Source organism: Streptomyces sp. Y309 (assembly GCF_056712025.1).
The window spans coordinates 8,130,350-8,245,692 of the sequence record NZ_CM160048.1; the positions used below are offsets into that span (position 1 = coordinate 8,130,350).

At 72.1% G+C, this 115,343-nt stretch carries 91 protein-coding genes and 1 pseudogene (2 of these 92 running past the window's edge); 42 read left to right on the top strand and 50 right to left on the bottom strand.

Going from position 1 to position 115,343, the window contains the following annotated elements; translation table 11 throughout:
• The 3 genes in view from AC0KTA_RS34005 to AC0KTA_RS34015 are tightly spaced (at most 2 nt apart) and all read right to left on the bottom strand, a layout consistent with a single transcriptional unit that may run on beyond the window.
• Nucleotides 1–885 carry the 5' portion of a carbohydrate ABC transporter permease gene (locus tag AC0KTA_RS34005; RefSeq protein WP_481052027.1) on the bottom strand. The gene continues 42 nt to the left of window position 1, outside the view, so only the first 885 of its 927 coding nucleotides appear in the window; its start codon is at nucleotides 883–885; the stop codon falls past the left edge of the window.
• Nucleotides 882–1,955 carry an ABC transporter permease gene (locus tag AC0KTA_RS34010; protein ID WP_481052028.1) on the bottom strand — a complete coding sequence of 358 codons (1,074 nt, stop codon included), beginning with the start codon at nucleotides 1,953–1,955 and terminating at the stop codon, nucleotides 882–884. The genes AC0KTA_RS34005 and AC0KTA_RS34010 overlap by 4 nt, the downstream gene beginning before the upstream one ends.
• Nucleotides 1,956–1,957: 2 nt before the next feature.
• Nucleotides 1,958–3,637, bottom strand: coding sequence for an extracellular solute-binding protein (locus AC0KTA_RS34015; protein WP_481052029.1), 1,680 nt, complete (start codon nucleotides 3,635–3,637; stop codon nucleotides 1,958–1,960).
• 424 nt (nucleotides 3,638–4,061) lie between these two features.
• Here AC0KTA_RS34015 and AC0KTA_RS34020 point away from each other — a divergent pair, with 424 nt between their 5' ends.
• The 5 genes from AC0KTA_RS34020 (at nucleotide 4,062) to AC0KTA_RS34040 (ending at nucleotide 11,846) form a co-directional block, all read left to right on the top strand.
• Nucleotides 4,062–7,025, top strand: a complete 2,964-nt coding sequence (locus AC0KTA_RS34020; RefSeq protein WP_481052030.1) for a beta-glucosidase family protein — start codon at nucleotides 4,062–4,064, stop codon at nucleotides 7,023–7,025.
• Nucleotides 7,022–9,319, top strand: coding sequence for an alpha-xylosidase (gene yicI, locus AC0KTA_RS34025; RefSeq protein WP_481052031.1), 2,298 nt, complete (start codon nucleotides 7,022–7,024; stop codon nucleotides 9,317–9,319). The genes AC0KTA_RS34020 and yicI overlap by 4 nt, the downstream gene beginning before the upstream one ends.
• 2 nt (nucleotides 9,320–9,321) lie before the next feature.
• Nucleotides 9,322–9,882 carry a SigE family RNA polymerase sigma factor gene (locus AC0KTA_RS34030; RefSeq protein WP_481052032.1) on the top strand — a complete coding sequence of 187 codons (561 nt, stop codon included), beginning with the start codon at nucleotides 9,322–9,324 and terminating at the stop codon, nucleotides 9,880–9,882.
• A gap of 45 nt (nucleotides 9,883–9,927) precedes the next feature.
• Entirely contained in the window at nucleotides 9,928–10,866 is a 939-nt protein-coding gene (locus AC0KTA_RS34035) for a hypothetical protein (protein ID WP_481052033.1), read from the top strand.
• A 143-nt stretch (nucleotides 10,867–11,009) separates the two neighbouring features.
• Nucleotides 11,010–11,846 carry a pectate lyase gene (locus AC0KTA_RS34040; RefSeq protein WP_481052034.1) on the top strand — a complete coding sequence of 279 codons (837 nt, stop codon included), beginning with the start codon at nucleotides 11,010–11,012 and terminating at the stop codon, nucleotides 11,844–11,846.
• Nucleotides 11,847–11,963: 117 nt separating this feature from the next.
• Here the strand turns inward: AC0KTA_RS34040 and AC0KTA_RS34045 are convergent, their stop codons facing one another.
• Both AC0KTA_RS34045 and AC0KTA_RS34050 read right to left on the bottom strand, forming a co-directional pair.
• Complete coding sequence (locus tag AC0KTA_RS34045) at nucleotides 11,964–13,565, bottom strand: glycoside hydrolase family 53 protein (RefSeq protein ID WP_481052035.1); 1,602 nt, start codon at nucleotides 13,563–13,565, stop codon at nucleotides 11,964–11,966.
• 78 nt (nucleotides 13,566–13,643) lie between these two features.
• Entirely contained in the window at nucleotides 13,644–15,695 is a 2,052-nt protein-coding gene (locus tag AC0KTA_RS34050; protein ID WP_481052036.1) for a beta-galactosidase, read from the bottom strand.
• A 186-nt stretch (nucleotides 15,696–15,881) separates the two neighbouring features.
• On the opposite strand from AC0KTA_RS34050, the gene AC0KTA_RS34055 reads away from it, so the two are divergent.
• The 6 genes from AC0KTA_RS34055 (at nucleotide 15,882) to AC0KTA_RS34080 (ending at nucleotide 24,249) form a co-directional block, all read left to right on the top strand.
• Nucleotides 15,882–17,207, top strand: a complete 1,326-nt coding sequence (locus tag AC0KTA_RS34055) for an ABC transporter substrate-binding protein (RefSeq protein WP_481052037.1) — start codon at nucleotides 15,882–15,884, stop codon at nucleotides 17,205–17,207.
• Nucleotides 17,208–17,299: 92 nt separating this feature from the next.
• Nucleotides 17,300–18,220, top strand: a complete 921-nt coding sequence (locus AC0KTA_RS34060) for a carbohydrate ABC transporter permease (RefSeq protein WP_481056661.1) — start codon at nucleotides 17,300–17,302, stop codon at nucleotides 18,218–18,220.
• A complete protein-coding gene (locus tag AC0KTA_RS34065) occupies nucleotides 18,217–19,122 on the top strand; it encodes a carbohydrate ABC transporter permease (RefSeq protein WP_481052038.1) in 906 nt (301 codons plus the stop codon). The genes AC0KTA_RS34060 and AC0KTA_RS34065 overlap by 4 nt, the downstream gene beginning before the upstream one ends.
• Complete coding sequence (locus AC0KTA_RS34070) at nucleotides 19,119–20,150, top strand: LacI family DNA-binding transcriptional regulator (RefSeq protein ID WP_481052039.1); 1,032 nt, start codon at nucleotides 19,119–19,121, stop codon at nucleotides 20,148–20,150. Before AC0KTA_RS34065 ends, AC0KTA_RS34070 begins: the two co-directional genes overlap by 4 nt.
• A gap of 317 nt (nucleotides 20,151–20,467) precedes the next feature.
• Nucleotides 20,468–22,702, top strand: coding sequence for a glycoside hydrolase family 43 protein (locus AC0KTA_RS34075; protein WP_481052040.1), 2,235 nt, complete (start codon nucleotides 20,468–20,470; stop codon nucleotides 22,700–22,702).
• A 77-nt stretch (nucleotides 22,703–22,779) separates the two neighbouring features.
• On the top strand, nucleotides 22,780–24,249 hold the full coding sequence (locus AC0KTA_RS34080) for an RICIN domain-containing protein (RefSeq protein WP_481056662.1): 1,470 nt from the start codon (nucleotides 22,780–22,782) through the stop codon (nucleotides 24,247–24,249).
• Nucleotides 24,250–24,302: 53 nt separating this feature from the next.
• Here the strand turns inward: AC0KTA_RS34080 and AC0KTA_RS34085 are convergent, their stop codons facing one another.
• The 15 genes from AC0KTA_RS34085 to AC0KTA_RS34155 all read right to left on the bottom strand — a co-directional run bounded on the left by AC0KTA_RS34085 (nucleotide 24,303) and on the right by AC0KTA_RS34155 (nucleotide 44,110).
• On the bottom strand, nucleotides 24,303–25,157 hold the full coding sequence (locus AC0KTA_RS34085) for an ABC transporter permease (RefSeq protein WP_481052041.1): 855 nt from the start codon (nucleotides 25,155–25,157) through the stop codon (nucleotides 24,303–24,305).
• Nucleotides 25,158–25,161: 4 nt separating this feature from the next.
• Entirely contained in the window at nucleotides 25,162–25,992 is an 831-nt protein-coding gene (locus tag AC0KTA_RS34090; protein ID WP_481052042.1) for an ABC transporter permease, read from the bottom strand.
• A complete protein-coding gene (locus AC0KTA_RS34095) occupies nucleotides 25,989–27,011 on the bottom strand; it encodes an ABC transporter ATP-binding protein (RefSeq protein WP_481052043.1) in 1,023 nt (340 codons plus the stop codon). Before AC0KTA_RS34095 ends, AC0KTA_RS34090 begins: the two co-directional genes overlap by 4 nt.
• Nucleotides 27,008–28,165: a hypothetical protein gene (locus AC0KTA_RS34100; protein ID WP_481052044.1), complete on the bottom strand. Its 1,158-nt coding sequence runs from the start codon at nucleotides 28,163–28,165 to the stop codon at nucleotides 27,008–27,010. Before AC0KTA_RS34100 ends, AC0KTA_RS34095 begins: the two co-directional genes overlap by 4 nt.
• A 51-nt stretch (nucleotides 28,166–28,216) precedes the next feature.
• Nucleotides 28,217–29,794 (bottom strand): hypothetical protein, encoded by a 1,578-nt coding sequence (locus tag AC0KTA_RS34105; protein WP_481052045.1) that lies wholly within the window; start codon nucleotides 29,792–29,794, stop codon nucleotides 28,217–28,219.
• Nucleotides 29,791–32,208, bottom strand: coding sequence for a pyridoxal-dependent decarboxylase (locus AC0KTA_RS34110; RefSeq protein ID WP_481052046.1), 2,418 nt, complete (start codon nucleotides 32,206–32,208; stop codon nucleotides 29,791–29,793). The genes AC0KTA_RS34105 and AC0KTA_RS34110 overlap by 4 nt, the downstream gene beginning before the upstream one ends.
• Nucleotides 32,201–32,956: a class I SAM-dependent methyltransferase gene (locus tag AC0KTA_RS34115; protein ID WP_481052047.1), complete on the bottom strand. Its 756-nt coding sequence runs from the start codon at nucleotides 32,954–32,956 to the stop codon at nucleotides 32,201–32,203. The genes AC0KTA_RS34110 and AC0KTA_RS34115 overlap by 8 nt, the downstream gene beginning before the upstream one ends.
• Nucleotides 32,953–34,026: a GHMP family kinase ATP-binding protein gene (locus AC0KTA_RS34120; protein WP_481052048.1), complete on the bottom strand. Its 1,074-nt coding sequence runs from the start codon at nucleotides 34,024–34,026 to the stop codon at nucleotides 32,953–32,955. Before AC0KTA_RS34120 ends, AC0KTA_RS34115 begins: the two co-directional genes overlap by 4 nt.
• A gap of 10 nt (nucleotides 34,027–34,036) precedes the next feature.
• A complete protein-coding gene (locus AC0KTA_RS34125; protein ID WP_481052049.1) occupies nucleotides 34,037–35,095 on the bottom strand; it encodes a monodechloroaminopyrrolnitrin synthase PrnB family protein in 1,059 nt (352 codons plus the stop codon).
• Between the two features lie 125 nt (nucleotides 35,096–35,220).
• Nucleotides 35,221–35,892 (bottom strand): HAD family hydrolase, encoded by a 672-nt coding sequence (locus tag AC0KTA_RS34130; RefSeq protein WP_481052050.1) that lies wholly within the window; start codon nucleotides 35,890–35,892, stop codon nucleotides 35,221–35,223.
• 200 nt (nucleotides 35,893–36,092) lie between these two features.
• Nucleotides 36,093–36,860, bottom strand: a complete 768-nt coding sequence (locus AC0KTA_RS34135; RefSeq protein ID WP_481056663.1) for an enoyl-CoA hydratase-related protein — start codon at nucleotides 36,858–36,860, stop codon at nucleotides 36,093–36,095.
• A 41-nt stretch (nucleotides 36,861–36,901) separates the two neighbouring features.
• Nucleotides 36,902–38,230, bottom strand: coding sequence for a ferredoxin reductase domain-containing protein (locus AC0KTA_RS34140; protein ID WP_481052051.1), 1,329 nt, complete (start codon nucleotides 38,228–38,230; stop codon nucleotides 36,902–36,904).
• Complete coding sequence (locus AC0KTA_RS34145) at nucleotides 38,227–39,780, bottom strand: amino acid adenylation domain-containing protein (protein ID WP_481052052.1); 1,554 nt, start codon at nucleotides 39,778–39,780, stop codon at nucleotides 38,227–38,229. The genes AC0KTA_RS34140 and AC0KTA_RS34145 overlap by 4 nt, the downstream gene beginning before the upstream one ends.
• Nucleotides 39,781–40,016: 236 nt before the next feature.
• A complete protein-coding gene (locus AC0KTA_RS34150; protein WP_481052053.1) occupies nucleotides 40,017–41,141 on the bottom strand; it encodes an amidinotransferase in 1,125 nt (374 codons plus the stop codon).
• Between the two features lie 122 nt (nucleotides 41,142–41,263).
• The gene (locus tag AC0KTA_RS34155; RefSeq protein ID WP_481052054.1) at nucleotides 41,264–44,110 is read right to left on the bottom strand and encodes a beta-L-arabinofuranosidase domain-containing protein; all 2,847 of its coding nucleotides are present in this window, start codon (nucleotides 44,108–44,110) and stop codon (nucleotides 41,264–41,266) included.
• 223 nt (nucleotides 44,111–44,333) lie between these two features.
• Here AC0KTA_RS34155 and AC0KTA_RS34160 point away from each other — a divergent pair, with 223 nt between their 5' ends.
• From AC0KTA_RS34160 to AC0KTA_RS34190, 7 genes are all read left to right on the top strand, one after another.
• Nucleotides 44,334–46,376: a pectinesterase family protein gene (locus AC0KTA_RS34160; RefSeq protein WP_481052055.1), complete on the top strand. Its 2,043-nt coding sequence runs from the start codon at nucleotides 44,334–44,336 to the stop codon at nucleotides 46,374–46,376.
• A gap of 250 nt (nucleotides 46,377–46,626) precedes the next feature.
• Nucleotides 46,627–48,120 (top strand): ABC transporter substrate-binding protein, encoded by a 1,494-nt coding sequence (locus tag AC0KTA_RS34165; RefSeq protein ID WP_481052056.1) that lies wholly within the window; start codon nucleotides 46,627–46,629, stop codon nucleotides 48,118–48,120.
• Nucleotides 48,121–48,191: 71 nt separating this feature from the next.
• Nucleotides 48,192–49,964 (top strand): ABC transporter permease subunit, encoded by a 1,773-nt coding sequence (locus tag AC0KTA_RS34170; protein WP_481056664.1) that lies wholly within the window; start codon nucleotides 48,192–48,194, stop codon nucleotides 49,962–49,964.
• Nucleotides 49,961–50,161 carry a hypothetical protein gene (locus tag AC0KTA_RS34175; RefSeq protein WP_481052057.1) on the top strand — a complete coding sequence of 67 codons (201 nt, stop codon included), beginning with the start codon at nucleotides 49,961–49,963 and terminating at the stop codon, nucleotides 50,159–50,161. Before AC0KTA_RS34170 ends, AC0KTA_RS34175 begins: the two co-directional genes overlap by 4 nt.
• Nucleotides 50,158–51,201 (top strand): ABC transporter ATP-binding protein, encoded by a 1,044-nt coding sequence (locus AC0KTA_RS34180; RefSeq protein ID WP_481052058.1) that lies wholly within the window; start codon nucleotides 50,158–50,160, stop codon nucleotides 51,199–51,201. The genes AC0KTA_RS34175 and AC0KTA_RS34180 overlap by 4 nt, the downstream gene beginning before the upstream one ends.
• Nucleotides 51,198–51,953 (top strand): ATP-binding cassette domain-containing protein, encoded by a 756-nt coding sequence (locus AC0KTA_RS34185; RefSeq protein WP_481052059.1) that lies wholly within the window; start codon nucleotides 51,198–51,200, stop codon nucleotides 51,951–51,953. The genes AC0KTA_RS34180 and AC0KTA_RS34185 overlap by 4 nt, the downstream gene beginning before the upstream one ends.
• 41 nt (nucleotides 51,954–51,994) lie before the next feature.
• The gene (locus AC0KTA_RS34190; RefSeq protein ID WP_481052060.1) at nucleotides 51,995–53,332 is read left to right on the top strand and encodes an MDR family MFS transporter; all 1,338 of its coding nucleotides are present in this window, start codon (nucleotides 51,995–51,997) and stop codon (nucleotides 53,330–53,332) included.
• Between the two features lie 19 nt (nucleotides 53,333–53,351).
• Here the strand turns inward: AC0KTA_RS34190 and AC0KTA_RS34195 are convergent, their stop codons facing one another.
• On the bottom strand, nucleotides 53,352–54,629 hold the full coding sequence (locus AC0KTA_RS34195) for an FAD-binding protein (protein ID WP_481052061.1): 1,278 nt from the start codon (nucleotides 54,627–54,629) through the stop codon (nucleotides 53,352–53,354).
• Nucleotides 54,630–54,871: 242 nt separating this feature from the next.
• Here AC0KTA_RS34195 and AC0KTA_RS34200 point away from each other — a divergent pair, with 242 nt between their 5' ends.
• The 6 genes from AC0KTA_RS34200 to AC0KTA_RS34225 all read left to right on the top strand — a co-directional run bounded on the left by AC0KTA_RS34200 (nucleotide 54,872) and on the right by AC0KTA_RS34225 (nucleotide 62,870).
• Nucleotides 54,872–56,278 carry an MFS transporter gene (locus AC0KTA_RS34200; protein WP_481052062.1) on the top strand — a complete coding sequence of 469 codons (1,407 nt, stop codon included), beginning with the start codon at nucleotides 54,872–54,874 and terminating at the stop codon, nucleotides 56,276–56,278.
• Nucleotides 56,275–57,369, top strand: coding sequence for a glycoside hydrolase family 43 protein (locus AC0KTA_RS34205; RefSeq protein ID WP_481052063.1), 1,095 nt, complete (start codon nucleotides 56,275–56,277; stop codon nucleotides 57,367–57,369). Before AC0KTA_RS34200 ends, AC0KTA_RS34205 begins: the two co-directional genes overlap by 4 nt.
• A gap of 170 nt (nucleotides 57,370–57,539) precedes the next feature.
• Complete coding sequence (locus AC0KTA_RS34210) at nucleotides 57,540–58,949, top strand: cellulase family glycosylhydrolase (RefSeq protein WP_481052064.1); 1,410 nt, start codon at nucleotides 57,540–57,542, stop codon at nucleotides 58,947–58,949.
• 74 nt (nucleotides 58,950–59,023) lie between these two features.
• Nucleotides 59,024–60,526, top strand: a complete 1,503-nt coding sequence (gene arfA, locus AC0KTA_RS34215) for an arabinosylfuranosidase ArfA (RefSeq protein WP_481052065.1) — start codon at nucleotides 59,024–59,026, stop codon at nucleotides 60,524–60,526.
• A 172-nt stretch (nucleotides 60,527–60,698) separates the two neighbouring features.
• Nucleotides 60,699–62,072, top strand: coding sequence for a rhodanese-like domain-containing protein (locus tag AC0KTA_RS34220; RefSeq protein WP_481052066.1), 1,374 nt, complete (start codon nucleotides 60,699–60,701; stop codon nucleotides 62,070–62,072).
• Between the two features lie 21 nt (nucleotides 62,073–62,093).
• On the top strand, nucleotides 62,094–62,870 hold the full coding sequence (locus AC0KTA_RS34225) for a sulfite exporter TauE/SafE family protein (protein ID WP_481052067.1): 777 nt from the start codon (nucleotides 62,094–62,096) through the stop codon (nucleotides 62,868–62,870).
• A 61-nt stretch (nucleotides 62,871–62,931) separates the two neighbouring features.
• Here the strand turns inward: AC0KTA_RS34225 and AC0KTA_RS34230 are convergent, their stop codons facing one another.
• Nucleotides 62,932–63,213, bottom strand: a complete 282-nt coding sequence (locus tag AC0KTA_RS34230; protein ID WP_481056665.1) for a metal-sensitive transcriptional regulator — start codon at nucleotides 63,211–63,213, stop codon at nucleotides 62,932–62,934.
• 76 nt (nucleotides 63,214–63,289) lie between these two features.
• On the opposite strand from AC0KTA_RS34230, the gene AC0KTA_RS34235 reads away from it, so the two are divergent.
• Nucleotides 63,290–63,853 carry a rhodanese-like domain-containing protein gene (locus tag AC0KTA_RS34235; RefSeq protein WP_481052068.1) on the top strand — a complete coding sequence of 188 codons (564 nt, stop codon included), beginning with the start codon at nucleotides 63,290–63,292 and terminating at the stop codon, nucleotides 63,851–63,853.
• A gap of 38 nt (nucleotides 63,854–63,891) precedes the next feature.
• On the opposite strand, the gene AC0KTA_RS34240 is transcribed toward AC0KTA_RS34235, so the two are convergent.
• The 8 genes from AC0KTA_RS34240 to AC0KTA_RS34275 all read right to left on the bottom strand — a co-directional run bounded on the left by AC0KTA_RS34240 (nucleotide 63,892) and on the right by AC0KTA_RS34275 (nucleotide 73,146).
• The gene (locus AC0KTA_RS34240) at nucleotides 63,892–64,347 is read right to left on the bottom strand and encodes a protein-tyrosine phosphatase family protein (RefSeq protein WP_481052069.1); all 456 of its coding nucleotides are present in this window, start codon (nucleotides 64,345–64,347) and stop codon (nucleotides 63,892–63,894) included.
• Between the two features lie 265 nt (nucleotides 64,348–64,612).
• Nucleotides 64,613–65,761: an aldose epimerase family protein gene (locus AC0KTA_RS34245; protein WP_481052070.1), complete on the bottom strand. Its 1,149-nt coding sequence runs from the start codon at nucleotides 65,759–65,761 to the stop codon at nucleotides 64,613–64,615.
• 132 nt (nucleotides 65,762–65,893) lie between these two features.
• Nucleotides 65,894–67,123: a multiple monosaccharide ABC transporter permease gene (gene mmsB, locus AC0KTA_RS34250; RefSeq protein WP_481052071.1), complete on the bottom strand. Its 1,230-nt coding sequence runs from the start codon at nucleotides 67,121–67,123 to the stop codon at nucleotides 65,894–65,896.
• 37 nt (nucleotides 67,124–67,160) lie between these two features.
• Nucleotides 67,161–68,705, bottom strand: a complete 1,545-nt coding sequence (gene mmsA / locus AC0KTA_RS34255; protein ID WP_481056666.1) for a multiple monosaccharide ABC transporter ATP-binding protein — start codon at nucleotides 68,703–68,705, stop codon at nucleotides 67,161–67,163.
• A 17-nt stretch (nucleotides 68,706–68,722) separates the two neighbouring features.
• Nucleotides 68,723–69,832 carry a multiple monosaccharide ABC transporter substrate-binding protein gene (gene chvE / locus AC0KTA_RS34260; protein WP_481052072.1) on the bottom strand — a complete coding sequence of 370 codons (1,110 nt, stop codon included), beginning with the start codon at nucleotides 69,830–69,832 and terminating at the stop codon, nucleotides 68,723–68,725.
• 3 nt (nucleotides 69,833–69,835) lie between these two features.
• A complete protein-coding gene (locus tag AC0KTA_RS34265; protein ID WP_481056667.1) occupies nucleotides 69,836–70,753 on the bottom strand; it encodes a hypothetical protein in 918 nt (305 codons plus the stop codon).
• 219 nt (nucleotides 70,754–70,972) lie between these two features.
• Nucleotides 70,973–72,001, bottom strand: coding sequence for a zinc-dependent alcohol dehydrogenase (locus AC0KTA_RS34270; RefSeq protein ID WP_481052073.1), 1,029 nt, complete (start codon nucleotides 71,999–72,001; stop codon nucleotides 70,973–70,975).
• Nucleotides 71,998–73,146 carry a mandelate racemase/muconate lactonizing enzyme family protein gene (locus tag AC0KTA_RS34275; protein ID WP_481052074.1) on the bottom strand — a complete coding sequence of 383 codons (1,149 nt, stop codon included), beginning with the start codon at nucleotides 73,144–73,146 and terminating at the stop codon, nucleotides 71,998–72,000. The genes AC0KTA_RS34270 and AC0KTA_RS34275 overlap by 4 nt, the downstream gene beginning before the upstream one ends.
• Nucleotides 73,147–73,361: 215 nt before the next feature.
• Here AC0KTA_RS34275 and AC0KTA_RS34280 point away from each other — a divergent pair, with 215 nt between their 5' ends.
• Nucleotides 73,362–74,132 carry an IclR family transcriptional regulator gene (locus AC0KTA_RS34280; protein ID WP_481052075.1) on the top strand — a complete coding sequence of 257 codons (771 nt, stop codon included), beginning with the start codon at nucleotides 73,362–73,364 and terminating at the stop codon, nucleotides 74,130–74,132.
• A 41-nt stretch (nucleotides 74,133–74,173) separates the two neighbouring features.
• Entirely contained in the window at nucleotides 74,174–75,028 is an 855-nt protein-coding gene (locus AC0KTA_RS34285; protein WP_481052076.1) for an SMP-30/gluconolactonase/LRE family protein, read from the top strand.
• Nucleotides 75,029–75,152: 124 nt separating this feature from the next.
• Here AC0KTA_RS34285 and AC0KTA_RS34290 read toward each other — a convergent pair whose 3' ends face one another.
• Entirely contained in the window at nucleotides 75,153–76,001 is an 849-nt protein-coding gene (locus tag AC0KTA_RS34290) for a thioesterase II family protein (RefSeq protein ID WP_481052077.1), read from the bottom strand.
• Between the two features lie 205 nt (nucleotides 76,002–76,206).
• Between AC0KTA_RS34290 and AC0KTA_RS34295 the strand changes: the two genes are divergently transcribed.
• Nucleotides 76,207–77,328 (top strand): serine hydrolase domain-containing protein, encoded by a 1,122-nt coding sequence (locus AC0KTA_RS34295; RefSeq protein WP_481052078.1) that lies wholly within the window; start codon nucleotides 76,207–76,209, stop codon nucleotides 77,326–77,328.
• A 157-nt stretch (nucleotides 77,329–77,485) separates the two neighbouring features.
• On the opposite strand, the gene AC0KTA_RS34300 is transcribed toward AC0KTA_RS34295, so the two are convergent.
• The 9 genes from AC0KTA_RS34300 to AC0KTA_RS34340 form a co-directional block, all read right to left on the bottom strand.
• Entirely contained in the window at nucleotides 77,486–78,004 is a 519-nt protein-coding gene (locus AC0KTA_RS34300) for a P-loop nucleotide/nucleoside kinase family protein (RefSeq protein ID WP_481052079.1), read from the bottom strand.
• A 331-nt stretch (nucleotides 78,005–78,335) separates the two neighbouring features.
• A complete protein-coding gene (locus AC0KTA_RS34305; protein ID WP_481052080.1) occupies nucleotides 78,336–79,352 on the bottom strand; it encodes a DUF5954 family protein in 1,017 nt (338 codons plus the stop codon).
• Nucleotides 79,353–79,448: 96 nt separating this feature from the next.
• Nucleotides 79,449–81,308, bottom strand: a complete 1,860-nt coding sequence (locus AC0KTA_RS34310; RefSeq protein WP_481052081.1) for a protein-arginine deiminase family protein — start codon at nucleotides 81,306–81,308, stop codon at nucleotides 79,449–79,451.
• A 259-nt stretch (nucleotides 81,309–81,567) separates the two neighbouring features.
• Nucleotides 81,568–81,954, bottom strand: a complete 387-nt coding sequence (locus AC0KTA_RS34315; protein ID WP_481052082.1) for a tautomerase family protein — start codon at nucleotides 81,952–81,954, stop codon at nucleotides 81,568–81,570.
• An 84-nt stretch (nucleotides 81,955–82,038) separates the two neighbouring features.
• The gene (locus tag AC0KTA_RS34320; RefSeq protein ID WP_481052083.1) at nucleotides 82,039–82,779 is read right to left on the bottom strand and encodes a class I SAM-dependent methyltransferase; all 741 of its coding nucleotides are present in this window, start codon (nucleotides 82,777–82,779) and stop codon (nucleotides 82,039–82,041) included.
• 203 nt (nucleotides 82,780–82,982) lie between these two features.
• Nucleotides 82,983–84,266, bottom strand: a complete 1,284-nt coding sequence (locus AC0KTA_RS34325) for a cation:proton antiporter (protein WP_481052084.1) — start codon at nucleotides 84,264–84,266, stop codon at nucleotides 82,983–82,985.
• 63 nt (nucleotides 84,267–84,329) lie between these two features.
• The gene (locus AC0KTA_RS34330) at nucleotides 84,330–85,769 is read right to left on the bottom strand and encodes a cytochrome P450 (protein WP_481052085.1); all 1,440 of its coding nucleotides are present in this window, start codon (nucleotides 85,767–85,769) and stop codon (nucleotides 84,330–84,332) included.
• Nucleotides 85,766–87,118 (bottom strand): alpha-hydroxy acid oxidase, encoded by a 1,353-nt coding sequence (locus tag AC0KTA_RS34335; RefSeq protein WP_481052086.1) that lies wholly within the window; start codon nucleotides 87,116–87,118, stop codon nucleotides 85,766–85,768. Before AC0KTA_RS34335 ends, AC0KTA_RS34330 begins: the two co-directional genes overlap by 4 nt.
• On the bottom strand, nucleotides 87,118–88,722 hold the full coding sequence (locus AC0KTA_RS34340; protein ID WP_481052087.1) for an NAD(P)-binding domain-containing protein: 1,605 nt from the start codon (nucleotides 88,720–88,722) through the stop codon (nucleotides 87,118–87,120). The genes AC0KTA_RS34335 and AC0KTA_RS34340 overlap by 1 nt, the downstream gene beginning before the upstream one ends.
• Nucleotides 88,723–89,001: 279 nt before the next feature.
• Here AC0KTA_RS34340 and AC0KTA_RS34345 point away from each other — a divergent pair, with 279 nt between their 5' ends.
• Nucleotides 89,002–90,699: a class I adenylate-forming enzyme family protein gene (locus tag AC0KTA_RS34345; RefSeq protein WP_481052088.1), complete on the top strand. Its 1,698-nt coding sequence runs from the start codon at nucleotides 89,002–89,004 to the stop codon at nucleotides 90,697–90,699.
• On the opposite strand, the pseudogene AC0KTA_RS34350 reads toward AC0KTA_RS34345, so the two are convergent.
• Nucleotides 90,681–91,661: pseudogene (locus AC0KTA_RS34350) on the bottom strand (GlxA family transcriptional regulator); the annotation flags it as partial. The gene AC0KTA_RS34345 and the pseudogene AC0KTA_RS34350 sit on opposite strands and share 19 nt — an antisense overlap.
• Nucleotides 91,662–91,836: 175 nt before the next feature.
• On the opposite strand from AC0KTA_RS34350, the gene AC0KTA_RS34355 reads away from it, so the two are divergent.
• Entirely contained in the window at nucleotides 91,837–92,787 is a 951-nt protein-coding gene (locus AC0KTA_RS34355; RefSeq protein ID WP_481052089.1) for an NAD(P)-dependent oxidoreductase, read from the top strand.
• Nucleotides 92,788–92,803: 16 nt separating this feature from the next.
• Here AC0KTA_RS34355 and AC0KTA_RS34360 read toward each other — a convergent pair whose 3' ends face one another.
• A complete protein-coding gene (locus AC0KTA_RS34360) occupies nucleotides 92,804–93,436 on the bottom strand; it encodes an RDD family protein (protein WP_481052090.1) in 633 nt (210 codons plus the stop codon).
• A gap of 582 nt (nucleotides 93,437–94,018) precedes the next feature.
• On the opposite strand from AC0KTA_RS34360, the gene AC0KTA_RS34365 reads away from it, so the two are divergent.
• Nucleotides 94,019–96,250, top strand: coding sequence for an MMPL family transporter (locus tag AC0KTA_RS34365; protein WP_481052091.1), 2,232 nt, complete (start codon nucleotides 94,019–94,021; stop codon nucleotides 96,248–96,250).
• Nucleotides 96,251–96,341: 91 nt separating this feature from the next.
• Here AC0KTA_RS34365 and AC0KTA_RS34370 read toward each other — a convergent pair whose 3' ends face one another.
• The 3 genes from AC0KTA_RS34370 to AC0KTA_RS34380 form a co-directional block, all read right to left on the bottom strand.
• Nucleotides 96,342–97,076: a class I SAM-dependent methyltransferase gene (locus tag AC0KTA_RS34370; RefSeq protein WP_481052092.1), complete on the bottom strand. Its 735-nt coding sequence runs from the start codon at nucleotides 97,074–97,076 to the stop codon at nucleotides 96,342–96,344.
• Nucleotides 97,077–97,187: 111 nt separating this feature from the next.
• Nucleotides 97,188–97,952: an SDR family oxidoreductase gene (locus AC0KTA_RS34375; RefSeq protein WP_481052093.1), complete on the bottom strand. Its 765-nt coding sequence runs from the start codon at nucleotides 97,950–97,952 to the stop codon at nucleotides 97,188–97,190.
• 218 nt (nucleotides 97,953–98,170) lie between these two features.
• Nucleotides 98,171–99,037 carry a helix-turn-helix domain-containing protein gene (locus tag AC0KTA_RS34380; protein ID WP_481052094.1) on the bottom strand — a complete coding sequence of 289 codons (867 nt, stop codon included), beginning with the start codon at nucleotides 99,035–99,037 and terminating at the stop codon, nucleotides 98,171–98,173.
• A 201-nt stretch (nucleotides 99,038–99,238) separates the two neighbouring features.
• Here AC0KTA_RS34380 and AC0KTA_RS34385 point away from each other — a divergent pair, with 201 nt between their 5' ends.
• From AC0KTA_RS34385 to AC0KTA_RS34395, 3 genes are all read left to right on the top strand, one after another.
• A complete protein-coding gene (locus AC0KTA_RS34385) occupies nucleotides 99,239–101,668 on the top strand; it encodes a PEP/pyruvate-binding domain-containing protein (protein ID WP_481052095.1) in 2,430 nt (809 codons plus the stop codon).
• Entirely contained in the window at nucleotides 101,665–102,588 is a 924-nt protein-coding gene (locus AC0KTA_RS34390; protein ID WP_481052096.1) for a hypothetical protein, read from the top strand. Before AC0KTA_RS34385 ends, AC0KTA_RS34390 begins: the two co-directional genes overlap by 4 nt.
• Nucleotides 102,589–102,831: 243 nt before the next feature.
• Nucleotides 102,832–103,566 (top strand): phosphatase domain-containing putative toxin, encoded by a 735-nt coding sequence (locus tag AC0KTA_RS34395; RefSeq protein WP_481052097.1) that lies wholly within the window; start codon nucleotides 102,832–102,834, stop codon nucleotides 103,564–103,566.
• Nucleotides 103,567–103,632: 66 nt separating this feature from the next.
• On the opposite strand, the gene AC0KTA_RS34400 is transcribed toward AC0KTA_RS34395, so the two are convergent.
• Nucleotides 103,633–104,163 (bottom strand): tyrosine-protein phosphatase, encoded by a 531-nt coding sequence (locus tag AC0KTA_RS34400; protein ID WP_481052098.1) that lies wholly within the window; start codon nucleotides 104,161–104,163, stop codon nucleotides 103,633–103,635.
• 54 nt (nucleotides 104,164–104,217) lie between these two features.
• A complete protein-coding gene (locus AC0KTA_RS34405; protein WP_481052099.1) occupies nucleotides 104,218–105,015 on the bottom strand; it encodes an arylamine N-acetyltransferase family protein in 798 nt (265 codons plus the stop codon).
• 387 nt (nucleotides 105,016–105,402) lie between these two features.
• On the opposite strand from AC0KTA_RS34405, the gene AC0KTA_RS34410 reads away from it, so the two are divergent.
• The 4 genes from AC0KTA_RS34410 to AC0KTA_RS34425 all read left to right on the top strand — a co-directional run bounded on the left by AC0KTA_RS34410 (nucleotide 105,403) and on the right by AC0KTA_RS34425 (nucleotide 109,284).
• A complete protein-coding gene (locus tag AC0KTA_RS34410) occupies nucleotides 105,403–106,566 on the top strand; it encodes an epoxide hydrolase family protein (RefSeq protein WP_481052100.1) in 1,164 nt (387 codons plus the stop codon).
• A gap of 79 nt (nucleotides 106,567–106,645) precedes the next feature.
• On the top strand, nucleotides 106,646–107,704 hold the full coding sequence (locus tag AC0KTA_RS34415; RefSeq protein ID WP_481052101.1) for a hypothetical protein: 1,059 nt from the start codon (nucleotides 106,646–106,648) through the stop codon (nucleotides 107,702–107,704).
• Between the two features lie 136 nt (nucleotides 107,705–107,840).
• Nucleotides 107,841–108,062, top strand: coding sequence for a hypothetical protein (locus AC0KTA_RS34420; RefSeq protein ID WP_481052102.1), 222 nt, complete (start codon nucleotides 107,841–107,843; stop codon nucleotides 108,060–108,062).
• On the top strand, nucleotides 108,055–109,284 hold the full coding sequence (locus tag AC0KTA_RS34425) for an RNA polymerase sigma factor (RefSeq protein WP_481052103.1): 1,230 nt from the start codon (nucleotides 108,055–108,057) through the stop codon (nucleotides 109,282–109,284). The genes AC0KTA_RS34420 and AC0KTA_RS34425 overlap by 8 nt, the downstream gene beginning before the upstream one ends.
• On the opposite strand, the gene AC0KTA_RS34430 is transcribed toward AC0KTA_RS34425, so the two are convergent.
• Together AC0KTA_RS34430 and AC0KTA_RS34435 are read right to left on the bottom strand one after the other, a co-directional pair.
• Entirely contained in the window at nucleotides 109,229–110,167 is a 939-nt protein-coding gene (locus AC0KTA_RS34430) for a sigma-70 family RNA polymerase sigma factor (RefSeq protein WP_481052104.1), read from the bottom strand. The two genes, AC0KTA_RS34425 and AC0KTA_RS34430, sit on opposite strands and share 56 nt — an antisense overlap.
• A 10-nt stretch (nucleotides 110,168–110,177) precedes the next feature.
• Nucleotides 110,178–111,392: an NAD(P)/FAD-dependent oxidoreductase gene (locus AC0KTA_RS34435; RefSeq protein WP_481052105.1), complete on the bottom strand. Its 1,215-nt coding sequence runs from the start codon at nucleotides 111,390–111,392 to the stop codon at nucleotides 110,178–110,180.
• Nucleotides 111,393–111,629: 237 nt separating this feature from the next.
• Here AC0KTA_RS34435 and AC0KTA_RS34440 point away from each other — a divergent pair, with 237 nt between their 5' ends.
• The 4 genes from AC0KTA_RS34440 (at nucleotide 111,630) to AC0KTA_RS34455 (ending at nucleotide 115,019) form a co-directional block, all read left to right on the top strand.
• Nucleotides 111,630–111,869, top strand: a complete 240-nt coding sequence (locus tag AC0KTA_RS34440) for a chaplin (RefSeq protein ID WP_481052106.1) — start codon at nucleotides 111,630–111,632, stop codon at nucleotides 111,867–111,869.
• A 229-nt stretch (nucleotides 111,870–112,098) separates the two neighbouring features.
• Complete coding sequence (locus AC0KTA_RS34445; protein ID WP_481052107.1) at nucleotides 112,099–112,509, top strand: RidA family protein; 411 nt, start codon at nucleotides 112,099–112,101, stop codon at nucleotides 112,507–112,509.
• A 102-nt stretch (nucleotides 112,510–112,611) separates the two neighbouring features.
• Complete coding sequence (locus tag AC0KTA_RS34450; protein ID WP_481052108.1) at nucleotides 112,612–113,415, top strand: PTS sugar transporter subunit IIAB; 804 nt, start codon at nucleotides 112,612–112,614, stop codon at nucleotides 113,413–113,415.
• A 17-nt stretch (nucleotides 113,416–113,432) separates the two neighbouring features.
• Entirely contained in the window at nucleotides 113,433–115,019 is a 1,587-nt protein-coding gene (locus AC0KTA_RS34455) for a PTS ascorbate transporter subunit IIC (protein ID WP_481052109.1), read from the top strand.
• A 37-nt stretch (nucleotides 115,020–115,056) separates the two neighbouring features.
• Here AC0KTA_RS34455 and AC0KTA_RS34460 read toward each other — a convergent pair whose 3' ends face one another.
• Nucleotides 115,057–115,343, bottom strand: the 3' end of a protein-coding gene (locus AC0KTA_RS34460; RefSeq protein WP_481052110.1) for an NAD(P)-dependent oxidoreductase. The gene runs 586 nt beyond the window's last position; only the last 287 of its 873 coding nucleotides appear in the window; its start codon lies beyond the right edge, outside the window; the stop codon is at nucleotides 115,057–115,059.

Consider the following 115,343-nt stretch of genomic DNA (forward strand, 5'->3'; position numbering starts at 1 on the left):
CCGCTGTACGAACGGGGCGAGGACGGCGACCGGCAGCAGCGCGAGGACCATCACCGCCATCTGGATGGCGAGCGGCGACAGATGGCCGGTGTTGATGGCCTGGGACAGGCCCGTCGGCTTCTGCTGTTTGATCACGAGCTGCTGCATGACGTTCTGCAGCGGCAGCATGTCCGGGTCGGTGAGGTAGATCGAGGCGTTGAACCAGGCGCTCCAGTAGCCCACCGCGTAGAAGAGCGTGATCACCGCGATGACCGCGCGGGACAGCGGCATCACGATCTGCCACAGGATGCGGAAGTCACCCGCGCCGTCGATCCGCGCGCTCTCGACCAGCTCCCGCGCCGTGCTCATGAAGAACGCCCGCAGGACGAGGATGTTGAAGACGTTCACGGCGCTCGGCAGGATCAGCGACAGATAGGTGTCGGTGAGGCCGAGGCCCTGCACCACCAGGTACGTGGGGATCAGGCCCGCGCCGAAGAACATCGTGGCGATCAGGACCAGCAGGATCGGCCGGTGCAGGACGGAGCCGGTCCGCGAGAGGCCGTACGCGCACAGGATCGACACCGCCATGCTGAACAGCGTCCCGAAGAAGGTGACGCCGGTGCTGACGAGCGCCGCCCGCGTGACCTGGCCGCCGCCCAGCAGCTCGCGGTAGTGGATGAACGTGATGTCCCGGGGCAGCACCACGAGCCCGCCCGTGTCGGTGATCGTCGCCACCGAGGACAGGCTGGTGACGACCACCACCCAGAGCGGGAAGAGCACCGCGAGACAGACCAGGACGAGGGTGACGCCCTTGACGGCGAGCCCGGCGCGGGTCGGCTCCTCGTCCCACGCCGGGCGCAGGCCGGTGCGGCTGCCGGGCTTGAGGCCGAAGGTGAGCAGGCTCATCGCTTGTACACCCCCTGCTCGCCCATCAGATGGGCGACCTTGTTGGCCGCGAGCACCAGCACCAGGCCGAAGATTCCCTTGACGATGCCGACGGCGGCCGCGTAGCTGAAGTTGCCGTTGTCCAGGCCGACGTTCCACACATAGGTGTCCAGGACCTCCGATGCCGACGGCCCCACGGCCGTTCGCTGGAGCAGGATCTGCTCGAAGCCGACCGTGAGCGCGTTGCCGACCTGGAGGACGAGCAGCAGGGCGAGCACCGGGCGCAGCGCGGGCAGCTGGATGTGCCACATGCGGCGCCAGCGGCCCGCGCCGTCCATGGCCGCCGCCTCGTACAGGTCCGGGCTGATCGCTGACAGCGCGGCGAGGAAGACGATGACGCCCCAGCCCGCGTCCTTCCAGATCAGCTCGAAGGTGATCAGGAACTTGAAGAAGCCCGGGTCGGTCATCAGGTCGAAGCCGTTGTGACCGTGGTCCCGAAGCACCTGCGCGACCAGGCCCGCCCCGCCGAACATCTGCTGGAAGACCGTGATGACGAGCACCCAGGAGAAGAAGTGAGGCAGATACAGGATGGCCTGGGCCACCGCACGCACCCGGGGGCGCACGAAGCTGTGCAGGAACAGCGCGAGCAGGATCGGCACCGGGAAGAACAGCGTGAGCTGGATCAGGAAGATCGCGAGGGTGTTCCGCAGCGCCTGCCAGAACAGCCGGTCCTCGGCCATGTGCCGGAAGTGCTCGAAGCCGACCCAGGGGCTCTGCGAGATCGCCTGGAAGGCGTTGTCGGCGAGGTAGGGGTCGTAGTCCTGGAAGGCGACGACATTGCCGATCAGCGGTACGTAGTTGAAGACCAGCAGAAGCAGCAGTGCGGGCAGCACCATCAGGAGCAGGACGCGGTCGCGGCGCAGCCGGTGCCGCAGCGGGATGCGCGGGGCGGCGTCCGTCCCGCGGCGGGACTTCCCGGTGCGGGAGCGGGTGCGTGTACGGGTCCCGGCGCCGGGCTCGGTGCGCGGCGGCGCGGCCGCCTCGGCCCCGGAGGCCGCGGTGCCGCGCGCGTCTGTCGTGCCGTGGGCCATGGTCAGGACGCCGAACTGCCGGTCTCGTCGAGCAGCTTCTTGTACCAGTCGCGCAGCTTGTCGCCGCCGCCGGACTTCCAGTCGGACGCCGCCTGCTGCATGTCGCCGACCTTCTTGCGGCCCCGCACGATGTCCTTCTCCAGGTCCTCGAACTCGGCGTTCAGCTCCGTGTAGCGGGTGGGCTCCTGGACCTGGAGGGCGTGGAAGAGCGGCTTGCGGACGTGGGTGCCCTGGCGCTGCTGCCACTCGACCATGCCCTTGACGACGTCCGGGTGGTCGGGCTGGGCGATGTAGGGAGCCGCCGAGGCGATGTACTCGTACGTCGAGAAGACCTCGTTGTTGCCCTTGCCGTTCTTGACGAGGACGCCGTCCTCGTACGTGTGGTGGACGCCCTCGACGCCGTACTGGCGCAGGCGCTGCTCCTTCGAACCGAACGGCGCCGCACAGAAGTCGGCGAGCGCGAGGATGTCCCGGACCGTCTTCTCGTCGGCCTTCTCGCTGACGAAGGTCCAGATGTCGGCGGGCGGACGCGCGTACAGCGTGGGATCGCCCCCGTCGGGGGCGAAGTAGTCGGACGCGCCCATCGCGAACTTCTTGTCGTCCACGCGCTGGACGACGGTCTTGCCGTACCAGTCGGACAGGTCGCCGTTGTAAATGAAGATCTTGCCGGAGGCGCAGAGGTCGCCCAGGTTGCCCGTCTCGGCCTTCGCGTCCGGGTGCACGAAGCCCGCCGCGTACAGCTTGCGCGACCACTCCAGGGCTTCCAGGTACTCGTCGGTCTCGCAGCGGTTGACGAGCTTGCCGTCGACGAGCTTCCAGTACGTCGGCTTGTCCTCGGGCAGCACCCCGAAGATGCGGTACGCCGCCCAGGTCATGTCGCCGCACGCCCACACCTTGCTCCTGGGGGCGTTGAGCTCCTTGCACAGGTCGAAGAACTCCCGCGTGCTCTTCGGCGGTTCGATGTTCTCCTTGTCGAAAAGGTCCGCGCGGTAGAGCATCGCGATGTTCGGGGTCGTGGGCGCGGGCATCGGCAGGCCGCGCAGCTTGCCGCCGAAGACCGAGCGCTGCCAGGCGCCGGTGGGGATCGCGGCGAGGTTCGGGTACTTCTTGACCTTGTCGCCGCTCAGGTAGGGGCCGAGGTCGGCCATCTTGTGGGCGATGGCGCTCGGTATCTTGCCGCTCAGTTCCCAGCCGGGGACGACCACGGCGTCCGGCACGGAGCTGGAGGCGAGGACCGCGCCGAGCTTCTGGCCGTAGGTGTCGCCCTGCTGGTTCTGCCAGCGGACGCGGACGCCCGCGGCCTTGTCCATCGCGGTCCAGTAGGGGTTGCCCGACTTGGGGGTGTTCCCCCAGATCGGCGCCATGACGGAGAACTCGCGGCCGCTGCCGAGCCGTTGCGGCACCGCCACCTTCAGCTCGGCCGCGGGCACCGCCTTCGTGAAGCCCGCCGCCGAACCGTTCCTGGCCGGGATGTCCGGCTCGACCAGGTCCGACGCCACGTACACGGGCAGCAGGTCCTTCAGCTTCTTGCCCGTGGTGGTCCCCTCGTTCTTCGCGCCGCTGCCGCCGCAAGCCGTGAGCAGCGGCGCCCCGCCCGCGACCGCGAGCGCGGCCACCGCGGTGGACGACAGCAGGCTTCTCCGGCTCAACGAGCCGGTGGAGGAGCGGGAGTTCGGCGTCATTGCGTCAACCCTTCGTGGGGCGCCCGGACGCGCGGCGGACACCGCCGACCGGCTTTCGAAGCGCTTCGATGTCGCAGCGAGGTTAGGCGAGGATGCGGGGCGCAACAAGGCATCGTTCAAGCATCGTTTCCGAATTCCTCGGTGGGTCGCGTGAGTTCGGTGGATGGCCTGGACCTTGGGTATGTCCGGGAGGCCGGCTGCGGGCCGCTTGACACGGGTGCTGTGGTGCGGCGAGCATCGAAGCGCTTCGAATGCGGGCGAGTTCGAGGGTCTCCCCGCATCCGAAGCGCCCCACGCATCCCGCGCATCCCACGCGTCTCGCGCATCCGACGCACCCGCGGCACCGGTCACATGGGCCGCAACTGCCGCACCCGCCGCACCCGCCACGCGCACCGCCCCGCCGCCTCGCCGAAGGAAGCCCCACGTGACCGAGCGTCAGCCGCCGTTCCGTGACCCCGAACTGCCTCTGGGCAAGCGGGTGGACGACCTGCTGTCCCGGCTCACGCTCACCGAACGGATCTCCCTGCTGCACCAGTACGCGCCCGGCGTCCCGCGGCTCGGCATCGCCCCCTTCCGCACCGGACAGGAAGCCCTGCACGGCGTCGCCTGGATGGGCCCCGCCACCGTCTTCCCGCAGGCGGTCGGCCTCGGCGCCACCTGGAACGACGACCTGGTGCGCCGCGTCGGCGAGGCGGTCGGCGCCGAGGCGCGCGCCATGCGCTCCCGCGACGACCGCGTCGGCCTCAACATCTGGGCGCCCACGGTGAATCTGCTGCGCCACCCGCTGTGGGGCAGAAACGAGGAGGGCTACGCGGAGGACCCCAAGCTCACCGCCGCGCTCGCCACCGCCTACACCCGCGGCCTGCGCGGCGACCACCCCGTGCACTGGCGCACCGCGCCCGTCCTCAAGCACTGGCTCGCCCACAGCAACGAGACCGCCAGGGACACCTCGTCCGCATCGGTCCGCCCCCGCGTCCTGCACGAGTACGACCTGCGCGCCTTCCGCGCCCCTGTCGAGGCGGGCGCCGTCGCCGGCGTGATGCCCGCCTACAACCTCGTCAACGGCCGCCCGAACCACGTGTCGCCCTACCTGGCGGAGCACTTGCGCACGTGGACCGACGAGGACCTCCTCGTCTGCTCCGACGCGGGCGCGCCCAGCAACCTCGTCGCGTCCCAGGGGTACTTCGCCACGCACGAAGAAGCCGTCGCCGCCGCGCTCGTCGCGGGCGTGGACAGCTTCACCGACCACGGCACGGACGCCGGCCCCACCACCGGGTTCCTGCGCCGCGCCCTGGTCCAGGACCTGGTGAGCGAGGCCGACATCGACCGCGCGGCGCGCCGCCACCTGTCCGTCCGCTTCCGGCTCGGCGAGTTCGACCCCGAGCCCGGCCCGTACGACGACCCCTCCGCGCACGGCTTCGACACCCCCGAGCACCGGGCGCTCGCCCAGGAAGCCGCCGAGCAGGCCGTCGTGCTGCTCAAGAACGACGGCCTGCTGCCGCTCGCCGACGGCACCCGGATCGCCGTGGTCGGACTGCTCGCCGACGTGTGCAAGACGGACTGGTACAGCGGCACGCTGCTGCGCCGCGTCACCCCCCTCGACGGCCTGCGCGCCCGCTTCGGCGCCGGCCACGTCACCTTCGCCGAGGGCACCGACCGCGTCCGCCTGAAGTGCGCGGCCGGCTGGCTCCGGGTGCCCGAGAGCGCCGCGGACGACATGGCGCGGGGGCCCGAGGCGGACGTGGTGCCCGGCGCCGGGGGAGCCCTCGACCCGGCGCTGCTCACGGGCCGCACCGACCTGCCGCCGCTGACCGTGGCCGCCGACGTCGCGGACGCCACCGAGTTCGCGCTGGCCGACTGGGGCCACGGCGTGTGCACGCTGCGGGCGCCCGACGGCCGCCATCTCTCGGTCGCCGACGACCGGTTCGTGCGCGCGTCGGCGGACCAGCCGGGCGGCTGGGTGGTCCAGGAGACCTTCACACAGGTCGACCACGAGGACGGGTGCCTCCTTGAGCACAGAGGGACGGGTGGGTACGTCTCTGTCGCCGCCGACGGCGTGAAGGTTGCCGACCGGGGCGAACCTTTCGAGATCGAGTACGTCGAGCGCGGCGAGGAGGCCGTGGCGCGCGCGGCGGCCGCCGCCGACGCGGTGATCGTCGTCGCCGGGAACGACCCGCACATCAACGGCCGCGAGACCGAGGACCGCGGCACGCTCGCCCTGCCCGCGCACCAGCGGCGGTTGTGGCGCGCGGCCCGCGCCGTCAACCCGCGCACCGCCCTCGCCCTGGTGTCGTCGTATCCGTACGCGGTCGCCGAGGAGAACACCGAACTGCCCGCCCTGCTGTGGAGCGCGCACGGCGGCCAGGCGGCGGGCACCGCGCTCGCCCGCGTCCTGGCCGGTGACGTGTCCCCGGCCGGGCGCCTCCCGCAGACCTGGTACGCCGGCGACGACGACCTGCCGGACCTGCTCGACTACGACGTCATCGGCTCCCGGCAGACCTACCTGTACTTCGACGGCAGTCCGCTCTACCCCTTCGGGCACGGCCTGGGCTACTCCACGTTCACCTACGAGGCGCTTACCGCCGTGCGCGAAGGGGACCTGGTGAAGGTCGCGTTCACCGTCACCAACACGGGCCCGGCCGCCGCCGACGAGGTGGCGCAGGTGTACGTCCGCGCCGTGGACGTCTCACCGGTCGCCCGGCCGCGGCGGCAGCTCGTCGGCCACCGGCGCCTGCACCTGGCCGCCGGGGCGTCCCACCGCGTCGAACTCGGCTGTCCGGTGGCCGAGTTCGGTCTGTGGGACGTCTCCCGCGACCGCTGGACCGTGCCGGGTGGCACCTATCAGATCCTGGCGGGTGCCTCCAGCGAGGACATCCGCCTCACCGGCGCCGTCGAGATCGACGGTGTACCGCCCGCCGCGAGGCCCGTTCAGGGTACGGGCCTCGCGGCGGCCGCGTACGACGAGCAGCGCGGCACCGAGATCGTCGACCTGACGAAGACGCGTGGGGACGCGGTCACGGCCGTCGGCGGCACCGAGGGCGAACTGCTCTTCCGCGACTGCGACTTCGGCGCCGCGACAGGCGCCGGGAAAGTCGGCGTGACCGGCGCTGCCTCCGGTGCCGCGAGCGGTTCGAGCACCGCTTCCGTGACCGTCGAGGCGGCTCTCGGCGGCAGCGTCCACGTCACGGCGGGCCACACGACCGCGACCCTCACCTTTCCGCCCGGCGGCGACGCGTACGACTACACCACGCGCACCGCCCCCTTCCCCGTCACCGGAGTGCGCGACCTGCGCGTCCAGGTGCGCGGGCCCGCCCGCCTCGCCCGGCTCACCTTCCACGAGACCGGTCCGGCGTCGTCCATCCCGACACAGAGGACCCCGACGCGATGAAGTTCACCGACGGCTTCTGGCTGATGCGCGACGGCGTGCGGGCCGCGTACGCGACCGAGGTGCGCGACCTGGACGCGGGCGAAGACAGCTTCACGGCCTACGCGGCCGTCCAGCGCGTGCGCGGCCGGGGCGACACCCTCAACACGCCGCTCCTCACCGTCGACTGCTTCTCACCGGCCGAAGGCGTCATCGGCGTAAGCGTCACCCACCACGCGGGCCGCCGCGAACGCGGCCCCCACTTCGACCTGCTCGGCACCGAGTCCGTCGCGGCCAAGGTCCGCCAGGAGGGCACCGTCACCGAGCTCAGCAGCGGGCCGCTCACCCTGCGCCTGGACGCCGCCGAGCCGTGGTGCCTGGAGTTCCTCGACGCCGACGGCCGCGCGCTGACCTCAGCCGGCCGCCGGGGCACCGGCTTCGCCGTGCTGCCCGACGGCACCCACCACATGATCGGCCAGCTCGCCCTCGGCGTCGGCGAGCATGTCTACGGCCTCGGCGAGCGCTTCACCCCGTACGTGCGGAACGGCCAGAGCGTCGACATGTGGCAGGCCGACGGCGGCACCAGCAGCGAGCAGGCGTACAAGAACATCCCCTTCCACCTCTCCTCGCGCGGCTACGGCGTCTTCGTCGACCACCCCGGGAAGGTCTCGTACGAGATCGGCTCGGAGTCCGTCGGGCAGGTCCAGTTCAGCGTCGAGGACCAGTCCCTGGAGTTCTACGTCGTCGCCGGGCCGACGCCGAAGGACGTGCTCCGCCGCTACACCGCGCTGACCGGCAGACCCGCCCTGCCGCCCGCCTGGACCTTCGGCCTGTGGCTGACCACGTCGTTCTGCACGCCCTACGACGAGGAGACCGTCACGGCCTTCGTCGACGGCATGGCCGAGCACGACATCCCGCTCAGCGTCTTCCACTTCGACTGCTTCTGGATGCGCGAGTACCAGTGGACGGACTTCCGCTGGGACCCGGAGGTCTTCCCCGACCCGGAAGGCATGCTCCGCAGGCTCGCCGAGCGCGGCCTGAAGGTCAGCGCCTGGATCAACCCGTACATCGCCCAGAAGTCCCCGGCCTTCGCCGAGGCCGCCGCCAACGGCTACCTCGTCAAGCGCCCGAACGGCGACATCTGGCAGTGGGACCTGTGGCAGCCCGGCATGGCCCTGGTGGACTTCACCCACCCCGAGGCCCGCGCCTGGTACGCCGACAAGCTGCGCGCGCTGCTCGCCCAGGGCGTCGACTGCTTCAAGACCGACTTCGGAGAACGCGTGCCCACCGACGTCGTCTGGCACGACGGCTCGGACCCCGAGCGCATGCACAACTACTACACGCACCTGTACAACCGCACCGTCTTCGACCTCCTGGAACAGGAGCGCGGCAGCGGGCAGGCCGTGGTCTTCGCCCGCTCGGCGACCGCGGGAGGCCAGCAGTTCCCGGTGCACTGGGGCGGCGACTGCTTCGCCTCCCTGGAGGCCATGGCCGAGTCGCTGCGCGGCGGCCTCTCGCTGTCCCTGAGCGGCTTCGGGTTCTGGAGCCACGACATCGGCGGCTTCGAGGGCACCCCGGACCCGGCGGTCTTCAAACGCTGGCTCGCCTTCGGCCTGCTGTCCTCGCACAGCCGGCTGCACGGCAACGTGTCGTACCGCGTGCCCTGGGCCTTCGGCACCGAAGCGGTGGACGTGGCCCGGAAGTTCACCCGGCTCAAGCACCGCCTGATGCCCTATCTGTACGGCGCGGCCGTCGAGGCCCACCGCACGGGCGTGCCCGTGATGCGCCCCATGCTCCTGGAGTTCCCCGACGACCCGGCCTGCCGCACCCTGGACCGGCAGTACATGCTCGGCCCGGACCTGCTGGTCGCGCCGGTGTTCACCGAGGACGGGGACGTCGAGTTCTATCTCCCCGAAGGCACCTGGACGCACCTGCTGACCGGCGATAAGGTCACCGGGCCCGGCTGGCGGCGCGAGCGGCACGGCTTCGACAGCCTGCCGCTGTACGTACGCCCCGGCGCGCTGCTTCCCCTGGGCGCCGACGAGCAGCGACCCGACGGCGACTGGCTCGACGGCCTCACGCTGCTCGTCACCGCGGACACGGACGGCGCCGTGACCACGGTGCCGGGACCCGACGGGCGCGCCGCGGCCACCTTCCGCGCGGTACGCGACGGCGACGGGGTGCGGGTGGTGGCCGAGGGCAGCGAACGGCCCTTCCACGTAAGGACGGTGGACGGCGGCCCTCGTGCGGCCGGACGCCGCGAGGTGCTGCTGCCGGGTGTGGCCGCCGCAGACGGGACGACAGGGGGAGGTGGGTGACGGTGCCCCCGCACACGGCCGCCGGTGACGCGGCCACCGAGTTCCACGCCTTCTTCGAGCGGCACTACGCCGAGCTGTCCCGCCTCGCCCACCTGCTGACCGGCGAGTACGACGGCGCCGACGACCTGGCCGCCGACGCGCTGCTCGCGCTCTGGCACCGCTGGGACCGCGTGCGCGCCGCCGAACACCCCGCCGCGTACGCGCGCGGAGTCGTCGCCAACATGGCGCGCAGCCACATCCGCAGCTCGGTGCGCGAACGCCGCCGCATCACGCTGTTCTGGTCGAACCGCGCCGACGAGACGCAGGACCCGGACATACCCGCCGTGATCGACGTCCAGGAGGCCCTGCGCAGGCTGCCGTTCCGCAAGCGCGCCTGCGTCGTGCTCAGGCACGCCTTCGACCTGTCCGAGAAGGACACGGCGAACGCCCTCGGGATATCGGTGGGTACGGTGAAGAGCCAGACCTCGAAGGGCATGGCCGAGCTGCAGCGGCAGCTCGGCCCGCACGCCACGCCGGAACGGATGCACGTCGCCGCCGTTCAGGCCCCTGGGGGGACCGCGTGACGGAGACGGGGACGTGATGAAGCGGCTGACGCCTGTGGGGGCCCGATGACGGACGACGACGTGACGGACGGCGAGACCGACGACGTGACGGACGGTGAGACCACGGACCGCGAGACCGGGGACCGCGCGGCACGGGACGCGACCCTGCGCAGGCGGTTGCGGGGCGCGGCGCACGCGCACCGGCCCGACCGGGAACGGATGCTCGCGCGCGTCGAACGCGGCATGGCCGGCGCCCGGGACACCCGCGCGCCACGGGCGCCGCGGGCCCGCCGCGGCCGCGAGGAGGGCGCGTCCTGGCTGCGCGTGGCCGGGACGACCGCCGCCGTCGCCGGAGTCTTCGCCGCCGGCGGCTACGGCGTGGCGACCGCGGTGCGCGGCGACGACCCGGACGCGCGCACCGTGGCGACGACGCCCAGCACACCGCCGGCCGCGAGCGTGCCCGCGCCGCCGCCCGCGGAGCCCGACCGCACCAAGCGCCCGCCCCGGCGCCCCGCGAGCGGCTCCCCGCCCGCGTCCACGACCCGGCCGCCCAAGCCGCCCGCGTCCTCGAAGCCCCCCGCGTCCGCGAAGCCGCCGCGCACCGCGCCCGGCAGCGGCCTCGTCCGCACGGACGGCAGGATCGACCCGGGCTCCAATCCGTACTGGTCGCAGAGCGACATCACGGTCGAGGCGCGGAAGCCGCTCACCGCCCTCACCGTCGAGCTGCGCGTCGCCCGCTCCGGCGAGGTCGCCGACACCGGCAACTGGCGCTCGCTGCCCGTCGAGGACTTCGACGTCTCCGTGCGCGAGCGGGACGGCTTCCTCGTCTACCGCTGGACGCTGCGCGCCGGCCGGACCGTACCGGCCGGGAAGCATGTGTTCGCCGGGCAGTACAACCACCCGGCGGGGCAGCGCGACGCGCACGACGACACGTACGCGATCGAAGCGGGCACCGAGGGCGAACAGGGCGAATGGAAGGGCGACTTCAAGCCGGCGGCGAGGTGACCTGAAGCCCGCGGCGAGGTGACCTGAAGACCCCGGCGAAGTGATGCGCGCCGCCGCGGCGAAACGAAGTGATCTCGGCGGCAACCCCGTCCCGATCAGTGGCGACCAGGAGACGCAAGGATCCCCACTGAAGGAATCGGGACATGACTCAACGAGCGAACCAGCGCATACGCCACCGCCGCACCGTCACCCGGCGCAGAGCCGTCATCGGCGGCGTGGCCGCGCTCGGCCTCACCGGCGCCCTCGTCATCACGAACTCGATGCAGTCCGAGGCGGAGGCCGCCCCGTCCTGGCCCAAGCCCTCGGGGCAGCAGCCGGTGTCCAAGACCATCGAGGTCAAGGCCGGGCAGACGCACGACGGCGAGCTCAAGCGGTACTACGGCACCGGTGACCTCGGCGACGGCGGTCAGGGCGAGGGCCAGGACCCGCTCATCAAGCTCCAGGACGGCGCGGTCCTGAAGAACGTCGTCCTCGGCTCCCCGGCCGCCGACGGCGTGCACTGCACGGGCAGTTGCACGCTGCAGAACGTGTGGTGGGAGGACGTCGGCGAGGACGCCGCCAGCTTCAAGGGCAAGTCGTCCGGCGCGACGTACACCGTCACCGGCGGCGGCGCCCGCAAGGCCGACGACAAGGTCTTCCAGTTCAACGGCGCGGGCAGGCTCACCATCACCAAGTTCCAGGTCGCCGACTTCGGCAAGCTCGTCCGCTCCTGCGGCAACTGCTCGAAGCAGTACAAGCGGGACATCGTCGTGGACGACGTCGACGTCACCGCTCCGGGCAACTCGATCGCCGGCATCAATACGAACTACGGCGACACGGCCACGCTGCGCAAGGTGCGCATCCACGGTGACGGCAACAAGAAGATCAAGACCTGCGCCCGCTTCACCGGCAACAGCTCCGGTGACGAGCCGGTCGAGACCGGCAACGGCCCGGACGGCAAGCACTGCAAGTTCACGGCCTCGGACATCAGCTACGAATAGGCCCTGATGTCGTGGTGACGACCAGGTCCTGATGTCGTGGCGACGACCAGGTCCTGATGTCGTAGTGACGACGGGCGGCACGGCCGGAGCGCTCTCCGGCCGTGCCGCCCCCACGTGTCAGCGGCGCCGGAAGGCGTCCATCGCGGGCAGCGCCCTGTCGTCGTAGCCGAACAGGGCCTGGTTCTCCCAGGCGTTGCCGGACTTCGGGTCCGTGGGGTCCCAGCCGTTGCCGGGCACCGCCGTCCAGGGCGCCTCCCAGTAGAAGACGCCGAGGCCCCGGCCGCCGGGCACGGCCTCGACGACGTTCTGGATGTCCCGCAGCCAGGCCGTCTGCCCGGCCGCCGACGCCGGGTAGCCGGGAATCAGCTCGCTGTTCGTGTCGATGATGTCGGTGTGCGCGTCCTCGCTGCCGAGCCGGAACGGGTAGGCGGTCTCGGCCACGAACACCGGCTTGCCGTACTGCTTGGCCGCGTCGTCCAGGTTGGTCTGGAGCTCGGCGAGCGTGCCGTGCCAGTAGCCGTAGAACGAGAGCCCGATCACGTCGAAGCGCACCCCGCGGGACACCGCGCTGTCGAACCACCAGCGCGTGCCCGCGTTGTCCCCGCCCTTGGCCAGGTGCAGCGCGACCTCGGTGGACGAGGAGACCGCCTTGGCCGCGTCATGGCCGGAGTTGAGCAGCCCGGCGAGCTGCGACCAGTTGTCGGTGGAGCCGTCGGGCCACAGCATCCCGGCGTTGATCTCGTTGCCGACCTGCACCATGTCGGCGGTGGTGCCCTGCGCCTTCAGCGCGTTGAGGACGTCGTACGTGTGGTCGTAGACATCCTTCTTGAGCTGTGTGTACGAGTGCCCGCCCCAGGCGGTGGGCTTGGTCTGGGCGCCGGGGTCGGCCCAGGTGTCCGTGTAGTGGAAGTCGACCAGGAGCTTCATGCCCTGCGCTTTGACGCGCTTGGCCATCGCCAGGACGCGGGCCTTGTTGTTGTAGCTGTCCTTGGGGTTCACCCACACCTTGACGCGGGCGTAGTTCATGCCGGACGACTTGAGGATGGCGAGGGCGTCGCCGGTGGTGCCGGACGCGGTGCGGTAGGTGCCGCCGAGCGCCTCGCTCTTGGGCAGCGAGGAGACGTCGGCGCCCTTGACGGGCAGGCCGGTCGAGCCCGGCGTGAACGTCACGTCGTCGACGTTGAGCCAATGGCCCGCCTTGGCATCGGAGTTGACGCTGACGGTGCACTGCCCGCCCGTCACCTTGACCGAGGTGACGACCCGCACCCAGGAACTGGTGGACACGGGCAGGTCGGTGCGCTGCTCGGCGCTGCCGCAGTTCCGCAGCGCCAGGTACGCCGCGTTCTGGCCGCCGCCGGAGCGGATCCAGGCGGTCAGCGTGTAGGTGCCGTCGGTGAGGCCGGACAGGTGCTGGTAGGTCTCCACCTTGTACGCGGAGCTCGCGTAGTGCGTGAGGCGGTGGCCGCCGCTGTGGCCGCCCGCCTCGGTGAAGGACGCGTTGTCCTGCCCGGCGGCGGAGTACGTCTTCCAGCCGGACGGCGTCGCGGTGCCGGTGCCGTCCGCCTCGAAGCCGCCGTTGGTGAGCGTGGCGGCGGCGTGGGCGGCGGGTGCCTGGCCCGGCAGGGTGCCGAGGGCGAGGCCCGCGAACAGGGGGAGCAGCAGAAACCTGAGGGGGGTCCGGCTGCGGTGGTGTGGGGTGGTGCGGCTCGGGGGGAACATCGTCGTCGTTGTCCCTTCGTTGTGCCTTGGTTGTCGTGGTGCCTCGGTCGGCCCTTGCGTGGTGGGGGACGGTGGCTTTCAGGCGTCGAGGTGGACGACCCGCACGGATCCCGGGGGCACGGCGAGCCGGCCCGCGACGCGCTCGCCGGTGAGCAGTTCGGTGCCGTGCCCGTCCAGCGGCACCTTCGCCTCGGCGGCCGTGTGGTTGATCACGAACACGTGGTCCCCGGCGGCCCCGGCGCGGCGCACCACCTCGACGTCGCGGGGGAGTTCGGGGCGCGGCTCGATCCCGGCGTCCGCGCACGCGGCGGCGAGGAGCACATCGAGTTGCGGGGCGTCGAGGCGGGTCGAGACGTACCAGGCCGTGCCGTCGCCGAGCTGGTTGCGGGTGACGGCGGGCCGGCCCGCGACGAGCCCGCCGTCGGGACCTTCTGCGTACGTCCACACGGTCTCGGCACCGCGCGGCACGACGAACTCGCTCCACACGTCGCCGGTGAGCGCGGCGCCGTCGGGCCCGGTGATCCGCACGGTGCTGCCCGCGAGCAGCGGCGAGAACTCCTCGACGGTCAGCCCGAGCACCTCGCGCAGCGGGCCCGGGTAGGGGCCGGGGTGCACGGCGTCGTGCGCGTCGACGATGCCGGAGAAGTACGAGACCAGGAGCGTGCCGCCGCCCTCGACGTACCGGCGCAGATTCTGCCCGGCCGCCTCGGTCATCAGGTACAGGGCGGGCACGACCACCAGCGGATACGCCGTCAGATCGGCCTCGGGGCGGGCGAAGTCGACGGTCAGGTGGCGGTCGTACAGCGCCTCGTAGAAGGCGTCGGCGCGCTCGCGGGCGTCGTGGTCCTGGCTCGGCCGCCACTCCAGGGACTGCGCCCACCAGGAGTGCCAGTCCCACAGCACGGCCACGTCCGCGACCGTGCGGGTGCCGCGCACGGGCTCCAGGGCGCCCAGGGCCGAGCCGAGCTCGGTGACCTCGCGCCACACCCGCGAGTCGGTGCCCGCCTGCGGCAGCATCGCCGAATGGAACTTCTCGGCGCCGCGCCGTGACTGGCGCCACTGGAAGAACATCGCGCCGTCGGAGCCGCGGGCCACGTGCGCGAGGGAGTTGCGGGCCATCTCGCCGGGGGCCTTCGCGGGGTTGCGCGGCTGCCAGCTGACGCCGGACGTGGAGTGTTCGAGCAGCAGCCAGGGGGCGCCGGAGGCCACCGAGCGGGTCAGGTCGGCGGCCATCGCGAGGTTCACGTGGGTGCGGCGGCCGTCGGTGATCAGGTAGTGGTCGTTGGTGACGAGGTCGACCTCGCGGCCCCAGGCCCAGTAGTCGAGGGTGTCGCACTGGCTGAGCGCCGTCATGAAGTTGGTGGTCACCGGGATACCGGGCGCGAGGCGGTGCAGGATGTCGCGCTCGCGCACGAAGTTCTCGCGCAGGGTGGCGTCGGCGAAGCGGCGGTAGTCCAGGGCCTGCGCGGGGTTGCCGACGGTCGGCGTGGTGCGGGGCGGGTCGACCTCGTCGAACGAGCCGTAGCGCTGGCCCCAGAAGGCCGTCCCCCAGGCCTCGTTGAGCGCGTCGACGCTGTCGTACGTCGCCCGGAGCCAGCGGCGGAAGTGCGCGGCGCAGCTCTCGCAGTAGCAGGCGGCGACGGGGACGCCGTACTCGTTGTGGACGTGCCACAGCGCGAGCGCCGGATGGTCGCCGTAGCGGCGGGCGAGCTGCTCGGTGATGCGGGCGGCCGCCTCGCGGTAGGCCGCGTTGCTGTGGCAGATCGCGCCCCGGGAGCCGAAGGCCAGGCGGGTGCCGTCGGCCGTGACGGGCAGGGCGTCGGGGTGGGAGCGGTAGAACCAGGCGGGCGGCGCGACCGTCGGGGTGCCGAGGTCGACGCGGATGTCGGCCTCGTGCAGCAGGTCGACGACGCGGTCCAGCCAGCCGAAGTCGTGGGTGCCCGGCTCGGGTTCGAGCAGCGCCCAGGAGAAGATCCCGACGCTCACCATCGTGACGCCCGCCTCCCGCATCAGCGCCACGTCCTCGTGCCAGACGGATTCCGGCCATTGCTCGGGGTTGTAGTCACCGCCGAAGGCGAGCCTCGTGAGGCCGGTCGGGCCCGTGCGGCCGTGGGGGGCGGTCTCCGGCATGGATCTCTCCCGGTGAATTCGATCAATTGGGAACGTGCACACACATTGCTGGTGGCGTATGCCCAACACAACCGCACAGTAACGACCATTGACAAGTGTCCAGGACGTTTCTCTACTGTGAACGCTCACAGATGCATGGCAGGCCATCCGCAGCAGGCGGCGGCCGCTCGACCGGGAGACACAACCATGCCGTTCACCAAGCCCAAGCCCCAGCACCGGCGCCTCATGGCCGCCTCCGCCGCCCTCACCCTCGGCGCCGCCACCCTCGCGGCCTGCGGTTCGTCCGACGACGAGGGCGCGGCGGGCCCGGTGTCCCTGACGTACTGGACCTGGACGCCCGGCATGGACAAGGTCGTCGACCTGTGGAACGAGGGCCCGGGCAAGAAGGAGCGGATCAAGGTCACGGTCAAGAAGCAGGCGTCCGGCGACACCCTCGTCACCAAGATCCTCACCGCCCACAAGGCCCACAAGGCACCCGACCTCGTGCAGGCCGAGTACCAGGCGCTGCCGACCCTGGTCAGCAACGACGCGCTCGCGGACATCAAGCACAAGGTGGGCACCATCGAGGGCAAGTTCGCGCCCGGCGTGTGGCAGCAGGCGACGCTCGGCACGGACTCCCTCTACGCGGTCCCCCAGGACTCGGGGCCGATGATGTTCTACTACCGCGCCGACCTGTTCAAGAAGTACGGCCTGAAGGTCCCCGCCACCTGGGACGAGTTCGCCGAGACCGCCCGTGCGCTGAAGAAGAAGGCGCCCGGCAAGGACCTCACCACGTTCTCCGCCAACGACTCGGGGCTCTTCGCCGGCCTCGCCCAGCAGGCGGGCGCCAAGTGGTGGACCACCGCGGGCGACCGGTGGAAGGTCGGCATCGACGACCCCGCCACGCGCAAGGTCGCCGACTTCTGGGGCGGCCTCGTCAAGGAGGGCGCCATCGACAACCAGCCCATGTACACCCCCGCCTGGAACAAGGCGCTCAACACGGGCAAGCAGATAGCGTGGGTCAGCGCCGTCTGGGCGCCCGGCACCCTCACCACCGCCGCCCCCGAAACCGAGGGCAAGTGGGCCATGGCCCCGCTGCCGCAGTGGTCCACGGGCAAGCCCGTCACCGGCAGTTGGGGCGGCTCGTCCACCGCCGTCACCACCGACAGCGACCACAAGGACGCCGCCGCAACGTTCGCGGCCTGGCTGAACACCGACGCCAAGGCGCTCGCCGCCCTCGCCAGGAACGGCGGCATCTACCCCGCCGCCACCGCCGCCCAGACCAGCGGCGCCTTCAGCAAGCCCCCGGCGTACTTCGCCGACCAGCCCGATTTCTACGCCAGGGCCGCCGAGATCACGAAGACCACCGCGCCCGGCGCCTGGGGCCCCAACGTGAACGTCGCCTACGCCTCCTTCAAGGACGCCTTCGGCAAGGCCGCCAAGAACAAGTCGGACTTCGGCGCCGCCCTCGCGACCGTGCAGGACGCCACCGTCGCCGACATGAAGAAGCAGGGCTTCGAGGTCGCGCCGTGAGCAAGAGATCCGCAGCCGGTGAGGGCGTCGCCGCGGCCGGCGAGGGCACCGCCGTCGGCCGGGGGCCCGCACGCGGCAGCGCCCCGCGCCGGGTGACACGCGGCAGCACCCCGCGCCGGGTGAAGGGCGCCCCCTACGCCTTCCTCGCCCCCGCCGGCGTCCTGTTCGCGCTCTTCTTCGCGCTGCCCATCGGGTACGCGATGTGGCTCAGCCTGCACAAGGTCGAGGTCAAGGGCCTCGGCCTCGGCAAGGGCGCCCGCTCCGAAGTCTGGGCGGGCCTCGGCAACTACACCGACGCGTTCCAGGACCCCGAACTCCTCGACGGCTCCCTGCGCGTGCTCGCCTACGGCGCCCTCGTCATCCCCGTGATGCTCGGCCTCGCCCTGTTCTTCGCGCTGCTCCTCGACACCGACCGGGTACGGCTCGCGCCCTTCACCCGGCTCGCGATCTTCCTGCCGTACGCCGTGCCCGGCGTCATCTCCGCGCTCCTGTGGGGCTTCCTCTACCTGCCGGACGTCAGCCCCTTCTACTTCGTCCTCGACAAGCTGGGCCTGCCCCAGCCCGACCTGCTCGACGGCGGGCCGCTGTACCTGGCCCTGTCCAACATCGCGGTGTGGGGCGGCACCGGCTTCAACATGATCGTCATCTACACCTCGCTGCGGTCCATCCCCGCCGAGGTGTACGAGGCCGCCAGGCTCGACGGCTGCTCCCAGCTCCAGATCGCGCTGCGCATCAAGATCCCGATGGTGGCGCCCTCGCTGGTGCTCACCTTCTTCTTCTCGATCATCGCGACGCTCCAGGTGTTCAGCGAGCCGACCACCCTCAAACCGCTCACCAACTCCCTGTCCACCACGTGGAGTCCGCTGATGAAGGTCTATCAGGATGCCTTCGTCAAGGGTGACATCCACGCGGCCGCCGCCACCGCCGTGCTCATCGCCGTGGCGACGCTCGTGCTGTCCTTCGGGTTCCTGCGCGTCGCCAACTCCCGTACCAAGCAGGAGGAAGCACGATGAGTTCTCTCGCCGTCCGCAAGTCGGTGCCGGCCGTGGGCACCACGCCCGGCACCGCCCAGGGCCCGCCCCCGCGCCGCCGCATCGCCCTGCTCCCCACCGCGGCGCTGCTCGTCGGCGCCCTCTACTGCCTGCTGCCCGTCCTGTGGGTGGTCGTCGCCTCCACCAAGTCGGGCCGCGAGCTGTTCTCCACGTTCACGTTCTGGCCCGGCAGCGGCTTCGCCGACAACGTCCGCGACCTGAACGCCTACCGCGACGGCGTCTACTGGCAGTGGATGGCCAACTCCGCCTTCTACGCGGGAGTCGGCGCCCTGCTCTCCACGGCCGTCTCCGCGATCAGCGGCTACGCGCTCGCCCTCTACCGCTTCCGCGGCCGCGAGACGGTCTTCAACATCCTCATGGCGGGCGTCCTCATGCCCCCGGTCATCCTCGCCGTCCCCCAGTACCTGCTCCTGGCGAAGGCCGACCTGACGGACTCCTACATGTCCGTGCTGCTCCCGCTGATCCTCTCCCCGTACGGCGTGTACCTGGCGCGGATCTACGCCGCCGCGGCCGTGCCCGGCGACGTGGTAGAGGCGGGCCGGACGGACGGCGCGGGGGAGTGGCGGATCTTCACCCGCATCGCCCTGCCGATGATGGTCCCCGGCCTGGTCACCGTGTTCCTGTTCCAGTTCGTCGCGGTGTGGAACAACTTCCTGCTGCCGTACATCATGCTCAGCGACGACGAGAAGTTCCCCATCACCCTCGGCCTGTTCACCCTCCTCGAACAGGGCGCCAACACCCCCGCCCTCTACACCCTCGTCATCACCGGTGCCCTCCTCGCGGTGCTCCCGCTGATCGCCCTCTTCCTGGTCATCCAGCGGTTCTGGAGCCTGGATCTGCTGTCGGGAGCCGTAAAGTCGTGACCATGAGCGATACGGGGGGCAGGCGCAGGCCGCCGACAATTCACGACGTCGCCCGGGAAGCGGGCGTGTCCCGGGGCACGGTCTCGCGGGTCCTGAACGGCGGCCACTACGTGAGCCCCGCCGCGCAGCGGGCGGTCGACGCCGCCATCCGCAAGACCGGGTACGTGGTCAACCGGCACGCCCGCTCCCTGATCACCGGCCGCTCCGACTCGGTGGGCTTCCTGCTCACCGAGCCGCAGGAGCGGTTCTTCGAGGACCCCAACTTCAACGTCCTGCTGCGCGGCTGCACCCAGGCCCTCGCGGCGCACGACATCCCGCTGCTCCTGATGATCGCCGGTACGCCGGACGAACGGCGGCGCATCACGCGGTACATCGGCGCGGGCCACGTGGACGGGGTCCTGCTCGTGTCCAGCCACTCCGGCGACCCGGTGGCGGCCGAGCTGCACGAGGCGGGGGTGCCGCTCGTGGCCTGCGGCAAGCCCATCGGGCAGGGCACGAAGGTGAGTTACGTCGCCGCGGACGACCGGGACGGCGCCCGCGACATGGTGCGCCACCTGATGTCTCTCGGGCGCCGCCGCATCGGCACGGTGGCCGGACCCCTCGACACCCCCGGCGGCGTCGAGCGGCTCGCGGGCTACCGCGAGGTCCTCGCCGAGGCGGGCGTCGAGGCGGACGAGCGGCTCGTCGTCCCCGGCGACTACAGCCGGGCGGGCGGCGAGGCGGCCACCGAGCGCCTGCTCGCCCAAGTCCCCGACCTGGACGCCCTGTTCGTCGCCTCCGACCTGATGGCCCAGGGCGCCCTGGCCGCCCTGCGGCGCGCGGGGCGGCGCGTCCCGGACGACATCGCGGTCGGCGGCTTCGACGACTCGCCGGCCGCGACCGCCGCGAGCCCCCTCCTCACCACCATCCGCCAGCCCTGGGACCGCATCAGCGCCGAGATGGTCCGCGTCCTCCTCGCCCGCATCGGCGGGGACGACCCGGCGGCGGTGATCCTGCCGACGGAGCTGGTGCGCAGGGAGTCGGCCTGACCGGTCGGGCGGAGCCGCGCCCGCGCGCGGCTCGGAGCCCGTACCGGCTCTCGATGCGACCTCGTGCAGCCGGAAGGTTGCCGTCACGACGCCTCCCTTTGGGTGCAGGACGCTCTCATTCTGTCCGAGATATCGAACATCGCTCGTCACGTCGAACAGACCGTAAAGTCACCGGGCGCACACGTCAACGCTTCCGACAGAACTCAACGAGTTCCGTCCGCATGGATTGACGCGGCTGCGGCCAACTGGTCCCATTCCTCCGGCAGTAGGCCGAACAGAAACCATCAGAGTCCACCGCAACCCGACAGGACGTGGTCATGCGTCGACGACCCGGAAGAACCCTGTACGCGCTCCTGGCCGCGCTCTGCGCCCTGGCCCTGAGCGCCGTCGCCGTTCCGCAGGGCTCCGCCCACGCCGAGGACAGACCGCGCCAGAAGGCGCCGTACGCCGGCTACCTCTTCGCCTACTTCACGGGCGAGGGCACCGCCGACGGCGAGCAGATCCGGTACGCGCTCAGCCGCGGCAACGACCCGCTGCACTGGCGGGAGCTGAACGGCGGCAAGCCCGTGCTCACCTCGGACATCGGCGAGAAGGGACTGCGCGACCCCTTCGTGATCCGCTCCCCGAAGGGCGACAAGTTCTACATGATCGCCACCGATCTGCGCATGTACAAGAACAGCAGCGGCAGCTGGGACCAGGTGCAGCGCACCGGCAGCAAGTCCATCATGGTCTGGGCGTCCACCGACCTCGTGCACTGGACCGACCGCCGACTGGTGAAGGTCGCCCCGGACACCGCGGGCAACGCCTGGGCGCCCGAAGCCTATTGGGACGACAAGCTCGACGCGTACGTCGTCTTCTGGGCCTCCAAGGTGTACGCCGAGAACGACCCGGGCCACACCGGCAACACGTACAACAAGATGCTGTACGCGACCACGAAGGACTTCCGCACCTTCAGCAAGCCCAAGGTGTGGAACGACCCCGGCTACTCGGTCATCGACTCCACTGTCATCAAGGACGGCACGCACTACCACCGCTTCACCAAGGACGAGCGCGACCCGTCGTCGGGCACGCCGTGCTCGAAGTTCATCACCGCCGAGAAGTCGGACACGCTCACCGACACGTCGTACGACTTCGTGAAGGACTGCATCGGCAAGGGCGCGATCGACCGCGGCGAAGGGCCCACGGTCTTCAAGTCCAACACCGAGAACAAGTGGTACCTGTTCGTCGACGAGTTCGGCGGCCGCGGCTACATCCCCTTCGAGACCACCGGCCTTTCCTCCGGCCAGTGGAAGCCCTCGGAGAACTACCAGCTTCCGGCCAGCCCCCGGCACGGCACCGTGCTGCCCGTGACCCAGGCCGAGTACGACCGGCTCCTCGCCGAGTACGCGCCGTCCGGCACCTCCGTCACGGACGCGACGGCGCAGCGGCAGAAGGCCTTCGCGACCGTCACCGAGGCCTCGTCCAAGGTCGTCCTGCCCCTGGAGCCGGACGCCGACCTGCGCGCGGTCGCCCCGCGCTTCGCGCTCGCCCCGGGCGCCACGATCAGTCCCGCGTCCGGCACCCGCCGCGACTTCCGGAAGCCGCGTACGTACGAGGTCAAGGCCGCCGACGGCGCCAGACGCACCTGGACGGTCGAGGCCGCCCGGACGCGCAGTCCGCTCCTTCGGGGCCTGACCGCCGACCCGGACATCCAGCGCTTCGGTGACCGCTACTGGATCTATCCGACGACGGACGGCTTCCGCGACTGGAGCGGCACCCGCTTCGCCGCGTACTCGTCCAAGGACCTGGTGCACTGGAAGAACCACGGCACCGCGCTCGACCTCGGGCCCGACGTGAGCTGGGCGGACAGCCGCGCCTGGGCGCCCGGAGCGGTCGAGCGCGACGGCAAGTACTACCTGTACTTCTGCGCCGACCAGCAGATCGGCGTCGCGGTCGCCGACTCGCCCGCGGGCCCCTTCAAGGACGCGCTCGGCAAACCCCTCGTCGCCAAGGGGCAGTTCACGGGCCAGATGATCGACCCCGCCGTGTTCACGGACGACGACGGGCAGGCGTATCTGTACTGGGGCAACGGGCGCGGGTACGTGGTGCCGCTGAACGACGACATGGTGTCCTTCGACCCGGCGAAGGTGAAGGACATCACCCCGGACAACTTCCGCGAGGGCTCCTTCGTGGTCAAGCGCAAGGGCACGTACTACTTCATGTGGTCCGAGGACGACACCCGCAGCGAGAACTACCACGTCGCCTACGCCACCGGACCGAGCCCGCTCGGCCCCTGGACCAAGCGCGGGACCATCCTCGAGAAGCGGCCCGAGTACGGCATCAAGGGCACCGGCCACCACTCGGTGGTGCGCGCCGCGGGCACCGACGACTGGTACATCGCCTACCACCGCTTCGCCCTGAACGGTCCGGGACGGCCCGGCGGCGACGGCAACCACCGCGAAACCACCCTGGACCGCCTGCAGTTCGCGCCCGACGGCACGATCAAGCCGGTCGTCCCGACCCTGGAATCGATCGAGCCGGTGAAGCCGGGACGGGGAGGTGACGCCCGATGAGAACGACGAGAACGACGAGAACGACGAGAACGACGAGAACGACGAGAACGGTGAGAACGGTGGGAACGACGAGAACGGTGGGAACGCTGCGGACGTTCCTGTACGCCGCCTGCCTCGCGCTCGCCGCGACCCTGCTCTCCGCCGTGCCCGCGAGCGCCGCACCGGACGCGGGGTCGGGTGCCCCGCCGGGTGAGCCCCGGGGGCCCAGGGCCGCCGTGACCGTCACCAACGGCACCCAGTTCCCCGACACCTCGGGCAACCCCGTGCACGCGCACGGCGGTGGCGTCCTGAAGGTCGGCGCGTACTACTACTGGTTCGGTGAGAACCGCAACGCCGACAACACCTTCCGGTACGTGTCCGCGTACCGCTCGAAGGACCTCAAGAACTGGGAGTTCCGCAACCACGTCCTGACCGAGGCCAGCGATCCCGAGCTCGCCACGGCCAACATCGAGCGCCCCAAGGTGATCTACAACGAGCGCACCAAGCAGTTCGTGATGTGGATGCACAAGGAGAACGGCGTCAACTACAACGAGGCCCGCGCCGCCGTCGCCACCTCGTCGACCGTCGACGGCGACTACACCTGGCGCGGCTCCTTCCGGCCGCTCGGCGCGCACATGTCCCGCGACATCACCCTCTTCACGGACACCGACGGCACCGGCTACATGATCTCGGCCGCGCGCGACAACTACGACCTGCACATCTACCGTCTCACCGCCGACTACACGCAGGTCGCCGAGCTCGTCGCCAATCCCTGGCCGGGCGGCCACCGCGAGGCGCCCGCGCTCTTCAAGCGCGGCGACGTCTACTTCATGCTCACCTCGGGCGCCACCGGCTGGAACCCGAATCAGCAGCAGTACGCCACCGCCACCTCGCCGTCCGGCCCGTGGAGCGCGATGCGGAACGTCGGCGACGCGACGGCGTACGGCTCGCAGACGGCGTACGTCCTGCCGGTGCAGGGCGAGCGGGCCACCTCGTACCTGTACCTGGGCGACCGGTGGGGCAACTCCTTCGGGCAGAAGGTCAACGACTCCCGGTACGTGTGGCTGCCGCTCGCCTTCCCCAGCGCCACCTCCATGACCATGGACTGGTCGCCTGAGCTGGAGATCGACACGGCCGCGGGGACGGTCACAGGGCGTGGCGGTCCATACGAGACGCTCACCGCCCGGCACAGCTCGAAGTGCGCGGATGTCGTGAGCCAGTCGGTCCTGGAGGGCGCGGCCCTCGCCCAGTACACCTGCAACGGCGGCGGCAACCAGAAGTTCTGGTTCAAGGACGCGGGCGGCGGCCATGTGCGGCTCATGGCCCGGCACAGCTCCCTCTGTCTGACGGAGACCTCCGCGGGCGCGGTGGAGCAGCGGGCCTGCGCCACGGGGGCCGTCGCACAGGAATGGCGCGTGGCCCCGGCCGCCGACGGGCACGTCACCCTGGCCTCCCGGGGCAGCGGCAAGTGCCTGGACGTCGCCGACGAATCCACGGCGAACTCCGCCAGGATCGGCACCTGGACGTGTACCGGCGGCACCAACCAGCAGTGGAGGCGGGCCGCATGACGACGTGACCGTCAGGGCTCGGGGGCGGCGCCGGATCGCCGCCCCCGGGCCCCTCAGTTGTTGCGCGCGTAGAAGACAAGACCCCGCCGCCACCACGCGAGCCCTGACCACAGCAGGGCGGCCGCCACGGCGGGGAAGGCGAACACCAGGGCCGCGGAGAAGGGCACCCCGTCGGTGTGGCCCGTCAGCCATGCCGCGGGGTAGAAGCCCGCGAAGGCGATGGGGACGGCGAAGGTGAAGGCCCCCTGCAGTACCCAGGGGAACAGGCCCAGCGGGTAGTTGCCGAAGGTGCCCGACACGCTGTCCAGCCAGAAGAACAGCGACTCGCTGCCCCGGAAGCGCAGGACCAGGGCCGCTATGTGCAGGTTCAGGCCCAGCTCGATCACCAGGGCCCCGGCGACGGCCGCCAGCAGGAACGCCACCATGCCCACGGTCCACTCGACGTCCAGCAGGGACAGGCATACGCTGAGCGACGCGCACGCGACGACGAGGTCGCCGATGGCGTTCACCGGAGCCTCGTACGTGAAGACCTGGAGCAGCACGGGGGCGGGGCGGGTGCGGAAGGCGTCGAAGCGTCCGTCCCGCAGGAGATGGGGGATCAGACCGAGGTTGCCGAAGAAGAGCATGTACAGGCCGTGGCCCAGCATGCGGATGCTGCTGATGAGCAGGACCTCGCCCACTCCCCAGCCCGCCAGGGAGGGGAACCGGCCGAAGATGACCGTGGCGAACAGGAGCACCGTCACCTGGTAGGTGACGCCGTTGGCGATGGCCATGGCGAAGTCCGCGCGGTTGGCCAGTTGGCTGCGGAGGCCGGCGCGCAGGATGACGGTGACGAGCCGCAGCCGGCCCACGGGGCGCACGGGCCGCGCCGGTCGGCCGGAGCGCGGGACGGGGGACGTCGTAGACATCGGATCAACCACCCAGGACGAGGAGGCGGCGCGCCGCGCGGCGCCACACCAGGCGGCCGACGGCCGCCAACAGGAGGCACCAGGCGGCCTGTTCGAGCAGGTGGGGCAAGGCGTCGGCGGCCGCGATGCGGCCCGTGTAGAGCGAGACGGGCACGTGCACGGTCGCGGAGAACGGCAGGTGATCGGAGACAGCGGTGAACCACGAGGGGAAGAACCACAGCGGGATCAGCGCGCCGGACAGCAGTGTCTGCGCGAAGGCCGCGAGGCGGTTGACGCCGAAGCTGGTGATGGTCCAGAAGCTGGTCAGGTCCACCAGGAGCGCCAGGTGGTAGAAGACGCCCTGGCCCAGCGCGTACGAGACGGCGGCGACCGCAGTGGCGGCGGCCGAGGGCGGCGCGCCGACCAGGCCCGTCGCCAGGCCGATGGCCAGGCCCGAGAGCAGCCAGGTCGTGGCGTAGAGGCTCTCGCCGAGGCCCCGCCAGGCGCAGTAGCGGCGGGCGGAGACGGGCCGGGTGAACCAGAACACCACAGAGCCGTCCCGGATCTTGCTCTGCGCGGTCTCCTGGGACGCCCCCTCCATGATGACGCGGCCGGTGCCCATCAGGGTGGCGAGGACGGAGTACGTCACGGCCTGGGTGACGTCCATGCCCGCGACCGTGGCGTCGCCCTCGCCGTAGAGCGCGCGCCACAGCAGGACGTAGAGGAACACCTGGGTGACGATGATGAACGCGGTCGCCGCGATGCGCGGGCGGTACGCCCACTCCGTACGCGGCACAAGAGCCGCAAGGCGGTGGGCGCGCGGCCTTCCCCGGGACGTGGTCCCCGGAGCGGTCATGCCGGGCCTCCCGCAGGGGCGGCCGCGGCGGCGGTCTCGGGGCGCGCGTACAGGGTGCGCAGGACGTCCTCGACCTTCGCCCCGTCGAAGACCACCGAGCGCACGGCGTGTGCGGACAGCAGCTCGTCGGTGACCTCGCGCTGTCCGGCGCCGGGGTGCGGGCGCAGGTGCACGGTCGCGCCGTCGGTGGCCACGACCTCGGCGGTGCGCATGCTCAGCGGCCCGGGCGGCGTCTCGAACTCCACCACGACCGTGCGCCGGTGCTGCGCCGCATCGGCGAGTTCGCCGCGTTCGCCGTCGAAGACGACGCGGCCCCGGTCGATGACGACGAGGCGTCGGCACAGCGCCTCCACCTCCGCCATGTCATGGGTGGTGAGCACGATCGTGTGGTCACCGGTGCGCGCCAAGGTGCCCAGCAGGGTGCGCACTTGGTCCTTGACGAGGACGTCCAGGCCGATGGTCGGCTCGTCGAGGAAGAGCAGCGGCGGCCGGTGCAGGAGCGCCGCCGCCAGGTCGCAGCGCACCCGCTGGCCGAGCGAGAGGAACCGCACGGGCGTGTCCCAGAAGGGCGACAGGGCCAGCACGTCGTTCAGCTCGGTCAGCGTGGCGCGGAAGTCCGTCTCGGGCAGGCCGTAGATGTCGCGCAGGATCGTGAACGAGTCGTACGCGGGCAGGTCCCACCACAGTTGGGTGCGCTGTCCGAAGGTGACGCCCATGGCGTGGGCGTTCCGCTCGCGATCGGCGTAGGGATCCAGGCCGTAGAGCCGGGCGGTGCCCGACTCCGGGAGCAGCAGGCCGGTCATGGCCTTGATGAGCGTGGACTTGCCGGCGCCGTTCTGGCCGAGCAGGCCGATGAACTCGCCCGTCTCGACGGTCATGCTGACCTCGCTGAGCGCCGCCGTGCGCCGTGCCCGCCGCCGCTGGAAGGGCCGCTTCCAGGACCGGCCCTCGGCGCTCTCCCAGCTGCGGAAGGTCTTGGTGAGGCGGTCGACGCGGATGGCGGGGGGCCGCGTGCTCACGTGCCCGCGCTCGCTTCCGAGTCCGTGCCCGCGCGTGCTTCCGCGCCGCGCGCCACACCGTCGGCCACCAGCGGTGCGAGCAGTTCGCCCACTCCCGCGAGCCAGCCCGCGGGCACGACGCGGCGCAGCGCGCCGGGCGCGAGCGTGGCGAGCGCGGCACGGGCCAGGGGCGCGGCGAAGTCGGGCGCGCCGCCGCTCTCGTGGGTCACCACGCCCAGGGTGTAGGCGGTCGTCCAGATCTCGGTGAGCAGCACGTCGCTGATCCGGTCGTGTACGAAGGCGCGGTGCGGCAGGTGGTCCAGTGCCTCGCGCAGGGCCCGGACGACGCGTTCGCGGCTGATGCCGCGCTCCAGGAGGGCGTCCTCGGCCGGGACGCGCCGCCATCCGTCGGGGGCGGAGGCGTCGCGTATGTAGGCGACGGCGAGCTGTTCCCACCAGCAGAAGTACGGCACGGTGTCCAGCCGGACGAGCTCCTCCGGGCGCTGCGGCAGGGCGGGGGCGGTGCTCGGGAAGCAGGCGGCGCTGCGGGGCCCCATCACGTCGTTGCCGACGAGGCTGGCGGGGTTGGCGTGGTCGACGAGGCCCGCGACCGGCACGACGGTCTCGGTGCCGGTCGCGGCGAGGTAGCCGAGGAGCGCGACGTCGTCGGTGTCCTCCTGGGTGGCCTTGGCGGTGGCGTACTCCTCGAAGCCGAGGGCGAGACGGGCGGGGAGCACGAGGGCGACCGAGGGCAGGTAGTCGTCGACGACGGGGGCCCAGGCGTGGCCGCGCAGGGCGGCGACGCGCACGGCGTTGGCGGTGCGCGAGCCCCATTCCGTGAACAGGCTCACCGACGCGGCGGGCCGGGCGGTGATGAGGGCCCGCACGCGTGCGGCGAAGTCGTGGGCGAGGATCGCGTCGTCCTGGAGCACCAGGTGGTGGGTGGCGCCGGGGGCGACCGACTGCCAGGCGAGCCGGGCGGTGCGCAGGGCGGAGGGCGGCCCTTCCGGGTCCGGGTCGGTGATCAGGCGGGCGTCGAGCTCGGGGTGGCGGGCGCACAGTTCGCGGGCGGCGGCCGCGCGCCGAGGGTGGGCCATCACCACGGTCGACAGGCGGATCTCCGGGGTGTCGGGGCCCGGGGCGTGCTGCTCGGGGACGTCGGCGGGGGTGTTCACTGTGGAGAGATCCTTTGTGTCGTACGGGTGTGGTGCGGGGTTGGAGGCCGGTCAGCGTTCGGTCTTGCCCATGGCGAGCGGGCGGCGGGTGAGCGGGCCGAGGGCGCGTGCGGCGGCGAGGCGCAGCGGGCCGAGCCAGTGCAGGATCGGTTGCAGGAGGACCAGGGGGACCAGCAGTCCGGACGCCCCGCCGCTCCCCAGCGGTTCGGCGCGCTCATGGGCGCCTTCGTGGCTCTGCAGGAAGCGGGTGGCGAGGCTCATGCTGATCAGGGCATGGAGGACCATATACGCACCGGCCGCGACGGCCCACGCCAGGAGCGTCCCGTGGGCGCCGTTCACGGCCAGCACCGCGACGGCGGCGGCCACGCAGGGCGGTCCCAGGAACCACCACACGGTGTCCAGGCCCTCCTTGACGAGCGTCACGGTGTTGCGCCGCCCGTAGGCGCGCAGCGCCGGATCGCGGAGCAGCCGCAGGCAGCCCGCGACGCTGCCGAGGGCGACGAGGCTGTACGCCTTCGCGAGCGCGCCGACGCGGGCGTAGCGGTCCACGAGGTTGTGCACCGGCAGCACCACGGCGCTCTCTCCGGCGGCCGACAGTTTGTAGCCGATGAGGAGGTCGTCGACCGGCTCCTCGTACATGCCGATGGACACGAGCATGTCGTGCCGGACGAACAGGCCCGCGCCGATGCCGTAGACGACCGGGTCCAGGGCCGTGCGCAGCCCGTCGGGCAGCCGCAGCGCGCGCAGCCGGGCCCTGGTCCGCAGCCGGTGTGCCTCGATGCCCATGCGGCGCCGCAGGTCGGCCACGGCGTGGGCGCGCAGCGCCAGGTCGGCGAGGCCGGTGCGGGCCGCGTGCGGTCGGCGCAGCTGGAGCGGCAGTTGCTGGACGAGGGTGGGCGGGGCGTGTCCCGCGCGCTCGGCCTTGTCGGTCTCGTGGGCGAGATGGCGGAGGGTGGTGCGGTCCGGCTGGGAGTCCGCGTCGTAGACGCCGACGTAGGTGCGGGACGGGTCGGCGCCCTCGGGCAGCAGGTGGCCGAGTCGCTCGACGGCGTACACCAGTTGACTGCTCTTCGCTCCTGACGGCTCGTCATAGTGCAGGTGGTGCAGGGATGTTCCGGAGCGGCGGGCAGTGATGTCGGGGAGCAGCGCCGAGGCCACCTCCCTGGTGGTGGGGGTGGCGGCGATCTCGTCGTGCAGCACCTGCGACGGCGTGGTGGCGGACCGCACGCGGGCCGCCACGTCGCGGGCGCGGGCGGACGGCACGATGCCGGACAGCCGCGCCCCGGCGGTCTCGTCGTCGGGTGCCGCGAGCAGGCGCCGCTCCAGGTCCGGGAGTTCGGCGAGGTGGTGACGCCGGTCGCGCTCCTCGCGCTCGGTGGTGATCACGACGATGTGCAGCAGCTCGGGCGGATAGTCCAGGCGGGCCACCGCGCCGACGACCTCGGACAGGAGGTCCTGTTCCCGCAGCGCGGGAATGAGCAGGGCGACGTGCGGCGCCCCCGCCCCCGGTGCGGGGACGGGCGCCCGGCGCCCGGCCTGGAGCGCGCGTGCGGTGACCACGGCCCGGACGGTGAGGAGGACGCCCCAGCCAAGTACTGCCCACAGTACGGTCGTTGCCAGGGTGCTCATGCCGTGCCGCCCTTCGCCGCAGTGGGCCAGTGCGGGTGCCGGTTGCCGTCGCGGTCGGCGGCGGCCGCGAGCTGGAGCCGGCGGGCGTCGGGGTAGAGCCGCTCGGCCCAGGCGACCACGGCCCGGGGTTCGAGGCTCTCGGGTTCGCTGACGTCGACACCCGGCAGCTCCTGGCGCAGCCGCGCGCCCAGGCCGAGGCCGACGGACATCGCGTACCGGCCGTCGCCCTCGACCGCTTCGAGGCCGGTGAGCAGCCGCCCGTCCGCGAACCGCGGCAGCACCCGCACAAGGCCCAGCTCGGCGGAGCGCGCGAGCAGCGCGCTGCCCTGCAGCGCCTCGGCCAGGAGGTCGTCCGTGCCGACCGTGCCGGTGAAGCCGCGCCCGACGGTGAGCGACACGACGACGTCGAAGAAGCGGTTGGGGAAGCGCTGGTACTGGCCGCGCAGCAGGTGGCGGCGGCGCGGCAGCGCGGGGTCGGCGTGCTGGGCCACCCGGTCGAGGCGTGGCGGGGCGTCGCCGTCGGCCAGCGTGACCCTGAGCTCCAGCGAGGTGTCGATGGAGAAGGAGTAGTCGTCGCCGGTGCGGCGGATGCTGCGGGCGTCCTTGCCGACTTTGACGACCAGGGAGTCCTCGAACACTTGGAGCTCGTCGGCGTGCCAGCGGTCCCCGTACTTGTACTCGGCGGAGCGGAAGCGGCCGTCGCCGTGGAAGTTGGCAAGGAGGACGGGGGTGTGCGGGCGCTGTTCGGCGTCCTCGAAGACGGAGAGGTGGGCGGCGCCGACCAGGGACAGCTTCTGCTGGTTGCGGTCCAGGACCTCCAGCGAGAACTTCTCGGGCGACAGGACGCCGAACAGCTCGTTGGCGAAGGGCGCGTCGAAGTCGGGTGCGTAGACGAGCAGTTCGCCGCCCGTGGCGGCGGACGGGCCCCAGCTCTCCACCCGCAGCTGCTCGCCGAGTTCGGCGCGGTTCTGGAAGGTGTGGAAGGAGTAGGCGTGCGGGTAGTCGTCCGGGTTCCGTCGCCGCGGCGGGTGGACGACGAGATGGCGCAGGCACGCGCTGCTGCCGCGCAGGTGCTTCAACTCGGCGGGCACGGGCGGCGGGGCCGTGGCGCGCCCGGCCTCAACGACGGGCGCCGCGAGGGCGGCCACGAGATCGGCGGCGAACGCGTCGATGTGACTCCGCGTCATGTGCGGCATGACGTAGAAGTGGTGGAACAGGCGGTCCGTCGTGCGTCCCTGGGCGTCCGTCCAGGGCAGGGTGTTGCCGACGAGGCGGTAGTGCTCCCTGAGCTCGCCGGGGAGGTGGCCGCCCTCCGTGGAGAATCCCACGACGAGGACGGTGTTCCCGGGCGAGGGCAGCAGCACCGCGTCCGGGTCCGCCGCCCGGATGGCGTCGGCCAGGCGCTCCCTGAGGTCGAGGCAGCCACGGAACGTCTCGCGGTAGCCCTCGGCGGCGAGCCCGAAGACCAGGGACCACAACGAGGCGGCGGTGGCGCCCGAGCGGGAGCCGGTGACCGTCTCGTCCACGAAACCGGACATCGGAGCCGGGACCGCCCCGTGCCCGAGCAGGCCCTTGCGGCACAGGAACACCCCGCAGCTGTAGGGCATCAGGCCCGACTTGTGGGGGTCGAGGACCATGGAGTGCACGAAGCGGTTGCGGAAGTCGAAGGGGATGTCCGGCGCGGTGAAGGGCAGGATCATTCCGCCGTGCGCGGCGTCGACGTGGTGGAAGAACCGCAGCCGGGACGGCCCGTCGGTGCGGCGGCCCAGCAGCGCGCTGATGCGGTCGACCGGGTCGGTGAGGCCGGTGTTGTAGTAGCCCGCCGTGGAGACGACGATGACGCCGGTGTCGTCGCCGTCGGCCTCCAGGGCGTCGAAGGCCTCCTCCAGGGCGGCCGGTTCAAGGACCCAACTGGGCCCGGCGGGCAGCGCCTTGAAGTCCAGGTCCAGGATCTCGGCGGCCTTGGCCACGGAGTGGTGGGTGAGGGCGGAGGCGACGACGAGCACCCGGCGGCAGCCCGCGGCCCGCAGGGCGTTGCGGCCCACGCGCAGCCCCGCGAGGGTTCCTTCGTTGGCGCCGCTGGTCAGGTAGCCGTCGGCGGAGTCGGCGCGCATCAGGCCGCCCAGAGCCAGGACCGCCTCGCGCTCCAGGCGGCGGGTGCCGCGGGCGCCGTCGCCGAAGCGGGTGTGTACGCCGACGTTGTTGGGGTTGCGGGCCGCGAACATGCCGGCGGCGTGCAGGGCGAGGGGGTGCGGCTCGCTCATCGCGAAGCCGAGCCGCACCGGGTCCTTCGCCGACCGCCAGTCGGGCACTTCGGCGAGCCGGTCGGCCAGGACGGCGGCCAGCTCGACCGTGGGCAGCGCGGCCTCGGGGAACGGGTCGCACTCGGTCGACCCGTCGGGCAGGTCAGGCATCGCGGCTCACGTCCCCGCTGCCGCTGCTGGTACTGCTGCCGCTGGTGCTGCCGCTGTGGCTGTCGCTGCTGCCGGCGCTCGCGTCGTGGCGCAGCTCGCAGCGGAGCACCGCACGCGGGCCGACGTCGAGATCACGTACGTAGGTGTGCACGGCACCCTCGGGGCGCAGGCCCACGGCGGCAAGACCGGCCAGGATCTCCTCGGCGGGCAGCAGCGTCATGGGAACGCCGTCCGGCAATACGTACTGGCCCGCCGACTCCCCGGGGCGCAGCCGCGGGTCGAGGGAGTCGGAGGTGAAGGTGTTGAGGGCGAGCACGGCGCCGGGGCGCAGCACGCGCGCCAACTCCCTTACGCAGGAACGGAAATGCTCGGGCGTGGGAGCGTTGTGGAGCACGCCGTAGCAGACGGCGAGGGCGAAGGCGTCGTCGTCGGCGGGGATGGCGTCGGCCGCGCCCCGCCGGACGGTGACCCGGCCGTCCGGGAAGCGCTCGGTGGCCGTGCGGGTCGCCTCGACCATGGCTTCGTGCAGGTCTACGGCGACGACGGTGCAGCCGTGTTCGAGGAGGGCGACGGTGTTGCGTCCGCCGCCGCAGCCGAGGTCGAGAGCGGGCCCGGTGAGGTCATCGGCGTACCGGGAGAGGATCTCGACGAGGTAGGGCTGAGCGGTGAGGGCGGCGAAGTCGCGTACCGTCTCCGGGGCGTTCCAGTAGGCGGCGGCGCGCTCGGTCGCGGTGGCGGGGAGAGTCATCGGGTGGGCTCGATCTCTTCGTAGGTGCCGTTGTGCGGGAGGGCCCGGATGACGCGCATGCCGTGCTCCGCGAAGAAGGACGCGCACGTGTCCGGGTCGGCGGTGAGCGCGAAGAACGCCGGGCCGACGGAGGACAGCGCCAGGACGGTCGCCGTGCCGTCGGCCTTCAACGGCTCGAGGCGCGTGGCGAGTTCGCTCAGTCCGGGGTGGGAGAAGGAGCAGTTCTCGATGGATCCCATGCGGAAGCGGTAGTCGAAGACGAGGTCTCCCAGGGGGCCGAGGTCGCCGCGCAGCGCGGCGGGCATGGCCTCGTGGAGCATCCGGAAGGCGATGGTGGGCGACCAGCGTTCGCCGGTCGCGCGGAAGCGGTCGAACTGGCCGATCTCGGCGGCCATCAGCTCGTCCGTCGACCGCTCTTGAAGCGTGGTGGGCACCCCGATGACCAGCGAAAGGTCTTCCGGTACGGAGGCGGTGAGGACGACGGTGCTGCGGCCCGCGACGACCTGCACACCGCCGGGGTAGAGGCCGGACGCGGCGGAACCGCCGATGCACTGGACGGGCATGAGCCGGTCGCTGCCCTCGGTGTGTTCCTCGCCGTGGTTGCTGGTGAGGAAGGGCAGCAGGTCCGCGCGGTCCACGGGGTTGCCGTAGAGGTGGTTGACCGCGGTGGCGACGGCGGCGATCAGGCTGCTGCTGGAGCCGAAGCCCGCGTGTACGGGCAGGGGGTCGCTGTCCACGTTCACGTGCAGGTCGCAGCCGACGCCGAGGGTGGCGCACATGATGCGGGCGGCGTGCTCGACGAGCGCCGGCCGCGCGATGGCCGGGTCGAGCGCGAGGCCCTCGCCGGGGGCGAGCCTGCGCAGGCGCACGCGGTGGAACCGCGCGACGGAGAAGACCAGTTCGCCCGCGTCGTAGATCAGGTGGTGGTCGCCCGCGATGGCGCCGGGCTGGAGTGCCATGGCGTTCAGGCGCGTGGGATAGCGGATCGCTGTCTCGTCCGCGGGCTTGAGGGGGCCGAGCGGTGCGGTCAGTGGGTGGTGGATGGTTCCGGGGGTGAAGGACGTGAACATGTCTTTCGCCTTATGCCGTGGCGTGGTCGAGGGGCGGCGCGGCCGCGGAGGCCTCGGTCAGCCGCTGGTGGCGTTCGGTGGTCAGGTCGACCAGGTGGTCCAGGGAGTCGGTGGTGTAGCCGCCGCTGCCGAGGGAGCCGTCCGGGCGGATGCGCATGTTGGCGCGGGCGAGCTGGAGGTGCGGCAGCCGGAAGTGGAGGATCTCCCGCATCAGCAGCCGCAGTTGGGTCCATACGGGGGCCGTGGTGTCACCCGCCGCCTCGTCCAGGAGCCGGGGCAGCAAGGGGCGGTGCGCCATGATGGTGTCGCCCGCGGCGCGGTAGGCGGCGGGGAGGTAGATCAGGTTCTCGTCGAGGTACTGCCCGTACCACTCGTGCCTGGGCTCACCGGGCTCCGGCCTGAGCACCGCCATGTCGACGAGCAGCGGTGTCATCTGGGCGCCGCCCGGCGCGTACAGCACGGCGCCGCCCACCGTCATCGGCGGGAAGTAGGGCCGCATCCGGGTGGAGAAGACCTCCGGCGTGATGTTCCGCTTCACCGTCAGCAGGGCCTGCGCGAACACCTTGAACGCCTCGGTGGCGGCGGCCAGATGCTCCTCCAGAAGCGGGTCGTGCACGGGGAGCGGCAGCGCGGCCATGAGGTGGTCGACGGCGGGCCGCAGGGCGATGCCCGCCCTGCGGACCTCCGTGATGAACAGGACCTCCTCGGGGATGCCGGTGAAGGTCCGCAGCGCGTCCTCGGGGTTGCGCAGGGCGTACGTGTAGACGCTGTCGCGGGGCACTTCGTCGGCGAGGGCGCCCAGCTTGAGCAGCGTCTCCTCGGCGCCGGACAGGGACCGGTGGTCCGTGCCGTGCCGTTCGAGGGAGGCCAGGACGAAGCCCAGGTCGCGCAGGGCGGCACTGGCCGTGTCCTCGTCGGTGACGGTGTCGGGGACGCGGTCGAGGAGCGTCCGCGCCAGCCGCTCCAGGCCGCCTGTGTCCGCGGCCCTGTTGAGCTCTGGTACGTCATCTATGTGCTCGGAGAACCGCAGCGGATCGAGTTCGCTCACGCGGTGGTCCAGAGTTCTCATGTCGGTGGCGAGATTCAAGGAAATGACCTCTATTGCGCCGCAGCGGGCGGACTCGGGAACGTCAAGACGTCAAGAAGCGTCAGAGACGGAAATGTTGAAGAGCGGCAGAAAGTGTGGGAGAAGATTCAGAGAGAAGAATTCAGCTCGTCGAGCGCGTGGACGCGATGCGTCAAGGGCACGGGAGGCCGCGTCACGGCGGGCTGAGAGGTGACCCAGACAGCGGGAATTCCCGCGGTGTGAGCGGATGTGAGACCGGCGAAGGAGTCCTCCACGGCCAGCGCCCGGTGGGGCGGACACCCGCTGTGCCGCAGGGCCGCGAGATAGACGTCCGGGGCCGGTTTCGGAGAGAGGGTGCCATCGGCGCAGGTCACCGACGCGAAGCGCGGCCGCATTCCGAGCCGGTCCAGGTGGCCCGCCACCCAGGCGTGCGAGTTGCTGGAGGCGACCGCGAGCCGGTGCCCCTTGGTGAGACAGCGGTCCAGGAAGGACTGTGTGGCCGGCGGCGGCGACTCCTCGTCCGCACGCCGCTGGTTCTCGCGCTCGAACATGTCCCACAACTCGCGCGCTTTCTCCTGCCCCAGGACGGAGATGAGCGCCCCGTTCATGGAGTCGCGCGCGAGCGTACCGTCGGGGTGTGTGGGTATTCCGTCCGGCAAGTCGATGCCTGCCTCGTCGAGCACGGCTTCCCATGCCTCAAGGGCGACGCGTTCGGTGTCGAGCAGGACGCCGTCGAAATCGAAGATGATGAGCCGCCGCGACGGTGAGTGTTGTTCTGCTCTGCGGCCAGACGCGCACATGCAACGCCCCTCCCCCATTCCGGAATTGCAGCCCAAACAGGACAGCATTCCCGATCCCCCGTTGGTCTGGACCAGGGAAACGTATCCCGGAAGAAGACTGTCTTCAAGCCCTTGATTGTGATTCCGGAACGGTGCTATGCCGCCGGTCCCTACCGGCCCGCGAACCGCCGGTCCCCGCCGGCCCGTGAACCGGCGCCCCCCTACCGGCCCGTGAACCGGGGCTCCCGCTTCTCCAGGAACGCCCGCATCCCCTCCCGCTGGTCCTCGGTCGCGAACAGGCCGTGGAACACGCGCCGTTCGAAGAGGATGCCGTCGCGCAGTCCCGTCTCCAGGGCCTGGTCCACGGCCTCACGCGCGGCGCGGACGGCGGCCCGGCCGTAGGAGGCGATGGCCTCGGCCGCCTCGGTGGCCTCGGCCAGGACGCGGTCGTCGGGCACGACCCGGGAGACGAGGCCGCAGCGCTCCGCCTCCGTCGCGTCCATCGGCCGGCCGGTGAGCACGAGGTCCATGGCCTTGGCCTTTCCCACCAGACGCGGCAGGCGCTGCGTGCCGCCGATGCCGGGGATCACGCCGAGCTTGATCTCCGGCTGCCCGAAGACGGCGGACTCGCCCGCGACGACGAGGTCGCACATCATCGCCAGTTCGCAACCGCCGCCCAGCGCATAGCCGTTGACCGCCGCGATCTTCGGCGTGCGCAGGGCCGCGAACTCCTCCCAGCCCGCGAAGTAGTCCTCCGCCGCCATCTGCGCGGCGCTCCGGTCGGCCATCTCCTTGATGTCGGCGCCCGCCGCGAAGACCTTGTCCGAGCCGGTGACGACGAAGCAGCCGACGTCGGGGTCGCGGTCCAAGGGCCGTAGCACGTCGAGGAGTTGGGTCATCAGCTCGTGGCTGAGCGCGTTGCGCACGGCGGGGCGGTGCAGGCGCACCGTGACCACCCGGCCGTCGCGCTCGATCTTGAGGTTCATCAGCCGTCCTTTCGGCGGGGCGGCGTGGGCCGCCGGGGGTCGGGTCAGGAGTCCCAGATCGCTCCGTACGCGGGGATGCCGCGCCGTTCCAGGCCGTGCACGACCTGCCAGGTGAGCCTCTTGTTGGAGATGCAGATGACCGCCTCGGCGCCGAACTCCGCGTACGCGGCGTACGCGAGCCGCACCATGTCGGGCTTGCCGTGCCGCCCCGTGTCCCAGACGACCGCGTCCGGCTGCACCGCGAGGATCTCCTCGACCAGGCCGTCCCCGTACGTCGTACGCGGGTCCCGTGTCGCCCACACCAGGCGCGAGGGCACCTCGGCGGCGAGCAGGTGCGGCAGGCACGGTCCGATGCCGCTGCCCGTGGCGACGTACACGACCTTGCGGAACAGCGTCTCGATGTTGGCGACGCCCGCGGTGGTGATGCCCTTGACCCACACCCGCGAGGGCGCGTCGTCGATGAAGGAGCCCGTCCAGTCGCCCGCCCGCGAGATGGTGAGGCGGAAGCCGGACTGGCCGGGCGCGGGGACGTTGGCGAAGGAGTGCCACTCCTTGAGGGGGCTCCGGCTGATGGCCGTCGACGACCCGGCGAAGGGCGTCACGCCGTGGTCGAAGCGGGCCAGCGCGACGTGGGACGACGGGCGTTCGATCCGTACGTCGACCTTGCGCAGCCGCAGCCACGGCAGGGCCACGCTGAAGGTGACGAGCGCGAGCACCCAGATGCCCACGTCGCCGGGCCCGCGGGCGAGCAGCACGGTGTGCGCCCAGAAGAGGGCCAGCGCCGCCCAGCCGCCGAAGCGGTGGATCCGTTCGAAGCGGTCGTGGAAGCGGGAGCGGAAGGCGGGCAGCGCGGTCGCCACGAGGACGGCGAGGAGGGCGATCAGCGCGTACGAGACGGCGAGGACCGCGAACGCCCCGCCGCCCGCCGTCAGCGTGACCGTCAGGGCGAGGAACCAGGCGGTCCCCGCCAGCGCCCCGCCCACGTGTAGCCCGCCGAAGTGGTACACCTTCGCGAGCGTCCAGCGCACCTTCAGCGGCCAGGTCACCGGGGCCGCCGTGGCCACCCGGAAGAAGAAGTTGATGACGTACTGCTGGCGGACGACGACGGCGAGCGCGAGGTTTGCCAGCGCGGCGTGTCCGAGCGCCCGCTCGTCCGGCACGCCCCCGGCCACCCCAAGGAGGACGAGGTTGGCGGCGGCGACCAGGGCCGCCAGGCGGTGGTAGTGCATGAGGCGCGGGTGCTTGAGGACGCGCCGGGGCCAGGAGGTGAGCGGCGGGAGGACCACGCCGTCGCCGAAGCGGGGCGCGGACGGGGCCGGGTGAGGCGGGGGAGGAGAGGAGGCGGACGCGGGAGCCGTGCGAGAGGCGGTCACCGGACCGCCCCCTCCGCGAGCCGCAGCAGGGCACCCTTGTCGATCTTGCCCCGGTCGGTCTCCGGCAGGGCCGCGAGGGGGAACACGGCGGCGGGCACGCAGTAGTAGGGCAGCGCGGCGGCGACCGCGCCGCGCGCCGCCTCCGGGTCCACGTCCTGCGGACAGACGAAGGAGACCAGATTGCGCGCGTCCCGCCGCACGGTGACCGCGCGGCGGCAGCCGGGCACGGACTCCAGGACGGCGGAGACCGCGTCCGGCTCGACCCGGAAGCCGCGGATCTTCACCTGGTCGTCGGTCCTGCCGAGGTGTTCGAGCTCGCCGTCGGCCGTCCAGCGGCCCAGGTCGCGGGTGCGGAACATGCGGCGGCCGCCGCCGAGGAACGGATCGGGCGCGTACCGCTCACGGGTCAGGCCGGGATCGCCGAGATACCCGGCGGACACGCAGTCGCCGCCCGCCCACATCTCGCCGGTCCGGCCGATGGGGACCGGCCTGCGGTGCTCGTCGAGGACGTAGACGGTGTTGTTGGGGGTGGGGCGGCCGATCGTGAGCAGCGGCGCGGCCGGGGAGTGCTGACGCATCGTGTTCACGATCGTGGTCTCCGTCGGGCCGCAGCAGTTGTAGAACGTGCGGGTGGCGGCCCACAGGTCGGCGAGCGGGCGGGGACAGGGTTCCCCGGCGACGGCCACGGTCCGCACGCGCGGGCACGTGGCCGGATCGATGGCGGAGAGGACGGTCGGCGTGGCGATGAGGACGTCCGCGCGGCGCGCGGTCTCGGCGATGTCCTTGCCGCGGACGAGGAGCGTCCCGCCGCGTGTGAGTGCCCCGAGGGTCTCCCAGGCGGCCATGTCGAAGGCGACGTTGAGGAGTTGGGCGACGCGCCGCCCGGGGCCGATGCCGAGGCCGCCCGGCTCGGTGAGCAGGATGTTGCAGACGTTGCGGTGCGTGACGGTGACGCCGTTGGGGGTGCCGGTGGTGCCGGAGGTGAACAGGACGTAGCAGCCGTCGTCGGGGCGGACGGCGCGGGCGAGCCGCACGGGCGAGGGCGGGGGCGCGACGGCGAGGGCGTCGGAGGCGTCGGGGGTGTCGTCTTCCTGGTCGATGGCGATGCGTGCGGTGCCCGCGGACCGCGGCACCCGGTCCGCGTGGCGGGCCTGGGTGAGGACCACCCGGATCCCGGCGGTGCGCAGGACGTGCCGCAGTTGGGCGGCGGGCGTGAGCCCGGTGTCCTGCGGGACGTACGCGGCACCGGCCTTGAGGGTGGCGAGCAGCCCGACCAGCATCGGCAGGGACCGGCGTACGAACAGGCCGACGCGGTCGCCGGGCCGCACGCCCATGCGCACGAGCCGGGCGGCGAGCCGGTCGGCCCGGAGGTTCAGCTCGCCGTAGGTGAGGTGCGCGCCCTCGTGCTCGGCGGCGACGGCGTGGGGGGTGGCCGTGGCGCGGTGCCGGAAGGCTTCGTGGACGAGGGTGTGGGGGAGCCTAGCGGCGGGGCCGTGCCCGAACTCGGTGAAGAGTCGGCGATCGCGGGGCGTGAGGTGGCTCAGCAGCATGCGCGGGAGACCTCCTGGCTGTTTCGCATGACGGATCGGAGACGGATCGGTCGCGATGTCGAACGCCTTGCGGTCTTTCGGACAGACGACTCTAGCCCGTGCCCTTCAAGGTTCAACTGCGCCTGTTCAGCCAGGAGTTGAGGCGTAATCAGTCACATGTGGCGACTTTCGTCGCGGCGGCAACTCGGGTCGGCCCGGCGGCGACCGGAGGTGGGGAGGTGTGTGCCCGTGACGGTTCAGTCGAAGTACGACTCGAGCGTGCCGCGGCGCCGGACGTCGAGGGTCGCGCAGTGGAACGAGCCGCCGAACGGTGCGTAGTGCAGCAGGTTGCAGGGGATCGGCTCGAACCCCCAGCCCTCGAGCGCGCGCAGCATGTCGGTGTGGTGCCGCTCCGCGATCACCCGTTTCTCGTCGACCATGAGGACGTTCATGCTGAGCCACTTGCCGCACATCGAGGTCACCTTGAGCACGTTCTCGTCGATCGGGTTGGGCTCGGGGGCGACCAGGACGTCCCAGGACCTCAGGACGTCGGGCAGGTGGTCGACGTCGACGTACTCGGGGTTGACGAGGACCTTGCCGGGCGCGAGCGGGAGGAAGGTCGTGTCGATGTGCATGGGGGTGCGGCAGCGGCTCTCGATCTCGTGGATGCGGAAGCCGGGGCCGAGATGGCGGCGCAGCCAGTCGATGCCCATGCGGTTGGTGACGTTGCTCCGCTGGACGAACAGGTCGCGTCCCGCGCGCACGAAGTCCGCCGCGTCGAAGACCGGCTCGAACTCGGTGGTGATGTAGCGCGGGGGCTCGCCCACCTCCGGAGGTGAGTAATCCTCCTCGAACAGGGCGTCGGTGAGCTGAGGCCTGGGCGCCGCGGTCCAGCGCGCGCCGCGCCGGAAGTAGTCCTTGAGGAGCGGGCGATAGGCGTGGTTCTCGAAATACCGGCACGGCCATGCCATGGGCGTTTCGATGATCTCGTCACCGATCACGAGCATGCTGTCGCGCGGACAGGCGTTGCAGAAGCCGTGCGACGACCAGTCGGGCGTGCCGAAACTCGCCTTGTGATCGATGACGTCCGGGCGGGTGACCGTGATGCCGAGGGAATGCAGGAGGGTGATGAACTCGTCCAGTTCCCGCTGTGCCGGTTCGACGAGCAGGGCCGGATACCGGAAGCCGGCGGCGAACCCCTGCAGCCGCGCCGCCCATGCCGGAATGTTGCAGGCCACGACGGGATGGCTGGAGGGGATCGTCGCGCCGTCGAGACGTCCGACGACGACCTCCTCCAGCGGGTCCCACTCGTTGTGCGAGTTGACCGGGGAAACGAGCCGTTCCGCGCTGTTGTCCGTCGCGTCCGATGCCGCCGACTTCACGTGTAGACCACCACATTGCTTCGATTGCGGAACTCTTTAACTTTCTGTGCCCGCAACTTTACTTAAGGTGGTCTCGCCCTGTCGATTGCGGCGCATATGTCAGGCCGTATATGTCACGTCCGTCACGGCGTATATGTCGCGTCCTTCGCCGTCCGCACCACCTTCTGGCCGTCCGCGCGGCTGAGCCGGCCGGCGGCCACCCAGGCGTTCACCGTGGACTCCACGCGCTCGACGAGCGCGCCCTTGTTCTTGAAGGGCGCGCCCGCCCAGATCTCGTCGAGCAGGGTGGTGCCGTCGGGCCCGGCCGGGTTGGCGACGCCGGAGTCCGTCGTGCCGAAGACGACCGTGGGCTCGGTCCGCTGGAAGTAGGCGTGCGTCGGGTCCTCGGTGCCTTCGTGGAAGGGGGCCAACTCGACGCCGTCGAGCCGGTAGTGGAGGGGCTTGCCGGAGACCGGGGTCAGGGAGGGGAGCAGGTCGCCGGAGAGGGCGGCGTTGCGGTAGAGCCCGAAGCGGAGGAAGGTCCTGCGGCTGTCGCGGGCCACGAGGTTGACCGGGCCGTAGAACAGCGTCTGGATCTCCGGCTTGTCGAGGGCTTTTTCGGCGCGCAGCCGGAAGGGGATGGAGACGCGCACTGTGTCGCCGTCGCGCCAGGTCCGCGACACGGAGTAGTAGCTGCCGGGCGCGGGATCGCCCTTCGTCCTCCTGCCGTTGACGGTCACGGTGAAGCCGCTCGTCGCCCAGGCCGGTACGCGCAGCCGCAGCTCGAAGGCCGCGCGGCCGCCCCGGACCGTGAGCGTGCTGCCCTGCTCCCTCGGGTAGTCGGTGGTCTGGGTGACGGTGACGCCCTTCTCGGCCCAGGTCAGCGTGGCGGGGCTGTAGAGGTTGACGTACAGGGCGGAGCCGTCGGCCTGCTGGAAGTAGACGGAGTCCTGGTACTTGGTGGCGCTCTCCAGGCCGGTGCCCTCGCAGCAGGTCGTGCCCTGCTTGGGCGTGTAGTCGCGCACATGGCCTGGCGACAGGCCGATGAAGTAGGTCACCAGCGGCTTCTCGGCGTCCGCCCGGTCCTGCTTGGAGCCGAGGACCTGGTTGTACAGGGCCCGTTCGTAGTAGTCCATGTACGCCGGGTCCTGCTCGTGGAAGAACAGCGTCCGGCTCAGTTTGAGCAGGTTGTACGCGCAGCAGGACTCGGCGGTGCTGTCGCCGAGCGTGCCCGCGATGACGCCGCGCGCCTTGAAGAACTCGCCCTGGCTGGTGCCGCCGATGCCGTACATGCGCGTCGGCACGACCATGCCCCAGAAGTTCTTCGCGGCGGTGAGATAGCGCTTCTCGCCCGTCTCGTCGTACAGCCGCAGGAGCCCGGTGAAGATGGGGATGTGCTGGTTGGCGTGCAGCCCGTCGAGGATGTCGGTGCCCGCGGCGCACGCGTCGATGAGCTTGTCGAGGTCGAAGAGGCGGGCGAGCGCCAGGTGTTGGGCCTTGCCGGTGATCGTGTGCAGGTCGCAGATCGCCTCGACGATGCCGCCGAACTCGCCGCTGGAGAAGAGGCCCCACATGCGCTGCCGGGTGCTGTCGGGCAGCTTGGACAGCCGCGCGTGCATCCAGTCGCACATGCCCGACGCGAGGTCGAGCGCGCGCTCGTCGCCGACGTGGACATACGCGTCGAGGACGCCGCGCAGGATCTTGTGCGCGGTGTAGTACGGCGCCCACACCACGTGGTAGTCGGAGCTCGTCATCGACTCCAGGGTGATGAACTGCGTCTCCGGGTACGCCGCGAGGAAGCCGGGGTGGCTGGGCCCGCCCCAGGTGCGGCGCAGCGTGGCGTGCCGGTTGCGGCCGGAGGCGTCGGCGAGGCGTCCGCCGCCGGTCTCGTCACAGGCGTACGACGCCAGGTCGCCGCGCCCGGCCGACGACTGGGCGGCCGACTTGCCCTGCAACTCCGTGAGTTCGGCGGCGGACAGTGCCCGCGACCAGAGGTTGACCTCGTCGAAGGCACCGGCGAAGACGGGGTCGGCGGGGAAGGCGGACCGGCCGAGCCAGTGGTGCTTCAGGGCGCCGAGCGCCGCCGGATCGAGCGTCATCGCCGTGTTCGCCGCGACCGCGGTGCCGTTGACGTAGAGGGTCCCGGTGGTGCCCTTGAGGGTCACCGCCACATGGCTCCACTTGTCCAGCGGCAGCGGGGCGGTGCCGTCGACGGCCTGCTCGCCGCCGGGGCCGCTGGTCGTGAGGGCGAAGCGGGGGACGCCGTCGGCGTTGCGGGCGGCCAGGTAGAGGTAGCGGGTGGTGCCGTCGCCGCAGTCGAGGATCCGGGTCCAGTCGGCGTCGTGGGCGGGCTTCACCCAGGCCGAGACGGTGACGGCCGTGACGCCGCCGAGAACGCCGTCCGGCAGGTCGACGTACTGGTAGGAACCCCGGACGTTCTCGACGGCGGTGCCGAACTTCCCCGGGACGTCGAGCACTTCGGGGTCGCGGCGCAGCGCCGCCCGCACCTCCGTCAGCGCCCCGATCATGGAGCGCACCTTCTCCGCGTACGCCTTCTCGCCCGTGCTCGCGTACGCCTGGGACAGCATGGTCAGGAAGTGGCCGGTGTAGTGGCCGCGGAGGTTTCCGTTCGCCTCGCCGTCCAGGCCCTCCCAGCCGCCGGGGGCCACCGCGCCCCGGGTGGAGAGCCCGGCGTTGGCACGGAAGACCTGGAGCAGCCGGTCCACGTCGTAGCCCCGGCCGTGGTCCAGGATCAGCGCGCGCTTGCCGGCGAACACGCCCTTGTGCAGCGTCACGTCCTTGAGCGCGAAGGGCCGCGCCGTCCAGGCGGACGGGGCGGCGGGGGCGGCGCCCGCCGCGCGCACGCGGGGCGCGGACCGTTCGGCGGCGGCCGCCGGGCCCCCGGCGAGGGAGGAGAGCGCGGGTGCCGCCGCCGCGAGGGCCGCGGCACGGAGGACGGCTCGTCTGGCGGGTGTGGGGGCGGGTGCCATGGGGCCTCGTTCCTCTGAGGGTGAATGTTCGGTATCTCGGACATAGTTCGGGGTGTCGACCAGACGCTAGGAGCGCGATGACGGCACGTCAATCCCTGTGCGGGCAAAGGCGGAAGGGGCCGTCCCGGCCGGCCGGTGAGAGGACCGGCAACCATCCGGCGCCCGGCGGCAACTGCCCAGCGCACGGCACACCCGCTATCGACCAGGGCAGATGAGGCAAGTGATGGCAATGAAGGACAGGGCGCGACACCGCAGGCGCAGGCTCGGCCTGGCCGTCGGTATCACGGTGGTCATGGCCGCCGTCGGAGGGCTGACGTACGGCGTGACCTTCGGGGCGTCCGGCGCGGACGCACGGCCGAAGGCGGACGCCCCGTCATGGGCCGCAGCGGAGGCCGACGGATTCGCGTCCGTCGACGCCCTCGGCCAGAAGGGCACGTACGGCGGACGCGACGGCAGGACGGTCACCGTGCGGACGCTCGCGGAGCTCGAGAAGTACGCGACCGCCCCGGAGCCGTACGTCATCGTCGTCGACGGCGCGATCACGATGAACCCGGTGGGCAAGGAGATCAAGGTCGCCTCGGACAAGACGATCGTGGGCGCGGGGACCAAGGGCCACATCGTCGGGGGCGGCTTCTTCCTCGGCAAGGGCGTCCACAACGTGATCATCAGGAATCTGACGATCCGTGACTCCTACCAGGGCGTGTGGAACGACAAGGACCACGACTTCGACGCCGTGCAGATGGACGGCGCCCACCATGTGTGGATCGACCACAACGACCTGCGGCACATGGCGGACGGGCTGATCGACGTCCGCAAGGACAGCACGTACGTGACGGTGTCCTGGAACAAGCTGAGCGACAACAACAAGACGTTCGGCATCGGCTGGACCGAGAACGTCGAGACCGACATCACGATCCACCACAACTGGATCCGCGAGACCGAGCAGCGCAACCCGTCCACCGACAACGCCGCCCACGCGCACCTGTACAACAACTTCCTGGAGGACGCCCCGAAGACGGACATCACGTCCTCGTACGGCAACTACGCGCGCGGCGGCACGAAGATGGTCCTGGAGAACAGCTTCTTCCAGGGCATCAGGAACCCCGTCATCAAGGACAGCGGCGCGGCCCTCGTCCAGCGCGGCAGCGTGTTCTCCGGCACCAGCGGGCGCAACGAGAGTGGGGGCACCGCCTTCGACCCGAAGACGTACTACGCCTACCGCCTCGACAAGGCGGCGGACGTGCCGGCGCTCCTCAAGTCCGGTACCGGGCCGCGCAGTTCGATCGGTACGGCGGCCACCGCCGAGGCGGCCAGGACCCTCACCGTCGCCAAGGACGGCAGCGGCCAGTACAAGACTGTGCAGGCCGCCGTGAACGCCGTACCGGCGAACAACCCGTCGAGGGTCGTCATCGAGGTCAAGCCCGGCACGTACCGCGAAACCGTCAAGGTCCCGGCGAACAAGCCGCACGTGACGATCCAGGGGACCGGCGCGAGCGGCAAGGACACCGTGATCGTCTACAACAACGCGGCCGGTACGCCGAAGCCGGACGGCTCGGGGACCTACGGCACCTCGGGCAGCGCCACCGTCGCCGTCGAGGCCGACGACTTCCAGGCCCGCAACCTCACCTTCTCCAACGACTTCGACGAGAAGGCCCACCAGGACCTGAAGGGACACCAGGCGGTGGCGCTGCGCACCGCCGCCGACAAGGTCCTGCTGCACTCCGTGATCGTCACGGGCGACCAGGACACCCTGCTCCTGGACACCGCCGCCAAGGACAGGCTCGGCCGGGTCTACGTCCGCGACTCCAACGTCGTGGGCAACGTCGACTTCGTCTTCGGGCGGGCCACCGCCGTGCTCGACCGCTCGGTGATCACCTTGAAGAAGCGCTGGGACGGCAGTTCGCAGGGGTACGTCACCGCCCCGAGCACGGCGGCGGGCCGCAGGGGCTTCCTCGTCACCCGCTCCACCGTCACGGGCGACGTGTCGGCGCGCACCTTCCACCTCGGCCGCCCCTGGCACGCGGGCGGCGACGCGTCCCTCGACCCGCAGACGACCGTCCGCGAGTCCACCCTCGGCGCGGCGGTCAGGCCCGGTCCGTGGACGGACATGGGCGGCTTCTCCTGGAAGGACGACCGCTTCGCCGAGTACCGCAACACCGGTCCCGGCTCCGGTCCGGCGGGCGCCGACCGCCCGCACCTGAGCGACGCGCAGGCCGCCGACCAGGAGGTCGGCGACTGGCTGGGCGACTGGAAGCCCGGGGTCTGACCGGGGCCCGCAGGGGGCGAGTGCGCCGGAGAGGCCCCGCGTGGGCGGGCCTCTCCGGCGCGGCTTCCAAGATCTCTACCGTTAGTGAAAACGATTGTCATGCTGATACGGTTGAAGCGTCAAGGAAACGCAAAGCCGTCCCCCTCGTCCCAGGGCACCGCCATGCCCTTTTCGCCCCGCTCTCCTGCCCCGCTCCCTTCGCCCCGTCTCTCTGCCCCGCTCCCTTCGCCCCGTCCCCGGAAGAAGTGCCGTGCGCCTCCGTAAGACCCTGCCTCCCGCCGCGCTCGCCGTCGCCTGCGCGCTCACCCTCAGCGGCTGCTTCGCCGCGAGCTCGTCCGACGGCGCCACGTCCTCGGACGACAAGCGCGTACGCGTCGCGATGATGAACCCGCCCCGCTCCGGCCTCTCCCCGCTCAGCGACGACGCGTTCAAGCTGTCGCGCTGGTCCACCGCCGAGACGCTCGTCACCCTGGACAAGGAGGGCGACGCCAGGCCCGCGCTCGCCACCCGGTGGAAGCGCGTGAACGACAAGACGTGGGCCTTCACCGTCCGCGGCGGCGTGACCTTCCACGACGGGACGCCGCTCACCGCGCAGGCCGTGGTGCGCTCCCTCACCAAGGCCGCCGGGGCCGCGCCCAAGCCGCGCATCCTCGACGGCGTCGACTTCAAGGCCGAGGCCAAGGGCGACACCGTCACCGTCACCACCGGCGAGCCCGACCCGCTCGTGCCGCAGCGGCTGTCCTCGCCGCAGCTGTCGGTCCTCGCCGCCAAGGCGTACCGGGGCAAGACGGTCGACCCGCGCGGAGCGGGCACCGGCGCCTTCGTCCTGAAGCAGGTCGAGGGCACCTCGTCGGCGCGCCTCGACCGCAATGAGGAGTACTGGGGCGGTCGCGCCAAGGCCGCCGGGATCGACGTCACGTTCGTCCCGGACGGCGCCGCGCGCGCCGCGGCCCTGCGCGGCGGCGACGCCGACATCGTCGAGGCGATCCCGGTCTCGCAGGCGTCCCTCCTGAAGGAGGACCAGATATCCGAGGTGCCGATGCCGCGCACCAACACCCTGTACCTGAACACCGACAAGGGCGTCTTCAAGGACCCCGGGCAGCGGGCCGCCGCCCGCGCCGCCATCGACGCCAAGGCCCTCGTCAAGGGCATCTACGAAGGCCGCGCCGACGTCGCCGAAGGCCTGCTCGGGCCCGCCCTGCCCTGGGCCGCCGAGCGCGCCGGACGCACCGACGCGGCCAAGCCCGCGAAGTCGTCGGGCAAGACCGTCACCATCGGCACCTTCACCGACCGGGCCGAACTGCCCGAGGTCGCCGCCGCCCTCCAGCAGCAGCTGAAGGACGCCGGGTTCAAGGTGAAGCTCGAAGTGCGCGAGTACGCCAACATCGAAGCGGACGCCCTCGCGGGCAAGTTCGACGCGTTCATCCTCTCCCGCGCCACCGTCATCGACTCCGGCGACCCGGCCGCGTACCTGCGCAGCGACTTCGCGGGCGACGGCTCCTTCAACATCTCCCAGCTCGCCGACCCGGGCGTGGACAAGGCCGTCCACACCGCCGAGGAGACCGCGTCCGGCGCCGCGCGCCGCGCCGCCGTGCTCAAGGCCGAGACCGCCGTGCTCAACACCGACGCGGCGATCCCGATGCTGCACGAGCGCGTGATCCAGGGCGACGCCACGAACGTCGTGGGCTCGACCAAGGACCCGCGCGAGCGCGAGCTGATCACGCTCGACACGTACGTCAAGTGAAGGCCCGCACAGGCCCGGCGGGGCGCCGTCCGCGGCGTCCGCGCCGTCTTATCCGGTCTCCGCGCCGACTGATCCGACCCCCGCTGAGGGCGGGCCTCGCCCGGGCCGCCGCCCTCGCCGTCGTCGTCGCCACCGTCGGCCTGCTGCCGTGGCTCTCCGGCCGGGACCCGGCGCTCACCGTGCTGCGCGCCCGCTCCGCCGAACAGGAGCCCACCGCCGAGGCGTTGGCCGCCGTCCGCCGCGACCTCGGCCTGGACGCCGGGCCGCTCGCCCTGCTCACCGACTGGGCGGGCGGCCTCCTCCGCGGCGACCTCGGCACCTCCTGGGTCTCCGGGGCCGACGTGCTGCCGTCCGTGCTCTCCGGGCTCGGCGTCTCGCTGACGCTCATGGCCGCCTCGCTCACCGTGGCGGTGCTCATCGCGTGCACGCTGTGCGCGCCCACCTTGGTGCGCGGGGCGCGCGGCACGCTGCGCGGCGGTGGCGGTGCGGTGGCGGCGATGCTGGCCGCCGTGCCCGAATTCCTGCTCGCCACCGTGCTGTTGATCGTGCTCGGCGTGTGGTGGGGCCTGCTTCCGGTCTCCGGCTGGGAGGGCCCCGCGCACCTGGTCCTGCCCGCACTCGCGATGGGTGTCCCCGCGGGCGGGCTCCTCGGCAGGCTCGTGGACGACGCGCTGCCCGCGGTGTTCCGCGAGCGCTGGACGGACGTGTGGCGCGCCTCCGGCGTGAGCCGGGTCCGCGTGGTGGCCGCCGCCCTGCGGCGCGCCCTGCCCGCGCTCGTCCCGCAGGTGGGCCTGGTGGCCGTCGGGCTCACCGGCGGGGCCGTCGCCGTCGAGACGGTCTTCGCCGTGCCGGGCCTCGGCCGCACCGCGCTGGGCGCCGCCAAGTCCCAGGACCTGCCGCTGCTCCAGGGCGCGGTGCTCGCCCTGCTGCTCCTGGCCCTTGCGGCGGGCGGCTGCGCGGCGCTCGTACGGGCGTGGCTGTTCGGCGCGGCGCTCAAGGGCTCGGCGCTCGCGCTGCCTCCGCCGCCCCCGGGGCGCGTGCGCGCCTGGGTTCCCGCCACGCTCGGCGCGGCTCTCGCGCTGGTCATCGGCGGGGGACTGCTGCGCGATCCGTACGCCGTCGACACCACCCTGCGGCTCGCCGGACCCTCCGCCGCGCATCCGCTCGGCACCGACGCGCTCGGCCGTGACGTCCTCGCCCGGCTCGGCCACGGCGCCGCGAGCACCGTCGGCGTGGCGCTCGCCGTGTGTGCCGTCTCCTTCCTGCTCGCGCTCGCGATCGGGTTCCTGCCGCACGCCGGGGCGGGTCTCGCCGACATCGCCAACGCGCTGCCGCCCGTCATCGTCGGCGTCCTCGTCGCCGCCCTCACCGGGCCGAGCACCTTCGGCGCGTCCCTAGCGGTGGCGCTCATCTCCTGGCCGCCGCTGGCCGCGCACGCCGCCGCCCTGGTCCAGGAGACGCGCGCGGGCGCCCATGTGACGGCGCTGCGCGCCATCGGAGCCGGGCCGGGTTGGATCCTCACGCGGCACGTCCTGCCCGCGGTGGCGGGCCCGGTCGCCCGGCACGCGGTCCTGCGTCTGCCCGGCGTCGCCCTCGCCCTCGCCGCGCTCGGCTTCCTCGGCCTAGGCGCGCAGCCGCCCGCCCCCGAGTGGGGACTGCTGCTCGACGAATCCCGTCTGTACGTCGAGCGCGCACCCCTCGCCGCCCTCGCCCCGGCCGCCGCACTGGCCCTCCTGGCGTCCCTAGCGGTGACCCTGGCGGGCCTGCGCCCACGCACCCGCCGCGCCCACGCCACCGTGCCCGCACCACCCCGCTCCGCCGAACTCACGGAGGTGGCCGGGTGACTTGCTCCACGACCTTCGTCCCGCCCGTGCCGGTGGTCCGCGATCTGGTGGTTTCCGTCGGCATGGTGGCCGCGGTGCGTGGTGTGTCCTTGGGCGTGTGTCCCGGGCGGCTTGCAGCCGTGGTCGATCTGCCCCCGCGCGCCCACGCCGCCGCGCCCGCACTCCGTCCCGTCGAACTCACGGAGGTGGCCGGGTGACTTGTTCCACGACCCTCGCCTCGCCCGTGCTGGCCGTGCGCGATCTGGTGGTCTCCGTCGGCACCGTGTCCGCGGTGCGGGGCGTGTCCTTCGATGTCCGCGCCGGGCAGGCGACCGCTCTGGTCGGGGAGTCGGGTGCGGGCAAGTCGCTGACGGCCAAGGCGATTCTGGGGCTGCCGCCGCACGGTGCTCGCGTGTCCGGCAGCGTACGGCTCGACGGCGAGGAGATCGCCGGGGCCGGGGCTGACGTGTACCGGCGGCTGTGGGGCCGGCGTCTCGCGTACGTCCCGCAGGACGCGCTCGCCGTGCTCAGCCCCGTGCATCCGGTCGGCGACCAACTCGCCGCCGCCGTACGCTCCGTGGCCCGCGTCTCCCGCGCCGAGGCCCGGCGCCGGGCGGTCGCGGCCCTGGACGGCGTCGGCATCGCGGACGCCGCGCGGCGGGCCCGCGCCCTGCCCCACGAGTTCTCCGGCGGCATGCGGCAGCGCGCCGTGATCGCCATGGCCCTGGTCAACGGACCCGGCCTGATCGTCGCCGACGAACCCACCACCGCCCTCGACCCCCGGGTCCGCGAGCAGATCCTCGGCGTGCTGACGGAGTCGCGCAAGGCCACGGGCGCGGCGCTGCTCCTGGTCACCCACGACCTGGACCTCGCGGCCGCGCACGCCGATCGCGCGGTGGTCCTGTACGCGGGCCGCGTGACCGAATCCGGCCCGGCGCGGCGGGTGTTCGGCGAACCGCGCTCGCCGTACACGGCGGGCCTGGTGGCGTCGCTGCCACCGGCGCCGGACGACGACACCTCCCTGCCCCCGGCCGGTCCCCGCGGGCGGCTCCCCGCCATCGGGGGGAGCCCGCCCGCACCGGACGACCTGCCGCCGGGATGCGCCTTCGCGCCCCGCTGCCCGCTCGCCGCGCCGGTGTGCCGGGACACGGAACCCCCGCTCACCGGCACCGAGGACGAGCACACCGTCGCCTGCCACCGCGCGGCGGACCTGCCCGTGCCCGCCACCGCCCTCTTCGCCGGGAAGGCCGCCTCGTGAACCCCCTCCTCGACGTCACCGACCTCGTCGTGCGCTACGGCGACCGCACCGCCGTCGACCACGTCTCCTTCCACATCGACGCGGGCGAAACCCTCGCGCTCATCGGCGAGTCGGGCTGCGGCAAGTCGTCCACGGCCCTCGCCGTGCTCGGCCTGCTCCGGCCGGAGCGCGGCAGCAGCGTCAGGTTCGCCGGGCAGGAGCTCACCGCACTGCGCGGTCGTCAATTGCGGGAGCTGCGCACCGAGTTCCAGCCCGTCTTCCAGGACCCCTACGCCTCGCTCGACCCGCGCGCCCGCATCGGCGACGCCATCACCGAGCCGCTGCGAGTGCACCGCAGGCCGGTGGCCGGACGCGCCGCCGAGCTGATGGAACTCGTCGGGCTCGACCCCGCGTACGCGTCCCGGCGGCCCCACGAACTGTCCGGCGGCCAGTGCCAGCGCGCCGGCATCGCGCGGGCCCTGGCCCTCGAACCCCGGCTGCTCGTCCTGGACGAGCCGGTGTCCGCGCTCGACCCGTCCGTCCGCTCCGGCATCGTCAACCTCCTCACCGACCTCCAGGACCGGCTCGGCCTCGGCTACCTGTTCATCTGCCACGACCTGGCCCTCGTACGGCACACCGCGCACCGGGTCGCCGTCATGTCGGCGGGCCGGATCGTCGAGACGGCACCCGTGCGCGAACTCTTCGCCGCGCCCCGGGAACCGGACACACGCGACCTCCTGGCCGCCGCCCACCAGCGCCACCCCGCCCGCTGACCTCCACGCCCCCACGCCCCCACACCCCCAGAGCCGCCCCCATGCCCACCGCCGCTTCCGCCCGCTCCGACCGCACCCCACGCACGTGTGCCCGCCTGGTGCGTACGCTGCCCGCCCTGCCCCGGCTCCTGATCGTCACCCAGTGCGCCTTCAACATCGGCTTCTTCGCCGTCCTGCCGTATCTCGCCGACCACCTCGGCGGTGCCCTCGGTCTCGCCGGGTGGACGGTGGGCCTGGTCCTGGGTCTGCGCACGTTCAGCCAGCAGGGGCTGTTCGTCGTCGGCGGGGCGCTCACCGACCGGTACGGCCCCCGCCCCGTCGTGCTCGTCGGCTGCGCGCTGCGCGTCGCCGGGTTCGCCTGGCTGGCCTTCGCCGACGCGACCTGGTCCGTCATCGGGTCGGTGCTCCTCGTGGGGTTCGCCGCGGCGCTGTTCTCGCCCGCCGTCGAGACCGAGATGGCCCGCCAGGCCGTACGTCACGAAGAGGCCACCGGCATCGACCGCGCCCGGGTGCTCGGCCTGTTCTCCGCGGGCGGCCAGGCCGGGGCGCTGATCGGGCCCGTCGTCGGCGCGGCCCTGCTCGCGGGAGGGTTCCGGGCGGCGTGCCTCGCGGGGGCGGCGGTGTTCGTGCTGGTCCTCGCCGCGCACTGGCGGCTCATGCCGGACACGAAGGCCTACGACTCGAAGGCTCAGGGCATGAAGGCCCAGGGCATGAAGGCCCAGGGCACGAAGGCCCAGGACGCGCACGCCGGGACGTCGGATGCCGGGACGCCCCGTTCCGGACTGCGCGACAGCGCCCGGCAGTTGGTGCGCCACCGCGCCTTCCTCTCCCTGTGCCTCGCGTACAGCACCTACCTCCTGGCGTACAACCAGCTCTATCTCGCCCTGCCCGCCGAACTGGACCGCTCCCTCGGCTCGCAGGCCGCGCTCGGCTGGCTCTTCGCGCTCTCCTCCGCCCTGGTCGTCGTCGGCCAACTGCCGCTCGCGCGCTGGGTGTCGGCGCGCCTTTCGCACCCGGCGGCCCTGCGCTGCGGCCTGCTGGTGATCGCCGCCTCCTTCGCCGCGGCCGGGGCGCTGCTCCCGGTGGGCGGCATCGTCCCGGCCGTGACGTTCGTGGTGCTGCTGACCCTGGGACAGATGCTGGTGGTACCGGCCGCGCGGGCCTGGCTGCCCGACCTGGTGGCGGACCACCGGCTCGGGTTCTTCATGGGTGCGCTGTCCTCGCTGTCCGGCGTCGTGGTCCTCGTGGGCGGCGCGCCCGCGGGCGCGCTCCTGGAGCGGGGCGGCGCGCTGCCGTGGGCCGCCCTCGCGGCGGTGCCGCTGCTCGGCCTCGTCGCGGTGGGCCGGGCGGCGCGGCGGGGGAGCGGTCTCGGCCGGTGAGGATGCCGCGTACGAAGGATCAGCCGGTGAGGACCCCGCGTACGAAGGAGTTGCGGAACTTCCCCGCGGGATCCAGCGTGTCCGCGAGGGCCGCGAAGGCGCCCAACTGCGGGTAGCGGACGCGGAGTTCGGCGGGTGCAACAGTGAACACCTTGCCCCAGTGCGGACGCGGCGCGAACGGCGCCAGGCGCTCCTCGATCCGGGACACCACGGGGAGCACCGCCGCCGCGTCCGGCACCCAGGTGAAGTGGAACGCCACGGTGTCGCGGTCGTACGCCGGGCTCAGCCACTGGCTGTCGGCGGCGACCGTACGCACCTCGCAGACCAGCAGGACGGGCGCGATCGCGGCGCGGAGCGCGTCGAGGGCGGCTAGGGCGTCGAGCGCGTGCTCGCGCGGCAGCAGGTACTCCGACTGGAGCTCGGCGCCGCTGCTGGGCGTGAACTCGGGCCGGAAGTGCGGCAGCCGCTCGTGCCAGGGGCCCGGCACGCCCAACTGCCGTGTGCAGTTCGCCGCCGGCATGCCCGGCACGGGGTGGTGCGGCGCGGTCGCGGGCGCCGCCCAGGGGAAGTCCACCGGCTGCCCGGCCCGCTGCTTGAGCCACACCTGCGTGAAGCGCGGCCCGCGCCAGTCCGTGAAGAGGCTCACGCTGTACGCGGCCGACGTCACCGCCGCGAAGTCCAGGCCCGCCAGCGGCAGTTCGGTGAACACGTGCTGGCTCACCTCGAAGCCCGGCACCAGGTCGAGGGTGAGCGCGGTGACGACGCCGAGCGCGCCGAGCGCGACCACCCCGCCGTCGAAGCCGGCGTCGCCCCGGCGCAGGGTGCGGACCGTGCCGTCCGCGGTGACCAGCTCCACGGTGCGCACGGCCGCGGACAGGGGCTGGTTGGCGTTGCCCGAGCCGTGGGTGCCGGTGGCGACCGAGCCCGCCACCGAAATGTGCGGCAGTGAGGCCATGTTGGGCAGCGCGAGGCCGTGCGCGTGGACGTGCCGGGCCAGTTCGGCGTACCGCACCCCGCCCCCGACGCGCACGGTGCGCGTCTGCGGGTCGACGTCCACGGACGGCGGCAGCGCCGCCAGCGAGACCAGCGCGGCCCCGCCCGAGGCGTCCGGGTCGGTGTCGGCGATCCGGTTGAACGAGTGCCCGCTGCCGAGGACCCGCACCTGGGCACTGCCCGCGACCAGCGCGCGCAGCTCGTCCAGGCTGCCGGGACGGTGCGCCGCACCCGCCGAGAAGGTGATGTTCCCCGCCCAGTTGGTCACGGACCCGCTCGCGGGCCGGGCCTCCGTGCTGCTCATCCGCGCCGCCGCCTTCCGTCGTCCGTCATGGGGGCCTCAGGGTGGCACGTCCGCGGCCCGCGGCGGCAGGGGCGACAGAAGTCCGTGCCGCAGGTGCGACAGAAGTCCGTCCCGACCCGTTGACCTCCTCGTAACACGCCCTTACCGTTTCCGCGTTCGACATAACAGATGTCGTCCGAAATACCGAACCGCCGAAGCGTGGAACCACTGCTGTCATGGCACGAGCGTGAGGGGACGCACGCATGGAACGCGGAGCCCTGGGCGACGAGTTGAACGACGAGCGCCTGCGCGGAGCCCTGCGCGCCACCGCGTGGCGGCTGCTTCCGTTCCTCGGCCTGCTGTATGTGATCGCCTACATCGACCGCTCGAACGTCGGCTTCGCCAAGCTGGAGCTCCAGGCCGAACTCGGCGTCAGCGCCACCGCGTTCACCCTCGGCCAGGTCTTCTTCTTCACCGCGTACGCGATCTTCGAGGTGCCCAGCAATCTGATGCTGCACCGCGTGGGCGCCCACCGCTGGATCGCGCGGATCCTGATCACCTGGGGCCTGGTGACCGTCGCGACCACGCTGGCGCACAGCACCTGGCAGTTCTACCTCGCCCGGTTCGCGCTCGGCGCCGCCGAGGCGGGGTTCTTCCCCGGGGTGCTCTACTACCTCTCCCAGTGGTTCCCCGGCAGCCGACGCGGGCGCGCCATCGGGGTGTTCATGCTCGCGGCGCCCGTCTCCTTCATCCTCGGCAACCCGCTCATGGGGCTCCTCATGGACCTCGACGGGACGTGGGGGCTCGACGGCTGGCAGTGGGTGTTCCTCGTCACCGGCATTCCGGCGGTCCTCGTCGCGCCGCTCGTCCTCGTCCTGCTGCCCAGCGGCCCGGCCCGGGCCCGCTGGCTCAGCCCCGACCAGCGGCGCTCGCTGGCCGACGCGCTCGCCGCCGACCAGGAGCGGGCGGGGGAGCAGCCGCGGCACACCCTCGCCGTCCTCCGCGACCGGCGGGTGCTCGTGGCCGCGCTGTTCTTCCTGGCCTTCCCGCTGTCCACGTACGGCCTGTCCTTCTGGCTGCCCACCATCATCGACGGATTCGGCGACCTGACGGGCACGCAAGTCGGCCTGGTCTCCGCCATCCCGTACGTCTGCGTCGCCGTCGGGCTCGTCGTCGTGCCCCGGCTCGTGGCCCGCCACGACACCCCGTACACCTGGATCGCGGCCATGCTGGGCCTGACCGTCGCCGGGTTCACCGTCGCCGCGGCCTTCGGCTCGCCCGTCGTCCAGATGCTCGGCCTGTGCGCCGCGGCCGTCGGCGGCTACGCGGCCCAGCCCGCCTTCTGGGCGCTCATCCCGCGCTTCCTCACCGGCGCGGCCGCCGCTGCGGGCATCGCCGCCGTCAACGCCGTCGGCAACCTCGGCGGCGGCTTCGGCCCGCTCGGGATCGCCGCCGTCGTCGACTCCACCGGCAGCGCGCTCACCGGCCTCCTGTTCCTGCTCGCGGTCGCCGTGCTCGGCCTCGCCGCCGTGCCGGTGCTGCGCGGCGCGCTCCTCACGTCCACCACGGCCGCCCCTTCGGACACCTCTGCTCAGCCCACTCAGGATCAGTCCACAAAGGATCAGCCCACTCAGGATCAGTCCACTCAGGAAAGGCAGACCTCTCCATGAACCGCAACGAACTCCCCGGCCGCAGAACTCTGTTGAAGGGCACCCTGGCCGCCGGAGCCGCGACCGTCGGCACGCTGGCCCTGGGACAGGGAACCGCCCGCGCCGCCACGCCCGACGCCGCCAAGGCCGCCCCCGGCACCAACCCCCTCGTCCGCAACCGCGCCGACCCGCACGTCCACCGCCACACCGACGGCCGCTACTACTTCACCGCCACCGCGCCCGAGTACGACCGCATCATCCTGCGCCGCTCCCGCACCCTGACCGGCATCGCCACCGCCGAAGAGGCCGTCGTCTGGCGGCGGCACACCAGCGGCGACATGGCCGCGCACATCTGGGCGCCGGAGATCCACCACATCGACGGCAAGTGGTACCTCTACTTCGCCGCCGCGCCCGCGAACGACGTGTGGAAGATCCGCATGTGGGTCCTGGAGAACGCCCACCGCGACCCCTTCAAGGGCACCTGGGTCGAGAAGGGGCGGATCACCACCGCCTGGGACACCTTCTCGCTGGACGCCACCACGTTCACGTACGGCGGATCGCGCTACCTCGCCTGGGCCCAGAAGGAGCCCGGCGTGGACCACAACAGCGCCGTCTTCCTCTCCAAGATGGCCAACCCCTGGACGCTGACGGGCCCTCAAGTACGGCTCACCACACCCGAGTACGACTGGGAGTGCATCGGCTTCAAGGTGAACGAGGGCGCCTCGTTCCTCCAGCGCAACGGCCGCGTCTTCATGACGTACTCCGCGAGCGCCACCGACGCCAACTACTGCATGGGGCTGCTCACCGCCACGGCGGGCAGCGACCTGCTGAACCCGAAGTCCTGGACCAAGTCGCCGAAGCCGGTCTTCACCAGCAACGACACCACCAAGCAGTACGGGCCGGGCCACAACTCCTTCGCCGTCGCCGAGGACGGCCGGACCGACGTCCTCGTCTACCACGCACGCCAGTACAAGGAGATCGTCGGCGACCCGCTGAACGACCCCAACCGCCACACCCGCGTCCAGCGCCTCGGCTGGAAGCCGGACGGCACCCCGGACTTCGGCGTCCCGGTGGCGGACGGGCCGATTCCCGGCCTGCGGCGGCCGATGTGAGCGGCGACTAGCACCGCGCGGTGAGCCGTCGCGCCCTGCGCCCGGCTCACCCGCAGGTCGCTCGTCCCTTCGTCCGAAGGGTTGACGTGCCCCTGGCATGGTGACTTCATGGGAGCGCTCCCATGTTTCTTCCGACACGCAAGCTTCTGACGCTCACTCCTGGAGTCGCAGTGAGGACAACAAGAAGCACGACAAGAGGCACGACAAGAGGCACGACAAGAAGCGCGACGCGGAACAGCCCCGTCGCCGCCCTGCTGACCGCACTGGTCACCCTCATCGGGCTCATCGGCATCGGCGCCCTGGGCGCCACCGCCGCCCAAGCCCAGGCCGAGCCGCCCGGCGCCCGCGCCCCCGGCCTCCACATCAGCGACGGCCGCCTGGTCGAAAGCAACGGCAACGACTTCGTCATGCGGGGCGTCAACCACGCCCACACCTGGTACCCGGGGGAGACCCGGTCGCTGGCCGACATCAAGGCGTTCGGCGCCAATACCGTCCGCGTCGTCCTCTCCAACGGCCACCGCTGGACCAAGAACAGCGCCGAGGACGTGGCCCGGGTCATCGACCAGTGCAAGGCCAACCGGCTCATCTGCGTCCTGGAGGTGCACGACACCACCGGCTACGGCGAGGAGGCCGCGGCCGCCACGCTCGACCAGGCAGCCGACTACTGGATCGGCCTGAAGGACGTACTCGCCGGCCAAGAGAACTACGTCATCGTCAACATCGGGAATGAGCCCTGGGGCAACACCGACCCCGCGGGCTGGACCGAGCCCACCGTCGCCGCCGTCAAGAAGCTGCGCGGCGCCGGATTCGAGCACACGATCATGGTGGACGCGCCCAACTGGGGCCAGGACTGGCAAGGCGTCATGCGCGCCAACGCCAAGGCCGTGTACGACGCCGACCCCACCGGGGACCTGATCTTCTCGATCCACATGTACAGCGTCTACGACACCGCGCAGAAGGTGACCGACTACCTGAACGCCTTCGTCGGCGCCGAACTGCCCCTCCTCATCGGGGAGTTCGGCGGTCCGCCCGACCAGTACGGCGACCCGCACGAGGACGCCATGATGGCGGCCGCCGAGCAGCTGAAGCTCGGCTACCTGGCCTGGTCCTGGAGCGGCAACACCGACCCGATCCTCGACCTGGCCGTCGACTTCGACCCCGAGCGGCTCAGCTCCTGGGGCGAGCGCGTCTTCAACGGCGCCAACGGCATCGTCCAGACCTCGAAGGAAGCCACCATCTACGGCGGCGGCACGCCGGGCGCGGGCTGCTCCGTCGGCTACCGCGTCGTCAACGAGTGGGCGAGCGGCTTCCAGGCCGAGATCACCCTCCGCAACACCGGCTCCGCCACCCTCAGCGGCTGGTCGCTCGCCTTCGCCTTCGCCGACGGCCAGCGGGTCACCACCATGTGGGGAGGCACCCCGAGCCAGGACGGCGGCAAGGTGAGCGTCGCCCCCGCCTCCTACACCGCCACCGTCCCCGCCGGGGGCTCGGTCACCGTCGGCTTCACCGCCGCCAAGGGCGCCACCAACACGGCCCCGACCGCCTTCACCCTCAACGGCACCCCCTGCGCCACCACCTGACCCGGCCGCCCCGCCGACCGGCAGGGACACGAGCGGCGCGGCTGGGCCATCCGACCCGCCACGGAAGGAACCGCATGACCACCCGCGCCGCCCGCTTCACCCTCGATCCCGCGTTCACCGTCGGCACGGTCGATCCGCGCCTCTTCGGAACCTTCGTCGAGCACCTCGGCCGCTGCGTGTACACGGGCATCCACGAGCCCGGGCACCCGGCCGCCGACGCGGACGGACTGCGTACCGACGTACTGGAGTTGGTCCAGGAGCTCGGTGTGACCGTGATCCGGTATCCGGGCGGGAACTTCGTGTCCGGATACCGGTGGGAGGACGGCGTCGGGCCGGTGGCCGGCCGGCCCCGGCGGCTCGACCTGGCCTGGCGCTCGACGGAGAGCAACCGCTTCGGGCTCGGTGAGTTCATGGCCTTCGTACGGAAGACGGGCGCGGAGCCGATGGTGGCGCTCAACCTCGGGACGCGCGGGGTGACGGAGGCGCTGGACCTCGTGGAGTACGCCAACCACCCCGGCGGCACGGAACTGTCCGAGCGGCGCGTCGCGCACGGCGACGACGAGCCGTTCGGCATCCGCCTGTGGTGCCTCGGCAACGAGATGGACGGCCCGTGGCAGACCGGCCACAAGACGGCCGGCGAGTACGGCAGGCTGGCGGCCGAAACCGCCCGCGCCCTGCGCCAGTTCGACCCCGGACTCACCCTCGTCGCCTGCGGCAGCTCGAACCGGAGCATGCCCACGTTCGCGGCCTGGGAGGCCACCGTCCTCGCCGAGACCTACGACCTCGTCGACCTGGTCTCCCTGCACGCCTACTACGAGGAGACCGACGGCGACCGCGACTCCTTCCTCGCCGCCGCCGTCGACATGGAGAGCGCCATCGAAGCCGTCGTCGCCACCTGCGACCACGTCGGCGCCCGCCTGAAGTCCGCGAAGAAGATCAACCTCTCCTTCGACGAGTGGAACGTCTGGTACCAGCGCCGCTCCGACCCGCACCCGGTCGAGGACTGGCAGGAGGCGCCCCGGCTCCTGGAGGACGTCTACACGGTCACCGACGCCGTCGTCGTCGGCTCGCTCCTCATCGCCCTGCTGCGGCACGCGGACCGGGTGGCCGTCGCCTGCCTCGCCCAGCTCGTCAACGTGATCGCCCCGATCATGACCGAACCCGGCGGTCCCGCCTGGCGGCAGACCACGTTCTTCCCCTTCGCCCAGGCCTCGCGGCACGGCCGGGGCGAGGTCCTGGACGTCCGGGTGGACTCCCCGACGTACCCGACGGCGCGGTTCGGCGAGGTGGCGCTGCTACACGCGACCGCCGTCCGCGGCGAGGACGGCACCGTCACGGTCTTCGCGGTCAACCGGGACCAACGGGCGGCGCTGCCCCTCGACATCGCCCTGCGCGGCCTCGACCTCACGCGGGTGGTCGCGCACACGGCCCTCGCCGACCCGGACCCCGACGCGAGGAACACGCCCGACGACCCCGAGCGGGTGACCCCGCACCCGGTGACCGGTGCGGAGATCGCCGCGGGGGTGCTGCACGCCGTTCTGGAACCGCTGTCCTGGAACGTGATCCGGCTCGCCTGAGCCCCACACGCCGCTCGCCTGAGCCTCACAGGCCGCTCGGCAGGCGGGCCAGGGCGGCCGGGGGAGCGCCCAGGGGAAAGAACCGCGCCAACCTCCCGCGCGGCCGGAGTCGAAAATACCCCCCTGGGTATTTTCCCGGGTACCCGGTACCTCCGCGCGGGAAGGAGCCGCCGTGTTCGTCGTCGACACCCTGGAATTCCCGGTCCTGGGCAACCACAGCTACCTGGCCTCAGGGCCCCGCACCGCCGTCGCGGTCGACCCGCCGCGCGACATCGACCAGGTCGTCGCGGTGGCGGCCCGCCGCGGCGTGCGGATCGCGTACGTCGCCGAGACCCACGTCCACAACGACTACGTGAGCGGCGGCCTGGCGCTGGCCCGCCTGACCGGCGCGCGCTATCTGGTCCCGGCCGGGGCCGCCGTGTCGTTCCCGCGTACCCCGGTCACCGACGGCGACACGGTCGCCGTCGACGAGGACCTGGTCCTTCGGGCGCTCGCCACGCCCGGCCACACCCCGCACCACACCGCGTACGTCCTGGAGGACGGCGGCAGCCCGGTGGCGGCGTTCACCGGCGGCTCGCTCCTGATCGGCGCGGTGGGGCGGCCCGACCTGGTCGAGCCGCGGCTCACCGGGCAACTCGCCCGCGCCCAGCACGCGTCCGCGCACCGGCTCGCGGACGCGCTCGACGACGCGGTGCGGCTGCTTCCCACGCACGGCTTCGGCAGCTTCTGCGCGTCCGGCCAGGGGCAGGGCGAGTGGACGACCGTCGGCGCCGAGCGCGCGGCCAACGCCGCGCTCACCAAGGACGTGGACGCGTTCGTCGCCGAGCTGCTCGCCGGTCTCGACGACGTGCCCGCGTACTACGCGCACATGGGCCCCGCCAACGCCGCGGGCCCCGCCCCCGTCGACCTGACCCCGCCGGAGCCCGCGGGCGCCGGACGGATCGCCGCCCGGCTCGCGGCCGGGGAGTGGGTGGTGGACCTGCGCCACCGCATGGCCTTCGCCGCCGGGCACGTCCCGGGCACCTTCAACTTCGAAGCCGAGGGCAAGCTCGCGACCTACCTGGCGTGGCTCCTGCCCTGGGGCAAGCCGGTCACCCTGCTCGCCGAAACGCCCGCCCAACTGGCCGACGCCCAGCGGGAGCTGGTGCGGGTCGGCATCGACCGCCCGGCCGCCGCCGCGAGCGGCGACCCGCGCGCGTGGGTGCGGCCGGGCGAGCGGCTCACGTCCAGCGGGTGCGCCACCTTCGCCGACCTCGCCACGGCCCGCGCCGAGCGGAACGACGTGGTGGTGCTCGACGTACGCCGTGACTCCGAGCGCCGCAACGGATACGTCGCCGACTCCGTGCACATCCCGGTCCAGGACCTGCACGACCGGGCCGGCGAGGTGCCCGGCGGCGAGGTGTGGGTGCACTGCGCCAGCGGCACGCGCGCGACGATCGGCGCCTCCCTGCTGGACGCCGTCGGCCGCGACGTGACGGCCGTCGACGACCACTTCGACGCCGCGGAGCGCGCGGGACTCACCGTCCACCGGCCGGCGCCACGCTGACCCGGGCCGCCGGACCCGCACGTGAGTGCCCTGGTCCTCGCCCTGATCGCCGGTGCCGTGGTCGGCCTGGCGCTCGGCGCGCTCGGGGGCGGCGGGAGCGTCCTCGCCGTCCCCGCGCTGATCTATCTGCTGGGCTTCACCCCGGCCGCCGCCACGACCGCCAGTCTGCTGATCGTCACCGTCACCTCGGCGAGCGCGCTGTACGCCCACGCCCGCGCGGGCCACGTCCGCTGGCGCGCCGGGGCCCTGTTCGCCCTGGCGGGCATCCCGCCCGCGGCGGCGGCCGGAGCGGCGGCGGGGCGGCTGCCGCAGGCGGTCCTCACCGCCGCGTTCGCCGCCGTCGCCGCCCTCGCCGGGGTACGGATGCTGCGGCCGGGCCGGACGGACGCCGAGGACGCGGACGCGGCGGGCGCGGTGCGGCCGGGCCGGGCGGCCGGTGCGGGGGCCGGGCTCGGCGCGCTGACCGGGCTGCTCGGCGTCGGCGGGGGCTTTCTTGTCGTGCCCGCACTGGTCACCGTGCTCGCCTTCGAGATGCGGGCGGCGACCGGGACCAGCCTGCTCGTCATCGCGGCCAACTCCCTTGCCGCGCTGGCCACCCGGGGCGGCACCACGGCGGGCCTCGACTGGGGCGTGATCGCGCCGTTCACCGGCGCGGCGATCCTCGGCGCCCGGGACGGCAAACGCCTCGCGTCCCGGCTCTCCGGCGCCCGGCTGCGGCGCGCGTTCGCCGTCGTGCTGCTCGCGGTGTCCGCCGGGATGCTCGTCGACGTGTCCGTCGCCCTGCTCGTACGACGATGAGCGCCCGCACGCCGTACCCCCCCTCCGGAGGCCGGGGGCGAGCCCTCACGCCAAGGAGCCCTCACGCCAAGGACAGGAACAGCTTCTCCAGGCGGGCCCGCATCCGGTCCCTGTCCCCGCTCTCCGCGAGCTCCGCGTCCGCCAGGCAGTGCTGGAGCCCCGTCGCGATGATCGCGAAGCCCGCCTTGTCCAACGCCCGTGAGGCGGCGGCGAGTTGGGTGACCACGTCCTCGCAGTCCCGCCCCTCCTCGATCATCCTGATCACTCCGGCGATCTGCCCCTGCGCCCGGCGCAGCCGGTTGACCACGGTCTTCAGCTCATCGGCCGCCATCGCCATGTCCACGAGCAACTCCTTCGGCATACCCCTGCGGGTATCTTAGGGAGGTGGTGTACGCAGCAACGAGAGAAGGAACCCCGTGATGGCCCCGCCCGAGCTCACTGCCGACCAGGCCCAGAACCGTCTGCACGAGCTGACCGTCGTCGACGTACGCACGCCCGGAGAGTTCGCGTCCGGACATCTGCCCGGTGCCCACAACGTGCCGCTCGACCACCTGCCGCGCGCCCTGCCCGCGCTCAAGGCCGCGGCAGGACGGCGTGACCTGCTGCTCGTGTGTGCCTCCGGAGCGCGCTCGGCCACCGCCCGCGCCACCCTCGCCGAACACGGCGTCACCGCCGCCACGTTGACCGGCGGCACGGCCGCGTGGCTGCGCGACGGACACGACGTCGACCGGCCCGAAGGAACCCGCGCCACCTGGGCGATGGAGCGTCAGGTCCGCCTCGCCGCAGGCTCCTTGGTGCTCGTCGGCCTCGCGGCCGGGCGGCGCTGGCCGCGTGCCCGTGTGCTGTCCGCCGCGATCGCCTCGGGCCTCGTCTTCGCGGCCGTCACCGACACCTGCGGCATGGCCCGTGTCCTGTCCCGCCTGCCCCACAACCAGCCGCGCGGCGCCGACTTGGACGCCACGCTCGCCGCCCTGAACGACTGAGCGCCGCCCCGGCCGACCGGGCCCGCGAAGGGCCCGGCTCAGTCGCCTCGGTCCGTCGGCCCCGCGGGCCTGAAGTCGCGCACGAAGCGGCGCTGCCACGGCGTCTCCACCGCGCGGCGGTGATAGTGCGCGCGGACGTAGTCCACGGCCTCCCCGGCGGGCACGCCGTCGAGCACCGCGAGGCACGCCAGGGCCGTGCCGGTGCGCCCGACGCCCCCGCCGCAGGCGATCTCGACGCGCTCGACGGCGGCCCGCGCCCACGCCTCGCCGAGCAGCCGCCGCGCCTGCTCGCGGTCCGTGGGCAGCCGGAAGTCGGGCCAGCGCAGCCAGTGCGCCTCCCAGGAGACCGGCGGCGCGGGCTTGCCAAGGAGGTACACGGCGAACGCCGGCGCGGGCCCGTCGGGCAGCGGATGCCGCAGACCCCGCCCGCGCACGAGCCGCCCCGACGGCAGCCGCAGCACACCAGGGTCTGTTTCACGCCAAGTCTTCGTCACGTCAAGTCCCCGTCACATCACGCCACGTACCTGTCGGGCGATAACCGTAACGTCCGGACGTACCGACGCGTCGCCGGGGGCTATCCGATAATCATTGGGTTCTAACGGAATCTTGACTTCAGCAGGGCATAGTGCAAGGCATGACGCCATCCATGGTTCCTGTCTGCCCGTATTGCGGGCGGGTCGAGTGCATATGCCCGGCCACGGCCGGCTCTGTCGCCGTAGCCCGCGGCCCGAGGCGGGTTCGTGCCGCCGTCGTGTCCCCTCAGTCCACCGAGAAGGCGTGCACTGTCGCCGACCTGTACACCTCGCCGGGCCGCAGGATCGTGGAGGGGAAGGACGGCTGGTTCGGCGAGTCGGGGAAGTGCTGGGTCTCCAGGCACAATCCGTCGCCCTGGCGATAGGTGCGGCCCGACGGGCCCACCAGTGTGCCGTCCAGGAAGTTGCCCGAGTAGAACTGCACGCCCGGCTCGGTGGTGGCGATGCTCATCGTGCGCCCCGACGCCTGGTCGTGCAGGGTCGCGAAGTGCCGGGGGCTGCGCGTGAGTCCTTTGTCCAGGACCCAGTTGTGGTCGTAGCCCTGGGCCGTCACCAGTTGTGCGTGCCCGGCGCGGATGTCCCGTCCGATCGGCTTCGCCCGCCGGAAGTCGAAGGGCGTGCCGCGCACGGCCGCCAGCTCCCCGGTGGGGATCAGCGTCGTGTCCGTCGGGGTGAAGCGGGAGGCTGCGAGCCGGAGCCGGTGGCTCAGCACGTCACCGCTGCCCTCGCCCGCGAGGTTGTAGTACGTGTGGTTGGTGAGGTTGACCACGGTCGCCTTGTCGGTGGTCGCCGTGTACGCGATGTGCCAGTCGCCGCGCGCGGTCAGTGTGTACGTGACCTTGGTGCGCAGCGTGCCCGGATAGCCCATCTCGCCGTCGGGGCTGACGCGGCGCAGGACCAGACCGACGCCGGTGGAGTCGGCGAACGGCTCGACGTCCCAGACGCGCTTGTCGAAGCCCTTGGCGCCGCCGTGCAGGCTGTTCTCGCCGTCGTTGACGGAGAGTTGGTGGCTCTTGCCGTCGAGCGTGAAGCGGCCCTTGGCGATGCGGTTGCCGTAGCGGCCGATGAGCGCGCCGAAGAACGTGGTGGCGGTGAGGTAGTCGGCGAGGTTGTCGAAGCCGAGCGACACGTTCACGTACCGGCCGTGCCGGTCGGGAAGTTCGAGGGCCTGCACGATGCCGCCGTACGACAGCACCTTCATGCGGGTGCCGCCGTTCTCCAGGCTCCAGCGGTGCACCTTCGTGCCGTCGGGCAGGGTGCCGAAGGGTTCCTTGGACGGCGTGACCGGCCGTGTCGCGTGCGCGGTGCCCGAGGCGGCCACCGTGAGGCCCGCGGCCGCGGTGGCCGCCAGGACGGTTCGTCTGCTCGTTTCCATGCGTGACTCCTCTGCTGCGGTACGGGGAGCGCCCTGAAGGGGCGCGGGGCTCTGTCTATCTGCGGCTCCGCCGCGTGGGCGCGACCAGCCACGACGGGCCCGCAGATTGATGCTGTTCTTCGAGCGAAGCGTTCAGCGCCCGACCTTGCGCTTGTTCCACACGTCGAAACCGACCGCGGCCAACAGCACCAGCCCCTTGATGACCTGCTGATAGTCCGTGCCGATGTTGACCAGCGACATGCCGTTGTTGAGGACGCCGAGGACGAGGCCGCCGATGACGGCGCCCATGACCGTGCCGACGCCGCCGCTCATCGACGCGCCGCCGATGAACGAGGCCGCGATCGCCTCGAGTTCGAAGTTGAGGCCGGCCTGCGGGGTGCCCGCGTTGAGGCGCGCGGCGTACACACAGCCCGCGAGCGCCGCGAGCACGCCCATGTTGACGAAGATCAGGAAGGTGACGCGCTTGTCCTTCACGCCGGACAGCTTCGCCGCCGCCTTGTTGCCGCCGAGCGCGTACACATGCCGCCCGATGACCGCGTTGCGCATCACATAGCCGAGGCCGATCAGCAGACCGCACATGATGAGCAGCACCACGGGCACTCCGTGGAAGCTGGCGAGCGTCAGGGTGAAGGCCACCACGGCGGCCGTCATCGCCACGCACTTGGCCACCCACAGGCCGGTCGGCGTCACGTCGAGGTCGTACGCCAACTGCCGCTTGCGGTGGCGCCATTCGCGGAAGAGCAGGAACGCGACCGTCACGGCGCCGATGACCAGGGTGGGGTTGTGGTACTGCGTGTACGGGCCCATCTCCGGGATGAAACCCTTGGCGATGTTCTGGAATCCGTCGGGGAACGGCGACAGCGACTGGCCTTCGAGGACGATCTGGGTGAGGCCGCGGAAGAGCAGCATGCCCGCCAGGGTCACGATGAACGACGGGATGCCGACGTACGCGATGAAGAAGCCCTGCCAGGCGCCCGCGACCGCGCCGATGAGCAGCGACAGGACGAGTGCGAGCACCCAGGGCATGTCGTGTTTGACCATCATCACCGCCGACATGGCGCCGACGAAGGCCACCAGTGAGCCCACGGACAGGTCGATGTGGCCGGCGATGATGACGATCATCATGCCGATGGCCAGGATGAGGATGTAGCCGTTCTGCTGGATCAGGTTGGAGACGTTGCTCGGCAGGAGCAGCGTGCCGTCGGTCCAGATCTGGAACAGGATGACGATGAAGGCCAGGGCGACGAGCATGCCGTACTGGCGCATGTTGGCGCGCATCATCTCGAGGAGCAGCGCGCCGGTCGACCGCTGCGCGGGCGGCGCTTCGGACGCGTCCTTCGGTGGTGTGGTCGTGGTGGTCATGCGGGGCCTCAGCTTCTGTTCTCGGGTCCGTGGCGCATCAGCTTCTGTGCGCCGTCATGTGGCGCATCAGGACTTCCTGGGTGGCCTCCGCCCGGGTGACCTCACCGGTCAGCCGGCCCTCGGCCATGGTGTAGATCCGGTCGCACATCCCGAGCAGCTCCGGCAGTTCGGAGGAGATGAACAGCACCGCCTTGCCCTGCGCGGCGAGCTGGTCGATGACGGTGTAGATCTCGAACTTGGCGCCGACGTCGATGCCGCGCGTCGGCTCGTCGAGGATCAGCACCTCGGGGTCGGCGTGGATCCACTTGCTCAGGACGACCTTCTGCTGATTGCCGCCGGAGAGCCGCCCCACCTGCTCGAAGACGGTGGGGGCCTTGATGTTCATCGAGGTGCGGTAGCGCTCGGCGACGGACCGCTCGTGGTGCTCGTCCACCAGGCCCGGCATGCCGCCGCGCCGCATGCCGGGCAGCGAGGCCAGGGAGATGTTGCGGTGGATGGTGTCGATGAGGTTGAGGCCGTACTGCTTGCGGTCCTCGGTGACGTAGGCGATCCCGGCGTCGATGGCCGCGGGGACGGTCTTCGTGGCCACCTCGCGACCGCTCACCGCCACGCTCCCGGCGACGTACTGGCCGTAGGAACGCCCGAAGACGGACATGGCGAGCTCGGTGCGGCCCGCGCCCATGAGGCCCGCGACGCCGACGATCTCGCCGCGCCGCACGGTCAGGGACACGTCGTCGACGACCTTGCGCTGGTGGTCGACCGGGTGCCGGACCGTCCAGCCGGTGACGGAGAGGGCGAGCGTGCCCGCGTCCTCGCCGTCGTAGCGGGTGCGCTCGGGAAAGCGGTGGTCGAGGTCGCGGCCGACCATGCCGCGGATGATGCGGTCCTCGGAGAGCCGCGGCTCGGCGTCCGGGCTCTCGCGGACCGTCAGGGTCTCGATGGACTGCCCGTCGCGCAGGATCGTCACCGCGTCCGCGATGTGCCGGATCTCGTTCAGCTTGTGGGAGATGATGATGGAGGCGATGCCCTGCTCGCGCAGCTCCAGGATCAGGTCGAGGAGCTTCGCGCTGTCCTCGTCGTTGAGCGCGGCCGTCGGCTCGTCGAGGATGAGCAGCTTCACCTCCTTCGACAGCGCCTTGGCGATCTCCACCAGCTGCTGCTTGCCGACGCCGAGGTCGGCGACCGGCGTCTGCGGCTTCTCGGCCAGGCCGACGCGCTTGAGGAGCCGGTTCGCCTCGCGCAGCGTGCCGTTCCAGTCGATGAGGCCGCGCGTGGCCCGCTCGTTGCCGAGGAAGATGTTCTCGGCGATCGACAAGTACGGGACGAGCGCCAGCTCCTGATGGATGATCACGATGCCGTGGCGCTCGCTGGCGCGGATGTCCTTGAAGGCCATCGGCTCGTCCTCGAAGCGGATCTCGCCCTCGTAGGAGCCGTGCTCGTACACACCGCTGAGGACCTTCATCAGCGTCGACTTGCCCGCGCCGTTCTCGCCGCAGATGGCGTGGATCTCCCCGGGGCGCACGGTCAGATGCACGTCGGAGAGCGCCTTGACCCCGGGGAAGGTCTTGGTGATCCCGCGCATCTCCAGGACGGGCCGCGTCACTTGAGCTGCCCTGCCTTGAAGTACCCCTCGTCGACGAGGAGTTTGGTGTTCGTCTTGTCGACGCTGACCGGGTCGAGCAGATAGGAGGGCACGGTCTTCTTGCCGTTGTCGTAGTCCGTGGTGTTGTTGACCTTCACCTTCTTGTCGTTCAGGACCGCGTCGCCCATCGCCACCGTCTGCTTGGCGAGCTTGCGGGTGTCCTTGAAGACGGTCTGGGTCTGCTCGCCGCGGATGATGGACTTCACCGACGCCAGCTCCGCGTCCTGCCCGGTGATGACCGGCAGGGGCTGGCTCTTGGAGCCGTAGCCCGCGCTCTTCAGCGCCGAGATGACGCCGATCGAGATGCCGTCGTACGGCGAGAGGACCGCGTCGACCCGGTCCGAGCCGTAGTTCTTGCTGATCAGGTCGTCCATGCGCTTCTGCGCGGTGCCGCCGTCCCAGTCCAGCGTGGTGGCCTGGTTCATCCGCGACTGCTTGCTGCGTACGACGAGCTGGCCGCTCTTGAAGTACGGCTGGAGCACCTTCATGGCGCCGTTCCAGAAGTACTTGGTGTTGTTGTCGTTCGGCGAGCCCGCGAACAGCTCGATGTTGTGTTTGTCGCCGCCCTTCTCGGGCTTGCCGAGCTTCAGCTTGTCGACGATGTACTGGCCCTGGAGGCGGCCGACGCGCTCGTTGTCGAACGACGCGTAGTAGTCGACGTTCTCGGTGCCGAGGATGAGGCGGTCGTAACTGATCACGGGGATGTTGGCGTCGTGCGCGCGCTTGAGGACCTCGGTGAGCGCCGAGCCGTCGATGGCGGCGACCACCAGGAGACTGCGCCCCTTGGTGATCATGTTTTCGAGCTGGGCGATCTGGTTCTCGACCTTGTTGTCGCCGTACTGCAGATCGGTCTTGTAGCCGGCCTTCTTGAACTGCTCGGCCATGTTGTTGCCGTCGGCGATCCACCGCTCGGAGGCCTTGGTGGGCATCGCGAGGCCGATGGTGCTGCCCTTGCCCTCGTCCGGCTTGTATCGGCTGCCGCCCTTGGCCTCCTGGCCGCAGGCGGACAGGGAGGCGACGAGCAGGCCCGCGGTCACCAGGGCCGCGGCCGGGGTGCGTATGCGCATGGGTCAGTTCCCTTCCGGGACGGGGAAGCGCTGGAGGTCGCCGGGGCACCGGGAGCCGAGCGGCGACATGCCGCCGTCGGCGCCGTGCCGGGCGAGGAGGTCGAGGGCGAGCCGGCCCCGCCGCACCCGCTCGCGGGCGGTGGCGAGGGTGTGCTCGCGCAGATGGGCGCCGTAGGGGTAGATGCCGGGCGACTTGCTCAGGCCGAACTTCACGTACAGCGGGGCGCCGCACCGGATCAGCTCCGCGACCTCGTACATGCGGACGTAGCCGCCGAGGTCGTCCGGCGCCTCGACGTACATGTCCATCGGCGCGCGGCTCACCCGGCGGATCTCGGTGAGGTGTTGCACCGTCAGGTCCGAGGGCACATTGAGGGAGTCGGCGCCGAGCCGCTCGTACACGGCGTACGAAGCGGGGTTGACCGGGCCGGTGAGCGCGGAGAGCTTGAACGTGACGTCGCGCGGCAGCACACCGGCGGCCCGCATGCGGTGCAGCGTCCACAGCACGCCCTCGTCGGCGACGAGCAGGCACCTGACGCCGAGTCCGGCGGCGCGCAGGGCGTCCTCGACGCACCCGGCGAGCGCGTCGTGGCCGCGGGCGCGCAGGCCCGCACCGCCGGAGTCGGTGCGGGTGGAGGCGCCGGTGTCCCAGGTGCCGCGGGGGCCGGTGAACAGGCACAGCTCGATGTCCCGTTCGGCGCAGGTCTCCACCATCTCCGTGATCTCGGTGTCGGTGAGCATCCACACGCCGCTGCCCTGGCTGATGCGGTGCACCGGCACGTCGAGGCGCGAGCTCTCCTTCAGGACGACGGACAGCGCCTCGGGTCCCTCCACGGACGGGATCTCGGTGCGCCAGGTGCCGCCGTCGGGGAACGTGTACGGGGACGCGCCCGCCGGATCGGGCACCGGCACGGCGTGGCCGATGCGGGCGAGGGCGTCGACGCCGGGGCGCCGGGGCGTCGGCGACGTCTGCGGCGTCGAGGGGGTGGTCGTCGACGACGGGTCGGTCGGGTGGGACGGGGTGGCCAACTGGGCTCCTTGGTTCAGGTCGTTCGGTATGCCGAACGTGGTGCGGTGTGGTGGGTGTACGGCGGTACGGGGCCGTCAGGCGCGCCCGTACCGCCGTACGGTCGATGGGCCCGGCTAGGGGCGGAGCAGCACCTTCCCGGTCTTCGGGTCACCGCCGCCGACCAGCGCCACCGCCTCGCCGAACTCCTCCAGCGGGAACTCGTGCGTGATGAGGGCCGCCGGGTCGAGCAGGCCGGCGCCGAAGGCGCGGACCGCCTCCGACCAGGCCGCCGACGAGGCGCCGAAGACACTGCGGATCTCCAGCTGGCTGAGGGACAGGTGCACCGGGTCGATGCCGGCGGCGCCGGGCGTGAACATCCCGGTGAGCACCACGCGGCCGCCACGGCGCGCGAGCAGGCAGGACGAGGCCGCGGTGGGCGGCGCGCCCGCGGTCTCCACCACCAGGTCGAAGGACCCCTGGACGGCCTGGGCCTCCTCGGGGGTGAGGGCCGCGGTGGCGCCGAAGACCCGCGCCTGCTCGCCGCGTGCCGCCCGCGGGTCGACCACCACGAGCTCGGCGGGCGTCGACGCGGCGAGCAACTGCACCGCGAGCATCCCGAGCGTGCCCGCGCCGACGACGGCGATCCGCTCACCGGGCCGCGGGCGGGCCATCCGCGCGGCGGCCGCGATGACGGCGGCGGGTTCGAGGAGGGCGGCGGCCCGCAGATCGGCGTCGTCCGCGAGCGGATGCAACAGCCGTGCCGGGACGGTGAGATGGTCGGCGAACGCGCCCGGTTCGGTGAACCCCGTCTCCGCGTATCCGCCGGAGCACAGGCTGGTCTCCCCGCACCGGCACCGCTCGCACGTCCCGCAGGCCCTAAAGCCCTCGGCCACCGTCTTGCGCCCGACGAGCGCGGCGTCGACACCCTCGCCGACGGCCGTGACGGTCCCGGCCCACTCGTGGCCGGGCGTGACCGGGTAGCGCACGTACGCGGCGTCCCGGTGACCGTCGTACAGCTCGCGGTCGCTCATGCAGATCCCGGCGGCGGCGACGCGCACCAGGACCTCGCCGGGGCCGGGGGCGGGCACGTCCCGGCGCACGAGACGGTGCTGCCCCGGCCGGTCGACGACGACCGCGCGGCTGCCCTCGTCGGGGCCGCTCACTTCGGTGCCCTCTTCTCCCAGCCGTCCGCCCACAGGTCGAACCGCGCCTGCTGCTGCGGGAACTCGGCCGCCGCGTCCACGTCCAGCTCGACGCCGAGACCGGGCTCGTGGGACAGCTCGAAGTAGCCGTCGACGACCTCGGGCGCGCCCTTCACGACCTTCTTGATCTCCGCGTCGGCGAAGTCGTTGAAGTGCTCAAGGATCTTGAAGTTCGGTGCGGTAAAGCCGACTTGGAGGGAGGCGGCCGTCAGCACGGGGCCGCCCACGTTGTGCGGGGCCACCAGCATGTAGTGGGTCTCGGCGGTGGCCGCCAGCTTCCGGGTCTCCCAGATGCCGCCGATGTGGCCGACGTCGGGCTGGATGATGTCGACGGCCTGGCTCTCGAACAGCTCGCGGAACTCGATCCGGTCGTGGATGCGCTCGCCCGTCGCCACCGGCATGTCGACCCTCGCGGCGACCTTCTCCAGCGCCTTCAGGTTCTCCGGCGGCACCGGCTCCTCGAGCCACGCGGGCTTGAACGGCGCGAGCTCGCGGGCGAGCCGGATCGCCGTGGCGGGCGAGAACCGGCCGTGCATCTCCAGCATCAGCTCGGCGTCCGGCCCGATGGCGTCGCGCACCGCCTCGATCAGGGACACCGAGTAGCGGGTCTGCTCCGCGTCCAGCTCGAAGTGCCCGGTGCCGAACGGGTCGATCTTCAGGGCGCGGTAGCCGCGCGCCATGACCTGCCGGGCGGCGTGGTGGTAGGCCTCCGGGGTGCGCTCGGTGGTGTACCAGCCGTTGGCGTACGCCTTGACCCGGTCGGTCACCTTCCCGCCGATCAACTGCCACACCGGCACGCCGAGGGCCTTGCCCTTGATGTCCCAGCAGGCCATCTCCACGACCGCGATGCCGGACATCACGATCTCCCCGGCCCGCCCGTAGTCTCCGTACTTCATCCTGCGTACGAGATCCTCGATCGCGAACGGATCGGAACCGGCGATGTGGTTGGCCTCGGCCTCGCGGAGATAGCCGAGGAGCGCGTCGGTGTGGCCGAGCATGCGGGTCTCGCCGACCCCGGTCAGTCCTTCGTCGGTGTGGACCAGCACGTAGGTGAGATTGCGCCAGGGGGTCCCGACGACGTGAGTGCTGATTCCCGTGATGCGCACGGCTGTTGCCCCCAGGGTGCGTAGGCTGCGTTCGATATTTCGTCACGCGTTCGAAATGGTGGCGTGACCGTAAAGCGCCCCTCTCGCAGGTGTCAATGGGTCGCGCGCCAACCGTTTCCGCAGGACCATTGCGTGGTGGACGGACCTGCGTCTAGCCTGCGTTCGTGATACCGGCCAACGGTCGGAGTTTCGAACGATGAGGGTGGGTGGACGGCATGGGGCGCCTTGTTCCGGCGGTGACCAGGGCTTTCGACATACTGGAGCTGTTCCTGGAGGGGGACGGCACGCTCTCCGCGCCGGAGGTCACCCGCAAGCTCCAGCTGCCCCGCACCACCGTGCACGAGCTGCTCACCACGCTGGCCGCCCGCTCCTACCTGGTGTCCATCCCCGAGCAGCCGGGCCGCTACCGCCTCGGTGTGCGCACCTACCAGCTGGGCAGCCGGTACGCCGAGCAGCTCGACCTCGCCGCCGAGGGGCAGCGCGTGGCCCGCGAGGTCGCCGAGACCTGCGACGAGACCGTGCACGTCGCGATCCTCGAGGACGCGGACGTCATCTACATCGCGAAGGTCGACTCCACGCACGCCGTCCGCATGGTCTCCGCCGCGGGCCGCCGGCTGCCCGCGCACTGCACGGCCGTCGGCAAGATGCTGCTCGCCTCCCTCCCGGCGGCCGAGCTGGACGCCCGCATCGAGGGCCGGGAGCTGACGGGCATGACGCCGCACAGCCTGACCGATCCGGCCGGGTTGCGTGCCGCGCTCACCGCGATCCGCGAGCGCGGCGTAGCCTCCGAGCACCGCGAGTCCAACCCGGACGTGAGCTGTGTGGCCGCCCCGGTGCGCGACAGCGCGGGCCGGGTCGTCGCCGCCCTCTCCGTCTCCGTACCGATGATCCGCTGGAGCGAGGACCGCGAGGCGGAGCTGTCCGACCTGGCGCTGAAGGGAGCGGGCGACCTGTCCGCGCGGCTCGGACACCGGGGTGCGCGGTGAGGGCGCAGGCAAAGACGGCGAGTGCGGAGCGGAGTTCGGGTGTGAAGCGGAAGCTGGTTATCGACGTCGCGGTGCACGAGTGGGCCGAGCTGGGCGAGGGCCCCACGTGGGACCCCGCCGCCGGTCACCTCATCTGGGTGGACATCCTCAACTCCCGCGTCCACACCTACGATCCGGCGAGCGGCCGGCGCACGGTGCTCGCCACCGAACAGCACGTCGGCGCGGCGAAGCCGCGGGCGGGCGGCGGCCTTGTCGTCAACCTCCGCGACGGCATCGGGCTCTACGGCCCGGACGGCGCCTTCTCCTGGCTGGTGCGCGACCCGGTCGCCGGGCGGCGCGGCAACGACGCGGCCGTCGCCGCGGACGGCGCGCTGTGGGCGGGCACCATGCGCTACGACGAGGCGCCGGGCGGCGGCAGCCTGACGCGGGTCGCCCCGGACGGCACCGCGACCGAGGTGTTCCCGGACGTGGCCGTCAGCAACGGCACCGGCTGGAGCCCCGACGGGACCCTCATGTACTACGTGGACAGCCCCACCCGGCGTATCGACGTCTGCCGCATGGACGGCCAACGCGTCGTCGACCGGCGGGAGTTCACCGTCGTCGCGGAAGGGGACGGCTTCCCCGACGGCCTGACCGTGGACGCGGACGGCTGCGTGTGGGTGGCGCTGTGGGACGGCGGGCAGGTCCGGCGCTACACGCCGGGCGGCGCCCTCGACCGCGTGCTGCCGCTGCCGGTGGCGCGCCCCACCGCCTGCGCGTTCGGCGGCCCGGACCTGCGCGACCTGTACGTCACGACGGCCCGGGTCGGCCTCGACCGCCCGCACCCGATGGCGGGCTCGGTCCTCGTGGTCCAGGACGCGGGGCAGGGCCTCCCGGGGGCGGCCTTCGCGGGCTGAGAGCCTGTCTTTGAACCCCCGCCTGCGCCCCGACGCCCGGCACGCACGCCGATCGCACGCACCGACCGCCGCTGCGCCCGCGCTCCGCGCGAACGACGGGGGTTCAAAGACAGGCTCTCAGCCGTTACGCGGCGCGGGCGCCGTCGCCGAACATCGACGAGATGATGCGCCGCGCGTGCGCGTGCTCCGCCAGATAGAAGTGGTCGCCGGGCAGCACAAGGGCGGAGAAGCCGCCGCTGCCCGCCGCGCGCCACGCCTCCACGTCCGCGGGCGTCACCTCGGGGTCCTGATCGCCCGTGAACACCCCGATCGGGCAGCGCAGGCGGGCCGACAGATCCGGCGCGTACGTCTCGATCAGGCGGTAGTCGGCCCGTACCGCGGGCAGCACCAGCGCGCGCAGCTCGGGGTCGGCAAGCACCTGCGGATCGGTGCCGCCGAGCTGCAGGACCTCGGCGGCGAACTGCTCCTCCGGCAGCAGGTGAATCGTCCCCGGCCGCTGCCGGCTCGGGCCCTGGCGCCCGGAGACGTAGACCTCCCGGGGCGCCGGGCCGGACCGGGCCTCCAGGCGCAGCGCCGTCTCCCAGGCCAGCGCGGCCCCCATGCTGTGGCCGAAGAAGACCAGCTCGCGATCGGCGCGCACACCGGTCCGCAGGGCCTCCGTGACGGCGTCGGCGAGCTCGGTCATGGTGGCCACGGGCTGCTCCGCGAGCCGGTCCTGGCGGCCCGGGTACTGCACCGCGACCAGTTCCACGTCCGGTGGCAGCAGCTTCGCCCACGGAGCGAAGAAGGAGGCGGTGCCGCCCGCGTGCGGGAAGCACACCAGGGTGGTCCGCGCCTCGGGGCGCGGCTGCGGGCGGCGCAGCCAACGGGCCCAGGGAGCGGCCGAGTCGACCCCGGGGCGCGAGGTCGTCGTCTTCGGTTCGGTGGTCATCAGCACTCCGTCGAGCAGGTAGGCGGTCGGGCGGCCGTTCATATGGTCACCCGCGTGACGGAATCAGAACCCGGGCAAGTGCCGCAACCGGGAATGGCGTGGCTCCGCTCAGGATCCGGCGGCCCGCCACGTCTCCGGCCTCGGGATTCCCGGACCCCAGGACGGGGGTTAGCCCCCGTGACCTGCGCCGGAACAGGGCGTGGGATGGGCGTACGGAATCGTTCGGCACACGACACCAAGGGGCACCATGCGCGTCTCCCGTACTCTGCTCACCTGCCTGCTCGCCACGGCGGCGGCGGGCTCCCTGGCCCTCCCCGCCGCGGCGGCGTCCGACTCCGGTGAAGCCGGTACGGCCGGTACGGCCCGCGAGGTCCAGCGCGATCTGGACCTGCTGGCCCGGAGCGGCGCCGTCGGGGCGCAGGCGAGGGTGACCGAGGACGGCCGGACCTGGACGGCCAGGTCCGGCAGCGCGAAGAAGACCGGGAGCGCGCCGGTGCCGCGCGACGGGCAGTTCCGCATCGGCAGTGCCACCAAGTTGTTCACGTCGGTGGCGCTGCTCCAGCTCGTCGGGGAAGGGAAGGTGTCGCTGGACGCGCCCCTCTCGCGCTATCTGCCGTCGAGGCTGGTGCCCCAGGGCGACAGGATCACCGTGAGGATGGCGCTCCAGCACACCGGCGGGCTGCACGACGTCGCGCGGGACCTGCCGCAGGTCGATGAGCTCATCCGTACGCGCTTCCGCCACTACGACGCGGCCGACCAGGTGCGGCGGGCCGCGGCCAGGCCCGCCGACTTCCCGCCCGGCACCGACTACGGCTACTCCAACACCAACTACCTCGTCGCCGGACTGATCATCGAGCGCGTGACCGGCCGCTCGTACGCCGCCGAGGTGCGGGACCGGATCATCGCGCCGCTGAAGCTGCACCACACCCTCGTACCCGGCGACCGCTCCGCCATCCCCGGCCCGCACGCCCACGGCTACCTGGGCAAGGCGGACATCAGCGCCCTCAACCCGTCCTTCGCCGGCCCGTCCGGGGAGATCGTCTCCACCCCGCGCGACATGGACACGCTGCTCAAGGCGCTGACGGCCGGCAAGCTGCTGCGGCCCGCGCAGTGGAAGGAGATGAACCGCACCGTGGCCACCGGGAAGCCCGGCGAGCGGTACGGACTCGGGCTCAAGGAGCTCAAGCTGAGCTGCGGGCGCACAGCGATCGGCCACACCGGCGGCATCCCCGGCTACGCCACGCTCGCGTTCACCACGCGGGACGGCGAGCGGCGCGTGGTGCTCTCCGCGAACCTCGCCGACTGGCCCGCCGACGAGCGCATCGGCAAGCCCATCGACAAGGCGCTCGACGACGCGCTGTGCGGCTAGGGCCTGTCCGACGGTTGATCGGTGAATTGAAGATCAACTGAGCCGTAGCCGTGCGGTTCGACAAGCGCGCGTACGTCTTTCACGGCACCATCACCGTCGCCGCGATCCAGCTGTGGCTCCTACGATGACCTCGGTCACTCACGGGGCGCAACCGGGCTTACCTGGGGTGCTCTTCTGCGTTCCTGCGGACCCATTCGGCAAGGTCCGCCGCGATATCGGCGGCACCACGGCCGCTCGTGGTGAACTCGCGGTCAACGGCACGGCGGAGCTCGTCGGCGTCCTTGAGCGCGTCCTCGATCTCACCATCGTCCCAGCCCCGCGCGGTCAGGCGTGCGCGCCGGTCGCCGTCGTCGCAGTCGAGCCGTGCCCAAACAGCCGTCGGCAGGTGGGCAACGCCCTGCGCCGCGCCGGCCCATTCGTCGGGCGTCAACGGGCACAGGACCAGGACGGGTTGGCCGGACCGGAGCATCATGGCGACGATCTTTGCCCACAGCTTGTTGTAGGCGGGCCATACCTGGCTCGCCGAAGGGGAAGCGATGTCCATGCCCAGCACACTGCCGTCGGGCTCCAGCAGCTCATCGAAGTCGACAGCGGCGAACGGAAACCGCGCCAAATAGGGCATCAGCGTCGACTTTCCGGCACCCGGAGCGCCACTGACGAGATGGAGCCTCGGCATACTGCGCCCTCCAGGTCTCCCGCGAGAAAGTTGGCACACATCACCCATCGTAGAGTCGGGCGCCGTCCCCTCTTCCCGTTCTCCGGCAGCACAGGTGACAGCTCGTCCCGAAGCATGGCCCACGGGAGGAGTGTCTCGGGAACCAACGCGTCTTCTCGCACAGCCAATTCGGCGGTGGACGGGGCCGCAGGTCGTTCCCGGCGCCCTTAGCCCGGGCCCGGGCCCGCAATCAGCTCAACACCCGTGCCCGCCCCTGGATCTGGGGACGACCAGCCCCTCCCACCCGCACACGCAGGCGTCGCTATGCGTACGTCCTATGAGGAACGCGGCACTAGTCGTCGTAGTGAATGACGCCCGCCTCGTCCATCGTCGGATGGAGCTTCATCGGCTCCGTCGTCTCCACGTCCGAGGGGCGGGCCGGCTCGGGGCCGTCGGGGCCGAGTCTGACCATGCGTTCCACGCGGCAGACGCGGTAGCAGCGGTCGCGTACGACGACCTGGTTCGCCCGGCCTGCCGCCTTGAACTCCTCGGCGGCGCGGGCGAATTCGGCGCGTTCGGCGTCGTCGAAGTCGTACAGGAGCGGCCAGAACTCGGTCATGCCGTGGACGAGCAGCCGCCGCGCGTCGTGCGGGGTGGGCATCAGTGCGCCGCGCGGCCGCCAGCGTTCGCCCCGGCGCTCCGCGACACCGAAGCTCACCGGGAGCAGGACCACCTCCGGATGGTCCCGCACGGCCCGCACGGAGTCCTCGCGGAACGCCCGGGGGAAGTGGTCGCCGGTGTACGTGAAGCCGCGCAGCGCGATCCGCAGCGCCCCCGCCATCAGGCCCTCGGCGCGGCCCGGGTCGAGGGTGAAGCCCACGTCCTGAGAGGGCGGCGACGGCCGGTCCTCCCAGGACGGGTGGGCCGGCTCCGGGTCGGTCGGCCGGGGCGGTTCGAGGCCGTCCTCGCCGGAGCGCGCGAACTCGTCGCCGCGGATGACCCGGTAACGCGTGCCGAGCACGGTGAGTTCGTTGACCGGCTCGCACTCGAGGCGGGCGACGGCCGAGAGCAGCGCGCGGCGCTCCTCCCGGTCGTCGGTGTCGTCCTTCGCCTTGAACCACAGCAGCGAGTTGAGGCCGTCCCTGGCCTGCTGGGGCGTGCCGTCCGTCACGTCGCCGAGCAGCCGCCAGGGCCCCTCGTCCCCGGTCTGCCGGGCGGCGAGCCCGAAGACCGGCCCGCGCACGGCGAGTTGGGGGTACAGGTAGGAGGCGTCCACCGCGTCCGCCTCGCTGACCCAGGCGGCGGGGTCGTCACGGCGGACCAGGTCGCTGTGCAGCGCGTCGATCTGCCGCTTCCAGTCGTCAGGCATGCGTGCATTGTCCCGGGCCACGGGCCCCGGGGCGGGCCGCGTCACGCAAGAGCATGACGAAGTCGCCGAATGCCTGGCGGGCCGGGCGGGCGTGCCCTATAGGGGCCCGGGGCCCATCTCCCGCAGCGCGTTGGTCGCGCAGTGCACCTCGCCCAGGCTCAGATGCGCCCAGGAGAAGTTCTCCACCCAGCGCACGCGCACGCCGTTCGCGCGCAGCGCGCGTTCCGCCGCGTCCCGGAACAGGTCCCGGCCGCCCGCCTTCGGGCCGTGCGGGAGCGGCGCCGCGTAGTCCCGTGCGGTCAGCGACAGGCCGTTGACCAGGGCGGGGGACAGGGCGATGTGGCGGTGCGGCTTGCCGGGGACGTCGACGCGGGCGTACAGGACGGGCAGCCGTACGAGTTCGTCGGCCCGCAGGCCGGTCTCGCGCAGCAGCACCGCGACCTGCCGGTCGATGTGGCGCGCCGCGTCCGCGTTGTCACCGCCCGCGCCCTGCTCCCGTTCGCGCCGCAGGACCTCGTCCACCGTCGGCTTGTCCTCGGCGACGGTGTCCGCGAACAGCCGCTGCCCGCCCTGGCCCGCGTCCTGCGCCCGCTTCAACAGGGCGAGCGCGAGGCGGGGATCGGACACGGCGAGGGTCCAGCCGCGGGCGTTGTCGGCCCGTACGACATGCACGGTCTCGTCGGCGTGCCCGGCGAACAGCCAGGACGTGTCGAGGACGACCGGCTCCTGCTGCCGCTGCGCGCGCAGCATGCGCACGAACGACGGGTCGGGATGGCGGTCGGGCGTCGCGCCGTACACGATGCGGCCCCGGGGGTGGCCCGGGTAGGGCGGCAGCGACTCCACGTTGCCGGTGAAGTTGAGGAGTTCGTCCACGCCCGGACCGCGGTCGGCCGTGTACTGCTGTACGACGCCGACTCCCGGACCGCGCAGGTCGCGGAAGAGCAGCCGCCCGGCGCGGCGCAGGCTCTCCCGCTTGCCGTCGTCGGACTTCCAGTGGTTGGGCGAGCGCAGCAGGATGCGCATGGTGTGCGCGGAGCCGTCCGGCGCCGGCCTGCTCACATAGCCGGGCTCGACGATGTCCTGCCGCCAGATGTCCCGCCACCACCGCGACGTACCGGCCTGGAACCGCAGTTCGCGCTCCGGCAGCCCCGCGGCCCGCGTCGCCGCGCGCAGCGACCGCGCGAACTCCCGCCACTGCCCCGGCGGCCGGGTGTGCACCGGCACCTCGGCGGGCTGCCCGCTGCCCGGCGCACCGGGCCCCGGCGCGGCGGCGAAGACGTGCTGGGCTCGCTGGAGATCGTGGTGCAGCAGCACGGGCGCCATGCGCAGCGTGAGCGTGACACTGCGCTCGCCCGCGTCTGTGCGCCCGCCCGCCGCGCCCTCCGTCCCCCTCAACTTCCGTACCGACAACGTCAGATCCACTCTGCCGTCCCACCGCCGCGTGTCGCGTACGATGTCGCGGCCCTCCACGGCAAGCCGCGCACCGTGCCTCAACTCCCGCTCGGTGAGCTCGCCTCCGCCGCCCAGGGACACCTGTTTGCCGTCGCGCTCCACGAAGATCCGTACGTACGGACGCTGAGCCGCCGGTACCGAGATCCGTCCCGACGACCCCGGCTCCACCCGCATGGGCCGCACCCGGACCGGCGTCAGGTCCTTGAGGTCGGCGGCGCCGTTGACGACGTCGTCCGCCGCGTCGTGGCAGGCCGCGAGCCGCTCGTCCACGGCCACGTCGAGGCGGTCGAGGTCGCCGGGGCGCAGGGTGCAGCGGCGGGTGTCGTCGTCGAGGTTCGGCAGCAGGACCGTGCCCAGAGGCGCTTCCAAGGCGGGCGCGGGCGGGGTGGCGGCACCGGCCGGAGCGGGACCGAGGAGCGCCGCGACGACGGCGGCGCACCCGGCGACCCCGACGGCGCCACGCGCCCGCGCCCCGGCCACACCGCCTGCCGGGGACCCGGTCACGCCGCCTGCTGGCTTCCCGGCCACGCTCCGCGTACCCCCTGCTTCGTTCCCGTTCATACGGCCCCTTCCGCCGGCCGCCGACGCGCGCCGCGCGAGGGCGGGGTCACGACACTGGTCGCTCCTCACTCTTCCCGCGGCGCACGCGACCCGCGTCCTGCGCCGGACCGACGTGGACCTGCGCCTTTCGGTGCAGTGCGGCGCGCGGCGCCTCCACCCGGCGTCCGGGGCCCCTGCACCGAACGATGCAGACGGCCGCCGCTCAGCCCTCCACGTACTGCGCCACCCCGTTGCCGAGCGACCAGTCGACGGACTCGTTCTCGGTCACGGTGACGAACACGTTCCGCGGCTCGGTGCCCGCGTACTCCTGGGCGAGTTCGGCGATCCGCCGGTACAGCGCCTGCTTCTGGGCGGGGGTGCGGCCCGCGCGCATCGTGATCGCCACGTACACGATGCCGTCGTCCCGGCGCACCCCGAGGTAGTCGTCGTAGCGCAGCGTGCCGCGGGTGCCGTCGTGGCTCGTCAGGACCTGGAACCTGTCGTCGGCCGGGATGCCGATCGTCTCCATGAGGGCGTCGTGCACGGCGCGGCCGAGCGCGTCGAGGCGGCCGGTGGCGGCCCCCAGCGCGTCTATGCGGACGAAGGGCATGTGAGCGGTCCTCTCGGTTGTCCCTGTCGGTGGTTCTGCGACGCAATCACTGTACATACTAGTAGGTACAGTGTCGCAGGCACGTCACACGCCACCTCCACCCCGTCGGAACAGCGCCGTCCACAGGAACGGCTCCCCGAAGCAGTCGGACTCCGTCGGCTCGTCGCGCATGCGGCGCAGTTCGACCTCCGTGAGTTCGGAGAAGAGCCGGCGGAGCGATTCGGGGGTGTAGGCGAGGCCTCCTTGAAGGCCGGACTCGCGGTAGAAGTCGGCGTCGGGGAGCTCGGAGCCCATCCCGCCCGCCGCGAAGCAGGTGAGGGCGAAGTGGCCGCCGGGCGCGAGCGCGCGGTCAAGCAGGGCGAGATAGCTGACGCGGCGGTGCGGCGGCAGGTGGTGGAAGCAGCCCGAGTCGTAGATCAGGTCGTACGGTCCGCCGAGGACGGCGGGGTCGAGTGCGAACGCGTCGCCGAGGTGGAAGCGGATGTCGGCCCCCGCCTCGCGGGCGCGCTCCTCGGCCCACGCGATCGCGGCGGGCGACACGTCGACGGCGTCCACCTCGAAGCCGCGCGCGGCCAGGTGCAGGGCGTTCCGGCCCGGTCCGCAGCCGAGTTCCAGGGCGCGGCCCGGCGTGACCAGGCCGCGGTCCACGTACGAGGCGAGGCTCTCGTCGGGCTTCGCCACGAAGAACGGCACCGGCTTGGACCGGTCGGTGTAGAAGCCGTCCCACCAGTCGGCCGCGTCCGCCGTCCAGCGGTCGGCTCCTGGCGCGAACAGGCCGTCAAGGAGTTTCAGTACGTCGTCGACAGTGCGTATGTTCCGGTCCATCCGCAGTCCTTTCGCGTCCATCCGAACCCCGTTCCCGGGATGGCTCGACGCTACCGCCGCAACGTACAACAGCCCAGGTCAGAGGGGTTGTTGCGAAGGCGCGGGCGGGCGTGTGCGGGGTGTTGGCGGGGCCGGGAAGGGGACACCCCGGACCGACGACGCCTGCCCGTCCCCACCCCCGCCGGGCGCCGTCGAGCGGGCTTTCAGGGGGCCGTCCGCGCGGGTTTTTCGACGGATTCCGCGGGCTGTGCCGCCGACGGTCGCGACCTGCGGTCCAGGTGGTCCCACAGGCTCAGGAGCGGCGTCGCCATCAGCGTCGTGACCAGGGCCACGACGACCAGCATCGAGAACAGCGCGGGCGTCACGAGGCCCGCCGAGAGGCCGACGTTGATGGCGATGAGCTGCATCAGTCCGCGGGCGTTCATGAGCGTGCCCACGCGCAGCGCGACCCCGGGCTCCTCGCCGACGGCGCGCGCGGTCAGCCAGCAGGCCCCGAACTTGCCCAGGACGGCGGCGAGTACGCATGCGGCGGTGAGCAGCAGGAGCGCGGGTTCCGTCAGGAGCCCGAAGTCCGTGTTGAGGCCCGAGTACGTGAAGAACAGCGGCAGGAACACGATCTGGCCGATCGGGGTGATCGCGTCGACCGCGCGGTCCACGGAGGGGGAGCGCGGGAAGACGAGCCCGAGGCTGAACGCGCCGAAGACGGCGTACAGACCGATCGTGTCCGTGTACCAGGCGGCCAGGAACAGCGTGAGCACGGTCAGGAGCAGCACCCGCTCCGGCGGCAGCCGGTCGACGCGGCGCAGCAGGGGGTCCCGCGCGCGCAGCAGCACCGCGAGGAACACGACCAGGCCCACCGCTCCCACGACGGCCTTGGTGAATGGCCCCGCGCTGTCCTGGGACAGGCTCAGGACCCCCGCGAGGAGCACCCAGGCGACCGCGTCGTCGAGGGCTCCCGCGGCCAGCGAGAGGGAGCCGAACCGGCTGCCGGTCAGGCCGCGTTCGGTGATGATGCGGGCCATCATGGGGAACGCCGTGATCGCCAGCGCGACCCCGACGAACAGGCACGCCACCGGCAGCGACACGCCCTCGGGCAGCACGTCGACGTGGCCGTGCGCCGCCCACACCAGCCCCGTGCCCAGGGCCAGCGGCACCACCATGCCCGCCGCAGAGATCGCCCCGGCCGACCTGGCCACCGGCCGGATGCGGTCGGTGCGCAGCTCGTACCCCGCCTGGAACATGAAGATGACCAGGCCGATCTGCCCGGCCACGAACAGCACGGGGCGCAGCTCCGCGGGGAACAGCTCGTCCTCGACGCCGGGCGCGAGCAGACCGAGTGCCGAGGGGCCGAGGAGCACCCCGGCGACCATCTCGCCGACGACGGGCGGCTGCCCGAGACCGCGCAGGCCGCGGGCGGTGATCCGGCAGATCACGAGGATCACGACGACGGCGAGGAAGAACGCGGGGCCGAGCTCAGTGGTGGACATGGTCCGCGCCCTTCGACTTGGGGTGGGGGAGGGCTGTGCTGAGCGGGGGAGGGAGGGCTGTGATCAGGGGGTGTAGGGGCAGCCGGGCGGTGCGGTGCCGGGCGGTGCGGAGCCGGGGGTGGCGGCGAGCGGCCGGCCCTCGGTGTCGTGCGTGGCGAAGTACCGCGTGGCGGGCCGGTGGTGTCGGGCGGCGAGCACCATCCAGGTGCCGAGCCCGAGTTGGACGGGCGCACGCCACACGTCCTCGCAGCGGTCCCGCACCCGCAGGAAGGCCCGCGCCGCCGCGGTCCGTGCCGGGGACAGCGGGCGCTCGCGCGGCACGAGCAGGCACGGCGCCCGGTTCGGGATGGATCGGGTGTGGGTGACGGCCGAATCGAGGGTGCAGCGGCGCAGCACCTCGCGGGTCGCGGCGCGCATCACCAGGGGCGCGAGCCGCCAGGCGGGGCACGGCCGGTTGGCGGCGACGCCGAACGGGATGTGGTGGGCCTCCTTGGCCGACAGGGTGTCCCAGCGTCCCGGCACGAACGCGTGCGCGTCCGCGTATCCGGCGGCGTGGTAGTCGGGATAGCTGAAGCACAGCACCGAGCCGGCCGGGATGGCGGGGGCGTCGTCGAGGGTGATGTCGGCGGTGGTGATGCGGTGGGCGATACCGAAGAGCGGATAGAGCCGCAGCGTCTCGTTCATGACGTTGCTCAGGTACGCGTCGTCGTCGGGTCCGTCCGCCAGGCGCCGTTGTACGTCGTGGTGGTGGGCCAGGACGAGGAGCAGGTGGGCCATCGCCTCCGACATCTGCACGACGGCCGTGTTGAAGAACGTGCCTTGGAGGTAGTACGCCTGCTCGCGGGCCGTGAGGCCGCGGGGAAGCTTGTGCGGTACGGATCCGTCGGTGACGCGGTCGAGCAGGTAGCGGGTGAGGCGGTCGCGCCGGTCCAGGTGGCGTGGGCGGGTGCACTTGAGGGCGCTCACGACGTCGTCGGCGTTGTCGGTGATGAGCCGCCGCGCGGACGGCGGGCAGGGCTCGCGGAAGACGCGTTCGTAGAAGAAGTCCGCCCAGACCGGCATCATCAGGTCGCGCAGCCGCACCAGGGTGGCCCGGCCCCGCAGCCGTTCGTCGAGCACGGCGGCGGTGCAGCGGGCCGCCGCGGCCGACAGCTCCGCCGCCGACCCGGCGAGCACGGCGGCGGTCGTGCGGGCGACCTCGTCGTAGCGCGGGCCGGCCTCCAGATGCTCCTGGTGGACCTCGGCCCCGGGCGCGAGCCAGTACCAGAAGAGGTCGGACAGCGCGGCGCCCCTGCTGCGGCCGTTGGCCGCCGGATGCGCGTAGAGCTCCTCGAACCGGTCGGGCCCCACCTGGTCGTTGGGGAAGGTGATGCCTTCGGCGCCGTTGACCCGGGCGAAGATCCTGGCCCGCAGGGCGACCACCGATGACGGCAGCCAGTAGGGGGTGGAAAGCACCGTGAGGGCGGCTCCGGCGGTGAGGAGCCTTTTCGTACGGGGCCTCATGGCGCGTGTCCCGGCTGCTCGGGCGTCCGTTCCGGCGGCTCGGGAGTCCGTCCCGGCCGCCCGGGGGTCGGTCCCGGCTGCGCGTCGGCCGGGCTCCGGCCCCCGTCCCACGCCCTGGCGATCACCATGTCGGGCGTGAGGTCCGTCGGCCGGGTGCCGCCGCACAGCGTCAGGACATGGTCGAACTCCGCGCGCAGCAGCTCCAGTACGTGCCGTACGCCCGCCTCTCCGCCGGTCGCGAGGCCCCACAGCACCGGCCTGCCCACGCCCACGGCCGTGGCGCCGAGCGCAAGGGCGAGGGCCACGTCCCGGCCGCGGCGCACGCCGCCGTCGAGCAGCACGGGCACCCGGCCCGCGACGGCCGCGACGACCCCCGGCAGGGCGCGCACCGCGGCCGGGGCGGCGTCGAGCTGGCGGCCGCCGTGGTTGGACACCCACACGGCCGCGATGCCTTCGTCGAGGGCGATCCGCGCGTCCGCGGGATGCAGAACTCCCTTGAGCACGACGGGCAGTCGGGTGCCGTCGCGCAGCCGGCGCAGGTGGTCCCAGGACAGGGCCGGGGACATGGCGATGCTGCGGGTACGGCCCGGGGGCGCGCCGGGCAGGTCGCGCATGTTCTCGGCGGCGAGGCCCGGCGGCAGGTCGTGGAAGCCGTTGCGCTCGTCGCGTTCGCGGCGACCGAAGACCGGGGAGTCGGCCGTGATCACCAGAGCCGTGCAGCCCGCCCGTTCGGCGCGGCGCACGAGGGCGGTGGTGACCTCGGGGTCCGGCTGGAGGTAGAGCTGGAACCACACGGCCGCGTCCGGCCGCACCGACCGGGCGGCCGACACGACATCCGCGACGGGCACCGTCGCGGCCATGCCGGTGACCAGGATCGTCCCCGCGGCCGCCGCGGCGCGGGCGGTGGCACGCTCGCCCTCGGGGTGCGCGAGGCGGTGGAAGGCCGTGGGGGAGAGGAGCACCGGCAGCGCGGCCGGGTCGCCGAGCAGCCGTACGGAGGTGTCCCGGTCGGCGTTGCCGCACAACACCCGTGGCAACAGGGCCAGTTCGGCGAAGGCGCGCTCGTTGTCGGCGAGGGCGGTCTCCTCGCCCGCGCCGCCCGCGAAGTAGTCGTACGTCACGGGGTCGAGGAGCGCGCGGGCGCGGTCGTGGAGCGCGGCGGGCGTGCTGGGCGCGGGCGTGGCGGATGTGGCTGGTGTGCTGGGCGGGAGCGTGGCGGGTGTGGCCGGTGTGCTGGGTGGGGGAGTGGCGGGTGTGCTGGGCGTGGGCCCCTCGGGTGTGCTGGGAGGCGTTGCCGCCGAGGGCGTCGGCGGGGCCGCCGTCGCGGGCAGCCCGTGTGCCCCGCCCATCACACCAGGCCCGCGCTCGTCCGCGTCAGTTGCTCCCGGAGGAAGCCGAGCAGCGGGGCGCGGTGGACCTCCTCGCTGTCCCACTCGTTCTCCAGGTTCTCCGTGAGGTGGTGCTCGGCCAGGAGCTCACCCGCGCGGAAGGCGCGTACCACCGGATGCAGATAGCGTCCGTCGAGTCCGGTCGTGTCCTGCTGGGAGACGCGGCCGACGCCGACGTCGAAGGGGTCGACGCTGTCGTGGTCGGCGCCGTACTCCAAGGTGACGGCGAAGTACCGCTCGACCGCGCCGAAGTCCCCGTCCGCCACGGCGCGGTGCAGGTGGTCGACGGGGACCTCCTCGTGGTACTGGAGGCCGCCGTCGGCGCCCACAAGCACGGCATCGCCGAGCACACCGAACTGCTGCCACAGCGCGGAACTGCGGTTGACGCGCTCGATCACGGCGTCGGCGGCGGCCTCGGCGGTGCCCGGCAACTCCCTGCAGGGCCAGGGAATTCCGTGGTAGCGGCGTTCCAGGATGTGGTGCAGCGCGCGGACGCCGTAACGGAATCCGTGGATGAATCCGCTGGTCGATTTCTTGAAGTCCCGTACCTGCGTCAGTGTGCCCGCGAAGTACAGATCTGGGACATTCGTTGATTCCCAGGCGTCGGTCTGTGCGGGAAATCGGTCGTTGATCGTCAGTTCCGGACGGCATTCCGGGGCGAAGGCGGACACGTCGAACCGGAAGCCGGTGGCGAGAATGACCCGGTCGTACCGTATCTCCTTGACCACCTCGTTCACCCTGGCGAAGCTCACGTCGACCATGTACGACGAGTCCGGCTGCTTCCGTATGGACCGTACGGTGCCGTCGAGGAGGGCGTTCTGCGATTTGAGCTGGTAGGTGTCCAGGAAATTGTTGTTGACCGCGCGCAGATGGCCGACGAAGTGGGTCCGCCACGCCATGCGCAGTGATCCCGGGCCCGCCAGATGGATGACGGCGGCCGTCTCGATCAGATGGTCGGCGGTCTCGAAGCCGGAATTGCCGCGGCCGATGATCAGGACGCGCTGTCCCGTGAAGTCGGCCGCGTCCACGGTCACGTCGGTGTACAGCTCGGCCGTCTCCACGCCCTCGATGTCCGGGACATGGGGCCGGGACACGCCGGTGGCCACGATCAGGCGCTTGCCGCGGTAGCTGGTGCCGTGCTGGTCGCGGGCCACGAAGTCGCCGGTGCCGGCGGGCGGTCCGGGCCGGGTGACCTCGGTGATGCGGGTGTCGTAGCGGACGTTCAGGCGGTGTGCCGCGGCGAAGTCCGCCAGGTAGCGGACCATGTCGTCGGCGGCTGGGAAGTAACGCGGGGTGTAGCCGGTGAACAGCGGGGCGCCCTCGTCCGAGAGCAGTGAATTCCAGTCGGTGCGCAACCGCAGTTCCGGATCGTCCCAGCCTGTGTGCACCTTGTTGATCGAAATGAGTTTGCGGTGTCTCGGGAATCGAGTGAAGAAAGTGCCCGGCGCCGTTCCCGACTCGACGATGAGATAGCTGTGCCCGGTGCGGCCGAGGAAATAACCCGCCTGCAGTCCCGCGGGTCCGGCACCCATAATCAAGTAGTCCACCGACTCGTCGTCCGGCATGCCGTTCTCCCGTCTCCGACAGGTGTCACCAACGAGTGTGGAATCAAACGGTAGTTGACACTTCAAGTGGATCACCAGACCGCCTCGGTGTGGCGTGCGTCACACTGAATTTAGGGTTGTGGGAATTGTGCCGGGCGATAGCGTGAGCCTGACCGGCCGGTATGCGACGACTTTCGGCCAGCGGGGCGCCGGCGGACATTTTCGAGGTGAAGTGAATGCCGAGCGGACGAACGGCGTAGGAGGGTGGCGTTGGTGAACAGAGCGGATGATTCGACTGAAATGCCCTTTCCGCAGGCTCTGCTTGACGCATTCCGCCGCCGACCCGCCACTCCTGCCTTCGAGCACCGCGGCCGCACCGTCTCACGCGGCGAGGTCCTGAACCTCGTCGCCCGGTGCGCGGCCGGTCTGCGCGCGGCGGGAATCGGCCCGGGCAGCTCCCTCGCGCTCACCACGGAGGTCACGCCCGCCGGCTTCGCCGCGCAGATCGCCGCCCATCTGCTGGGCTGCCGGGTGACCGGACTGCGCCCGGGGCTTACGCCGCCTCAACTGACACATGTCCTACAGGACGTGGACGTGATCGTCGCCGACGCGGTCACCATGCGGCCCGAACTGCTCGCCGCGGCGCGGGAGGCAGCGGTGCGGGAGGCCGCGGCGGGGGAGACGGCGGCGGGGGAGATCCCCGTACTGCGGGTGGACACCGACCTCCTCGGGGCGCACCCTCAGCCCGAGCCCGGGATGCCGCACACCCCTGTGCTGCCGCACGACACCGCACACCCCGACCTGGTCGCGCGGGGCCGCCCCGACGACATCGCCCTCGTGCACCTGACCAGCGGCAGCACCGGCCGGCCCAAGGGCTGTGCTCTGACCTACCGCAGCCTCACCCGGTCCTGGGCGTGGCAGCCCGCGCGCTGGGACGGCCGCACCGCCCGCCTCGCCGACGGCTACCGCCGCTACCTGCTCTTCGGCACGCTGACCAGCGCCGTCATGTTCGAGCACCTGGGCGTGTGCCTCCTGGGCGGCGGCACGGCCGTCATCCCCGAACCGCCGCTGGAGTTCCCGCAGATCATCGAGCGGCACCGGATCACCGCCCTGCTGATGACCGTGCCCCGCCTGCACCACGTCCTCGACGCCCTGCGCGCCGGACCCGCCCGTACCACCGACCTCAGCAGCCTGCGCGTGCTGATCGTGGCCGGATCTCCGCTTGCCCCGCACAAGCTCGCCGAGGCGGTGGAGCGGATCGGCCCCGCCGTGCACCAGGCGTACGGCCAGACCGAGGCCGGCATGCTGACCCTGCTCACCCCCGACGACCTCGCGAGGCGGCCCGACGGCGCCCTGGGCGAAGGCGCTCCGAACGAAGGCGCCCTCAGCGTGGACGCCCCCGACAAGAGCGCCCCGAACGAGGGCGTCCTGGACTCCGTGGGCCGCGCCTGGGCCGAGACCGAGCTGAGCGTGCGCGACGCCGACGGCACCGCGCTCCCCGTGGGCGCCACCGGCGAGATTTGGGTACGCACCCCCTGCGCCATGGCGGGCTACTGGAACGACGTGGCCGAGACCGCCGAGGTGCTGCGCGACGGCTGGGTGCGCACCCGGGACGTGGGCCGCCTTGACGAGCGAGGCTTCCTCCGCCTGACGGGGCGCGCCCGCGACATCGTCATCATCAACGCCGTCGTGCACTACATCGGGCCTGTCGAGCACGCCATCGCCGGCCACCCCGAGGTCGACCAGGCCTATGTCGTGGCCGCGCCGGACGACCGCACCGGCGAGGCCGCGCACGCCTTCGTCGTCCCGGCACCCGGCCGCACCCCCGAACTCGGCGCGCTGCGCGCCCGCGTCGAGGCCGAACTCGGCGTGCCGGACGTCCCGGCCACGCTCACCGTCGTCCCCGAGGTGCCCGTGGCGGCCAGCGGCAAGCCGGACAAGCGCGCGCTGCTGGGCCGAGTGGTGGCCGGGGCCGACCGGGGGAAGGCCCGGCGGTAGTCGCCGGGGGAGACGCCGACCTGCTTGAGGAAGTGGTGGCGGAGATTGTTCGCCGTGCCGAGGCCGCTCAGTTCACCGATCTTCTCGACCGGCAGGTCGGTGGCCTCAAGGAGGCTCTGGGCGCGGGCGAGTCGCTGGTTGAGGAGCCACTGGAGGGGCGTCGTGCCGGTGGCGGCCTGGAGGCGGCGGTAGAAGGTGCGCGGGCTCATCGCGGCCCGGCGCGCGAGGTCCGCGACCGTCAGGGGCTGGTCGAGGTGCCGCCGCGCCCACTCCAGGACCGGGCTCAGCCCCGCGTCGTCCGTGGCGGGCACCGACAGATCGATGAACTGGGCCTGCCCGCCCGGCCGGTGGGCCGGCACCACCATGCGGCGGGCGAGCTGGTTGGCGACGTGCGCGCCGAGGTCACGGCGTACGAGATGGAGGCACAGGTCGAGGCCCGCCGTCAGGCCCGCACTGGTCAGGACGTCGCCGTCGTCCACGTACAGAACCGAGTCGTCGACCTCCACCCGCGGGTAGCGCGCGGCGAGTTGGGCCGTGTGCTGCCAGTGCGCGGTGGCGCGGCGGCCGTCGAGGAGACCCGCCTCCGCCAGCGCGAACGCGCCGTTGCACAGGGACACCATGCGCGCGCCCGCCGCGTGCGCGCGGCGCAGCGCCTCGACGAGACCGGGCGGCATCGGCGCGCCCTCCTCCACGCAGTCGTCCGGCACCGACGGCACGATGACGGTGTCCGCGCCGACGAGGTCGTCGAGGCCGTACCGGGTGCGCACCGACAGGCCGAACTGCGGTTCCGCGCCACCGGCATGGGAATCGGCGCCGTGCTGTCGGGGCGAGCCGGTGCCGCAGAGCCGGAAGTCGTACCAGGGGTCGGCCAGATCCGGCTGCGGCTTGCCGAACACCGTGCACGGAATGCTCAGTTCGTACAGGTCCCACGACGGGACCCCGATCTCCTCGGTCACGACCACCGCGACGGAACCAGCGCTCATACGGCGACGATACGGCGCCCACGGGCCTGGCAGGAATTTGGTGGCTGCCGTCACCACTGTCACTGTCGGGGCGCGCGGCGCGCTGCGAAGGTGGTCCGTACGTGATCAACGTGACCAGCCGCCGCAAGGCGGACTTTCAAGGAGTAACAACGCAATGAACGCAGAACGACCCTCCTCCGCCCCGACCCTCGCCCCGACTCCGACCCCGATCCCGACCCCCGTGACCGTCATCGGACTCGGCAACATGGGCACCGCCCTCGCCGCCACCTTCCTGGAGCGCGGCCACCCGACCACCGTCTGGAACCGTTCGCCCGAGAAGGCGAAGGCGCTCGCCGAGCGCGGGGCGCGCGTGGCGGCGACCCCCGAAGAGGCCGTGACCGCCGCCGAGTTGGTGATCGCCTGCGTTCTCGACTACGACGCGCTGCACACCGTCCTCGACCCGGTCGCGGGCCGCCTCGCGGACCGCACCCTGGTGAACGTCACCTCCGGATCGCCGGAGCAGGCCCGCGCGTTCACACAGTGGGCGGACAGCCATGCCGTCGCCTATCTGGACGGCGCCATCATGACCACGCCGCCGGGCGTCGGAAGCCCCGAGATGATGTTCCTCTACAGCGGCTCGGAGGAGGCGTTCAGCGCGCGGAAGCAGACGCTGGAGGTCCTGGGCGAGCCGCTGTACCTGGGCGCGGACCCTGGGGCGGCCTCGCTCTACGACGCCGCGCTGCTGGGCCTGATGTGGTCCGCGTTCACCGGCTGGCTGCACGGCACCGCGCTCGTCGGCGCCGACGGGGTCGCCGCGACGGACTTCACGGCGCTCGCCACCCGCTGGCTGGGCGGCGCGGTGAACGGCTTCCTCACGCGGTACGCGGCGCAGGTGGACGAGGGCCGCTATCCGGGCGACGACGCCACCGTCGACGTACAGATCGCGACCATCGACCACCTCATCCACGCGGCGGCCGACCGGGGCGTCGACAACGCGCTGCCGGAGCTGCTGAAGGCGACCATGGAGCGCGCGAAGGCGGCGGGACACGGCGCGGACAGCTACGCCAGCGTGATCGAGGTGCTGCGGGGCGAACGACGCACCGGTGGGACGAAGGCCGCACGGTAGCCCTCGTCGCGCCGGATCACCAGCTGGTGAGGTCCGGTTGGGGCCGCTCGGGCTCCCGCCGGGCCGACGGCAGCAGCCCGGCGAAGCCGGGAGCGGCCACCGAGGTGCCGGCCATCCGGTCCGCCAGGGACCGGGAGGAACGCGAGAGCGCCGGAAGCGTGTTGAGCGCGAACAGGGCGACCGCCGCGACCCAGCAGACGACGGACAGGAAGATCCAGCCCTGTACGAGCATGCAGCAGGCCAGTGCGTACACCGCCACGTCGGCCGACGTGGTCACGGCCGCCCGCAGCGCCGTGCGCGACGACGTGTTGGGCGTGACGCGCAGCCCCATCAGGGCCTTGCCCAGGGTCCGGCCGGTGAACTTGAGCGTGAGCCACTGGTACAGGAACGTCAGCAGCACCAGGGCCAGGAAGCCCTGCTGGACGTAGCCGACCGCGTCCTGCCACAGCGAGTCGACGACGTCGGCGGCCGCACCTTGGGCGTCGCCCCCGGACTTGACGAACTGCCAGCTCCCCTTGGTGGCCAGCTCGGGCACGTCCGTGATGAGGCCCGCGACGCGGTGGAAGGTCAGGACCGCGAGCAGCCAGGCCGCCGCGACCACCAAGGCGAAATCGATGATCCAGGCGCCGACGCGCCGTAACTTCGGCACAGATGTTCCCCCCAGGACTGCTGCCATCGGTCCGACAGCGATTGACGGTAGCAACGGCGGAGCCCGGTCACATGCCTTCTCCTGAGAAGACCTGGTTTCCGGCCACGGCGGGGCCTGGGAGGCGGCGAAGGTCTGTGACGTGGCGGACACAGTGCGTCACTGTGTGGCCGTTGTGATCGAGCGCACCCGTAGGGGGTGCGGGATCCCGCCCGACGGCGAGGCGGGGCGAGCGGAATGGCACATTCGGTGCCTGTGCCTTCCGGCTCCGTGATCAAGGATGTGGAGTCTGTCCGGAATTGCTCCGCATTGAGGGGAAGTTGGGGCCGGGGAGACGCAGCTCACACCGCCTCGCGCGGCCGGTACATGAGATCTACACCCATTCAGCGCATCTCCTACCCGAGGATGAGCTGCCCCTCGTACGACTACACCTGTCGTGGGCCGATAGTCCGGCCCGCAGTCTGACTTCCGTGCCCCAACCTGCCGTCACGATGGAGAGGATCCTGCAGACCTGTACCGACGCGCATCACCGTGCCGCCGGATGGTCGCCCTTGCCTGCCAATCCCGACGGGGGTCTCTTTCGCCGTGGCTACGTTCCTCTACAAGCTGGGCCGTCTTGCGTTCAGACGGCGCGGATGGATGGCACTCATATGGGTGCTGCTCTTCGTCGGCGCCGGCTTCGCCGCCTCGGCGGCTCCCGCGGCACCGGCCGACACGTTCTCCATGCCCGGCACGGAGTCTCAGAAGGCCTTCGACCTGCTCGACGAGCGCTTCCCCGAGACCAGTGCCGATGGTGCGACCGCTCGCGTAGTGGTCCGCGCCCCCAAGGGCGAGAAGATCAGCGCCGCCGAGAACAAGGAGAAGGTCGAGAAGCTGGTCGACCGCCTGGGCAAGGGCGCGGAGGTCTCCAAGGTCGACGACCCGTTCAAGGCGGGCACCGTCAGCAAGGACGGCACCACCGCCTACGCGACCGTGTCCTACAAGGTCACCGGCACCGAGCTGAGTGACAAGAACAAGGAAGCGCTGACCAAGACCCTCGAGGACTCCCGCAAGGGCGGTCTGACCGTCGAGGCGGGCGGTGACGCCGTCGAGACCGAGCAGTCGATGGGCGGCAGCGCCGAGATGATCGGCATCGCGGTCTCCGCGGTGGTCCTGCTCATCACCTTCGGCTCGCTGATCGCCGCGGGCATGCCGATCCTGACCGCGCTCATCGGCGTGGGCATCGGTATCTCCAGCATCACGGCGCTCGCCAGCACCCTGGAGCTGTCCAGCACCACCTCGACGCTCGCGATGATGATCGGTCTCGCGGTCGGCATCGACTACGCGCTGTTCATCGTCTCCCGCTATCGAGCCGAGGTCGCCGAAGGACGTGAACCCGAGGACGCGGTCGGCCGCGCCGTCGGAACCGCCGGCTCCGCCGTCGTCTTCGCCGGACTCACCGTCGTCATCGCGCTCTCCGGACTCGCGGTCGTCAACATTCCGCTGCTCACCAAGATGGGCCTCGCCGCGGCCGGCACGGTCGTGATCGCCGTACTGATCGCGCTCACCCTGATCCCGGCGCTGCTCGGCTTCGGCCGGCGCAAGGTGCTGCGCCGCAAGGACCGCAAGAAGCCCTTCGGCACGCCGTTCGCCGACGCGCACGGCAAGCCGAAGCTCGGCACCCGCTGGGCCCGGTTCGTGCTGCGCCGTCCGCTGATCGTGCTGCTGTTCGCCGTCGTCGGCCTCGGTGCCATTGCCGCCCCGGCCGCCAAGCTGGAGCTCGGCCTGCCCGACGAGGGCACGTTCGCGACGGACACCACCCAGCGCAAGGCGTACGACATGCTGTCGGACTCCTTCGGCAAGGGCTTCAACGGCCCGCTGACGGTCGTCGTCGACAAGGACGACAAGGGCGCGGCCACCGCCGCGAAGGACGTCGGCACGGCGCTCAAGAAGTTCGATGGCGTCGTCAGCGTCACGCCGGCCGCGCCGAACAAGGCCGACAACACGGCGACCATGACGGTCGTGCCGAAGACCGGCCCGAGCGACGCCGACACCGAGAAGCTGGTCAAGAAGATCCGCTCGGACATCAGTGACGTCGAGGGCAAGACCGGCTCCGAGGTCCTGATCACCGGCGCGACGGCCATGACCATCGACTTCTCGCAGACCCTCGACGACGCCCTGATTCCGTACCTGGCACTCGTCGTCGGCCTGGCCTTCCTGCTCCTGATGCTGGTGTTCCGCTCCATCCTGGTGCCGCTGAAGGCGGCCCTGGGCTTCCTCCTCTCGGTGCTCGCGGCGCTCGGCGCGGTCGTGGCGGTCTTCCAGCAGGGCCACCTCGCCGACCTCTTCGGCGTCGACCAGCCCGGCCCGATCATGAGCATGATGCCGATCTTCATGATCGGTGTGGTGTTCGGTCTCGCGATGGACTACGAGGTCTTCCTCGTCACGCGGATGCGTGAGGCGTACGTCCACGGGGCGCGCCCCGGCGAGGCCGTGGTGACCGGCTTCACCCACAGCGGACGCGTCGTCGCCGCTGCCGCGGTCATCATGATCAGCGTCTTCTCCGGCTTCATCATGGAGAACGACGACATGATCAAGATGATGGGCTTCGGTCTCGCGTCGGCCGTCCTCTTCGACGCCTTCGTGGTCCGCATGGCGATCGTGCCCGCGGTGCTCGCACTGCTCGGCAAGTCCGCCTGGTGGCTGCCGCGCTGGCTCAACGCGCTCCTGCCCAACGTGGACGTGGAGGGCGAGAAGCTGCACAAGCAGCTCGGTGACGTGAACGGCGGATCCGCGCCGTACTCCGACCCGGAGCGGGAGTTGGAGCGCGTGCGCTGACGCCTCAGCGCTGACCTCTCGGTAGTAATCTCTCGGCACCAAGGGCGGCCCGGTGACCTTCTCGGTCACCGGGCCGCCTTGCGTGTGCCCGTCATTCCTTCCGGGCGTCGAGGATCGCGGCGTGCGGACGCGCGAGATAGGGGGCCCAGAAGTCGTCCGAGGGGGCGGGGTCCGCGGTGGCGGGGACGAGGTGCGGGCGCCACTCGGGCGCGCTGAAACCCGCCTCGCGCAGGGCCTTCTCCAGGGTCGCGGCGGTCCAGTAGCGCGCGGTGAAGCGGGCGCTCTGCCCGCCGGTGCTGAAGCCGAAGTCGACCGGCGCGGCGTCGTGGCGTTCGCCGACGGACAGGCGGAAGCCGTAGCGGGCGTAGTGGTCCGGGTCCGGGTGGAGGTCGGGGTGGATGGGGAGGGTCAGGAAGCGTCCGCCGGGGCGGAGGGCCGAGGCGATGGTGCGGCACATCGCGACGAGGCCGTCGTACGTGGCGGCGTGCGGCAGCACGTACACGCCGAGCACGAGGTCGAAGGCGCCGCGCAGGCGCTCGGGGAGCTCCCCGGTGACGTACTCGACGCCGAGACCCTCGGTCGCCTCCCGGCGGCGGGCATGGTCGATCATTCCCTCGGACAGGTCGAGGCCGACGACCCGGCGCGCGCCGCTCCGCGCGAGCAGCCTGGTGTACACGCCACTGCCGCACCCGAAGTCCAGGATGTCGCGGCTCGCGATGTCTCCGAGGTGGTGGAGGACCGTGGGGAACTCCAGGCCCTGCCGGAACGGCATGGCGGAGGACTCCTCGTATATCTGGGCGAGTTCGTCGAACTGACTGCTTGTCACGTCTGTGCCTCCCTGGCTCCCGGTTTCCGGTGGCGGGAGGGTAGCGCGCCCCCACGCACACCCGGTGCCGTGGGGGCGCCGCGGTCGGTGCCCCCACGGAACGGCGGGGCGTCAGCGGGTCGTGTAGCCGCCGTTGAGGAAGAGCGTCTGCCCGTTGGCCCACCAGCCGTCGGTCAGCAGGTGGCGCACCCACGGGACGATGTCCTCGATCTTGGTGAGGTCACCGTTCATCGCCGAGGACTTGTGGTACGCGATGGACTCGTCGTCCTCTGCCGGGTAGAAGAACGCCGTGTCCATCGGGCCCGGCGCGATGTTGTTGACGGAGATGTTCCGGCCGAACAGCTCCTTGGACAGGGCCCGCGTGAAGTGTTCGACCGGCGCCTTGCTGCCCGCGTACGACGCATACAGGCCGGTGTAGGCGGCGAGCAGGGACGTGACGATCGTGATGATCTTCCCGCCGTCCTCGACGCGCCGCGCGGCCTCGCGCATCACGAAGAACGCGGCCTTGGAGTTGACCGCGAACATGCGGTCGTACTCGTCCTCCGTGATCTGGGTGAGCGGCTTCTTCAGCACCATCCCGGCGGTGTTGACGCTGTAGTCCAGCCTTCCGAACCGGTTCACGACCTCGTCGAAGACCCGCTCGACCTGGGCGACCCGCGTCAGATCGGCCTGCACGGCGAACGCCTCTCCGGGGCCGTCGTTGATCTGCGCGACCACGTCCTCGGCCTTCGCGCGGGAGGAGTCGCTGTTGTAGTGGACGGCCACCTTCGCGCCTTCGGCGCCGAGGGTGGTGCTGATCAGTCCGCCGAGGTTGCGGGACGCGCCGCCGACGAAGGCGACCTTGCCGTCGAGAGTCTTGTCCGGGGTATTGGCCATGACAGTCTCCTTGCCGATGCGTCGGATGAAACGCGAGGCCCGGGCGCCGTGCCCGGCGGGGTCGCGGTGCCCGGCGGGGTCGCGTTGCGCATCAGACTCGCCTTCGGGACCGCCACGGATCTTGAACGATTCCATCGCTTCTGGAACGAATCGCCCATGGGGTGACGATTTTCCCGTCGGCGCCAGGCCCTCGGCCAGCTCCCGGCTTCCGGTTCCCGTCAGCTCCCGTCCCGGAGCGTGCGCGGGGTGACGCCGGTGTGCCGCCGCATCGTGCGCGTGAGATGGCTCTGGTCGGCGAAGCCGAGCGCCAGGGCGATGTCCGCGATGGGCGTGCGCGTGGTCATCAGTTCCTCGCGTGCCCGCTCCAGACGCCGCTGCGTCACATAGCGGTGCGGGGACTCGCCGGTCGAGGCGCGGAACGCCCGGGTGAAGTGCGAGGCGCTGATGCCCGCCACCGCCGCGAGATCCTCCAGGCTCACGCGGGAGGTCAGGTTGTCGTGGATGTAGTCGAGGACCTCGGCAAGCCGCCGGGGCGGCAGGCCGCCCTCACGTACGCGCAGGTCACCCGCGTTCGTGGAGATCCGCAGGATGACGGCGCAGGCGGCCTGCACCAGGGACTCCGCGTACAGCGGATCCGCAGGCTTCGGCCCCTCGAACTCCGCCACGAGCCGCTCGACCAGCATCGTCAGGAGCGGATCGGTGAAGAGGAACTTCGGTTCCACCCGGAACCGGCCGCGGGCGCCGACCTCGGCCGCCATCCGCTCCAGCCGGGCCGGGTCGACACCGAGCAGCAGCAGCTCGGCGTCGTCCGACCAGCGCGGCTGCGACGGCACCCCCGCCGGGTGGATGATGGCCTGGCCCGGGTGGAACCGCCCCCACAGCTCCGTGCCGTCGGCCGTGCACCGCAGCTCCGCCGGCCGCCCGGTGTAGATCCCCAGCAGATGCATCGACGGCGTCGTCGGGGGCGGCACGCCGTCCCCGTCCCGTACGGCCTGCTCCACGGCCCGCTCCACCACCGCGTGCCTCAGCTCGCTGCCGCTCCCCGACAGCCTCCGGAACTGGGGTTTGAGACGCGAGCCACTCACCCTTCCATGGTCCCTCAGCGCTCCCGCGTACGCCTCTCGGCCCGGGCGTGGTGCCGATGCGCCGGACGCGTCCACAGTGGCCGCCCTGGGCCGGTTCGGCGCATTTCGTACGGGTGTGAACTCAACTTAAGTTCCGGGTCACGCGTCCGTGCTAAAGGCTGGGTGATTCATGGCCCGGTGGCAGGGCGGAGGAGGTAGGCCATGATCGGGGTCGACATGGACCGGTTCGTGGTGGTGGGGCTCGCGGCGCACAGGGCACGCGATCCGCGGTTCGCGGGCACGAAGGCGGCGCACCTGGCCCGGGCGGCGGCCGCGGGCCTGCCGGTCCTTCCGGGGTTCGTCCTCGTGCCCGCCCGGGACGGGGAACCGTCACCGCACGGCGAGGACGAACTCCGGTGCGCCTGGCGCGAGTTGAGCGAAGGCGGCGCCCGGCCGCTCGTCGTACGGTCCTCCTCCGTGCACGAGGACGGCACCGAGTCCTCCCTGGCGGGCCTGTTCGAGACCGTCCTCGACGTGCGTGACTGGGAGGCGTTCACCGACGCCGTGCGGCGGGTGTTCCGCTCGGCGCAGCGCGTCCCCGTACGGCAGTTGAGGGGGAGCCCGCACGAAGCGGGAACGGAAGCGGACGGCGGCGGCGCGGGCGGCGCGTTCCCATGGGGCGAGGGCGGCGCGTCCTCGTGGGACGCGGACGGTGGCGCCGACCGTGACGGCAACGGCATGGCCGTGCTCGTGCAGCCCATGGTGCGCGCCGTCGCGGGCGGCGTGATGTTCGGCGCGGACCCGCTCGCGGGGCGCCACGACCGGATGCTCGTCAGCGCCGTGCCCGGCGGCCCCGACCGCCTGGTCGACGGCAGTGTCCAGGGCCTGCGGTACCAACTCACGCGCCACGCCCGCCTGGTGCGCGCCGAACCCGGTGAGCCGCGCGGCGCCCGCCTGCTCGGCCGCGGGCGGCTGCGCCGCCTGGTGCGCCTGGCGCGCCTCGCGCAGCGGGAGTTCGGCGGCCCGCAGGACATCGAGTTCGGCTTCGACGCCGACGACCGGCTGTGGCTGTTCCAGGCCCGCCCCATCACCGCGATGCCCGCCACCCCGCCGCGCCGTGCCCGCCTGCTCGGGCCCGGGCCGGTGGCCGAGACCTTCCCCGGCGTCCTGCAGCCGCTGGAGGAGGACCTGTGGCTGGCCCCCATGTCGTACGGCCTGACCCTCGCCCTGGACATCACGGGCTCGGCCCCGCGCGGGAAGCTGCGGAGCCTGCCCGTCGTCACCACCGTCGACGGCCGCGCGGCCGCCGACCTGCGCCTTCTCGGCATGGCGCCCGAACGCCGCCCCGCCGGTGCCTTCCTCGCCTTCCTCAACCCGGCCCCGGGCGCCCGGCGCGCCGCCGCGGCCTGGCGGACCGGCCGGCTGCGTGCCGCCCTGCCGATACTCGCCGTCGACCTCATGGCCGACGTGGACCGGTACCTCACCGAACTGCCGCCCCCGGGCGGGATGCTGACGGGGCGTCTGTTCGCCGCCGTCTCCTGGGGGCGTACGGTCCTGGCCGCGCTGCACGCCCAAGAGGCCCTGGCCGGTGCTCTGTTACCGCAGGACTCCGGCGCCACGGCTGTCGGCGAGGCCCTGGCTGTCCTCTCTGAGGCGCGCCCCGCCGAACCCGACGACGCGCGGCTCATCGCCCGCCACCCCGTCCTGCTGTCCCTGCTGCCGCCGTCGCTGGGGCCGCGCGCGCCGCTGCCCGCCCGTGCGCCGTGGGCCGGGGTGGCGCGCGGCGCGGCCGCCCTGCCCGCCCGCGAGGGGCTGCGCCTGCGCGTCCGCTGGGTGCAGGAGATGCAGACCGGCATGGTGCGCGAGATCGCCCGCCGCCTCACGACGGCCGGGCTAGTCGACGACCCGTCCCGCGTCCCCCTGCTGCGCTGGGCCGAGCTGACGGCGGCGAGCGACGGCGCGGGCCTGCCCGCCGACCTGCCCGAGCGGCTGCCCCGGCCGCACCGCCCCGCGCTGCCCGCCGTGTTCCGCCTCGCCGCCGGGCGGCCGGTGCCCGCACCCGGCGGGCGCGGCACGACGGGCGCGGGGCAGGGCGCGGGCGGCGGCTTCGGCTCGGGCACCGCGTGGCACGGCACGGGCGACCGCCCCCGCTGCCCGGTCCTGGTCGTCCGCACCCTCGACCCGGCCCTCGCGTCCCTGCTGCCCGAGCTCGCCGGACTGGTCGCCGAGACCGGCAGCGTCCTCTCCCATCTGGCCGTGCTCGCCCGCGAGTACGACGTACCCACGGCGGTCGCTGTCCCCGACGCGCTCGACCGGTTCCCGGAGGGGACGCGGATGTCCGTGGACGGGGGGACGGGCGCGGTGGACGAGCTGCACGTGACTGTCGTCGCGGAGGCGGCGGAACGCGTCGCGGACGGGGGCGGGTCCGGGGTGGGCGCGGACGCGCTCGGCCCTGCGGCCGGGGGTGTGCCGGATGCGCTCGGCCCTGCGGCCGGGGGTGCGCCGGATGCGCTCGGCCCCGCGGCCAGGGGTGCGCCGGACGCGCTCGGCCCTGCGGCCAGCGGTGCGCCGGACGCGCCGCCCGGCCTCCGCGGTGGCGACGGCCCGCTGCCGCCCGACTGTCCCGACTACCGGGAGGGCATGGCGTCATGAGGTACGTGAGCTATCTCTTCGGCGGCTTCACCGCCGCCGCGGCCGCCACCTACAGCGTGGTCTACCTCACCCGCTGGGAGTGGCAGCGCGCCCTCATCTGCGGGGTGCTGCTCCTGGTCGTCGAGGGCCTGCTCGTCTGCACGGCGCTCCTGGGCCGCCTGGGCCGCCTCGAACGGCAGGTGGCCGAATCGGGACTGCGTACCGAGGAGGTGTGGCGCAGGCTGCGCGAGTCCGGCGCGGAGCAGGGTTCCGTGCGGTTCCGCTGGCTGGAGCCGCGCGGCTCCGACGGCACCCACCGCACGTACGTCTTCGTACCCGTCCTGATGGCCGCGGGAGTGCTGCTGTCCGGCGTCGCGTGGATCGTGCAGAAGATCTCGGCGGCCACCGCCCGGCCCGGAGCCGAGCACAGGCTCGCCGGCCGGCTCACGCGCCTGACCGCGCCGCCGCCGCACGAACTCGGCGCCCGAGTAAAGGAGTTGGAGGACACTCCGGCCGTGCCGCGGCCCCGCACCGCGCGGGCGTTCGTCGTGACCGCCGTGGTCGCGGCGTGCGGACTGCTCCTCGCGCTGCTCGTGGACACGCTGTCCGACGCCACGCAGACCCGCCCGGGAACGGCGCACGGCTCCACCGCGACCACCGTCGTCTACCAGGTCGAGGTGCGCGGCACCGACAACCCGCACGCCCGCGCCCTCGCCGCGCGCGAGCTGTGGGACCGGTGCCGGCGCTCCACCGCCGCCCTCAACGTGCGGGCGCCGCTGGCCCGTTTGGGGACGGACGTCTGGGCCGGAGTGATACGTCCCGCTCTGTCGGACCACGACGTGATGCGGCTCAGCGGATGTCTTGTCGACGCGACAGCGCAGCGCACCCGGGCGAAGGTCCTCGGCGAGAGCCAGGTGCGGCCCGCCCACCGCGAAGGGTGAGGTGCCATGGGGTGTTGGTGAGGCCAAAGTGCCTGGTGAGGCGGCCGGAGCCGGTCGCAGGGACTGCCGGACGCCGGTAGCCTGAAGGGTGTCGGCGTTTCCCCGGCTCCCGGACGCCCCGTCCCCTTGATTCTTGGATCCTTGGTTCCTTGGCTCCTTCCGCGGATCTCTTGGTTCCTTGGTTCCTTCCGCCCAGACCTGGCCTCCGCCCACGCGTACGCCATCAGGTGGTGACCCTTTTTGTTGTCCGCTGCTGCACCCGCCCGTGCCGCCGCCCTCCTTGCCTCTGCGCGCGCCGCGGGCGCCCGGGTGTGGCACAGGCTCAAACCCCGGCACCCGATCACACGCCGGACGCTGAAGGTCGTCGTTCTGTGCGTCCTCAGCTACACGGTCTTCTGGCTCACCTCGGCGCTCGGCGTGCTCGCCGTCTCGGCCTGGGCGGGCGAACACGCCCCCGCCGACGGCGAATTGGCGGGCATCAAGCACTTCCAGCCGGTGGACGACCGGCTGTGGCGCGGCTCCGCGCCCACCGAGGACGGCTACCGCGCCCTCGCGGCGCACGGCATCCACACCGTCGTGGACCTGCGCGCGGAAGACCTGAGCGCCGCGGCGCTGGCGCAGCCGAAGCGCGCCGGACTGCACGTCGTCCGCATGCCGATCCGCGACGGACAGACCCCCGAAGGCCGCCAGATGGACCGCTTCCTGCGCGTCGTCGCGGAAGCGGACGGGCCGGTCTTCGTGCACTGCGGCGCGGGCGTCGGCCGCACCGGGTCGATCACCGCCGCCTATCTGGTCCGCACCGGCCAGGCCACACCCGGCCAGGCGGCGCTGCGCACGGTCGCGGTGGGCCCGCCGTCCCTGGAGCAGATCTACTACGTGCTGAGCGCCGACCGGTACGCCAGCCGCCAGCCGCCGGGCGTCGTCTCCCTGATCAGCCGACTGGCCGACGCGCCCCGCCGGATCAAGGCGTCGCTCTGAGCCACCGGTCGCCGCAGCCGTACGAGCGAGGCGACGTCGGACTCGTCGGCGCGCCGGAAGGACAGCTCACGCACGCCCGGCCTCCGGCTCGAGCAGTTTCCGGCGGAGTGCGGCGACCAACTCGTCGTCGGCGCCGAGGAGATGAGCGGCGTACGCGCGCAGAGAGCCGTACCGCTCGGCCATACCGGCGAGGAACAGCTCCATGACCTCGGCGGGCGCGTGCGGGTAGCCGGGCCAGATCTGCTCGCGGCCCGGGTTGGCGGCGCGCCAGTCCGCGAGGAGGCGGTCGGCGGCGAGTTCGGTGAGGGCGAAGTCCTCGACGATGTCCGCCTCGCCGACGCCGAGCAGGGCGAGCACGAGTGCGGCGAGCAGGCCCCGCTCGGCGAGGTACGGCCCCGTCGCCACGTCCGGGCCCAACGAGGGCTGGTCGTAGGGGCGGTGCTCGATGCTCAGGTTGTGATAGGTGAACGACGGGTGCCCGGGGACCCGGCCCTTCGCCTCGATCTCCCACGGGTAGCGCAGATCGACGACGGTGCGGACCCCCAGGGCGAGGAAGCTGTCCCAGTCGGCGCCAGGGCCGCGCGCCGCGATGAACATCACCGCCTGCCTAGGGGTGCGATTCGCGCCGAGGGAACCCGCCCCGGCTCCCGGCTACCGTCCGCCGACCCGGACGGGCTTCGCCACCCGCGGGACCTGCTCCAGAGAAACACCGAAGTACGTCTCGTACGCCGTCAGGACCTCGGCGTCCGTGGCGAGTCCGGTGACCTCGCGCTCGTCGCCGGTGGTGACGGTGAGCTTGTCGCCGCTCAGCGTGACCCGGCCCGTCTCGGTGACCAGGGTGCACACCAGTGACTGGGTGAAGTGCGACTTCGGTGACGTGCGGTGGTACCACGCGCCGGCGGTGAAGTCCTCCAGCGCGCGTGGGCGTTGGTCGATCACGTACTGCGGCTTGCCGTCCTTGAGGACGTCCAGGTCGCCGCCGGGCGCCTCCGCGATGCGGAACGTGCCGCCGGGGTCCTTCTGCTCGCCGCGCTCGGCCAGGTCGAGCGGCAGGTGGCTGTGCGTGCCGAAGCCGATGTCGGCCAGCCAGTCACCGCCGTCCTCGGTCCGCACCCGCAGCGCCAGGTGGTCGTACGGAATGCCCGGCCGGCCGTCGTCGCCGTACACCCGGGCCTGCAACAGCGTCACCTCGAAGCCGAGCGCGGCGAGCAGCGCCGCGAAGGCGCCGTTGAGTTCGTAGCAGAACCCGCCGCGCCGCCGGTCGACGATCTTCGCGAGCAGGTCCCGCTCGGTGAGGTCGACCTCCTCGCCGAGGTGGATGGCGAGGTTCTCGAAGGGAACGCTGCGCAGATGCGCGAGGTGCAGCTCGCGCAGGGCCGATGCCGTGGGGGCGGCGGGGCGCTCGACGCCGATGCGCCGCAGATAGGCGGCTGTCCGTGCGGTATCCATGGGGCAAGTCTCGCCGCCCGTGCCGGGCGGGGCCAGCGACCACGGACGGGGCGGCGCCCGGTCCCCGGTCCTAGGACTTCAAGGGGGCAGCGTGGGGGCCGGGATATGTATAGTCGCGGTACGCCGCGCGGCACCCGCAGTCCGCGCGAGCCCGACAAAGGAGGTGAGCCCGTTGCGTACGACTCCGTCTCGTACGACCGCAGCCGACCGCACCGTCCGGGCCCTCCTGGCCGCCGCCCGCGTCTGAAACACGCGGCAGTTCGCACAGGAGCGCACCGCTCGGCCCGCTCGGCCCCACTTCTTCGAGCTCTTTTCCGAGCTCGATTTCCCGAGCACCGAAGCACCGCAGAGCACTCCGGCACTCCAGCACTCCTGAGCGAAGGAACCATGACCCTCAAGCCTTTCCGCATCGCCGTCTCCGACGACGTCCTCGGCGACCTGCGCGCACGACTGACCCGCACCCGTTTCACCACCGCGTCCGACACCGCGCACTGGGCGGCCGGTACCGACCCGGCCCACCTGCGTGACCTCGTCGCGTACTGGGCCGACGGCTTCGACTGGCGCGCCGCCGAAGCCGCGCTCAACGAACTCCCGCACCACGTGGCCGAAGTGGCGGGAAGCAACGTGCACTTCGTGCGTCTGCGGGGCCGCCGCCCCGAGGGCGCGCCCGCGCCGCTGCCGCTGGTCCTCACCCACGGCTGGCCCAGCAGCTTCGTGGAGATGCTGCGTGCGGCCCGCCGCCTGGCCGACCCGGCCGCGTACGGCGGCGACCCCGCCGACGCCTTCGACGTGGTCGTGCCGTCCCTGCCCGGATTCCTCTACTCCGGCCTGCCGCGCGGCCCGTTCACGCGCCGCGGCGTCGCCGAGACCTGGCACTCCCTCATGACGGAGACGCTGGGCTACGAGCGCTACGGGGCGTTCGGCGGTGACATCGGCGGCGGTGTCACGCAGTGGCTCGGCGCGCTGTACCCCGACCGGGTCGCCGGCGTGCACATCACCTCCGCCGTGGTGAGCGCCGACTTCGAGAAGGAGCCGCCGACGCCCGCCGAGCAGACGTACCTGGACGCGCTGGCCGCGTACGACATCGGGGACCAGGGCTACAGCGAGATCATGTGCACCCGCCCCGACACGATCGCCGCGGCCTTGATGGACTCGCCCGCCGGGCTGCTCGCGTGGATCGTCGACAAGTACCGCGACTGGAGCGACTGCGACGGCGATGTCGCCCGGCGCTGGGACCGGGACACCCTGCTGACCGTCGCCACGCTCTACTGGGTCACCGGCAGCATCGGCTCGTCCTTCCGGCAGTACTACGACTACCACCTCAACAAGCCGGTGCCGCCGATCACGGTCCCCGCCGCCGTCACCCTCAGCCACGAGCCGGCGTACGCCGACTACCCCAAGAGCCTCGCCGAGCGCGTCTTCTCCGACCTGCGCCACTGGCGCACCCCGCGCCGCGGCGGCCACTTCATGGCCCACGAGGAACCGGACCAGGTGGCCGCCGAACTGCGGGCGTTCTTCGGGCCGCTGCGCCACGGGGGCGGCGAGGGCTGACCCGGCGGTCGATATAGGCTGTACGTTCTGTTTCTTTCTGCTTCCTCGCAGCTTGTGACCCCACTCCGGAGAGTAATCAGTGACCGTAGCCATCGTCGCGCCCGAAGCCGCCGAACCGGCCGACACACGGGCAGTGGACCCGGCCGACACCCGGGAACTCGTGGAGCGCGACGCCCGCGACTTCGGGGCCTACGCGCGCACCGGCGCCTGGACCTTCGGCCTGAAGGTGGCCCGCAGCGTGCGGCCCGGCGGGCAGGCCGCCGACGAGACGCCGAAGCTCTCGGCGAAGGAGTTCGCCGAGCTGGCCGGCTGCTCCGCCGAGCGCGTCATGCGCTACTACAAGGCCTGGGACAAGGCCGCCGACGACGGGCTCGTGCCGCACTTCGAGGCGCTCGCGCCCGGCCAGGACGTCGAACTCCCCGACGCCGACGTGTGGTTGACGTACTACGTGCCGCGCTCCAGCGCCACCTCCGCGCGCGGCACCGCGATCACCGCCGCCGCCGAGGCGGAGGGCATCCGCCCCACCAAGGCCCTGGAGGTCGCCGAGAACCCCACCGCTCTGCGCGCCGCGATCCTCGCCGACCCCTCCACCGCCCAGGCCGCCCGGCACGCGCTGCTCGACCGCCTCAAGGAGGACCCGGCCCTGCAGACCGAGCTGGCCCGCGACATCGCCCGCACCGACGACCTGAAGAAGGCCGTGGCGGGCGAGGCCAGGGCCGCGGACCGCATCGAGTACGTCCGCAAGGTCGCCGAGGAGGGCCAGATCCGCACGCCCGCCGGGCAGACCCTCGACGCCCCCGCCGAACTGCGCGCCGAGGCCGAGCGGCACCTGTCCCTGCTCGACGAGCTGGACGACTCCGAAGAGGCCGGCGAGTGGGCCACGGAGGCGTACGACACGGTGAAGTCCCTCGTCGCCGAGACCGTCGAGGCCGACCCCGAACTCCGCGTCCAGGAGCGGCGCACGAAGTTCTACAGCAGCCTGCAGAAGGCCACCAAGGTCTTCGAGGAGCTGACCCTCGACGACGCCGTCGACTTCGACGCGATCTACGAGGACGACATGGTCCAGCGCCTGGAGGAGCTCCAGCAGGCCATCAACACCTGCATCACCGCGCTGCGCAAGGCCTCCGAGACGCGCTGACCGCCCCGCCCCGACCGGACGGGTATACGCAAAGGATCTTGCCGAGGGTGTCATCAGAACGCCGGACGTGCGCCTCTCCTGAGTGAACGGTCGAGCCCCTTGCATCGGGCGGCCGCACACTGATGGGAGGTTGAGGGTGGGGTTTGTCGGCATCCTGGTGCTGGTGATTCTGCTGGTGGCACCGAGCCTGAAGCAGTTGACGGACAGCGTCGCGTTCCGGATCCGGGCACAAGGCCGGGCGGAGGTCATCCGTGCCCAGCACGGCGCCAGGGCTCCCGGGGCGCGCGGCGGCCGTACGCGGCGCAAGGGGCGGAAGGGGCGGAAAGGTGGCAAGGGCGCGGTGAAGACGGATGCCTGAGCCGCGCACGGTGACCGCCGGGGACCTGGAGACGCTGTTCGCCGAATGTCGTGGCGAGATGACGGGGAAGGCGCGCGCCCTGCTGGCCGCCGCGGACGTTCCCGAGTGCGTGGCCGACGCCGACGACGTCGTCAGCACGGCCTTCGCCAAGGCCCTGCGCGATCCCGCCGCGCTGCACGACGCCCGGGCCTGGCTGTACCAGGTGATCCGTACCGATGTGGCGTACCTGGCTCGCCGGCGAGCCGAGCGGGGCCGGTTGGAGGAGCGGCGGGCGGCCGACCCGCTGCGGGTGGATCCGCCGGTGGTCGCCGACTTCAGCGGGTTGGTGGCCAACCGCGCGGTCGTGCACAAGGCCGTGCTCGAGCTCTCCGCGCAGCAGCGCGTCGCGGTGTGGGCCACGCACGCCATGGACTACACGCGCAGCGAGGTCGCCGTCCTCATGGGCAAGCACCCCGGTACCGTGGCCCGGCACAGTTCACGAGCCCTGCTCCTGCTGCGTGCCAGCATCGCCACCGCGGTCGTGGGTGTCCTGACGGCCCTGGGCCTCGGGGTCGGAGCCCGACACCAGGTGACGCCCGCCGACGACGCGGGCGAGGATCCGACGGCGCCGGCGCCGCTGTGGGGGATACAGCTGGGCGTCCTCATCTGGGCGGGCATCGCCGTCCTGGCCGCCTGGACGCTGTGGTTGCAGCGCGGACGGATCCGGCTCGTGCTCCTGCTCCTGCCCCAGCTCCTGCTCCGGCTTCCGCTGACGGGGAAGGGCCGCAGGCCCCGCGGCTGCCACGCACGGCGAGGAGGCCGCGTACGGACCGTGCGCAACAGACGCGGCCGCGCACAGACCGCTCTCGGCACGGGAGTTCCCGGCACGGACCGCGGCGCCCAGCTCTCTCCGCCGCCGTCCGCCCCCTCCCATCCGGATCCCCCCGAGTTCACCGAGCAGAACCCCGTCGCACTCCGCGCGGCGTGGCTTCGCGCCGTCGAACAAGTGGGCCCGGTGCCGGAACCGACCCGGATCGAGGCCTTGCCCGGGCACCTCGTCGTCGGGCTGACGGACAGGGGCGCCTGGGAGCAGTTCGAGCCCAGCGTCCGCTTGCTCACCCGCGCGCTCGAGCACGAGTTGGGCCGGCCGATCTCCCTCATCGCCACCTTTGACCGGAAGACGCCGGTCACCACTGGCCGATGGCCGGCGCGTCGGGTTCGTGCCGCCGCCACATCCCGGTGAGGCGGGTGAGCCGTTCCGTGGCGGCGAAGCCGTGCAGCGCCGCCACCTTGCCGTCGCTGATCTCGAACGCCGTCGCACCCACGACCCGGCCCTCGAGCACGACGAGCACGGCGGGCCAGCCGTTGACCTGCCCGATGTGGATCGTGGGCGAGCCGCCGACCAGGCGCCGCTTCGCGGGACTGGGCTTGAAGGCGGTCCGCATCATGGAGGCGACGCGCTCGGGCGTCTCGTAGCGCCACAGCGTCCTGGAGAGGCCCGCGCCGTCCGAGACCGCGGTCGCGTCGTCGGTGAGGAGCGCCACCAGACGTTCGGTACGACCCGAGGACGCGGCGGCGAGGAACTCCTCCAGGACCTTGCGCGCTGACGCCGGGTCGACTTCACCGCCGCCGCGGCGCGCGGCCGCGACCCGGCGCCGGGCCCGGTGGGCGTGCTGCTGGCTCGCGGACTCCGAGATGTCGAGGATCCCGGCGATCTCGGAGTGGGGGTAGGAGAACGCCTCGCGCAGGACGTAGACGGCCCGTTCGACCGGTGAGAGCCGCTCCATCAGGGTCAGGACGGCGAGCGACACCGATTCGCGCTGCTCGAAGGTGTCGGCCGGGCCGAGCATCGGGTCGCCGTCGAGAAGCGGCTCGGGCATCCACGCGCCGGCCGCGCGTTCGCGGCGTACCGGTGCCGAGCGGAGCCGGTCCAGGCACAGGTGGGTGACGACCTTGGTCAGCCACGCCTCCGGCACCTCGATCCGCTCCCGGTCGGCGGCGTGCCAGCGCAGATACGCGTCCTGCACGATGTCCTCGGCGTCGGCCGCCGAGCCGAGCAGACGGTACGCGAGCGAGGCCAGCCGTGCCCGGCCGGCCTCGAAGCGATCAGCGACGGTGGTCTCCATGCGGACGACCTTATGCGGCAGCGTTCTCGGGCGCGGTGGCAACGGCTGCGTTGCCGACGGCCGTTGTGGTGGCGGTCAGGCGGCGCTTGCGCTTCGGCATGCCGAAGGTCGGGTGCGAGACGCCCCACAGGCTGCCCCTGAGGACGCCCGCCTTCAACCGCGCGGCCTTCCGGCCGCCCACGAACCAGGACTTCGCCCGTACGTCGCCATCGACCATCTGAAAGATCGCGTCGTACCGCCCGAGGCTGATGTGGTTGCCGATGTAGGTCTTCTTGACGCTCGGAACCCGGCGTCCGGTCAGCCGTCCCACGATCGCGTCCGTCGCCTGCATGTTGGTGTGTCCTGCCGAGGCGCAGGACATCGGCAGCGGCCGGCCGTTCACGCCGATCGCGTACGCGCTGTCGCCCGCGGCGTAGACGTCCGGGTGCGAGACCGAGCGCATGGTGTCGTCGACGACGATCCGGCCGTCCTCGGTGACTTCGAGACCGGCGGCGGCCGCGATGGGGGCGACGGCGAACCCGGCCGTCCACACGGTCGCGTCGGCCGGGAAGGAGGTGCCGTCCGCAGCGACCGCGTACGTCGCCCCGACGGCTTCGACGCCGGTGTGCTCGTGGACGGTGATGCCCAACCGGTCGAAGGCCTCCCGCAGGTGGAGCCGGGCCGCCGGAGAGAGCCAGGCTCCCAGCTCACCACGGGCGGCGAGCGCCACGGAGAGACCGGGATGCGACTCGGCGATCTCGGCGGCGGTCTCGATGCCGGTCAGGCCCTCGCCGACGACCAGCACGGTGCCGGCTCGGCCCAGACTGTCCAGGCGTGCGCGAAGCCGCAGCGCCGACGGCCGTCCCGCGACGTCGAAGGCGTGCTCGGCCACACCGGGGACACCGTGGTCGGCGGCCCGGCTGCCGAGCGTGTACAGCAGCGTGTCGTACGCGAGCTCGCCGTCACCGTCCTCGCCGGTCACGGCGACGGTCCTGCGCTCCGGGTCCACCGCGGTGACGCGCGCCACGCGCAGCTGTACCCCGGTGCCCGCGAACAGGTCGGCGAGCCGCAAGGCCGCAAGGTCCCGGCCGGCCGCGAGCTGGTGGTTGCGCATCCGCTCGACGAAGACCGGCTCGGCGTTGACGACGGTGATCTCGGTGTCGGCGGGCGAGAGGCGACGGGCGAGGCTCCCGGCGGCGAAGGCCCCGGCGTAACCGGCGCCGAGGACGAGGATGCGGTGCTTCATGGTGTGGCTCCCTGTCTGAATCGCTTGCCCCTTGAGCGGGACAGCGCGGCGATTCCTGACAGGAGCCGGATGTGATGTGGGTCACCTCATCGGTATTCGGGGGAACCGGCGTGTCCGGGTGTGGGGCGGCGCGTTGATCTTGGCGGGCGCCCCCGGCGTGCTCCCGCGACCGCGCGACGTCGTGGGGTGGCCGGCCCGGGCGCCTTCAAGATGAGTCGATCTCAAGGAGAACGAAGCATGTCTGCAATGAAAAAGATGACGGCGGTTGCGCTGGGCACCGCTGCCCTCGTGATGGGCGCGGCAGGCCTCGCGTCCGCCGACGCCGGCTCCAGCGGCGCGGCCCAGAACTCGCCGGGCGTGATCTCGGGCAACACGATCCAGATCCCGATCCACCTGCCGGTCAACCTGTGCGGCAACTCCATCGACATCATCGGCCTGCTCAACCCGGCCTTCGGCAACACCTGCGTCAACGACTGACCAGACGCATCGCACCGTAAGAGCCCGCAAGCCCGACACGGTGTGAGCGAGCGCGCCGTGGCCCTTCCCTTCCCGCGGCGCGCTCACCTCGGCGACAGAGGTGTCGAGGAGGGAATGGAACGCCGTACCGCGCGGCTTGAAGATCAATGAGCGAGTCCCGGGCCGCCGCACCGCGGTCCCCGGGACCCGGCCTGCCACTGGACTTCCGGACCTCATTGAGGAGCCCCGCATGACTTCCGCCCACTCCGCCGCCGAGCGCGTCCGCGTCACCGCCGACCCCGACTGGTACGACGGCGTCGGCATCTCGCTCGGCGTCCGGGTCGGGAACCTCGTGTTCACCTCCGGCCAGGCCCCCATCGACGGGACGGGCGCCACGGTGGGCGCCGGTGACTTCGAGGCGCAGGCCCGCCAGGCGCTCGCCAACCTGTCGACGGTTCTCACCAACGCGGGCTCCGGCCTCACCGAGGTGGTCAAGGCGACGGTGTACGTCACCGACATCGCGCAGCAGGACGTCTTCGGCAAGCTGCGCGCCGAGTACTTCACGGGTACGCCGCCGCTGGCCGAGTCCTTCGTCGAGGTGTCGGCGCTCGCCAAGCCGGAGTGGATGATCGAGATCGAGGCGATCGGGGCCGTCCGGTAGGAACTCGGGGGGCGTCCGGTCGGAATCGGGGCCGTCCGGTAGGAGTTCGGAGGCGTCCGCTCGGAGCTGCCGTGTCCGGTGGTCTGTGAAACGATCAACCGCATGGTGTCTGTGAGCGATCTCCTGCCCGTCGAGGCGATCCGGCTCGACGTGGCGGCCGAGGACTGGCGTGCCGCGATCGGCGCCGCGGGCGAGCTGCTCGTGGCGACGGGCAGCAGCACGGACGCGTACACGGCGGAGATGATCCGGACCGTGGTGGACAGCGGGCCGTACATCGTCGTCGCCCCCGGTTTCGCGTTCGCGCACGCGCGGCCCTCGCCCGCGGTGCTGCGGACGGGCATGTCCTGGGTGCGGCTCGCGCCGCCGGTCGCGTTCGGGCACGAGACGAACGACCCGGTGGACCTGGTCGTGGCGCTCGCCGCCACGGACGCGTCCGCGCACACCGAGGCGATGGCCTCGCTGGCCCGGCTGCTCGCCGACCCGGAGACGGGGCGGGCGCTGCGCGAGGCGTCGACGCCCGCCGCGGTGCACGCGCTGCTGGCGGGGGAGCGGCCTGCGGGCGCCCGGCGTACGGGCGCCGCCGGGGCGGCCAGGGAGTCGGCTCCCGCGGCCGGTCCCGCCGTGCACAAGATCCTGACCGTGTGCGGCAACGGCCTCGGCACCAGCCTGTTCCTCAAGAACACCCTGGAGCAGGTCCTCGACCGCTGGGGCTGGGGCCGGTACGTGACCGTCGAGGCCACGGACACCATCTCCGCCAAGGGCAAGGCCTCCGAGGCCGTCGCCATCCTCACGTCCCGGGAGATCGCCAAGACCCTCGGTGACGTCGGCGTCCCCGTGAAGGTCGTCGACGACTTCACCTCCACCACCGAGGCCGATCGCGTCCTGCGGGACACGTACGACGTATAGAAAGAGGGGGCAGAGCCGTGGACTGGCTGGTATCCGTAGCGAAGTTCCTGGTCAACGAAATCCTCAGCCAGCCCGCGTATTTGATCGGGCTCATCACGGCCGCGGGCCTGATCGCGCTGCGCAAGTCGGCGGGCCAGATCGTGGGCGGCGCGATCAAGGCGACGCTCGGGTTCCTGCTCATCGGCGCGGGCGCCGGCCTCGTCGTGGCCGCGCTCGCCCCGCTCGGCGAGATGATCCAGGGCTCGACGGGCGCGCACGGCGTGATCCCGACGAACGAGGCCATCGTCGGCATCGCCCAGGCCGAGTACGGCTCACGGGTGGCCTGGCTGATGATCCTCGGCTTCGCCGTGAGCCTGGTCCTGGCCCGCTGCACGCCGCTGCGCTACGTCTTCCTGACCGGCCATCACATGCTGTTCATGGCCACGCTCCTGACGATGGTGCTCGCGACGGCCGGGCAGCGCTCGTGGGTCGTGGTCGTCGTCGGCGGTGTCCTGCTCGGCATCATGCTGGTCGCGATGCCCGCGTTCGCGCACCCCTGGACCAAGCGCGTCACCGGCAACAACACCGTCGCGATCGGCCACTTCGGCACGGCGGGGTACGTCGTCGCCGGCGCGACCGGGCAGGTCGTGGGCCGGCGCAGCCGCTCCACGGAGGACATGAAGCTCCCCGAAGGCCTGCGCTTCCTGCGCGACTCGATGGTGGCCACGGCCGTGTCCATGGTCCTCATCTACCTGATCATGTCGCTCGTGTTCCTCGCCAAGGTCGGCAAGGAGAGCGCCTTCAAGGCGTTCGCCACCGACGGCGGTCCGGCGGCGCCCGACGTCGGCGCGTACGTCATGCAATCGGTCATGCAGGGACTGCAGTTCGGCATCGCGGTCGCGGTGATCCTCTTCGGCGTACGTACGATCCTGGGCGAGCTGGTGCCCGCGTTCCAGGGCATCGCGAACCGCGTCGTGCCCGGCGCGGTGCCGTCGCTGGACGCGCCGATCGTGTTCCCGTACGCGCAGAACGCGGTCCTCATCGGCTTCATCTCCAGCTTCATCGGCGGCCTGGTCAGCCTCGGCCTGCTCGCCTGGATCTTCGAGCCCGCCTTCGGCCTCGCCCTCGTCCTGCCCGGCCTGGTGCCGCACTTCTTCACGGGCGGCGCCGCGGGGGTCTACGGCAACGCGACGGGCGGCCGGCGCGGCGCCGTCGTCGGCGCGTTCCTCAACGGCGTCCTCATCACCTTCCTGCCCGCCCTCCTCCTGAAGGTGCTTGGCGCCTTCGGCAAGGAGAACACGACGTTCGGCGACGCGGACTTCGGCTGGTTCGGCGCCCTCGTCGGCAACGCCGCGAAGGCGGGCGCGGTGGGCGGCGCCGTCCTCATGCTGCTCATCGGAGCCGTGATCCTGGCCGCCGCGATCGTCGTACAGAAGCGGGTCGTGGAAACGGGCTGGGACCCGGGCGCCCACCGCGATGCCCTCCTGCCGCGCGAGGAGGGGGCGGCCGCCGCCGAGCCCGACTCCGGCGCAGGGGCCTCCGCGCCGCCGTCGGGTACGTACGCGAAGATCGCCCCGCCGCCGGGTGCCCCGGCGCCTCCGCCGCCGCCCGGGGAGAAGGGCTGACGCTGGGGGCGTTGGCAGGGCCCAGCCGAAGGTTCGATCAGTGGGAAGTCCTGAGGCGTTGCACCACCTCGGGTGCGGTGTAGGTGATCAGCCCCTCGGCGAGTTGCTTTTCCAGAGCCGCTGCCGAGTGCTCGAAGTAGTCGGCGCGCACGCCCGCGTCCCGCGACGCCTGTGCCATATTGCGCACACTGGCCAGCACCACATCGAGACCCTGGGCAAGCACTGGCTTCGCGTCCGAGTCCACGTCGGCGGCGAACGCGGGCATCACCTGGGTCATGTTCGTCAGCCAGGGCACGAGGAGCTCCGTGAAGCCGGCCGCGCTGC

What these genes read in the sequence shown, in the direction of transcription:
- AC0KTA_RS34010 (WP_481052028.1), bottom strand. Translation starts at nt 1,955, where the DNA reads ATGGCCCACGGCACGACAGACGCGCGCGGCACCGCGGCCTCCGGGGCC.
- AC0KTA_RS34015 (WP_481052029.1), bottom strand. Translation starts at nt 3,637, where the DNA reads ATGACGCCGAACTCCCGCTCCTCCACCGGCTCGTTGAGCCGGAGAAGC.
- yicI (WP_481052031.1), top strand. Translation starts at nt 7,022, where the DNA reads ATGAAGTTCACCGACGGCTTCTGGCTGATGCGCGACGGCGTGCGGGCC.
- AC0KTA_RS34035 (WP_481052033.1), top strand. Translation starts at nt 9,928, where the DNA reads ATGACGGACGACGACGTGACGGACGGCGAGACCGACGACGTGACGGAC.
- AC0KTA_RS34040 (WP_481052034.1), top strand. Translation starts at nt 11,010, where the DNA reads ATGACTCAACGAGCGAACCAGCGCATACGCCACCGCCGCACCGTCACC.
- AC0KTA_RS34045 (WP_481052035.1), bottom strand. Translation starts at nt 13,565, where the DNA reads ATGTTCCCCCCGAGCCGCACCACCCCACACCACCGCAGCCGGACCCCC.
- AC0KTA_RS34050 (WP_481052036.1), bottom strand. Translation starts at nt 15,695, where the DNA reads ATGCCGGAGACCGCCCCCCACGGCCGCACGGGCCCGACCGGCCTCACG.
- AC0KTA_RS34055 (WP_481052037.1), top strand. Translation starts at nt 15,882, where the DNA reads ATGCCGTTCACCAAGCCCAAGCCCCAGCACCGGCGCCTCATGGCCGCC.
- AC0KTA_RS34065 (WP_481052038.1), top strand. Translation starts at nt 18,217, where the DNA reads ATGAGTTCTCTCGCCGTCCGCAAGTCGGTGCCGGCCGTGGGCACCACG.
- AC0KTA_RS34075 (WP_481052040.1), top strand. Translation starts at nt 20,468, where the DNA reads ATGCGTCGACGACCCGGAAGAACCCTGTACGCGCTCCTGGCCGCGCTC.
- AC0KTA_RS34085 (WP_481052041.1), bottom strand. Translation starts at nt 25,157, where the DNA reads ATGTCTACGACGTCCCCCGTCCCGCGCTCCGGCCGACCGGCGCGGCCC.
- AC0KTA_RS34090 (WP_481052042.1), bottom strand. Translation starts at nt 25,992, where the DNA reads ATGACCGCTCCGGGGACCACGTCCCGGGGAAGGCCGCGCGCCCACCGC.
- AC0KTA_RS34105 (WP_481052045.1), bottom strand. Translation starts at nt 29,794, where the DNA reads ATGAGCACCCTGGCAACGACCGTACTGTGGGCAGTACTTGGCTGGGGC.
- AC0KTA_RS34110 (WP_481052046.1), bottom strand. Translation starts at nt 32,208, where the DNA reads ATGCCTGACCTGCCCGACGGGTCGACCGAGTGCGACCCGTTCCCCGAG.
- AC0KTA_RS34115 (WP_481052047.1), bottom strand. Translation starts at nt 32,956, where the DNA reads ATGACTCTCCCCGCCACCGCGACCGAGCGCGCCGCCGCCTACTGGAAC.
- AC0KTA_RS34120 (WP_481052048.1), bottom strand. Translation starts at nt 34,026, where the DNA reads ATGTTCACGTCCTTCACCCCCGGAACCATCCACCACCCACTGACCGCA.
- AC0KTA_RS34125 (WP_481052049.1), bottom strand. Translation starts at nt 35,095, where the DNA reads ATGAGAACTCTGGACCACCGCGTGAGCGAACTCGATCCGCTGCGGTTC.
- AC0KTA_RS34130 (WP_481052050.1), bottom strand. Translation starts at nt 35,892, where the DNA reads ATGTGCGCGTCTGGCCGCAGAGCAGAACAACACTCACCGTCGCGGCGG.
- AC0KTA_RS34145 (WP_481052052.1), bottom strand. Translation starts at nt 39,780, where the DNA reads ATGCTGCTGAGCCACCTCACGCCCCGCGATCGCCGACTCTTCACCGAG.
- AC0KTA_RS34155 (WP_481052054.1), bottom strand. Translation starts at nt 44,110, where the DNA reads ATGGCACCCGCCCCCACACCCGCCAGACGAGCCGTCCTCCGTGCCGCG.
- AC0KTA_RS34160 (WP_481052055.1), top strand. Translation starts at nt 44,334, where the DNA reads ATGGCAATGAAGGACAGGGCGCGACACCGCAGGCGCAGGCTCGGCCTG.
- AC0KTA_RS34190 (WP_481052060.1), top strand. Translation starts at nt 51,995, where the DNA reads ATGCCCACCGCCGCTTCCGCCCGCTCCGACCGCACCCCACGCACGTGT.
- AC0KTA_RS34195 (WP_481052061.1), bottom strand. Translation starts at nt 54,629, where the DNA reads ATGAGCAGCACGGAGGCCCGGCCCGCGAGCGGGTCCGTGACCAACTGG.
- AC0KTA_RS34200 (WP_481052062.1), top strand. Translation starts at nt 54,872, where the DNA reads ATGGAACGCGGAGCCCTGGGCGACGAGTTGAACGACGAGCGCCTGCGC.
- AC0KTA_RS34205 (WP_481052063.1), top strand. Translation starts at nt 56,275, where the DNA reads ATGAACCGCAACGAACTCCCCGGCCGCAGAACTCTGTTGAAGGGCACC.
- arfA (WP_481052065.1), top strand. Translation starts at nt 59,024, where the DNA reads ATGACCACCCGCGCCGCCCGCTTCACCCTCGATCCCGCGTTCACCGTC.
- AC0KTA_RS34235 (WP_481052068.1), top strand. Translation starts at nt 63,290, where the DNA reads ATGGCCCCGCCCGAGCTCACTGCCGACCAGGCCCAGAACCGTCTGCAC.
- AC0KTA_RS34245 (WP_481052070.1), bottom strand. Translation starts at nt 65,761, where the DNA reads ATGGAAACGAGCAGACGAACCGTCCTGGCGGCCACCGCGGCCGCGGGC.
- mmsB (WP_481052071.1), bottom strand. Translation starts at nt 67,123, where the DNA reads ATGACCACCACGACCACACCACCGAAGGACGCGTCCGAAGCGCCGCCC.
- mmsA (WP_481056666.1), bottom strand. Translation starts at nt 68,705, where the DNA reads ATGCGCGGGATCACCAAGACCTTCCCCGGGGTCAAGGCGCTCTCCGAC.
- chvE (WP_481052072.1), bottom strand. Translation starts at nt 69,832, where the DNA reads ATGCGCATACGCACCCCGGCCGCGGCCCTGGTGACCGCGGGCCTGCTC.
- AC0KTA_RS34280 (WP_481052075.1), top strand. Translation starts at nt 73,362, where the DNA reads ATGGGGCGCCTTGTTCCGGCGGTGACCAGGGCTTTCGACATACTGGAG.
- AC0KTA_RS34290 (WP_481052077.1), bottom strand. Translation starts at nt 76,001, where the DNA reads ATGAACGGCCGCCCGACCGCCTACCTGCTCGACGGAGTGCTGATGACC.
- AC0KTA_RS34295 (WP_481052078.1), top strand. Translation starts at nt 76,207, where the DNA reads ATGCGCGTCTCCCGTACTCTGCTCACCTGCCTGCTCGCCACGGCGGCG.
- AC0KTA_RS34300 (WP_481052079.1), bottom strand. Translation starts at nt 78,004, where the DNA reads ATGCCGAGGCTCCATCTCGTCAGTGGCGCTCCGGGTGCCGGAAAGTCG.
- AC0KTA_RS34305 (WP_481052080.1), bottom strand. Translation starts at nt 79,352, where the DNA reads ATGCCTGACGACTGGAAGCGGCAGATCGACGCGCTGCACAGCGACCTG.
- AC0KTA_RS34315 (WP_481052082.1), bottom strand. Translation starts at nt 81,954, where the DNA reads ATGCCCTTCGTCCGCATAGACGCGCTGGGGGCCGCCACCGGCCGCCTC.
- AC0KTA_RS34320 (WP_481052083.1), bottom strand. Translation starts at nt 82,779, where the DNA reads ATGGACCGGAACATACGCACTGTCGACGACGTACTGAAACTCCTTGAC.
- AC0KTA_RS34325 (WP_481052084.1), bottom strand. Translation starts at nt 84,266, where the DNA reads ATGTCCACCACTGAGCTCGGCCCCGCGTTCTTCCTCGCCGTCGTCGTG.
- AC0KTA_RS34330 (WP_481052085.1), bottom strand. Translation starts at nt 85,769, where the DNA reads ATGAGGCCCCGTACGAAAAGGCTCCTCACCGCCGGAGCCGCCCTCACG.
- AC0KTA_RS34335 (WP_481052086.1), bottom strand. Translation starts at nt 87,118, where the DNA reads ATGGGCGGGGCACACGGGCTGCCCGCGACGGCGGCCCCGCCGACGCCC.
- AC0KTA_RS34340 (WP_481052087.1), bottom strand. Translation starts at nt 88,722, where the DNA reads ATGCCGGACGACGAGTCGGTGGACTACTTGATTATGGGTGCCGGACCC.
- AC0KTA_RS34345 (WP_481052088.1), top strand. Translation starts at nt 89,002, where the DNA reads ATGCCCTTTCCGCAGGCTCTGCTTGACGCATTCCGCCGCCGACCCGCC.
- AC0KTA_RS34355 (WP_481052089.1), top strand. Translation starts at nt 91,837, where the DNA reads ATGAACGCAGAACGACCCTCCTCCGCCCCGACCCTCGCCCCGACTCCG.
- AC0KTA_RS34375 (WP_481052093.1), bottom strand. Translation starts at nt 97,952, where the DNA reads ATGGCCAATACCCCGGACAAGACTCTCGACGGCAAGGTCGCCTTCGTC.
- AC0KTA_RS34385 (WP_481052095.1), top strand. Translation starts at nt 99,239, where the DNA reads ATGATCGGGGTCGACATGGACCGGTTCGTGGTGGTGGGGCTCGCGGCG.
- AC0KTA_RS34390 (WP_481052096.1), top strand. Translation starts at nt 101,665, where the DNA reads ATGAGGTACGTGAGCTATCTCTTCGGCGGCTTCACCGCCGCCGCGGCC.
- AC0KTA_RS34400 (WP_481052098.1), bottom strand. Translation starts at nt 104,163, where the DNA reads ATGTTCATCGCGGCGCGCGGCCCTGGCGCCGACTGGGACAGCTTCCTC.
- AC0KTA_RS34405 (WP_481052099.1), bottom strand. Translation starts at nt 105,015, where the DNA reads ATGGATACCGCACGGACAGCCGCCTATCTGCGGCGCATCGGCGTCGAG.
- AC0KTA_RS34410 (WP_481052100.1), top strand. Translation starts at nt 105,403, where the DNA reads ATGACCCTCAAGCCTTTCCGCATCGCCGTCTCCGACGACGTCCTCGGC.
- AC0KTA_RS34425 (WP_481052103.1), top strand. Translation starts at nt 108,055, where the DNA reads ATGCCTGAGCCGCGCACGGTGACCGCCGGGGACCTGGAGACGCTGTTC.
- AC0KTA_RS34430 (WP_481052104.1), bottom strand. Translation starts at nt 110,167, where the DNA reads ATGGAGACCACCGTCGCTGATCGCTTCGAGGCCGGCCGGGCACGGCTG.
- AC0KTA_RS34435 (WP_481052105.1), bottom strand. Translation starts at nt 111,392, where the DNA reads ATGAAGCACCGCATCCTCGTCCTCGGCGCCGGTTACGCCGGGGCCTTC.
- AC0KTA_RS34440 (WP_481052106.1), top strand. Translation starts at nt 111,630, where the DNA reads ATGTCTGCAATGAAAAAGATGACGGCGGTTGCGCTGGGCACCGCTGCC.
- AC0KTA_RS34445 (WP_481052107.1), top strand. Translation starts at nt 112,099, where the DNA reads ATGACTTCCGCCCACTCCGCCGCCGAGCGCGTCCGCGTCACCGCCGAC.
- AC0KTA_RS34450 (WP_481052108.1), top strand. Translation starts at nt 112,612, where the DNA reads ATGGTGTCTGTGAGCGATCTCCTGCCCGTCGAGGCGATCCGGCTCGAC.